Annotated in this window: 99 protein-coding genes, 1 tRNA gene and 1 pseudogene (2 of these 101 cut by a window edge); 31 read left to right on the top strand and 70 right to left on the bottom strand. The window is 66.0% G+C overall.

Annotated elements, in window-relative coordinates:
• Positions 1-50 carry the beginning of an efflux RND transporter periplasmic adaptor subunit gene (locus tag LMF57_RS09160; RefSeq protein ID WP_117310292.1) on the bottom strand. 1,099 nt of this gene lie to the left of the window's left edge, so the window shows 50 of its 1,149 coding nt (coding positions 1-50); its start codon is at positions 48-50; the stop codon falls past the left edge of the window.
• A gap of 130 nt (positions 51-180) precedes the next feature.
• Between LMF57_RS09160 and LMF57_RS09155 the strand changes: the two genes are divergently transcribed.
• Entirely contained in the window at positions 181-897 is a 717-nt protein-coding gene (locus LMF57_RS09155) for a response regulator (protein ID WP_117310291.1), read from the top strand.
• On the top strand, positions 897-1,964 hold the full coding sequence (locus tag LMF57_RS09150) for an ATP-binding protein (RefSeq protein ID WP_117310290.1): 1,068 nt from the start codon (positions 897-899) through the stop codon (positions 1,962-1,964). The genes LMF57_RS09155 and LMF57_RS09150 overlap by 1 nt, the downstream gene beginning before the upstream one ends.
• Here LMF57_RS09150 and LMF57_RS09145 read toward each other — a convergent pair.
• The 3 genes from LMF57_RS09145 to LMF57_RS09135 all read right to left on the bottom strand — a co-directional run bounded on the left by LMF57_RS09145 (position 1,942) and on the right by LMF57_RS09135 (position 5,565).
• On the bottom strand, positions 1,942-3,774 hold the full coding sequence (locus LMF57_RS09145) for a DUF4105 domain-containing protein (protein ID WP_117310289.1): 1,833 nt from the start codon (positions 3,772-3,774) through the stop codon (positions 1,942-1,944). The genes LMF57_RS09150 and LMF57_RS09145 overlap by 23 nt on opposite strands.
• A gap of 40 nt (positions 3,775-3,814) precedes the next feature.
• On the bottom strand, positions 3,815-4,114 hold the full coding sequence (locus LMF57_RS09140; RefSeq protein ID WP_117311895.1) for a DUF2388 domain-containing protein: 300 nt from the start codon (positions 4,112-4,114) through the stop codon (positions 3,815-3,817).
• 62 nt (positions 4,115-4,176) lie between these two features.
• Complete coding sequence (locus tag LMF57_RS09135) at positions 4,177-5,565, bottom strand: FAD-binding oxidoreductase (RefSeq protein WP_117310288.1); 1,389 nt, start codon at positions 5,563-5,565, stop codon at positions 4,177-4,179.
• A gap of 169 nt (positions 5,566-5,734) precedes the next feature.
• Here LMF57_RS09135 and serA point away from each other — a divergent pair, with 169 nt between their 5' ends.
• On the top strand, positions 5,735-6,976 hold the full coding sequence (gene serA, locus LMF57_RS09130) for a phosphoglycerate dehydrogenase (protein WP_117310287.1): 1,242 nt from the start codon (positions 5,735-5,737) through the stop codon (positions 6,974-6,976).
• 70 nt (positions 6,977-7,046) lie between these two features.
• On the opposite strand, the gene LMF57_RS09125 is transcribed toward serA, so the two are convergent.
• Positions 7,047-7,661, bottom strand: coding sequence for an NUDIX hydrolase (locus LMF57_RS09125; protein WP_117310286.1), 615 nt, complete (start codon positions 7,659-7,661; stop codon positions 7,047-7,049).
• Between the two features lie 132 nt (positions 7,662-7,793).
• On the opposite strand from LMF57_RS09125, the gene LMF57_RS09120 reads away from it, so the two are divergent.
• From LMF57_RS09120 to mtnC, 5 genes are all read left to right on the top strand, one after another.
• The gene (locus LMF57_RS09120) at positions 7,794-9,269 is read left to right on the top strand and encodes an amino acid permease (RefSeq protein ID WP_117310285.1); all 1,476 of its coding nucleotides are present in this window, start codon (positions 7,794-7,796) and stop codon (positions 9,267-9,269) included.
• 97 nt (positions 9,270-9,366) lie between these two features.
• Positions 9,367-10,794: an amino acid permease gene (locus LMF57_RS09115; protein WP_208081621.1), complete on the top strand. Its 1,428-nt coding sequence runs from the start codon at positions 9,367-9,369 to the stop codon at positions 10,792-10,794.
• A 556-nt stretch (positions 10,795-11,350) separates the two neighbouring features.
• The gene (locus tag LMF57_RS09110; RefSeq protein WP_229291265.1) at positions 11,351-11,992 is read left to right on the top strand and encodes a methylthioribulose 1-phosphate dehydratase; all 642 of its coding nucleotides are present in this window, start codon (positions 11,351-11,353) and stop codon (positions 11,990-11,992) included.
• A gap of 91 nt (positions 11,993-12,083) precedes the next feature.
• Positions 12,084-12,641, top strand: coding sequence for an acireductone dioxygenase (locus tag LMF57_RS09105; protein ID WP_025874787.1), 558 nt, complete (start codon positions 12,084-12,086; stop codon positions 12,639-12,641).
• Positions 12,642-12,644: 3 nt separating this feature from the next.
• Positions 12,645-13,340: an acireductone synthase gene (gene mtnC, locus LMF57_RS09100; RefSeq protein ID WP_032975514.1), complete on the top strand. Its 696-nt coding sequence runs from the start codon at positions 12,645-12,647 to the stop codon at positions 13,338-13,340.
• Between the two features lie 148 nt (positions 13,341-13,488).
• Here mtnC and LMF57_RS09095 read toward each other — a convergent pair whose 3' ends face one another.
• The 6 genes from LMF57_RS09095 to LMF57_RS09070 all read right to left on the bottom strand — a co-directional run bounded on the left by LMF57_RS09095 (position 13,489) and on the right by LMF57_RS09070 (position 23,408).
• Positions 13,489-16,107 carry a glycoside hydrolase family 2 protein gene (locus LMF57_RS09095; protein WP_229291264.1) on the bottom strand — a complete coding sequence of 873 codons (2,619 nt, stop codon included), beginning with the start codon at positions 16,105-16,107 and terminating at the stop codon, positions 13,489-13,491.
• A 101-nt stretch (positions 16,108-16,208) separates the two neighbouring features.
• Positions 16,209-17,435, bottom strand: a complete 1,227-nt coding sequence (locus LMF57_RS09090) for an AGE family epimerase/isomerase (RefSeq protein ID WP_099842387.1) — start codon at positions 17,433-17,435, stop codon at positions 16,209-16,211.
• Positions 17,432-18,427 (bottom strand): carbohydrate kinase, encoded by a 996-nt coding sequence (locus tag LMF57_RS09085; RefSeq protein WP_229291263.1) that lies wholly within the window; start codon positions 18,425-18,427, stop codon positions 17,432-17,434. The genes LMF57_RS09090 and LMF57_RS09085 overlap by 4 nt, the downstream gene beginning before the upstream one ends.
• Positions 18,428-18,434: 7 nt before the next feature.
• Positions 18,435-19,748, bottom strand: a complete 1,314-nt coding sequence (gene fucP / locus LMF57_RS09080) for an L-fucose:H+ symporter permease (RefSeq protein ID WP_025874796.1) — start codon at positions 19,746-19,748, stop codon at positions 18,435-18,437.
• Between the two features lie 75 nt (positions 19,749-19,823).
• Positions 19,824-20,873 (bottom strand): LacI family DNA-binding transcriptional regulator, encoded by a 1,050-nt coding sequence (locus LMF57_RS09075; RefSeq protein ID WP_140226575.1) that lies wholly within the window; start codon positions 20,871-20,873, stop codon positions 19,824-19,826.
• A 96-nt stretch (positions 20,874-20,969) separates the two neighbouring features.
• Positions 20,970-23,408, bottom strand: a complete 2,439-nt coding sequence (locus LMF57_RS09070; RefSeq protein ID WP_208081517.1) for a GH92 family glycosyl hydrolase — start codon at positions 23,406-23,408, stop codon at positions 20,970-20,972.
• A 1,031-nt stretch (positions 23,409-24,439) separates the two neighbouring features.
• Here LMF57_RS09070 and LMF57_RS09065 point away from each other — a divergent pair.
• Both LMF57_RS09065 and LMF57_RS09060 read left to right on the top strand, forming a co-directional pair.
• On the top strand, positions 24,440-27,517 hold the full coding sequence (locus LMF57_RS09065) for a TonB-dependent receptor (protein ID WP_229291262.1): 3,078 nt from the start codon (positions 24,440-24,442) through the stop codon (positions 27,515-27,517).
• Between the two features lie 162 nt (positions 27,518-27,679).
• Positions 27,680-27,874 (top strand): heavy-metal-associated domain-containing protein, encoded by a 195-nt coding sequence (locus LMF57_RS09060; protein ID WP_025874804.1) that lies wholly within the window; start codon positions 27,680-27,682, stop codon positions 27,872-27,874.
• Positions 27,875-27,951: 77 nt separating this feature from the next.
• On the opposite strand, the gene cueR is transcribed toward LMF57_RS09060, so the two are convergent.
• The 19 genes from cueR to hisS form a co-directional block, all read right to left on the bottom strand.
• Positions 27,952-28,404, bottom strand: coding sequence for a Cu(I)-responsive transcriptional regulator (gene cueR / locus LMF57_RS09055; protein WP_117310278.1), 453 nt, complete (start codon positions 28,402-28,404; stop codon positions 27,952-27,954).
• Between the two features lie 12 nt (positions 28,405-28,416).
• Complete coding sequence (locus LMF57_RS09050; RefSeq protein ID WP_229291261.1) at positions 28,417-30,918, bottom strand: heavy metal translocating P-type ATPase; 2,502 nt, start codon at positions 30,916-30,918, stop codon at positions 28,417-28,419.
• Between the two features lie 144 nt (positions 30,919-31,062).
• Positions 31,063-34,020 carry a TonB-dependent receptor gene (locus LMF57_RS09045; RefSeq protein WP_229291260.1) on the bottom strand — a complete coding sequence of 986 codons (2,958 nt, stop codon included), beginning with the start codon at positions 34,018-34,020 and terminating at the stop codon, positions 31,063-31,065.
• A gap of 381 nt (positions 34,021-34,401) precedes the next feature.
• Entirely contained in the window at positions 34,402-35,133 is a 732-nt protein-coding gene (locus tag LMF57_RS09040) for a copper homeostasis protein CutC (RefSeq protein ID WP_117310275.1), read from the bottom strand.
• Positions 35,130-36,128, bottom strand: a complete 999-nt coding sequence (locus LMF57_RS09035) for a N(4)-(beta-N-acetylglucosaminyl)-L-asparaginase (protein WP_208083290.1) — start codon at positions 36,126-36,128, stop codon at positions 35,130-35,132. The genes LMF57_RS09040 and LMF57_RS09035 overlap by 4 nt, the downstream gene beginning before the upstream one ends.
• Positions 36,129-36,180: 52 nt before the next feature.
• The gene (locus LMF57_RS09030) at positions 36,181-37,203 is read right to left on the bottom strand and encodes a glucokinase (RefSeq protein WP_032975527.1); all 1,023 of its coding nucleotides are present in this window, start codon (positions 37,201-37,203) and stop codon (positions 36,181-36,183) included.
• Between the two features lie 85 nt (positions 37,204-37,288).
• Positions 37,289-37,573, bottom strand: a complete 285-nt coding sequence (locus tag LMF57_RS09025) for a hypothetical protein (protein WP_025874818.1) — start codon at positions 37,571-37,573, stop codon at positions 37,289-37,291.
• Positions 37,574-37,621: 48 nt separating this feature from the next.
• Complete coding sequence (locus LMF57_RS09020) at positions 37,622-39,211, bottom strand: calcineurin-like phosphoesterase family protein (RefSeq protein ID WP_229291259.1); 1,590 nt, start codon at positions 39,209-39,211, stop codon at positions 37,622-37,624.
• Positions 39,212-39,370: 159 nt separating this feature from the next.
• Positions 39,371-39,991, bottom strand: a complete 621-nt coding sequence (hisIE, locus tag LMF57_RS09015; protein ID WP_229291258.1) for a bifunctional phosphoribosyl-AMP cyclohydrolase/phosphoribosyl-ATP diphosphatase HisIE — start codon at positions 39,989-39,991, stop codon at positions 39,371-39,373.
• Positions 39,981-40,757 carry an imidazole glycerol phosphate synthase subunit HisF gene (gene hisF / locus LMF57_RS09010; RefSeq protein WP_222389787.1) on the bottom strand — a complete coding sequence of 259 codons (777 nt, stop codon included), beginning with the start codon at positions 40,755-40,757 and terminating at the stop codon, positions 39,981-39,983. The genes hisIE and hisF overlap by 11 nt, the downstream gene beginning before the upstream one ends.
• The gene (gene hisA / locus LMF57_RS09005; protein ID WP_117310272.1) at positions 40,751-41,485 is read right to left on the bottom strand and encodes a 1-(5-phosphoribosyl)-5-[(5-phosphoribosylamino)methylideneamino]imidazole-4-carboxamide isomerase; all 735 of its coding nucleotides are present in this window, start codon (positions 41,483-41,485) and stop codon (positions 40,751-40,753) included. Before hisA ends, hisF begins: the two co-directional genes overlap by 7 nt.
• Positions 41,482-42,084 (bottom strand): imidazole glycerol phosphate synthase subunit HisH, encoded by a 603-nt coding sequence (gene hisH / locus LMF57_RS09000; RefSeq protein ID WP_025874829.1) that lies wholly within the window; start codon positions 42,082-42,084, stop codon positions 41,482-41,484. The genes hisA and hisH overlap by 4 nt, the downstream gene beginning before the upstream one ends.
• Positions 42,081-43,154 carry a bifunctional histidinol-phosphatase/imidazoleglycerol-phosphate dehydratase HisB gene (gene hisB, locus LMF57_RS08995; protein WP_025874831.1) on the bottom strand — a complete coding sequence of 358 codons (1,074 nt, stop codon included), beginning with the start codon at positions 43,152-43,154 and terminating at the stop codon, positions 42,081-42,083. The genes hisH and hisB overlap by 4 nt, the downstream gene beginning before the upstream one ends.
• Positions 43,151-44,245, bottom strand: coding sequence for a histidinol-phosphate transaminase (gene hisC / locus LMF57_RS08990; RefSeq protein WP_229291257.1), 1,095 nt, complete (start codon positions 44,243-44,245; stop codon positions 43,151-43,153). The genes hisB and hisC overlap by 4 nt, the downstream gene beginning before the upstream one ends.
• On the bottom strand, positions 44,242-45,537 hold the full coding sequence (hisD, locus tag LMF57_RS08985; RefSeq protein WP_229291256.1) for a histidinol dehydrogenase: 1,296 nt from the start codon (positions 45,535-45,537) through the stop codon (positions 44,242-44,244). The genes hisC and hisD overlap by 4 nt, the downstream gene beginning before the upstream one ends.
• Positions 45,534-46,445 (bottom strand): ATP phosphoribosyltransferase, encoded by a 912-nt coding sequence (gene hisG, locus LMF57_RS08980; RefSeq protein WP_033830971.1) that lies wholly within the window; start codon positions 46,443-46,445, stop codon positions 45,534-45,536. The genes hisD and hisG overlap by 4 nt, the downstream gene beginning before the upstream one ends.
• A gap of 34 nt (positions 46,446-46,479) precedes the next feature.
• Positions 46,480-46,788, bottom strand: a complete 309-nt coding sequence (locus LMF57_RS08975; protein ID WP_025874839.1) for a YerC/YecD family TrpR-related protein — start codon at positions 46,786-46,788, stop codon at positions 46,480-46,482.
• 164 nt (positions 46,789-46,952) lie between these two features.
• Positions 46,953-47,222 carry a hypothetical protein gene (locus LMF57_RS08970; RefSeq protein WP_229291255.1) on the bottom strand — a complete coding sequence of 90 codons (270 nt, stop codon included), beginning with the start codon at positions 47,220-47,222 and terminating at the stop codon, positions 46,953-46,955.
• A 23-nt stretch (positions 47,223-47,245) separates the two neighbouring features.
• Positions 47,246-48,643: a histidine--tRNA ligase gene (gene hisS, locus LMF57_RS08965; protein ID WP_025874842.1), complete on the bottom strand. Its 1,398-nt coding sequence runs from the start codon at positions 48,641-48,643 to the stop codon at positions 47,246-47,248.
• A 139-nt stretch (positions 48,644-48,782) separates the two neighbouring features.
• Between hisS and LMF57_RS08960 the strand changes: the two genes are divergently transcribed.
• Positions 48,783-49,535 carry a helix-turn-helix domain-containing protein gene (locus LMF57_RS08960; protein ID WP_229291254.1) on the top strand — a complete coding sequence of 251 codons (753 nt, stop codon included), beginning with the start codon at positions 48,783-48,785 and terminating at the stop codon, positions 49,533-49,535.
• A gap of 102 nt (positions 49,536-49,637) precedes the next feature.
• Here the strand turns inward: LMF57_RS08960 and thrC are convergent, their stop codons facing one another.
• The 5 genes from thrC to LMF57_RS08935 form a co-directional block, all read right to left on the bottom strand.
• Complete coding sequence (thrC, locus tag LMF57_RS08955) at positions 49,638-50,927, bottom strand: threonine synthase (protein WP_229291253.1); 1,290 nt, start codon at positions 50,925-50,927, stop codon at positions 49,638-49,640.
• A 29-nt stretch (positions 50,928-50,956) separates the two neighbouring features.
• Positions 50,957-51,871, bottom strand: coding sequence for a homoserine kinase (locus LMF57_RS08950; RefSeq protein WP_208082638.1), 915 nt, complete (start codon positions 51,869-51,871; stop codon positions 50,957-50,959).
• Entirely contained in the window at positions 51,868-54,372 is a 2,505-nt protein-coding gene (gene thrA / locus LMF57_RS08945; protein WP_208082639.1) for a bifunctional aspartate kinase/homoserine dehydrogenase I, read from the bottom strand. The genes LMF57_RS08950 and thrA overlap by 4 nt, the downstream gene beginning before the upstream one ends.
• A gap of 358 nt (positions 54,373-54,730) precedes the next feature.
• The gene (locus LMF57_RS08940) at positions 54,731-55,681 is read right to left on the bottom strand and encodes a DMT family transporter (protein ID WP_208082640.1); all 951 of its coding nucleotides are present in this window, start codon (positions 55,679-55,681) and stop codon (positions 54,731-54,733) included.
• Between the two features lie 67 nt (positions 55,682-55,748).
• Complete coding sequence (locus tag LMF57_RS08935; RefSeq protein ID WP_117310262.1) at positions 55,749-56,468, bottom strand: AraC family transcriptional regulator; 720 nt, start codon at positions 56,466-56,468, stop codon at positions 55,749-55,751.
• 81 nt (positions 56,469-56,549) lie between these two features.
• On the opposite strand from LMF57_RS08935, the gene LMF57_RS08930 reads away from it, so the two are divergent.
• Positions 56,550-57,329, top strand: coding sequence for a DUF6491 family protein (locus LMF57_RS08930; protein WP_117310261.1), 780 nt, complete (start codon positions 56,550-56,552; stop codon positions 57,327-57,329).
• Here LMF57_RS08930 and LMF57_RS08925 read toward each other — a convergent pair.
• The 3 genes from LMF57_RS08925 to LMF57_RS08915 all read right to left on the bottom strand — a co-directional run bounded on the left by LMF57_RS08925 (position 57,326) and on the right by LMF57_RS08915 (position 59,289).
• A complete protein-coding gene (locus LMF57_RS08925; protein ID WP_229291252.1) occupies positions 57,326-58,378 on the bottom strand; it encodes a linear amide C-N hydrolase in 1,053 nt (350 codons plus the stop codon). The genes LMF57_RS08930 and LMF57_RS08925 overlap by 4 nt on opposite strands.
• A 63-nt stretch (positions 58,379-58,441) precedes the next feature.
• The gene (locus LMF57_RS08920) at positions 58,442-58,855 is read right to left on the bottom strand and encodes a DUF6691 family protein (RefSeq protein WP_229291251.1); all 414 of its coding nucleotides are present in this window, start codon (positions 58,853-58,855) and stop codon (positions 58,442-58,444) included.
• Entirely contained in the window at positions 58,852-59,289 is a 438-nt protein-coding gene (locus LMF57_RS08915) for a YeeE/YedE family protein (protein ID WP_117310258.1), read from the bottom strand. Before LMF57_RS08915 ends, LMF57_RS08920 begins: the two co-directional genes overlap by 4 nt.
• A gap of 117 nt (positions 59,290-59,406) precedes the next feature.
• On the opposite strand from LMF57_RS08915, the gene LMF57_RS08910 reads away from it, so the two are divergent.
• Positions 59,407-59,694 carry a metalloregulator ArsR/SmtB family transcription factor gene (locus tag LMF57_RS08910; RefSeq protein ID WP_223482681.1) on the top strand — a complete coding sequence of 96 codons (288 nt, stop codon included), beginning with the start codon at positions 59,407-59,409 and terminating at the stop codon, positions 59,692-59,694.
• A gap of 3 nt (positions 59,695-59,697) precedes the next feature.
• Here the strand turns inward: LMF57_RS08910 and LMF57_RS08905 are convergent, their stop codons facing one another.
• The 5 genes from LMF57_RS08905 to LMF57_RS08885 form a co-directional block, all read right to left on the bottom strand.
• Positions 59,698-60,126 carry a BLUF domain-containing protein gene (locus LMF57_RS08905; RefSeq protein ID WP_229291250.1) on the bottom strand — a complete coding sequence of 143 codons (429 nt, stop codon included), beginning with the start codon at positions 60,124-60,126 and terminating at the stop codon, positions 59,698-59,700.
• Between the two features lie 82 nt (positions 60,127-60,208).
• Positions 60,209-61,348, bottom strand: coding sequence for a hybrid sensor histidine kinase/response regulator (locus tag LMF57_RS08900; protein ID WP_093819708.1), 1,140 nt, complete (start codon positions 61,346-61,348; stop codon positions 60,209-60,211).
• Positions 61,345-61,920, bottom strand: coding sequence for a chemotaxis protein CheB (locus LMF57_RS08895; RefSeq protein WP_105163956.1), 576 nt, complete (start codon positions 61,918-61,920; stop codon positions 61,345-61,347). The genes LMF57_RS08900 and LMF57_RS08895 overlap by 4 nt, the downstream gene beginning before the upstream one ends.
• Positions 61,920-62,744 carry a CheR family methyltransferase gene (locus LMF57_RS08890; protein WP_032951761.1) on the bottom strand — a complete coding sequence of 275 codons (825 nt, stop codon included), beginning with the start codon at positions 62,742-62,744 and terminating at the stop codon, positions 61,920-61,922. The genes LMF57_RS08895 and LMF57_RS08890 overlap by 1 nt, the downstream gene beginning before the upstream one ends.
• Positions 62,741-65,833, bottom strand: a complete 3,093-nt coding sequence (locus LMF57_RS08885; protein ID WP_229291249.1) for a response regulator — start codon at positions 65,831-65,833, stop codon at positions 62,741-62,743. The genes LMF57_RS08890 and LMF57_RS08885 overlap by 4 nt, the downstream gene beginning before the upstream one ends.
• 178 nt (positions 65,834-66,011) lie before the next feature.
• On the opposite strand from LMF57_RS08885, the gene LMF57_RS08880 reads away from it, so the two are divergent.
• On the top strand, positions 66,012-67,139 hold the full coding sequence (locus LMF57_RS08880; protein ID WP_117311892.1) for a PAS domain-containing sensor histidine kinase: 1,128 nt from the start codon (positions 66,012-66,014) through the stop codon (positions 67,137-67,139).
• A complete protein-coding gene (locus LMF57_RS08875; RefSeq protein ID WP_025874874.1) occupies positions 67,136-67,495 on the top strand; it encodes a response regulator in 360 nt (119 codons plus the stop codon). Before LMF57_RS08880 ends, LMF57_RS08875 begins: the two co-directional genes overlap by 4 nt.
• Before the next feature lie 409 nt (positions 67,496-67,904).
• Here the strand turns inward: LMF57_RS08875 and LMF57_RS08870 are convergent, their stop codons facing one another.
• From LMF57_RS08870 to LMF57_RS08860, 3 genes are all read right to left on the bottom strand, one after another.
• Positions 67,905-68,369, bottom strand: coding sequence for a GNAT family N-acetyltransferase (locus tag LMF57_RS08870; RefSeq protein WP_117311891.1), 465 nt, complete (start codon positions 68,367-68,369; stop codon positions 67,905-67,907).
• Between the two features lie 444 nt (positions 68,370-68,813).
• Positions 68,814-69,056, bottom strand: a complete 243-nt coding sequence (locus LMF57_RS08865; protein ID WP_229291419.1) for a hypothetical protein — start codon at positions 69,054-69,056, stop codon at positions 68,814-68,816.
• Between the two features lie 884 nt (positions 69,057-69,940).
• Positions 69,941-70,017: transfer RNA gene (locus LMF57_RS08860), tRNA-Arg, on the bottom strand.
• Between the two features lie 111 nt (positions 70,018-70,128).
• Between LMF57_RS08860 and LMF57_RS08855 the strand changes: the two genes are divergently transcribed.
• The 6 genes from LMF57_RS08855 to LMF57_RS08830 all read left to right on the top strand — a co-directional run bounded on the left by LMF57_RS08855 (position 70,129) and on the right by LMF57_RS08830 (position 75,939).
• On the top strand, positions 70,129-70,719 hold the full coding sequence (locus LMF57_RS08855; protein WP_208082711.1) for a phosphatase PAP2 family protein: 591 nt from the start codon (positions 70,129-70,131) through the stop codon (positions 70,717-70,719).
• A gap of 107 nt (positions 70,720-70,826) precedes the next feature.
• A complete protein-coding gene (locus LMF57_RS08850; RefSeq protein WP_117310247.1) occupies positions 70,827-71,132 on the top strand; it encodes a hypothetical protein in 306 nt (101 codons plus the stop codon).
• Positions 71,133-71,221: 89 nt separating this feature from the next.
• Entirely contained in the window at positions 71,222-72,328 is a 1,107-nt protein-coding gene (locus LMF57_RS08845; protein WP_117310246.1) for a polysaccharide biosynthesis/export family protein, read from the top strand.
• Positions 72,303-73,028 (top strand): YjbF family lipoprotein, encoded by a 726-nt coding sequence (locus LMF57_RS08840; RefSeq protein WP_229291248.1) that lies wholly within the window; start codon positions 72,303-72,305, stop codon positions 73,026-73,028. The genes LMF57_RS08845 and LMF57_RS08840 overlap by 26 nt, the downstream gene beginning before the upstream one ends.
• Entirely contained in the window at positions 73,025-73,798 is a 774-nt protein-coding gene (locus LMF57_RS08835; RefSeq protein ID WP_229291247.1) for a capsule biosynthesis GfcC family protein, read from the top strand. Before LMF57_RS08840 ends, LMF57_RS08835 begins: the two co-directional genes overlap by 4 nt.
• Positions 73,798-75,939: a YjbH domain-containing protein gene (locus LMF57_RS08830; RefSeq protein WP_229291246.1), complete on the top strand. Its 2,142-nt coding sequence runs from the start codon at positions 73,798-73,800 to the stop codon at positions 75,937-75,939. The genes LMF57_RS08835 and LMF57_RS08830 overlap by 1 nt, the downstream gene beginning before the upstream one ends.
• A gap of 40 nt (positions 75,940-75,979) precedes the next feature.
• Here LMF57_RS08830 and LMF57_RS08825 read toward each other — a convergent pair whose 3' ends face one another.
• The 10 genes from LMF57_RS08825 to LMF57_RS08780 all read right to left on the bottom strand — a co-directional run bounded on the left by LMF57_RS08825 (position 75,980) and on the right by LMF57_RS08780 (position 89,371).
• Positions 75,980-76,927 (bottom strand): KpsF/GutQ family sugar-phosphate isomerase, encoded by a 948-nt coding sequence (locus tag LMF57_RS08825; RefSeq protein ID WP_229291245.1) that lies wholly within the window; start codon positions 76,925-76,927, stop codon positions 75,980-75,982.
• Positions 76,928-77,000: 73 nt separating this feature from the next.
• On the bottom strand, positions 77,001-77,552 hold the full coding sequence (locus tag LMF57_RS08820) for an HAD family hydrolase (RefSeq protein WP_229291244.1): 552 nt from the start codon (positions 77,550-77,552) through the stop codon (positions 77,001-77,003).
• Between the two features lies 1 nt (position 77,553).
• Positions 77,554-78,399 carry a 3-deoxy-8-phosphooctulonate synthase gene (kdsA, locus tag LMF57_RS08815; protein ID WP_229291243.1) on the bottom strand — a complete coding sequence of 282 codons (846 nt, stop codon included), beginning with the start codon at positions 78,397-78,399 and terminating at the stop codon, positions 77,554-77,556.
• Between the two features lie 611 nt (positions 78,400-79,010).
• The gene (locus tag LMF57_RS08810; RefSeq protein ID WP_229291242.1) at positions 79,011-81,563 is read right to left on the bottom strand and encodes a hypothetical protein; all 2,553 of its coding nucleotides are present in this window, start codon (positions 81,561-81,563) and stop codon (positions 79,011-79,013) included.
• A complete protein-coding gene (locus tag LMF57_RS08805) occupies positions 81,560-82,879 on the bottom strand; it encodes a hypothetical protein (protein WP_229291241.1) in 1,320 nt (439 codons plus the stop codon). Before LMF57_RS08805 ends, LMF57_RS08810 begins: the two co-directional genes overlap by 4 nt.
• A gap of 14 nt (positions 82,880-82,893) precedes the next feature.
• Positions 82,894-83,916 carry a hypothetical protein gene (locus tag LMF57_RS08800; RefSeq protein WP_162887637.1) on the bottom strand — a complete coding sequence of 341 codons (1,023 nt, stop codon included), beginning with the start codon at positions 83,914-83,916 and terminating at the stop codon, positions 82,894-82,896.
• Positions 83,917-83,943: 27 nt separating this feature from the next.
• Positions 83,944-85,077, bottom strand: coding sequence for an NAD-dependent epimerase/dehydratase family protein (locus LMF57_RS08795; RefSeq protein ID WP_117310236.1), 1,134 nt, complete (start codon positions 85,075-85,077; stop codon positions 83,944-83,946).
• Positions 85,078-85,184: 107 nt separating this feature from the next.
• Entirely contained in the window at positions 85,185-87,395 is a 2,211-nt protein-coding gene (locus LMF57_RS08790; RefSeq protein ID WP_117310235.1) for a polysaccharide biosynthesis tyrosine autokinase, read from the bottom strand.
• 60 nt (positions 87,396-87,455) lie between these two features.
• Positions 87,456-87,890: a low molecular weight protein-tyrosine-phosphatase gene (locus LMF57_RS08785; RefSeq protein WP_324255963.1), complete on the bottom strand. Its 435-nt coding sequence runs from the start codon at positions 87,888-87,890 to the stop codon at positions 87,456-87,458.
• Between the two features lie 143 nt (positions 87,891-88,033).
• Positions 88,034-89,371, bottom strand: coding sequence for an undecaprenyl-phosphate glucose phosphotransferase (locus LMF57_RS08780; RefSeq protein ID WP_324255962.1), 1,338 nt, complete (start codon positions 89,369-89,371; stop codon positions 88,034-88,036).
• Between the two features lie 501 nt (positions 89,372-89,872).
• Between LMF57_RS08780 and LMF57_RS08775 the strand changes: the two genes are divergently transcribed.
• The 7 genes from LMF57_RS08775 to LMF57_RS08745 all read left to right on the top strand — a co-directional run bounded on the left by LMF57_RS08775 (position 89,873) and on the right by LMF57_RS08745 (position 96,489).
• Positions 89,873-91,405, top strand: coding sequence for an aldehyde dehydrogenase family protein (locus tag LMF57_RS08775; RefSeq protein ID WP_229291240.1), 1,533 nt, complete (start codon positions 89,873-89,875; stop codon positions 91,403-91,405).
• Positions 91,405-92,193, top strand: a complete 789-nt coding sequence (locus LMF57_RS08770) for an SDR family oxidoreductase (RefSeq protein ID WP_229291239.1) — start codon at positions 91,405-91,407, stop codon at positions 92,191-92,193. Before LMF57_RS08775 ends, LMF57_RS08770 begins: the two co-directional genes overlap by 1 nt.
• Positions 92,194-92,371: 178 nt before the next feature.
• Positions 92,372-92,656: a DUF4190 domain-containing protein gene (locus LMF57_RS08765; protein WP_117310230.1), complete on the top strand. Its 285-nt coding sequence runs from the start codon at positions 92,372-92,374 to the stop codon at positions 92,654-92,656.
• Between the two features lie 4 nt (positions 92,657-92,660).
• Positions 92,661-93,431, top strand: a complete 771-nt coding sequence (locus LMF57_RS08760; protein ID WP_229291238.1) for a class I SAM-dependent methyltransferase — start codon at positions 92,661-92,663, stop codon at positions 93,429-93,431.
• Positions 93,432-93,440: 9 nt separating this feature from the next.
• Positions 93,441-94,496 (top strand): quinone-dependent dihydroorotate dehydrogenase, encoded by a 1,056-nt coding sequence (locus LMF57_RS08755; protein ID WP_229291237.1) that lies wholly within the window; start codon positions 93,441-93,443, stop codon positions 94,494-94,496.
• Positions 94,497-94,504: 8 nt separating this feature from the next.
• On the top strand, positions 94,505-95,569 hold the full coding sequence (gene murB, locus LMF57_RS08750; RefSeq protein ID WP_229291236.1) for a UDP-N-acetylmuramate dehydrogenase: 1,065 nt from the start codon (positions 94,505-94,507) through the stop codon (positions 95,567-95,569).
• A gap of 50 nt (positions 95,570-95,619) precedes the next feature.
• Entirely contained in the window at positions 95,620-96,489 is an 870-nt protein-coding gene (locus LMF57_RS08745; RefSeq protein WP_051584984.1) for a DMT family transporter, read from the top strand.
• A gap of 609 nt (positions 96,490-97,098) precedes the next feature.
• On the opposite strand, the gene LMF57_RS08740 is transcribed toward LMF57_RS08745, so the two are convergent.
• The 3 genes and pseudogenes from LMF57_RS08740 to LMF57_RS08730 form a co-directional block, all read right to left on the bottom strand.
• Positions 97,099-98,106 carry an aminoglycoside phosphotransferase family protein gene (locus LMF57_RS08740; RefSeq protein ID WP_117310225.1) on the bottom strand — a complete coding sequence of 336 codons (1,008 nt, stop codon included), beginning with the start codon at positions 98,104-98,106 and terminating at the stop codon, positions 97,099-97,101.
• Between the two features lie 141 nt (positions 98,107-98,247).
• A pseudogene (locus LMF57_RS08735) lies at positions 98,248-99,050 on the bottom strand (APH(3')-II family aminoglycoside O-phosphotransferase).
• 67 nt (positions 99,051-99,117) lie between these two features.
• A complete protein-coding gene (locus LMF57_RS08730) occupies positions 99,118-99,729 on the bottom strand; it encodes a TetR/AcrR family transcriptional regulator (RefSeq protein WP_229291234.1) in 612 nt (203 codons plus the stop codon).
• A 103-nt stretch (positions 99,730-99,832) separates the two neighbouring features.
• On the opposite strand from LMF57_RS08730, the gene LMF57_RS08725 reads away from it, so the two are divergent.
• Positions 99,833-100,909 carry an MBL fold metallo-hydrolase gene (locus tag LMF57_RS08725; protein WP_229291233.1) on the top strand — a complete coding sequence of 359 codons (1,077 nt, stop codon included), beginning with the start codon at positions 99,833-99,835 and terminating at the stop codon, positions 100,907-100,909.
• 21 nt (positions 100,910-100,930) lie between these two features.
• Here the strand turns inward: LMF57_RS08725 and LMF57_RS08720 are convergent, their stop codons facing one another.
• Together LMF57_RS08720 and LMF57_RS08715 are read right to left on the bottom strand one after the other, a co-directional pair.
• Positions 100,931-101,437 (bottom strand): DNA-binding protein, encoded by a 507-nt coding sequence (locus tag LMF57_RS08720; RefSeq protein ID WP_229291232.1) that lies wholly within the window; start codon positions 101,435-101,437, stop codon positions 100,931-100,933.
• A 103-nt stretch (positions 101,438-101,540) separates the two neighbouring features.
• The gene (locus LMF57_RS08715; RefSeq protein WP_229291231.1) at positions 101,541-102,320 is read right to left on the bottom strand and encodes an NAD(P)H-dependent oxidoreductase; all 780 of its coding nucleotides are present in this window, start codon (positions 102,318-102,320) and stop codon (positions 101,541-101,543) included.
• Positions 102,321-102,404: 84 nt separating this feature from the next.
• Here LMF57_RS08715 and LMF57_RS08710 point away from each other — a divergent pair, with 84 nt between their 5' ends.
• A complete protein-coding gene (locus LMF57_RS08710) occupies positions 102,405-103,301 on the top strand; it encodes a LysR family transcriptional regulator (RefSeq protein WP_134832435.1) in 897 nt (298 codons plus the stop codon).
• Positions 103,302-103,415: 114 nt separating this feature from the next.
• Positions 103,416-106,535 carry a discoidin domain-containing protein gene (locus LMF57_RS08705; protein ID WP_229291230.1) on the top strand — a complete coding sequence of 1,040 codons (3,120 nt, stop codon included), beginning with the start codon at positions 103,416-103,418 and terminating at the stop codon, positions 106,533-106,535.
• 196 nt (positions 106,536-106,731) lie between these two features.
• Here LMF57_RS08705 and LMF57_RS08700 read toward each other — a convergent pair whose 3' ends face one another.
• The 9 genes from LMF57_RS08700 to LMF57_RS08655 form a co-directional block, all read right to left on the bottom strand.
• Complete coding sequence (locus LMF57_RS08700; RefSeq protein ID WP_059063982.1) at positions 106,732-107,706, bottom strand: ABC transporter substrate-binding protein; 975 nt, start codon at positions 107,704-107,706, stop codon at positions 106,732-106,734.
• Positions 107,707-107,725: 19 nt separating this feature from the next.
• Positions 107,726-109,465 (bottom strand): amino acid ABC transporter permease/ATP-binding protein, encoded by a 1,740-nt coding sequence (locus tag LMF57_RS20180; RefSeq protein ID WP_324255961.1) that lies wholly within the window; start codon positions 109,463-109,465, stop codon positions 107,726-107,728.
• Positions 109,462-110,022: a GNAT family N-acetyltransferase gene (locus LMF57_RS08685; RefSeq protein WP_229291229.1), complete on the bottom strand. Its 561-nt coding sequence runs from the start codon at positions 110,020-110,022 to the stop codon at positions 109,462-109,464. Before LMF57_RS08685 ends, LMF57_RS20180 begins: the two co-directional genes overlap by 4 nt.
• Positions 110,019-111,239 carry a M20 aminoacylase family protein gene (locus LMF57_RS08680; protein WP_324255960.1) on the bottom strand — a complete coding sequence of 407 codons (1,221 nt, stop codon included), beginning with the start codon at positions 111,237-111,239 and terminating at the stop codon, positions 110,019-110,021. Before LMF57_RS08680 ends, LMF57_RS08685 begins: the two co-directional genes overlap by 4 nt.
• A gap of 4 nt (positions 111,240-111,243) precedes the next feature.
• Positions 111,244-112,587, bottom strand: a complete 1,344-nt coding sequence (locus LMF57_RS08675; protein WP_059063977.1) for an LLM class flavin-dependent oxidoreductase — start codon at positions 112,585-112,587, stop codon at positions 111,244-111,246.
• A gap of 16 nt (positions 112,588-112,603) precedes the next feature.
• Positions 112,604-113,581 carry an LLM class flavin-dependent oxidoreductase gene (locus LMF57_RS08670; RefSeq protein WP_229291227.1) on the bottom strand — a complete coding sequence of 326 codons (978 nt, stop codon included), beginning with the start codon at positions 113,579-113,581 and terminating at the stop codon, positions 112,604-112,606.
• A 14-nt stretch (positions 113,582-113,595) separates the two neighbouring features.
• Positions 113,596-113,958 (bottom strand): DUF3088 family protein, encoded by a 363-nt coding sequence (locus LMF57_RS08665; RefSeq protein ID WP_025874933.1) that lies wholly within the window; start codon positions 113,956-113,958, stop codon positions 113,596-113,598.
• Positions 113,959-114,106: 148 nt separating this feature from the next.
• Positions 114,107-114,688 carry an FMN reductase gene (msuE, locus tag LMF57_RS08660; RefSeq protein ID WP_229291226.1) on the bottom strand — a complete coding sequence of 194 codons (582 nt, stop codon included), beginning with the start codon at positions 114,686-114,688 and terminating at the stop codon, positions 114,107-114,109.
• A 52-nt stretch (positions 114,689-114,740) separates the two neighbouring features.
• Positions 114,741-115,037, bottom strand: the final stretch of a protein-coding gene (locus LMF57_RS08655; RefSeq protein ID WP_229291225.1) for a TonB-dependent receptor. The gene runs 2,280 nt beyond the window's last position; 297 of the gene's 2,577 nt are visible here — the last part of the coding sequence; the start codon falls outside the window, past its right edge — the gene reads right to left on this strand; its stop codon occupies positions 114,741-114,743.

Below are 115,037 nucleotides of genomic sequence, written 5' to 3'. Positions count from 1 at the left end.
GCCAAGGCGAAGGCCGCGACCAGCGCGACCGGAGTCCTGAAGGTTCTCATTGCTGTGCACAGTGCCGCAGACGCGGCTGAGGAATCATGAAGCGCGCAGTGTGCGTGGCGATGATGGGGTTTCGATGGAGGAAGTGTGGAGATACGATGGAGGACAAGCACCTTCCGGCCTCGCCTTGCCATGCACGCCTCCCCTGCCCTCGCGGCGCTGGTCCTGATCGTCGAGGACGAAGCCGAGATCGCCGACATCCTCACTGCCTATCTTGAACGCGAAGGCCTGCGCACCCTGCGTGCGGCCGATGGCCAGATCGCCCTGGACCTGCATCGCAGCATGCGCCCGGACCTTGTGCTGCTGGACGTGCAGCTGCCGCGACTGGATGGCTGGAGCGTGCTGACCCAGCTGCGCCAGCGCGGCGAAACGCCGGTGATCATGCTGACCGCGCTGGACCAGGATCTGGACAAGCTGACCGCGCTGCGGATGGGCGCCGATGACTATGTGGTCAAACCGTTCAACCCGGCGGAGGTGGCGGCACGCGTCCGTGCAGTACTACGGCGTACGCTGCGCAGCTCGCGTGCCGATGCCCCCAGCGCCCTGCGCGTGGGCCCGCTGCTGATCGATACCGCCACCCACGCGGTGCATGTGGAAGGCGACGGCTACAGCCACGAGCTGCTGCTGACCCTCACCGAGTTCAAGCTGCTGCATTGCATGGCATTGGCCCCGTCACGGATCTTCAGCCGCAGCGAGCTGATGCACGAATGCCTGCCGGAAAGCGAAGCGCTGGAGCGCACCGTGGACAGCCATGTCAGCAAGCTGCGGCGCAAGCTGGACGAAGTGGGCCTCACCCAGATTCCGGCCAGCGTGCGCGGTGTCGGCTACCGATTGATGGCCGACCGCTGATGCGCCGCTCCGGGCTCAGCCGGCACATCATCGTGTCGATGTCGCTGATGGTCGTTGGCGTCATCGTGATGGTGATCCTCTCTTCCTGGCTGCTGTACGCCGTACTGATCGAGTTCTTCCCGGCCAGCGCCGAAGAGCCGGAAGGTTGGCTGCCAAGTGGACCGGAGCTGGCGTGGATGGTCGGGGTGATCCTGACCGGTCTGGCGCTGGCGATCGCTGCCTCGTTCCGACTGGCCCACCGCATCCTGTCGCCGCTCAATTCATTGGTGGGCAGCGTGCGCGCGCTGGCTGGCGGCGATCTCGGCGCGCGCGCCACGGCCGAGGCCAACTCGCCCGGCGAGGTCGCAGCGCTGGTGGACGATTTCAACGCAATGGCACGCCGCCTGCAGCATATGGAAAGCGAACGGGTGATGTGGCACGCGGCCATCGCCCATGAACTGCGCACACCGGTGACGATCCTGCGCGGCCGCCTGCAGGGCCTGGCCGAAGGCGTGTTCCAGCCCGATGAGTCGCAGTTCCGCAGCCTGCTGGCGCAGGTCGAGGGCCTGTCACGGCTGATCGAGGACCTGCGGGTGTTGAGCCTGGCCGACAACGCCCGCCTCGACGTGCGCCGCGCCCGTACCGATGTGGTGGCCGAGGTGCATTCGGTGATGACCCTGGTGGATCCCGCGTTCCGCAGCGCCGGCTTCGTGCTGGAGCTGGAAACCAGCCGCGAGGAACACCCCGCCCATTGCGACCCGACGCGGTTGCGGCAAGCGCTGCTGGCCTTGCTGGAAAACGCGCGCCGCTATGCCAACCCGGGCAAGGTACGCATCGCCGTGCATGACACCGTGGCCCATGTACAGGTGGCGATCGAAGACGAAGGCCCGGGCATCGACCCGGCCCTGCATGCGGACATCTTCAATCCATTCATGCGCGGTGACGGCTCACGATCGCGCCTGGGCGGTGGCAGTGGCCTCGGCCTGGCGGTGGTCAAGGCCATCGCCGATGCGCACGGCGGCCAGGTCTACTGCACCCCGGGCACCAGCGGCGGCAGTCGTTTCATCATCGAGCTGCCGCGCCAGTAGGCGGCACTGCGGCCGCCTGCTCGCGCACGTGCGCGCCCAGCGCAGCGAGATTGCGGTCGATCTCATCCAGCTCACGTCGCTGCGATTGCGGCAACTGCGCGCGCAGCTGCACGCGCAGTGCCTGCCAGGCGGGTACCGCCTGTGCGCTGGCAGCGGCCGCGGCCCGTGCCACCTCCGCCTGCTCGTCCGCCTGCGGCAGGCCGTAGCCAGCGTCGGCCAGCAACTGGCCCGGCCGCAACCACTGCCCGCTCTGTTCCAGCAACGCGCGCAGCGAGCGGGTAGCGCTGCTGTCCGGGTTGGCCAGCAACCGTCGCTTCAGTGCATCGCGCGCACGCAGCTCCGCGCGCCGCTGCGCCGCCTGTTCCAACAGCAGCAGGCCGGCACTGGCACGCACATCACCGCGCAGCAGCCACGGGGCGCGCTGTTGCGCCGGCAGCGCCAGCCATGCGCGCACATCGCGCGCCGGCAACGCCATCTGCGCGGCGGCAACCGTGAACAACTGCTGGTAGTGGTCGCGCGCGGAAGCAAAGTAGTAGCCCTGCGCCTGGGCCCGCACGGGATCGGCCAGCACCTGCTCGTCCAGCGCATGCAGGCGCGCCAGGCGGCGGCGCAGCCCGCGCGGGCTCAGCTGTGCCAGGCCGGCTTCGCCCAGGCGCGGAACACCGGCCTGCAACAGCTTCGCCGTCTCCACCGCGCAGTTGTTGCTGACGAAGTAATAGCGACCGTCATAGCTCCAGTGCACCTGGGCGGTGCGCTCGAGCAGGCTGGCGATCTCGCTGCGGTCCAGCTGCAGCGGCAGCGAGGCCAGTCCGCGCAGTTCGACCTTGGTGTATTCGTCCACCACCTGCTGCAGCGGCAGCACGAACAGGCGCGAAGGATAGCCACCGGTCAGGCCCCGCCAGTTGGAAATCTGCACATCGCCGACGAAGGCGCGGAAGGACAGCACCCGATGATGCTCCAGGTCCAGCCTGCAGTCCGGGCCCGGCGCGCGGCCGGGACGGCAGATCACCAGCCGCAGCATGCTGTGGCCCCAGCGGCTCATCGGCTGCGCACTGCCTTCGGCGAACAGGTAGTCCACGGCATACACCCGCGCCGGGTCCAGTGCGAGCAGCGATGCAGCGCCCTCTTCCGCATCGGCCTGCAGCAGCGGAACGGTGCCCGCACAGTGCGGCGCGGGCAGCGACGGCGGCGTACCGAAATGCGCCTGGTACCACTGCGCCAAGGCCGGACGACGGCAGGCGAACACTGCATCGAGCAGAAAGTGTTCGGCGTTCACCGCCAGGTACTCGGCCGGGTCGGTCAGTTCGTAGGCATCGGGAATGCGGTCGCGGAAGGCGTTGTCACCGCGGCCCAGATGCCAGGGCTTTCGCTGCCAACCTGCAAGATCACGCCAACGGGCGCTGCGTGACCAGTGCGCCCACGTGCGGTCGGCAACATGGGTCAGTTCGTGCACCAGCGCACTGCGCCGGGCGCGTCGGGCACCGGCCACATCGTCATCCAGCAGGTCGCGGCGCAGCGCGATGCCCCCGGCGAAGGCACGGCCATGCACGTTGGCGGGCAGGTCGTCACGCCAGCCGACCTGCACCTGCGCGGGCAAGGCTCGCAGCAGGCCGTCGGGCAGCAACGACTGCACATCCGCCAGTGTCTGCATTGCGACCTGCTCCTGCGCCGGGCTCAGCCCGGCCGGGTCCAGCTGCAGGCGGTCGGCGGCATGGGCTGCTGGAATGGCCAGCCACGCCAACGCAGCGAGCCAGCCCATCCGCCTCCGTCGCGTTGGGCCATGGCCGGCAGCGTTCCACGCAGATGTCATGAGGTTGCCGGCCAGCGGCCGGCACTACCCGGGCGCTGGATCAACGCGCCAGCAGGGCGCGAGCCAGCTGCAGATCGCTCTGCTGCTGTGCAGCTGCATCCTGCTCACGCAGGTGCACCAGTGCCGCCTGCAGGCGCGCGCCACGGATCTGGCCATCGCTGGCGACAAACGCAGCCGCATCATCACGGGCAGCCAGCACCACCTTGTCATCGCCGGAACTGCTGCCCGAGGAACCCGAAGAGGCGCCCGTCGCCGAACCGGCCGAGGTTCCGGCAAAACTCGAAGCGATGCCGGCCAGCGGCAGGGACAACAGGGCAAGCAGCAGGAACGGACGGATCATGGTCAGGGAGTTCATCGATTGGGTGGGTGGAGCGTAACGGCTGGGTGAAGACTTTGCCCGTGTCAAAGGTCGAACAATTTGCCGGGATTCAGCCGCCCTTCGGGATCGAACGCGCGCTTGACCGCCTTCATCAGTGCGATCTCGGCCGGTCCACGGGTGCTGTCCAGGTAGCCCTTCTTGACCAGGCCGATACCGTGCTCGGCCGAAATGCTGCCATTGAAGCGCGTCAGCACCTGCGCCAGCAGCTTGGTGACATGCTCGCACTGGCTTACGAAGTCCGCATCGCGGGTGCCGTCCGGCTTGAGCACGTTGATGTGCAGATTGCCGTCGCCGATGTGGCCGAACCAGACCACGTCGAAATGCGGGTAGGCCTCGCCGATCAGCGCCTGGGTCTCGGCCAGGAACGCCGGCATCGACGAGATCCGCACCGAGACATCGTTCTTGTAGGGCTTGTAGCGCGCCAGCGCCTCGGTGATGCCCTCGCGCAGGCGCCACAGCTGCGCCGCCTGGGCATCGCTGGCACTGATCACGCCGTCGCTGACCCAGCCGTTGCCCATGCAGTCCTCGAAGGCCGCCATCGCCGCCGCCTCCTGCGCCTCGTCACCGGCAGCAAACTCGGTCACCACGTAATAGGGGTGCACTTCATCGAACGGCGCCTGCGCGCCATGGGCCAGAACATGTTCCAGCGCCCGGTCGGTGAAGAATTCAAAGGCCTGCAGCTGCAGCCGCGCACGGAAGGCGGCGAACACCTGCATCAGCACGTCGAAGCTGGGCAGCGCCAGCAGCATCACGTTGCTGGCCGGCGGCGGGTCGGTGAGCTTCACCGTGGCTTCGACGATCACGCCCAGCGTGCCCTCCGATCCGATCAGCAGCTGGCGGAAATCGTAGCCGCTGGAGTTCTTGATCAGGCCCTTGTTGAGCTCGAGCAGTTCGCCCGTGGCGGTAACCACTTTCAGTCCGGCGATCCATTCACGGGTATTGCCGTAGCGGATCACCCGGATGCCACCGGCATTGGTGGCGATGTTGCCGCCGATCGAGCACGACCCGCGCGCCGCGAAGTCCACCGGATAGATGAGGCCATGTTCAAGGGCCGCGTTGTGCAGCGCCTCCAGCGGCATGCCGGCCTGCACCACCAGGGTGCGGTCGACCGCATCGTAGTCCAGCGCCTTGTTCATCCGCTCCAGGCTCAGCACCAGCTCGCCATTGGCCGCTACCGCACCGCCGGAAAGGCCGGTGCGACCGCCGGAGGGAACCACCGCCACGCCCTCGGCCGCGGTCCAGCGCATCACCGCCTGCACTTCGTCAACCGTGGCCGGCAAGGCGATCGCCAGCGGCGCCGGTGTCCAGCGCCGGGTCCAGTCGCGGCCGTAATGCTCCAGGTCGGCAGGGTCGGTCTTCAGCTTCAGGCCGGGACAGGCCTGCTGCAACGAGGCGATGCGGGAATCGGTCATGACGGTCCAGCGCGGGGCGTGAAGAACGGGCAAGCGTGCCAGTGGCCGGGCCCAGCGTCCAGCCCTGCAGAGCCTTCAATAGCTGCAGTTGCAACCAATTGCGCACTGCACCATGGGCGTTGCGATCTGGCATAGTGGTCAGCCCCTGTCCCACTGGCCGTGCCGCCCCATGTCGCCGAAGAAGACCTCGTTCCCGAAGCAGGATATCCGCGTGCTGTTGCTGGAGGGGGTCAGCCAGACCGCCGTGGAGGTGTTCAGCGCCGCCGGCTACAGCCAGATCGAGGCGCACACCAAGGCTCTTCCCGAGGACGAGCTGAAGGCGCGCATCGCCGAAGCCCACATCGTCGGCATCCGCTCGCGCACCCAGCTCAGTGCCGAGGTGCTGGCCGAGGCCAAGCGCCTGATCGCGGTCGGCTGCTTCTGCATCGGCACCAACCAGGTCGACCTGGATGCGGCCGAGCTGGCCGGCATTCCGGTATTCAACGCGCCCTACTCCAATACCCGCAGCGTGGCCGAACTGGTGATCGCCGAAGCGATCATGCTGACCCGCGGCATCCCGCAGAAGAACGCCGAATGCCATCGCGGCGGCTGGTCGAAATCGGCCAGCGGCAGCCATGAGGTGCGCGGCAAGGTCCTGGGCATCATCGGCTACGGGCACATCGGCACCCAGGTCGGCGTACTGGCCGAATCGCTGGGCATGCAGGTGATCTTCCACGATGTGGAAACCAAGCTGTCGCTGGGCAATACCCGTGCGGCGGCCAGCCTGGACGACCTGCTGGCGCGTGCTGACATCGTGACCCTGCACGTGCCGGAGACGCCGTCCACGCAGTGGATGATCGGCAGCACCGAGCTGGCGAAGATGCGCCGCGGCGCACACCTGATCAACGCCGCGCGCGGCACCGTGGTCGACATCGATGCGCTGGATGCTGCATTGGCCAGCGGCCACATCGGTGGCGCCGCACTGGACGTGTTCCCGGTCGAGCCGAAGGGCAACGGCGATATCTTCGAATCGCCGCTGACCCGCCACGACAACGTGATCCTGACCCCGCACGTGGGCGGCAGCACGCTGGAAGCGCAGGACAACATCGGCATCGAAGTGGCGGCCAAGCTGGTGCGCTACAGCGACAACGGCAGCACCCTGTCGGCGGTCAATTTCCCGGAAGTGACCCTGCCCGAGCACGCCGACAGCCTGCGCCTGCTGCACATCCACCAGAACGTGCCGGGCGTGCTGTCCAAGGTCAACGAGATCTTCTCGCGGCACAACGTCAACATCGACGGCCAGTTCCTGCGCACCGACCCGAAGGTGGGCTACGTGGTGATCGACATCACCGCCAGCGAGGAACAGGCCAGCGCGGTGCGTGACGAGCTGGCGGCGATCGCGGGCACGTTGAGGACGCGCATTCTGTATTGACCCTGGCACCGCGCCATCCACGCATGGCGTGGATCTACCGGTAGCGCCGGGCCATGCCCGGCGCAATGCATCAACGTGCCAGCCACCGGCGCGCCATGCGCTGCATCGATTCGTCCGACTGCGGATCGCTGGCGACCTCGCCCACCGGGCGCCAGGCCAGCTCCAGCGACTCCTCGCTGAGCACGAAATCCTCCCCTCCCAGCGCACGGATCACGAAACGCACGTCGTAGTGCCAGTGCCCCGGCACCTCCTTGCGCTCGGGAATCCAGTGCTTGTCGATATCGAAGATGGCCGGATCATCCAGCACCAGGCCGGTCAGGCCTGATTCCTCCTCGGCTTCCTTCAACGCTACCCGGGCCAGATCGCGGTCGCCGTCGGCGTGGCCACCCAGCTGCAGCCAGCGCTGCAGCTTGCGGTGGTGGGTCAGCAGCAGCCGTTGGCCATCGGCGCTGACCAGCCAGCAGCTGGCGGTGAAATGGCCGGCCAGGCGTTCGCGGCGGAATGCATCTTCCGCATCGTCGATCAATGTGCCGAATTCGGCAGCAAGGGCGTCGTGGGCGGGTTCTTTGCGCGCATAGTCATGCAGCAGGCCGCGCAAGCGATCGTCAAGTGCGGCAAGGGATTCGGTGGTTTCGCTCATGAATGCGGGGTGCCTGGAAAAATACCTGCCATTATCGCCGTTCATTGTTGCGTTTGCGCTTGTGCGGTGCCTTCAGCATTGGCTAAGGTACAGCGGGCCGTTCGCACGGCTTTCACGATTCCAGGCCGCCGGCAATGTACTGGCGGCCCTCCCAATCCGATCATCAGGAAGTACTGCATGCTGAAAGCTCTGTTGAGGGTCAAGCCGGTCGAACCGGCCGGGCACGTCGATGCCGGCGAACCCATCGAAGGCAGCCTGGATGGCGAAGCCACGTTGAAACGGACCCTCACGGCGAAACACCTCATCATGCTTGGCATTGGTGCGGTGATCGGCGCAGGCATTTTCGTCCTCACTGGCCAGGCCGCGGCCAACCACGCCGGCCCGGCGGTCATGCTGTCGTTCGTGTTCGCCGGCATCGCCTGCGCGCTGGCCGGCCTGTGCTACGCCGAGTTTGCAGCGATGATGCCGGTCTCCGGCAGCGCCTACTCCTACTCCTACGCCACGCTTGGCGAGGGCATGGCCTGGTTCATCGGCTGGTGCCTGGTGCTGGAGTACCTGTTCGCCTCGGCCTCGGTCGCGGTGGGCTGGTCGGCGTACCTGATCAGCTTCATCACCACCACGCTGCACATGCCGTTCCCGGACGCGCTGAGCGCGGCGCCGATCGCCTGGAACGGGCACGAGTTCGCCGCCTCCGGCAAGCTCTTCAATCTGCCGGCGGTACTGATCGTGGCGGCGGTGACCGGCCTGCTGTACGTCGGCGTGACCCAGTCCGCGTTCGTCAACGCGATCATCGTCGCCATCAAGGTCTTCGTGATCTGCCTGTTCGTGGGCATCGGCGCGGCCCACGTGGACCCAGCCAACTGGCACCCGTTCATCCCGGAAAACACCGGCGTGTCCGGCGAGTTCGGCTGGAGCGGCGTATTCCGCGCGGCCACCATCGTGTTCTTCGCCTACATCGGCTTCGATGCGGTCTCCACCGCGGCCGGTGAAACCAAGGACCCCCAGCGCAACATGCCGATCGGCCTGCTCGGCTCGCTGGCGGTGTGCACGCTGGTCTACATCATTGTCTGCGCGGTGCTGACCGGCATGCTGCCCTACCACCTGCTGGGCACGGACAAGCCGGTGGCCACCGCGCTGGAAGCCTACCCGAGCCTGTCCTGGCTGAAGACCGCAGTGGAAATCGGCGCGATCGCCGGCCTGTCCTCGGTGGTGCTGGTGATGATGATGGGCCAGACCCGCATCGCCTACACCATCTCGCGCGATGGCCTGCTGCCGAAAGTGTTCGGCAAGGTCCACAAGCGCTTCCGCACGCCGTACTGGGCCACGATCGTGGTCGGCGTCATCGCCGCGTCGCTGGCCGGCCTGGTGCCGCTGAACGTGCTGGGCGAACTGGTTTCCATGGGCACCCTGCTGGCCTTCGCCACGGTCTGCATCGGCGTGCTGATCCTGCGCTACACCCGCCCGGAGCTGCACCGCCCGTTCCGCGTGCCGCTGGTGTGGGTGATCTGCCCGCTGGGCGCGCTGTCGTGCCTGTTCCTGTTCTGGCAGGCGTTCGTGGTGCACTGGCACCTGTTCGTAGGCTGGACCGTGCTGGGCCTGCTGATCTACTTCGGCTACGGCATGCGCCACAGCAAGCTGGCCAAGTCGCCCTGATCCTCGCGACGGGCCGGCCCCTGCGCCGGCCCGTCGATATCCGCAAGCATTTCCGCCCGCGCCCGGTCACCGGGCGCATCGCACAAGACCACCACACATGTTCAAGCAACTGTGGGCCACCAAGCATCCGCATGCCGCCCATGAAGACGCCAACGGCCTGAGCCTGCGTCGCCACCTCGGCCCCTGGGGCCTGACCGCGCTCGGCATCGGCGCGGTGATCGGCGGCGGCATCTTCGTCATCACCGGCCAGGCCGCCGCCAACCACGCCGGTCCGGCCATCATGCTCTCGTTCGTGCTGGCCGCGATCTGCTGCGCCTTCTGCGCCCTGGCCTATGCCGAGTTCGCGGCGATGGTGCCGGTGTCCGGCAGCGCCTATACCTATACCTATGCCACCTTCGGCGAGCTCTCGGCCTGGTTCATCGGCTGGATGCTGGTGCTCGAGTACGGCGTCTCCGCCTCGGCGGTGGCGGTCAGCTGGACCGGGTATTTCCTCAGCCTGCTCAGCCATTTCGACATCCATCTACCGGCGGCGCTGGTCAGCGCCCCTTTGGACGCGCAGCTGCGGCCCACCGGCGCCATCGCCAACATTCCCGCTGCGATCCTTGTGCTGCTGCTGACCTGGCTGTGCTACGTCGGCATCAGCAAATCCTCGGCGATGAACATGGCCATGGTCATCCTCAAGACCGGGCTGATCGTGCTGGTGATCGTGGTCGGCTGGAAGTACGTGGACACCAGCAACTGGACCCCGTTCATCCCGGCCAACGAAGGCCCCGGCAAGTACGGCATGGAAGGCGTGCTGCGTGGCGCGGCGATGGTGTTCTTCGCCTACATCGGCTTCGAAGCGGTATCGGTGGCCGCGCAGGAATCACACAAGCCACAGCGTGACATGCCGATCGGCATGATGCTGTCGCTGGTGATCTGCACGGTGCTGTACATCGCGATGGCCGCAGTCATGACCGGCCTGGTGCCCTACCAGCTGCTGGGCACCGATGAGCCGGTGGTCACCGCCGTGGCCGCGCATCCGCAGCTGGGCTGGTTGCGGGTGGTGGTGGAAATCGGTGCGTTGATCGGCCTGTCCTCGGTGGTGCTGGTGATGATCATCGGCCAGCCGCGCATCTTCATGATCATGGGCCGCGACGGCCTGTTGCCGCCGGTGTTCACCAAGATCCACCCGACGTACCGCACGCCGCATATCAACACCGTCATCACCGGCATCGGCATCGCCCTGCTGGCGGCGCTGTTCCCGCTGGACATCCTCGGTGAACTGACCTCGATGGGCACGCTGATCGCCTTCGCGGCGGTCTGTGCCGGCGTACTGATCCTGCGCCGCACGCAGCCGGACCTGCCGCGCCCGTTCCGCATTCCGGGTGCATGGCTGGTCTGCAGCCTGGGCGTGATCAGCTGCCTGGCGCTGCTGTCGGCGATGACGCTGCACAACTGGATGCTGATGGGCGTGTGGACGTTTGTCGGCTTCGTGATCTACTTCTTCTACGGGTTCAAACACAGCCGCCTGCGCGGGAAGTAGGGTTTTCTGCATCGCAGGGCCTGCGGCCCTGCACCCGCCGTTGAAGCCGAAGCAACGGCAACAGCTGGGCTGAGGGTTTGGCGGGGCGGGTTGGATTCGCGGGGGACGCCGTGAATCCGTCCCTGGAGGCTTGGCCGCGGCATCCATGCCGCGGACACCCCCGCGAACCCAACCCGCCCCACCTCCGACAGTCTCCTGCCCCGTCCGGTAGATCCACACCATGCGTGGATGAAGCGTTCCGGGAAATGAATGTTCTGGGACGAGTCTACTGTAGAGCGGAGCCATGCTCCGCTCCGAGCACGCGCAGCGAAGCGACCCGCTTTCGCTTTCGCTTTTCCTTCTCCACTCCGTGGCTGGCCGCCCGCAGGAACCTGTCAGGGGCGGGTCGGGTGGGCCGTGCAGGGGCGTTGGCGCCATGGATGGCGCCATCGAGCTTACAGGGACGTACTTGCAGCGTCCCCTGCACGGCCCACCCGACCCGCCCACCCCATGAACCGCTCTACGCGACCAGCCACGAGGGGCTCAGCCGTTGGCCGAATCCAGTAAAATCGCCTCCATGAACGCCCCCACCTTCCCCTACGACACCGCGCGCCTGAGCGAACTGGCCCAGCTGCTGATCGACAACGTCCGCGAACTGGCCCAGGCCGGCTGGACCCCGGCCACCAGCAGCAACTTCTCCCACCGCCTGGATGACCGCCACGCCGCGATCACCGTCTCCGGCAAGGACAAGGGCCGCCTGATCGAAGACGACATCATGGTCGTGGACTTCGACGGCAAGGCCGTCGGCCGCCCGCTGCGCCCGTCTGCCGAAACCCTGCTGCATACCCGGCTGTATCGCCGCTTCCCGGAGATCGGCTGCGTGCTGCATACGCATTCGCCGGTGCAGACCATCGCCTCGCGCCTGTATGCACCGCAGGGCCATATCCGGGTGGAAGGCTACGAACTGCTGAAGGCCTTCGCGGGCAACAGCACCCACGAGATGGCCATCGACATCCCGGTGTTTGCCAACACCCAGGACATGGACGTGCTCTCGGCCCAGGTCGACGCCCTGCTCGACACGCAGAACCTCTGGGGCTACCTGATCGACGGCCATGGCCTGTACGCCTGGGGCCGCGACATGGCCGAGGCGCGGCGGCACATGGAAGCGTTCGAATTCCTGCTGCACTGCGAGCTGGAGCTGCGCAAGCTGCGCAGCTGAAGTTTCCGGCACGGCCAGATGCCGATCCGGAATCAGGCCATCAATGCCACCCTGCTACCCTGTCCTTCCCCGAGACGTTCAAGCTGCCGCCATGAGCCGACTGCGCATCTACGACGATACCCATCCCGAATCGCCGCTGCTGGACACCCAGGACGGCGCGATCATCGCTGCCGAACTGCAGAAGATCGGCGTCACCTTTGAACGCTGGCAGGCCACCGCGCCGGTCGCCCCGGGCGCAAGCCAGGACGAAGTGTTCGCCGCCTACCGCGCCGACATCGACCGCCTGGTTGCCGAACGTGGCTTCAAGAGCGTGGACGTGGCCTCGATCGCCCCGGACAACCCGAACCGTGCCGAGCTGAGGAAGAAATTCCTCGACGAACACTTCCACAAGGAAGACGAAGTACGCTTCTTCGTCGCCGGCTCGGGCCTGTTCACCCTGCACGTGGGCGACAAGGTCTACGAGATCGAGTGCGTGAAGGATGACCTGATCGCCGTGCCCGACGGCACCACCCACTGGTTCGACATGGGCGATGAGCCCAGCTTCGTGGCGATCCGCTTCTTCACCGAGCCGGATGGCTGGGTCGGTCACTTCACCGGCACCGACATCGCGCAGAAATTCCCCCGTTACATTCCGACCCAGGCGTCCTGATCAATGCAGCCCCGCGTCATCCTGACCGACATCGAAGGCACCACCAGCAGCATCTCGTTCGTCAAGAACGTGCTGTTCCCGTACGCACGCCAGGCGCTGCCCGGCTTCGTCGCCGACCATGGCCAGCAACCGGAGGTGCGTCGCTGGCTGGACGCGGTCGCCACCGAGATCGGCGGCGCCTGCCAGGACAGCCTGGTGGCCGAGACGCTGCAGGGCTGGATCGACCAGGACCGCAAGCACACCGCACTGAAGGCCCTGCAGGGGCTGATCTGGGACGCAGGCTACCGTCGTGGCGACTACACCGCGCACTTCTACCCGGAGGTAGCGCCGGTGTTGAAGGGGTGGCACGCCTCGGGCCTGCCGCTGTATGTGTACTCCTCCGGCTCGGTGCCGGCACAGAAGCTGTTCTTCGGCTTCAGCGACGCGGGTGACCTCAGTCCGCTGGTGTCGGGCTGGTTCGATACCGAAGTCGGTGGCAAGCGCGAGGCCGACAGCTACCGCCACATCGTGCAGGCCATCGGCGTTCCCGCTGGCGAGATCCTGTTCCTGTCCGACGTGGTCGAGGAACTGGACGCCGCCCGCGAAGCCGGGCTGCAGACACGCCTGATCGATCGCCTGGACGACTACCCGATGCCGCGCATCGGCGACGCCGCCAACGGCCATGATCGCGTCGAGAACTTCCAGCAGATCCAGCTGTAAAGCGCCGCCCCGCTGCGCCCGCCGGGCATGGCCCGGCGCTACCGGGCACCGGCTCCGGTAGAGGCCAACCTTGGTTGGCGATTGGGGCCCCGCGCCAGAAGCGTGCCAACCAAGGTTGGCACCTGCCAAGGCGGGTAGACGGCGCTGCTCATCGATCGTTGAGGGTCTTCACCTTCAACGCCTCGCGCAGCGCAGCCAAGTCCACCGGGCCACGCACGGCGATGTCGCGGGTTTCGCCCGGCAGCAGGTCCAGCAGGTTGTCTTCCACCTGCACGTCGAGCGCGCCGAAATCGATCCAGGCCGCGCGCACCAGCGCAGCGCTGTGCAGCCGCAGGCGATAGTGGTCACCGTCGATCGCCAGCGTTGACGTCAACTGCTGGCGTGGCAGCACCTGGTCCTTGGCTTCAACGAAGCCGACCACCTGCCGCGCCGTCACCTTGCCATCCTGCAGCAGCTCGAACACCGCCACCGTCCGCGCCGGATCGGCACCGGCCAGCAGCTCGGCATCCGCGTAGGTGCCGATATCGGTCACCCCGGCGGCGGTCAGGGTCATCGCCTGCTCGCGACGGCGCAGCACCTTGCCCTCAACGTCCATCACCCGCAGGCGCCAACGTGCATCCAGTGCGGCACCATCGTTGATCAGGCGCACGCGGGTACTGCCTTCATCGCGCAGTGCGGCCACCGCAACCGGCGCGAAGAAGCGCCGCGCGGCATAGTGCAGCGCCTTCCAGCGACCGAAGTAGTCCACGCTCGACCACGATGCTCCCGGCCAGACATCGTTGAGCTGCCAGTACAGCGAGCCCATCGTGTAGGGCCGCGAAGCGCGATGGTGCAGCGCCGCCAGGGCGATGCCATCGGCCTGCATCACCTGGCTCAGGTAGACGAAGTCCTCGAAGTCCTTCGGCGTGCCATAGCCCAGCTCGATGTAATGCAGCAGGCGTGTATTGCCCTCGCCGGCCATGAACTTCTGGTGCGCACGGATCACCGGGCTGTCTATGCGCTGTTCGGCACGGGTGGCAATCTGGTCCACCGTCGCCACCGCCGGCCAGGCCTGCAGGCCGTACTCGGACATGAAGCGCGGGGTCTCGCGCAGATACGCCTGCACCGGCAATGCCGGATTGCCCCACACCTGCCAGTAATGCTTGTCGCCACGGGTGGAGTCGTTGGCCTTCTCGTCCAGGTCGTTGCTGGGCGAACTGGACCAGTAAGGCACGCCCAACCCATCTTCGCTCACCACCTGGCGCAGGTCGTTGCCGAACAGGTCGACGTAGCCCTGCCAGACCTTCGCTGCGAACGCCGGATCAGCTGCCTTCAGGTCGCGGCCATGGCCCCAGTCCTTCCACGCCGTCTCTTCCTCGTTGTTGCCACACCACAGCACGATGCTGGGATGGTGGCGCAGCCGGCGCACGTTGTCGCGCGCCTCGGCCACCACGCTGGCGCGGAATGCCGGGTCGTAACCCGGTTGCATGCCACCGCCGAACATGAAGTCCTGCCAGACCAGCAGGCCCAGTTCGTCGGCGATGTCGAAGAACGCATCGTCTTCGTAGTAGCCGCCGCCCCAGTTGCGCAGCATGTTCATGTTGGCATCGCGCGCGGCGACCAGCACCTGGCGCAGGCGCGCAGCATCAACGCGCGCGGGAAAGGCGTCGAAGGGGATCACGTTCGCGCCCTTGGCGAAGATCGGCATCCCGTTGATGACGAAGGCGAAGCCCTGCCCTCCCTTGTCGTCCTGCTCGCGGCGCAGTTCGACGGTGCGCAGGCCAATGCGCTGTTCGCGTGCCAGCACCGGATCGGCACTGCCGTCCAGGCGCGCCTGCACGGTGTAGCGGTCCTGCGCACCATGGCCGACCGGCCACCAGCGCCGCGGCTTGGCCAGTTCAACCGGCACGTCCACGCTGTTCCGGCCGGCCTTCAGTTCGATCGTGCGCTGCACCCGTGCGACGCTGCGGCCGTCGGGATCCCGCACCTCCACGTCCACCGCCACCGGACCGGCGACCGCGTCCTGCTCCACCTGCAGCACTACGGCCAGTTTTGCCTTTTCTGCATCAAGCGCATCAGTGCGTACGGCCAGGTCGGTCAACCGATGCGCACCCCATGCCTGCAGGTCAACGCCCCGCCAGACGCCGGCAGTGACATAGCGCGGGCCCCAGTCCCACCCGAAGTGGTACGCCGGCTTGCGCGCGAAGTTGCCAATCATCGCGTCCTTGGGTTCATCACCGTAGGGCGAAGGATAATTGCCGGCAATCCTGTGCGGCATCGCCTGCACGCCGGGCAGCAGCGTGCGGATCGGCGAACGGAACACGATCTGCAGCTCATTGCCCTTCGCACGCAGGCGACCTTCGACGCGGGCGCGCCAGGTGCGGTGGGCATTGTCGGCGCGCAGCAGCGGCTTGCCGTTGAGCGTCACCTCGGCATAGGTGTCCAGACCGTCGAAGCGCAGCTCGGCGTGGGCCTTGGCCAAGCTGGCAGCGTCCACATCGAAACGGGCGCGGTACTCCCAGTCGGCCAGACCGATCCACTGCAGCTCGGCTTCTGGCGCGCCAACGTAGGGATCGCGGATCAGCTCATGCGCCAGCAGATCGGTGTGCACGCTGCCTGGCACCGTGGCTGCGCGCCACTGCTGCAGGCCAGGATGGGCCGCGCCCTGCGCGTCACCGGGCAGCAGCCGGAACTCCCATTGCGCCTGCAGCGGTGCGGCGCCTGCCGGGAAGGCGCCAAGGGCGATCATCAACAGCAGCAGACGGACAGCGAGGGGAAGGCGATGCACGTGGTGCTCCTGTTTTTCCGCCGGCTATGACCCGGCGCTACCAATGCCACACGCCACGGCAGCGCCGGACCACGTCCGGCGAGCGCGCAGCGCGGCAGACCTCAACGCACGACGTTCAGCACTTCGTAGCACGCACCCATGGTGTGGTAATCCACCTTGCCGGCCGGGCTCTTCTCATCGCTGTACTTGCGGTTGTCGGCGTCGAGGATGCGGAACCATGCGCCGTATCGATGGTCGACGAAGTGCTCCCACGAGTACGCCCAGATACGGTCATACCACTGCCAATAGCGGTCGTCGCCGGTGCGCGCGGCCATCAGCGCAGCGGTGGCCAGGGTCTCGGCCTGCACCCAGAAATACTTGTCGTCATCGCAGACGAAACTGTCGCCGCCGATCGGCGCGCCGTCCATGCCCGGCTGCCGGCGCGACTCCGGGGCGAAGCCGTAGTACAGGCCACCGCGCACCTCGTCCCAGCTGCGCTCCACGGCCACATCGAACAGATGCTGCGCGGTCGGCACCAGCCAGTCGGCCTGCACGTGACGGTCCAGGATCAGCAACAGCTTGGCCCACTCGGTCTGGTGCCCCGGCTGGAAGCCCCACGGCCGGAACAGGTGCTTGGGATCGTCCAGGTTGTAGTCCCAGTCGATGTTCCAGTTGACGTCGTAGTGTTCCCAGACCAGACCGCCGGCCTTTGCCGCCTGGCGGCGGGTCATGTTGTCGGCCAGCTGCAGCGCGCGCTCGACATAGCGCTGCTCGCCACTGGCCTCGAACGCGGCCAGCATCGCCTCGCACATGTGCATGTTGGCATTCTGGCCGCGGTAGCCGGTGAAGTTCCACTGGCCGTCGGCCTCGTCCCTGTACAGGCCGTGCTCGGCCTCCCAGAAGCGCGCCTGCAGCAGCTGCCAGGTTTCGTCCATCCACGTGCGGGCTTCTTCGATGCCTGCCTTCAACGCACAGCTGTAGGCGAGCAGCACGAAGGCCACGCCATAGCAGTGGTTCATGTCGTCCTCTACCACACCATCGCGCAGGGTCCAGGCGTAGCCGCCGGTGGCCGGGTTGCGGTGAACCTCGCGCAGGTAGCGCACGCCGTGCTCGACCGCGTCGCGATACTCGGCGTTGCCGAATTCGCGGTAGGCCATGGCGTAGTTGAAGACGAAGCGGGTGCTGCTCACCAGATGACGATGGCTGGCATCGTAGATGCTGCCGTCGTCACGGAAGTAATGGAAGAAGCCGCCTTTCGGGTCGATGCAGCGCGGATGGTAGAACGCCATCGTGTCGGCGATGTGGGCGCGCAGGAACGCGGGGGAACGGAAATCGGGCGAGGTGCTCATGCGGGGAGATCCTGTAGCTGCAGCAGCTGCTGCACTTCATCGAACGAGGGCATTGCAGCGAACGCGCCCTTGCGGGTCACCGCCAGTGCGCCAACGGCGGCGCCGAAGCGCAGCGTGGCGGCGATCGCCTGCGGGTCCTGGCAGAACGCGGCAAAGCCCGCACCTGCCCCACCCCGCTCCAGCAGGCCAACCAGCACGCCGCCGACGAAGGCATCACCGGCAGCGGTGGTGTCCACGGTGGCGACGCGGAAACTGCTGACCTTGCCCTGCGTTTCACGGGTATACCAATGCAGCGTGGCGGCGCCGTCGGTGATGATCACCCAGCGTGCCTGCGCGGCCAGCAGGCGGCGCAGCACCAGCGCCTCGCCGTCATCGCCCAGCGGGGCGGCCAGGTAGTCCAGTTCCTCGCGCGACAGCTTGACCAGGTCGGCGCGCTCCAGCGCCTGCCACAGGCGCGGTGTCGGGTCGACATCGGCCGGCCACAGCGCCGGACGCAGGTTGAGATCCAGGCTGACCACCGCGCCGGCCGCACGCGCACGGTCCATGCCGGCGAACGTCGCTTCGGCGATGTCCGCTTCGGTCAGGCTGTTGGAACAGACGTGGAAACACTGCGCGCCATCGAAGCAGCCCGCCTGGAAATCGCTGTCACGGAACAGCAGGTCGGCGGCAGGCGGACGGTAGAAGCTGAAGCTGCGTTCGCCGCCCGCGTCCAGTGCAACGAAGGCCAGCGCGGTTTTGGCCGCGTCGGTACGCACGATGTAGTCGGTGCCGACGCCGTATTCGCTCAGGCTCTCCGCCAGGAAGTCGCCGAACATGTCGCGGCCGAGCATGCCGACGAACTGGGTCTTCGCGCCCAGCCGCGCGGCGGCCACCGCGACGTTGGCCGGTGCACCTCCGGCGTACTGCAGGAACGCGCGCGGGGTATCGGCCGAGGCCGGCGGTTGCGCTAGTAGATCGATCAAAATTTCGCCGAAGCAGACGATGGAACCCATTTTCGACTCAGCCTCCCTGCGTGCCGGCAGCCGGCGCGCGCGCGCCGACCAGTCCGTAGAAAATGATGTAGCCGTAGCACAGCAGCGGCAGGATGAAGCTGGCCTGCACACCGATGTGGTCAGCCAGGACGCCCTGCAGGTAAGGCACCACCGCGCCACCGACGATGGCCATGATCAGCAGGCTCGAACCCTTGCTGGTCAGCGGCCCCAGGCGCTCGATGCTGAGCGCGAAGATGGTCGGGAACATGATCGAATTGAACAGGCCGATCGCCACCACCGAGTACAGCGCGACATTGCCGGAGGTCATCATGGTCAGCGTCAGCAGGCCCACGTTGACCAGCGCGAAGATCGCCAGCAGGCGGCTCGGCGAGAAGCGCGCCAGCAGCGCCGAACCGGCAAAGCGACCGATCATCGCCATCGTCCAGTAGGCCGACACATAGTGGGTGGCTTCCTGCTCGCTGAAACCGCCGATGGTGGGCATCGACAGGTAGTTGACCAGGAAGCTGCCGATCGATACTTCAGCACCGACGTAGAAGAAGATGCCAAGCACGCCCAGCAGCAGGTGGCGCTTGCGCAGCGCATCCAGATAGCTGTGCTGATGCCCCTGGTCAGCCTGCTCGGTGGTGTCGTTCAGCGCCGGCAGGCGGAACAGGAACACGAACAGGGCCAGCAGCACCAGCGCCACGGCCAGGCCGACGTAGGGGCCCTGCACTGCGTGTGCCTCGGCGGTACGGTAGGCGAGCTGCTCGGCGGCCGGCAGCGCGGCGATCTGCTCGCCGCTCATGGCCGTGTTGGACAGGATCAGCATGCCGCCGAAGATCGGCGCGATGGCCGTACCCAGCGAGTTCAGCGCCTGCGCCAGGGTCAGGCGGCTGGAACTGGTCTGCTCCGGACCAAGCAGCGCGACATACGGGTTGGCCGCCACCTGCAGCACGGTGATGCCGGTGGCCAGCACGAACAATGCACCGAGGAAGGCGCCATAGACGCGCAGCTCAGCGGCCGGCCAGAAGCCCAGCGCACCGATGCCGGCGATCACCAGGCCGGCGACGATGCCCTTCTTGTAACCCAGCGCTGCAACCAGCCGCCCGGCCGGCAGCGACATCAGGAAGTAGGTGCCGAAGAAGGTGAACTGCACCAGCATTGCTTTGGCGTAGTTCAGCTCGAACACCGCCTTCAGATGCGGAATCAGGATGTCGTTGAGGCAGGTCAGGAAGCCCCACATGAAGAAGATGGTGGTGACCACGGCCAGCGCCTTGCCGTTGGTGACGGCAGGCTGGTTGCCCGGGGAACCCGATGGGCGGGGCGTTGCGGAGATCGGCATGCGGTACGCGCCTCGATGCGCGAAAGGTCGTTGGTGCGTGGAAGGGTGCAATCAGTTCAGGAGCGAAGCATCAATTCAATTCGGACGTGCGGCGCTGCTTTCGCGGATGCGCAACTGTACCGGGGCGACCGTGCGCCGTGGTGGCGCATCCGGTTCCTCCAGCCGCTGCAGCAGCAGCGAGGCCGCCTGCCGCCCGCGTTCGCGCGGGTCGGCCGTCAGGGTGGTCAACGGCGGCACGGCAACCGACGCTTCGGAAATATCGTCGAAGCCGGTCACCGCGAAGTCACCGCCGGGACGGATGCCGCGCGAGTTCAGGCCCAGCATCAGGCCCAGCGCGACGGTATCGTTGTAGCAGACCGCTGCGCTCGGCCGATGGCCGTCGACGAACAGTTCATCGGTGCGCGCGGCCGCTTCCAGGCGGTTGGGTGCAGATTCGATCATCCAGCCCGGCGGCAATGCCAGCCCGGCCTCGGCCAAGGCCTGCTGGAAACCGGCACGACGCTGGTGGCAGGAACTCGATGCCGCGTGGCCACCGAAGAACGCAATCTGGCGATGACCGCGCTCGATCAGGTGGCGGGTGGCCAGGTAGGCGCCATGCTGGTTGTCCAGGGTCAGGAAGTCCCAGTCGGCGCCTTCCAGTTCGCGGTTGAACAGCAGTACGTTGGCGTTGGCGCCCAGCACCTGCCGCAGCAGCATGGCATCGCTGCCTTCGGCCGGCGACAGGATCAGGCCCGCAGGCGTGTGTTCCATCAATGTCGACAGCACCGCCTGCTGCCGCTCGGGCGACTCGCCTGTACTGCCGAGCAGGGTCACGTAGCCGCGTCCGCCCAGTGCCTCGTCCACACCGGAGGCGAATTCGGCGAAGAACGGGTTGGACAGATCGTTGATGACCAGGGCGATGCTGGAAGACGTGCGCCGCCGCAGGTTCGCTGCAGCGCGGTTGTAGACGTAACGCTGGCGGCGCAGCTCAGCCTCGACCCGGGCGCGGGTATCGACGTTGACCAGCGGGCTGCCGCGCAGCACCAGCGACACGGTCGCGCGCGAAACGCCGATGGCACGGGCGATGTCGGTCACCGTCACCGCCTTGCCAGAACGCTTGCTGGAACTGTCGCTGTTGTCGTTCATCGTCTTCCCGCACTCCGATGGATGCTCAAGCCTAATGGATCGCGGCCCTGTCGTGCCGTGCCGTTCGCTGGGTTGCCTCGAACGGCACAGCCCGGCTCAGTGCAGCTGGCTGCCCGGTGCCGCGCACCAGGACACCGGCAGGTCCTTGACCGCGGTGCCCCAACCCTCGGTCGGCGCCCGCCCGTCCAGCGCGAAGCGCAGCTTCGGGCCCTGCTGCAGCTGGCTCCAGCCCAGCCATACCGGGGCATGTGCCTGGCCGTCGACCTGCACGCCCTGCACGTACTGCAGGCGGCGGCCATCGGCGCCAGGTGCCTCGATGCGCAGGGTGCGGCCATTGCCCAGCTCGACCTCGACCTTGGCAAAGCGCGGCGTATGCAGCAGGAACTCGCCGCTGCCCGGCACCGCCGGGTACACGCCGATCGCACTGAACAGGTACCAGGCCGACATCGTGCCGAGGTCATCGTTGCCGGTCACGCCGTTGGGTGCATTGGTGAACAGCTGCTGCGCTGCACGCACCACCGCTGCGGTCTTCCACGGCTGGCCGATCAGCGTGTACAGCCACGGCGAGTGCAGGTCCGGTTCGTTGTTCGGGTTGTAGCGGAACTGGTTGTAATAGCTGTACGGCCCGACCACCCACTCCTTGCGGGCGGCATTGAGGGGGTCGGCCTGCAGAGCGTCCATGGCGAAGAAAGCATCCAGGCGGCGGCCGGCCTGTTCGCGGCCGTCCATCGCTTCGACCAGGCCCGGCACGTCCTGCTGCGCCAGCCACTGGTACTGCCACGCCGTGCCTTCATGGAAACCGTGATGCGAGCGCGGGCTGTAATGGCCGTCAGCCGGGGTATACCACTGGCCATCTTCGGTGCGCGGGCGCGGGAAGCCGGTGAAGCCGGTCTCGGCGTCGCGCACCTGCGGGTCCCACACCTTGCGCCAGTTGCGGCCGCGCTCACGCAGCGTCGCCGCGTCCTGGGCATGGCCGAGGCCATCGGCCATCTGCGAAAGCGCGCAGTCGGCCAGTGCGTACTCCAGCGTTGCCGAACCACCATGATGGGGATCGACATCCATGCCCTTGGAGGGGAACGCGCGGTCGTAGACCACGTAGCCCTTGTCCAGGTAGGTCGGGTTGCCGGAGCGACCGGCAGCACGCGAGTTCAGCGGCGGCGTACCGAACGCATTGCGGCGCAGCGCATCCCATGCCTGCCCTTCGCGGCCCTTGAGCGCACCGAAGCGCCACAGGTCGACCATGAAGGGGGTGACCGGATCGCCGGTCATGATGTTGGTCTCGAAGTTGGCATAGCCCCAGCGCGGCAGCCAGCCGCCCTGCTCATCGATCGCCAGCAGGCTGCGGCCGATATCGCGCGCCACGTCCGGGCGCGTCAGTGCCAGCCACTGGTTCTGTGCACGGTAGGTGTCCCACAGCGAGAAGTACTCGTAGTAGGTCCAGCCATCGGCGCGATGGATGCCGTCGTCGTAACCGCGGTAACGGCCATCGGCATCGCTGCCGGTGAGCGGCTGCAGCAGCGCGTGGTACAGCGCGCTGTAGAACACGGTGCGGTCATCGCCATTGCCGCCCTGCACGCGCACGCGTGCCAGCTGCTCACGCCACGATTGCTGCGACAGCGCGCGCATGCGCTCGAAGCCCAGCAGCTCCCCGCCCTGCATGCCCTCGGCGCGCAGATTGGTGCGCGCACCTTCGGCATCCACATGCGAAATCGCGCTGACGGCGGTGACCGACTGGCCCTTGGCCAGGTCGAAGCTGAGCCACGCGCCGTTGGGCTTCTGTTCGCCTTCCATGCTGTGGCGCGCGCCCGGCAGGCCGCCGCCCTCGCCCCAGGTGCCATGCGCCTTGAACGGGCGGTCGAACTCGATGCGGAACCAGGTGGTGTACTGGTGCCCACCGCAGAAGCTCTTGGTGACCAGCTTGCCTTCCACCACGCGGTCACCCACCACATCGACCACGCTGCCGATCACCGAGTGGCGCTCGTTGGCCTGACCGACATTGACCAGCACGTGGCCATCGCCCTGGCGCTGGCTGAAGGTGTAACGCTCGGCAGCTGCGCGAGTGCGTGCGGTGGCTTCGGCGTCGATGCCGCCGTAGCTGGTCAGGCGCACCTTGTAGTAGCCGGCCTGGCCGATCTCACCGTCGTGGCTGTAGGCCGACGCATAGGTCTTGTGATTGAAGGCTTTCGCATCGGCGGTATCGAAGTCGCCGCCCGGGCCGATCGAACCGGTCACCGGCAGCACCGAGACCTGCCCACCCTGCTCCCAGCAACCGGCGCCGGACAGGAAGGAATGGCCGAAGCCGCGGATCTTGTCGTCGTCGTAGCGCCAGCCCGAATAGTGGCTGCCGATCGGGCTGACCTGGATCAGGCCGAACGGTGCCGAGGCACCGGGGAAGGTGTTGCCGTCATCCTTGCTGCCGATGAAGGTATTGACCTCGCGTTCCAGCGCGGCCGGTGCGGCCTGCAGCCAGGGCGTCACCGCCAGTGCCAGCAGGCAGGCGATGCGGGCCAGGGGCCGATGGGACAATGCCGACAGGCGGCGGGCGGGACGACGGTGGGACAACCTGGTCACGGGCAGGACTCCTTGGCGGCAGGGCGGCAGCGAAGAACCGGCCGCACAGGCCGAGCCCTCGTTTCCATCGGTACAAATCCGCACCCCGGCGGATTTAGATCGATTCAAGTAGAGCATGGGAATTTCGCCCAATGCATTCTGCGGCGCAGCATGAGCGGGGGGCTCGGCCGGGCTGCGCCCGGCACCTGCAGAGGCCTTCAAGCCAAGAAAACAGCAACAGCAACGGCGGGCTACCGAGCTGGGCGGGGCGGTATGGGCAGGCAGGACACGCCGTAGACCCATCCATGGGGGCTCGATGGCGCCATCCATGGCGCCAACGGTCCTGCCTGCCCATACCGCCCCACCCCTGACAGTTTCCCGAGATCTGGTAGATCCACGCCGTGCGCGGATGGATGTTCCTACCGATTTCGAAATCATCGAATGGCTTTCATCCATGCATGGCATGGATCCACGTGTCGACCAAGGTCGACACCTACCAACAGCAGCGGGAATCTGTCGAAGGTGGGGTGGGTCCGGTTGCGGGGGCGTGAGCGCCATGGATGGCGCGACCGAGCTTACAGGGACGTACTTGCAGCGTCCCCCGCAACCGGATCCACCCCGCCATCCCGCAGGAAACCAGCTGTTGCTGTGCTGTTGCCCTGGCCTGAAGGCCTCTGCGGGTGCCGGGCGCAGCCCGGCCGGTCCACCCCGTCTGCGCATGTAAACGCTTACAGCATTTTTCCGCGAAGGGTCATTTGCACGACACGTCGCTGCCATATTGCGCAGCAACATGCGTCGGCGCGTTGGCCGTGCTAAAAATCGCCCCGCCCATCGCTTAGATCGATCCAAGCCGACATCGCGATGGCCCGGGAGTTGGGGAGCAGGACAGGACGTGTCAGGCCATCTGCCAGGCGCTGTTGCATCTGCAGGGCGAAGGCAAGATCGGCATCACGAATTAGATCGATTCAAGTTTCCGCGTCAGTCAGTCACCGGATCAATCCAGGAGAGAGGGAGAGATGGCAATGAAGCATTCAACACGTACGCAGGGCCACGACGCGTTGTCGCTGGCCATCGCGCTGGCCCTGGCCGCCGCCGTCGCCCCGCTTGGCGCCTCCGCGCAGCAGGCGACAGCAACGACCGGCGCGCAGGACGCCACCACGCTGGACAGCGTCCAGGTCACCGGCTACCGCTACGCGATCGAAAAGAGCCTGCAGCAGAAGCGCGACGCCAATGCCGTGGTCGAAGTGATCACCGCCGAGGACGTTGGCAAGTTCCCCGACAAGAACGTGGCCGACGCGCTGCAGCGCGTGCCCGGCGTGGTCATCACCCGCAGCGGTGGCGAAGGCAAGTCGGTCAGCGTGCGCGGCCTCGCGCCCGACCTGACCCTGACCCAGTTGAATGGCAACTTCGTCGCGTCTTCGGAAACCAACAACGAAGCCACCCGCTCGTTCAACTACACCCTGCTGCCGTCGAACATGCTGTCCAGCGCCGAGCTGTTCAAGTCGCCGGAAGCACGTATCGACGAAGGCGGTATCGGCGGTACGGTGATCCTGCATACCCGCCGCCCGCTGGAGATGGAAGCCAACTCAGGCTACGTCAACCTGGAAGGCACCTCGTCGGACACCAGCCACGACGTCGATCCGCAGGTGTCGGCGCTGTACTCCTGGCACAGCAAGGACGAGCGCTTCGGCGTGCTGGTCGGCGTGACCCAGCAGAAGCGCACCAGCCGCACCATGGAAGCCAGCACCGAGGACTACCAGTGGTATGGCAACGGCACCACCGCCCGTGATGCCAACGGCAACCTGCTGGAACAGGACGGCATCCACTACTGGTGGGGCGAGTCCGGCTTCAACAACCAGACCGGCAAGAACTACAGCGAGTTCTTCATGCCGACCTCGGTGAACTTCGCGGTGAAGGAAGAGAAGCGCGAGCGCAAGGGCGGCCAGCTGACTTTCCAGTTCAAGCCGATCGACAATCTGACCCTGACCGCGAACTACTTCCGCTTCGAACTGCAGGGTGACTACACCCAGAACATGCTGAAGGTGCCGGAGTGGAACCTGGCCCGCTACAACGGCGACGGCAACTGGGCCGGTGGGCGCCTGCTCAACGGGCTGAGCTTCGATCCCAGTGGCAGCATCGTCACCGGCGCGCAGTACGAAAAGCTTGCCGGCAAGACCTATTACTGCAGCGAAGACCAGGCCGCCGCAGCTGGCCTGCCGCCGGGTGGCTGGGGTCCGGATGACTGCACCATCCCCACTCCGCAGCTGACCGGTGGCTACAGCAAGGAAAAGGCGCTTTCGCAGACGGCCGACCTGACCGTCGACTGGGACATCAGCCCGCTGTGGAAGGCCAGCTTCACCGGCGGCCGCACCTGGTCCAAGGGTGGCCCGTCGATGAATTTCCGCATGTCGGCCAAGCCCCGCCGCAAGGTCGGTGACCAGTGGCAGGCGGGCAACCACTACACCGCGTGGGACCTGACCGGCACGCCGTCGCTGACCGTCTCGCCGGACATCCAGCAGCAGCTGATGGCCGGCATCGCCGAGGTCGATACCGGCTCCACCGACTCGTCGTGGATGCAGACCGAGGTCAAGCAGAACTACTTCCAGGCCGACGTCACCAAGCTGTTCGAAGCCGGCTGGCTGGACTCGATCCAGTTCGGTGCCAAGTACCGCGACGGCCAGGTGCACCGCAATACCGGCAACACCTACTGGGTCTGCCAGGGCCTGGACCCGGCCGACTATGACAACAATCGTTACCAGGCCGGTTGCGATCCGACCGCAGGCAATGCGCAGCCGGGCTTCTTCCTGTCCAACCCGATCAGCAACATCGCCGGTGGCTTCAATGCCAACGTGTTCCCCGGCATCAACTACCCGGCCTACATCGACTACCTCAACCAGACCTACGGTGGCTCGCACAACCGTACCGAGGAAGACTTCGTCTACGACGTCAACGAGAAGATCTACTCGGGTTACTTCCAGGCCAACTTCCGTACCGACCGCGTGCGCGGCAACGTCGGCGTGCGCGTGGTGCGCACCAAGCAGTTCGCCCAGTCCAGCGATTCGGTCGAGCGTTTCAACGACTACTTCGTGGACAACGCCGCTGGTGCGCCGATGAGCTGCGATGACCCGGCTGCCGATCCGAACCTGCGTTGCCAGGGCGGCTTCGTGCGCCTGCCGGACAACCAGGTGCGCGACAAGGTCTATACCCTCAGCTCACTGGAAAAGACCTATACCGACTTCCTGCCGAGCTTCAACATCGCCTGGGACATCACCGACAACCTGGTGCTGCGCGGTGCCGCGTCGAAGGTAATCGCGCGCCCGGGCTACACCAGCATCGCCTATCCGGGCGGCCTGCAGTACATCAGCCAGGAATACAGCAATGATCGTCGGGTCGCTGGCGGCACCGACACCCCCGGCTGGTACGGCTCGGGCAGCAACAAGGCACTGGAGCCGTTCAAGGCGGTGCAGTTCGACCTTGGCCTGGAGTGGTACTTCAAGCCGGGTTCGGTTGCAGGCGTGGCGTTGTTCCGCAAGAACGTGGACAACTTCACCGTGCCGGTCGTGCGCGACCAGCAGATGAGCGTCGGTGGTGAAACGGTGGTGGTGCAGAAGTACAGCACCGAAGCCAACGGCCGCGACGGCGTGTCGCAGGGCGTGGAGCTGTATGGCCAGTACACCTTCGACTTCGGTCTGGGCGTGCAGGCCAACTACACCTACAACGACACCAACCTGGCCTCGATCGTGCTTGATGGCGAAGAGATCGGTTCGTCGCCGCTGGTCGGCAGCGCCAAGAACCAGGCCAACGTCACCGTGTTCTACGAGAACGAGAAGTTCCTGGCCCGTGCCTCGTACAACCGTCGTGGCGAAGTGGTGGGCGGCCTCAACAACGGCCTGACCACCTACACCAAGCCGTACAGCCAGCTCGATCTGAACGTGGCCTACAACATCACTGCGGACTGGACCGTGACCGCAGCAGTGCTGAACGCCACCAAGTCCGAGCTGCGCAGCTACATCGGCAACGACAGCCAGGCCCGACTGCTGTCCAACCTGTATGCCGGGCGCCAGCTGTACTTCGGCGTGAACTGGAAGTTCTAAGGCAGTACCCCCGCCTGCGGGCGGGGACGATCCTCCACGGCAGCCGCGCTGGTACAGGTGGCTGCCGTTTTTCGTGGGCCCTGCGCCGCGGGAACCCTTGACCCTGCCATCGTTGCAAGGTGCACACTGCCTCCACCCCCAAGTGCATCGAAGGAGCTACAGATGGAATTCCATGTGGAAGGCATGACCTGCGGCGGCTGCGCGCGCAGCGTGACCAAGGCGATCGAGCTGGTCGACCCGGCGGCGACGGTGTCGGCCGACCCGCCCAGCCGCCGCGTGCAGGTGCAGACCTCGGCCAGCGAGGCGCAGATCATTGCAGCGCTGACCGAAGCGGGCTTCCCGCCGCGCCCGGCTTGATCGCCTGACCCACTGCATGAACGATGCCCGCCCCGTGCAACTGCCGGGGCGGGCATTTTCTTTTCCGTATGTCGTCTTCAGGTCGTGCGCGCGCGCCTGCGTACCGCCCCGGTGGGCGCCGCCACCGGCGCAGCGCCCTCCTCGCCTTCGCCCAGCCGCTGCAGGATCGGGCACTCGGGACGATCATCGCCGGCGCAGCAGCTGATCAGTGATTTCAGCGTATCGGCCATCTGCCGCATGTTCTCGATGCGCTGTTCCAGATCATCGATGTGCTGCTCGGCCAGGCGCTTGACGTCAGCGCTGTGCCGCGAGGTGTCGTTCCACAGGCCCAGCAGGTCGGTGATCTCGGCCACCGAAAAGCCGAGATCACGCGCGCGACGGATGAAACGCAGCCGGTGCACGTCGGCCTGCGAATAGGCGCGATAGCCCGCGCCGGTACGGTCAGCTGGCGGAATCAGGCCGATCTGCTCGTAGTAGCGGATCATCTTGGCCGACACGCTGGATGCCTTCGATGCTTCACCGATGTTCATGCCATCACTCCTTTACTGGGCCGCATGGGACGCCTCGACCATCGGCGCCTGGAAGCGCCGCAGGCGCAGCGCATTGCCGAGCACGAACACGCTGGACAGGGCCATGGCACCGGCGGCGAACACCGGCGACAGCAGCACGCCCCATACCGGGTACAGCGCACCCGCCGCGACCGGAATCAACGCGGTGTTGTAGGCGAAGGCCCAGAACAGGTTCTGGCGGATGTTGCCGATGGTCGCCTTCGACAGCGCGATGGCATTGGGCACGCCCTGCAGGTTGCCGGACATCAGCACCACGTCGGCCGATTCCACCGCGACGTCGGTGCCGGTACCGATGGCCAGGCCCACATCAGCTTCGGCCAGCGCAGGCGCATCGTTGATGCCATCACCGACGAACGCAATCTGCCCGTAGGCCGCCTTCAACCGGCGCACCGCCTCCACCTTGCCTTCGGGCAACACCTCGGCCACCACTTCATCGATGCCGAGCTGGCGGGCGATGGCCTGCGCGGTGGCGGCGTTGTCACCGGTAATCATGGCCACCTTCAGGCCCAACTGGTGCAGGGCGGCAATGGCGGCCGGCGTACTCGGCTTGATCGGATCGGAGACGGCGATGATTGCCGCCAGGCGGCCATCGATGGCGGCATACAGCGGCGACTTTCCGTCGTTGCCGAGGCGGTCGGCCAGCGCAGCGAACATGCCGATGTCCACGCCCAGCGAACGCATGAAGCGATCGGCACCCACTTCCACCCGCGCACCGTCCACGCTGGCACGCACACCCATGCCGGTCACCGACTCGAAACCGACCATCACCGGCAACGCGATGCCCTCCTCCGTCGCCGCCTCGACAATGGCGCGTGCGATCGGATGCTCCGAGCGCGACTCCACTGCCGCCACCCGCGCCAGTACCTGCGCACGATCGAAGCCCTCGGCGATCTCCAGGTCGGTCAGCAACGGGCGGCCTTCGGTCAAGGTGCCGGTCTTGTCCACCGCCACCACCTTGGCGTCCTTCAACAGCTGCAGCGCCTCGCCTTTGCGGAACAGCACGCCCATCTCGGCGCCACGGCCGGTGCCGACCATGATCGAGGTCGGCGTGGCCAGCCCCATCGCGCAGGGGCAGGCGATGATCAGCACGGCAACCGCGTTGACCAGCGCGAAGGTCAGCGCCGGCGACGGCCCGAAGATCAGCCACACCAGGAAGGTGGCCAACGCCGCCAGCATCACCGCCGGCACGAACCACAGCGTCACCTTGTCGACCACGGCCTGGATGGGCAGCTTGGAACCCTGTGCCTGTTCAACCAGACGGATGATCTGCGCCAGCATGGTCTGCCCACCTACCGCCGTCGCACGCAGGGTCAGCGCGCCCTTCTGGTTGACGGTGCCGCCGACCACGCTGCTGCCGGCCGACTTCTCCACCGGGATCGGCTCGCCAGTGATCATCGATTCGTCGACGTAGCTGCGACCCTCGGTCACCTCAGCATCCACCGGCACGCGCTCGCCCGGACGCACTTCCAGCAGGTCGCCCAGCAGCACCTCGTTGATCGGGATATCGACGATGCGCCCTTCGCGACTGACGTGCGCCACCTTGGCCTGCAGGTTGACCAGGCGCTTGATCGCCTCCGAGGTGCGGCCTTTCGCGCGCGCCTCCAGGAACCGGCCGAGCAGGATCAGCGCGACGATCACTGCCGCCGCTTCGTAGTAGACATTCACGGTGCCCGGCGGCAGCAGGCGCGGGATGAAGGTGGCCACCACCGAATAGCCGAACGCCGCCGCGGTACCCACCGCCACCAGCGAGTTCATGTCCGGTGCCAGGCGCAGCAGCGCCGGGAAGCCCTTCTGGTAGAAACGCCGGCCGGGAATGGCCAGGACCAGCGTGGTCAGCACGAACTGCAGGTACCAGCTGGCCTGCATGCCGATTGTGGACATCACCCAATGGTGCATGCCGGGGATCAGGTGCGAGCCCATTTCCAATACGAACACCGGGGCCGCCAGCACGCTGGCCAGGATCAGGTCGCGCTTCAGCGCCACCCGCTCGGCATCCTTCTTTTCCGCCGCTTCCTCGTCGACCTGGGTACCGCCATCGATCGCGCGCGCCGCATATCCAACCTTGTCGATCGCCGCCACCAGTGCATCGATGCCGGCAACGCCGCGCACGGTCGCACGCTCGGTGGCCAGGTTGACGCTGGCGTGGCTGACGCCCGGTACGGCCAGCAGCGCGCGCTCCACGCGGCCGACGCAGGACGCGCAGGTCATCCCTTCCACGGCCAGTTCGGTGGTCGCGGCGGGTACTTCGTAGCCCACCTTCTCCACTGCCTGGATCAGCGCATCGCGGTCGACCGGACCAGAGGAACGGATGTCTGCGCGCTCGGTGGCCAGGTTGACCGACACGCTGGCGACCCCCTCGACCTTGGCCAGGGCCGCTTCAACGCGGCCAACACAGCTGGCGCAGGTCATGCCTTCGATCGGCAGGCTGATGGTGGAAGCCGTCTCGTGGACGGCGGTGGGGCTGGAGGTGCTCATGGCCTGGTTTCCCTGGTTCCATCTGGAGGATGGTGACCAGCCTAGACCTTGCCATCGTGGGAAGGTCAAATCCACCCCACCCCGCCAATGTTCCTGCCACGCATGGCGTGGCTGGCGCCGGGCCATGCCCGGCGCCGCCTTCCCTCAGAACGTGAACACATACTCCAGCGCGAACTCGCGGCCCACAGCGCCCAGCAGGCGGGTCGGGGCGAAATCGTAGTCGACCTTGTACGGGTCCTTGTGGTTCCAGCTGGTCGCATTGAACGCGTTGTTCACGTACAGATTGACCTTCATGAACTCGGTCACCTGGTAGCCGACGTTGAAATTCCAGGTAATGAACGGCCCGACCCGGCCGTAATAGCGCGCCGTCTGCTGCCCCGCATTCGGGTTCGGATTGGCCGATCCATCCGGGCGCGTGGCGGGTTCCAGGCAGTTCAGCGACGGGCTGTCGCTGGGCACGTAGCCATCGGCGAACGGCAGGCAGCCGCCGGGGTTGTCCAGGCGGTCGGTGCCCCAGTGGTAGCGCACGCCCGGCACTGAACCGATGCGGTCGGCATACACGTTCGCATTCCAGTTGCCGCCCTGCCATGCCAGGCTGGCGCGCAGCTTGCTGCGCAGGTCACGGTCGCGACGCTCCGGGTTCGGATCGTTGGCGTAACGCTGTTCTTTCGTCGAAATCTGGTTGGTGTAGTTCACCCCCAGCTGGAAGCTGCCCCATGCGGCCGTCTCCAGCCGGTAGCGCGCGCTCAGGTCGATGCCGCGCACTTCGCGGCTGGCCAGGTTGAACGGCCCGCGCTCGATCGACACCAGCCGGCCGCTGCCGTCACGGTTCACCCGGGCCAGGATGCCGGCGCAGTAAGCCTCACCTGCCGGGTTCGCCCACGGCGTGCCGTCCATGTTCTTGCCGGTCAGGCAGCCGGCCTCACTCGCCAGCACTTCGTCGGCACCGACGTCGACGATCATGTCTTCCAGCTTGATCGCCCAGTAGTCAGCGCTCATCGACAGGTTCGGCAGCACGTCCCACACGAAACCGACCGTCCACGAATCGCCGGTTTCCGAGCGCAGCAGCGGCGTACCCCGGCGGTTCACGTCGAACGCGTACCAGACATCGGTATTGCCCACGCCGCAGTTGTTGACCAGATAAGCGCCGCTCTCGATGCAGCGCAGCCGATCGTAGGTCAGCACTTCGGAACTGCTGGCCTGGCCCAACAGGTAGTGCATGTCCGGCGCGTGGAAGCTGGTCGCGTAGGAACCGCGCACCAGCAGCGACTCGAACGGCCGCCATTCCAGGCCGGCGTTCCAGGTGGTTTCCTTCTGGCTGCCGATATCCAGCGCTTCGCCGCCGCCGTCGGCCTTGTAGCTGCCGTACCGGTCGTAGCGTGCCGCCGCGGTGGCGATCAGGCTGTCGGCCAACGGGATCTTGAATTCGACACCGGCCGAGTAGCGGGTACGCTCGCCACCGCCGCGATCGACGTTCTGCAGATCGAAATCGATGCCCGCGCGCGGGTCCGGGCTGAGGTGATAGCCCTGCTTGGCCACTTCGGCCACCGCAGCGAACGAGATCGGCCCGGCCCAGCCCTGGAACAGTTCACCGGTGATGTCGGCCGAGGCCTGGTTGACGTAGGACGACGCCCGGTTCTTCGCTACCGTGCCCATCTGCCAGTACTGGTCCGGGGTGATCGGGTTCCACCAGCGCGACTCGTTCAATGCGTAGATCGCCTCGCCATCGCCGGTGGTGCCCAGCCGTGGGCCGAGGAAGAAGTCGTACGACTTCTGCTCGTCGACCACGTTCTGCCGCTCCTCGACGCGGTAGTAGGAACGGCCGACCGTGGCGCTCCAGTCGAAGCGATCGGCCAGGCGCCCGCGCAGGCCCGCGCTGATATCCCACGACAACTCGCGGTTGGTATTGCGCAGCGTGTCCAGGCCACCGACTTCGTTCGGGGTGAACTGGCGCACGCCGAGCACCGGGCGATTGCGGTTGGCATCCCAGTAGTAACCGTTGGCATCGTCGATCAGCGACACGCTCGGCGGATTGGTGCCCCAGATCGCTTCGGAACGGTATACCGCCAGGTTGCTCCAGGCCTGCAGATCGTTGCCGAAATCGAAGGTGGCATACAGGTTGCCCGACAGGTTCTCCGAGCCTCCGGTCAACAGCCAGTTGGCGTAGTCGGCGCTCATGCCGCAGAGGCGGCCGGTGTTGCTCACCGTATTGGCGTTGTAGTTGTAGACCAGGCGGTCGGCGGTGTAGTACTCGCCAGCGAACTTCTCGCAGGTGCCGTCCGGCGGCGCCAGGCGCTGGCCGTTGCTGGGGTCTATCAACGCCAGGCCAGCGGTGGGACGGAAACCGACTTTGCGCTGCTCCATGTTCCAGGACGGGTACAGCGCATCGTCGGCGTCGTCCATCTGCGGCCGGTCGCGGCCGAACAGCGGATCGCGCTTGGTGTACTGCAGGGCGTAGGTCACGCTCCAGTTGTCGCCGGTCTTGCCGCCCGCCCAGGACAGATCCCAGGTGTCACGCCCGCCTTCGGTGGAGGTACCGCCGCGCACGCGCACTTCGTCGCCGTCGTAGTTGGTCTTGAGGATGACATTGACCACGCCGGCGATGGCGTCTGAACCGTAGATCGCCGAAGCGCCGCCAGTCAGCACTTCGATGCGTTCGACCGCCGCCGCCGGAATGTTGCTGTAGTTGGAGAAATTGGTCTCGCCGCCATAGGGCAGCGGATAGTCGGCCACGCGGCGGCCATTGACCAGCAGCAGGCTGCGGTTGGGGCCCATGCCGCGCAGGTTCAGGCCACTCGCGTTGGGGGTGTGCGAGCCCCACTGCGACGCCGCCTCGACGGTGCCGGTCGCCTCGGTCAGGGTCTTCAGTGCGTCGTAGACGGTGACGAAGCCTTCCTTCTGGATCTGTGCGGCGCTGATCACATTGACCGGGGCCGGGCCCTCGACGCTGGCACGCTTGATGCGCGAACCGGTGACGGTGACCGCATCAAGATCCTTGGTGGGCGACGGGGCCGCTTCCTGTGCGCCAGCGGCAAACGGCAGCAGGGCCAGGGCGAGGGCGTGGGACAGCAGATGACGGCGGTTGCGGACGGACTGAGCCATGGGTGGTTGCTCTTGGATGGTGGACGCGCGGTCGGATGGCGATCCCGGGCGTTGAATCGATCCAGCTCGATTCGACCGCCCTCCCCTGTGGATCGATCCAAACTAAAGCACAGCTGAACCACGCCCAGCATGCGGCGGCGCAACACACCGCCGACGCACGTCGTTATCGCCTTGGGTGTTCCAATTGAATCAATGGGTTGCACGACATCGTTATGGAAGCGGCACAGAAGTCGATGACACGATCGCTACACCCGCGCGCAGAACAGTTTTGTCCGTGATCGGGTTTGCGCGTTCGCCGGGCATGGCCCGTCGCTACCGCGGATGCAGCCATCGCGGTGCTGACCCGTCCCGGTAGCGCCGGGCCATGCCCGGCGGATTCGCTCAGCCGTCCAGCGCCTTCCGCAGCGCACTCACCGTGGCGGTGTCTGTCTGGCTCCAGTCCGGGTCCAGCCCGCGCAGGGCCGGGTTCTGGAACTGCATGGCCGAACGTCGTTGCCCCTTGGCCGAGGCATGCAGTTCGAGACACCCAGTCTTCCGCGCCACGGCGGCGATGTTGCCCGGGCCCAGCCCTGCGCCGGCCATGACGCTGATCCTGCCGGCGGCCCGCGCGACCAGCGCGGCCAGTACATCGGCACCGGCGTCGGCGCTGGCCTGGCCGCCGGACGTCAGCACCCGCTGGCAGCCCAGCCCGATCACCTGCTCCAGCGCCGCCGGCAGATCGCGCGCGGCGTCGAAGGCACGGTGGAAGGTCACCTGCAACGGGCCGGCCGCGTGCAGCAGTTCACGGCACAGCGGCAGGTCGATATCGCCCTGCGCATCCAGCGCACCGATCACCACGCCATCGCAGCCCAGTGCGCGGCACTGGGCGATGTCGCGCAGCATCAGCTCGGTTTCCAGCGCGTCGTAGTGGAAATCCCCCGGACGCGGTCGCACCAGCACGAACAACGGAATCTGCAGCCGCTCGCGGGCGATGGCGATGCTGGCAAACGACGGCGTGGTACCGCCTTCGGCAAGGTTGTCGAACAGTTCGATGCGATCTGCGCCACCGGCCTGCGCGGCCAACGCCGAAGCCACCGAATTGCTGGCGATCTCCAGCGTCAGGCCCGCGCTCACGCCTGCCTGCTCGTATAGATCGACGGTGAGTCGCGCAGGTCATCCTGGCGCTGCGCATCGCACACCGCGTAGACGAAGCCGCGATGCAGTGCATAGGCACCCACGTCGCCCTGCTTGTTCATGGCAAGGAAGCAGACCTGCAGTGTGCGGCTGGCCTCGGGGCGCTTGCGCACCACCCGGTCGATCGCTTCGCGGCAGGCCTGTGCCGGCGAACGGCCCTGGCGCATCAGCTCGACCACCAGGAACGAGGCCGCGTTGCGGATCATTTCTTCGCCCACACCCGAGGCGGTGGCCGCGCCCACGTCGTTGTCCACGTAAAGGCCGGCGCCGATGATCGGGCTGTCGCCGACCCGGCCGTGCAGTTTCCAGGCCATGCCGCTGGTGGTGCAGGCACCGGCCAGGTTGCCCTTGGCGTCCAGTGCCAGCATGCCGATGGTGTCGTGGTTATCGCTGTTGCCGGGAAGACCGCGGCGCTCGGCATTGATCTGCGGCGCGTACTTTTCGGTCTTCAGCCACTCACGCCAGGCCGCTTCGGCCTTCGGCGTCAGCAGGTGCTGGCGCTGGAAGCCCTGCTGCACGGCGAACTGCTGGGCGCCCTCGCCCACCAGCAGCACATGCGGGCTGTTCTCCATCACCCTGCGGGCCACCGACACCGGGTGCAGGATGTCGACCAGCGCAGCAACCGCGCCACAGCGGCCGTCACCATCCATGATGCTGGCGTCCAGGCTCAGCACGCCGTCGCGGTCCGGGTTGCCACAATGGCCGACGGTGGGATTGCACAGCTCGCTTTCGGCCCAGCGTGCACCGGCTTCCACCGCATCCAGCGCACTGCCGCCCTGCGCCAGTACCTTCCACGCGGCCTGGTTGGCCGGCACGCCGAAGTCCCAGGTCGAGACCACCTTGGCGCCACCGTGCGTACGCGCCTTCACCACCGGCAACGCTGCCACGCCTGCGGCCAGTGCACCGGCCTGCAAAAACTGCCTGCGATCCACCATCTTCGCCTCCGTCTGCATGCTGCGCCCGCCGGCCCGATGCCGGCAGCGCCGATCAATCGTGCGCGGGGGTCCGCGCTGCGTGCCAGGCTGCGGCACCGAGCACACCCAGCTGGCCATGTTCGACCCGCCACACCGGCACCTGGCGCAGCACGTCGGTCAGCACCCCCTTGTTGAGGAAGCGCTCACGGAAACGGCCGTCGGCCAGGAAGTCCTGCACATGGGTGGAAATGCCGCCGGCCAGGTACACCGAGCGCGCGCCCACGGCGATCGCCGCGTCGCCGGCCAGGCTGCCCAGCCAAGCGCAGAACACCTGCAGGGTTTCCACCGCCAGCGCGTCGTCGCCTTGCCGCGCAGCTGCGATCAGCGCCTCGGTGCTGGTCCATTGCGGAGCCACGCCGCGCAGTTCGCACAGGCAGGGATACAGGTTCATCAGGCCGCTGCCGGACAGCACGCGTTCGTTGTCCACATGCGGCCAGCGCTGCAGCAGCTGGCCCAGCACATGCAGTTCCAGCGCATTGCCGGCGCCCAACGCAGCGTGGCCGATCTCGCTGGCCAGCACCGGGCGCTCGCCATCGGCGAAGCGCAACGCCGCGCCCAGGCCGGTGCCCGGCCCCAGCACCAGTGCCGGGAAGGTCTTGGCCGGATCGGCATCGCCATTCAGCGGCACCAGCGTGTCGGCCTGCAGGTAGGGAATGGCCAGCGCCACTGCTTCGAAATCATTGATCAGCTGCAGGTCGGGCAGGCCCGACTCGCGGCGCGTCGCCGACAGCGACACCGTCCACGGCAGATTGGCATTGATCAGGGTATCGCCGTCGAGCAGGCCGGCGATGGCGACCACCGCACTGGCCATCGGCTGGCCGAGACTGGCGGTGAAATCGGCCAGGATCGCCGCCAGGCTGGGGTGGTCGGCGCAGGCATAGGTGCGGTAGCTGCCCAGCCGCGGCGCCTGCCCCGGCAGGGTCTCGGCCAGCGCAAGACGGGCGAAGGTACCGCCGACATCGGCGACGACCAGGCTGCGGGGGACGCCGCTGCGGGCGGACTCGGATGGCGCCGGGGACACTGCTGCAACGTTCACGCTGGCCTGCTTGGATCGATTGAATCGTGCCGATTCTCAGGCATTGGACGGCCTTTGCCTAGCGCGGCGACAGCGCCGCCCGGGGTCACATGCCTTCCTGCTCGGCCACCTGCACACCGTCCACCAGCACCCGCAGGCGCTGCGGGCGGAACCCGGCGAACAGCAGCGGCCGGGTCCGCTCCACCAGCACTTCATGGCCGGCGATATGGCGCTGCCACGACTGTACCAGCGAGAACGAGAAGTGCGTGCCCGGATGCAGCGGATGCTGCACCCAGACCTTCTCGCTGGCGCTCTGCAGCATCATCGCGCCGGTGAACCAGTGGCGGCTGAGGGTGACCGGCGTGGTGCCGGCCATGAAGCGGATATCCATGCTGCGTCCTTTCGCGATGGAAGTTGGTGATGGCAGCCCGGCCCGCGCTCAGGGCTGCGCGGTCTGCAGGCTGTAGCTGGTGCTGGCGGTGAACACCGCACCATCGGGCTGGGTGGAGCGCACCTCGACCTTGTGGCTGCCCACGGCCAGGTCGGTCGGCAACGCGCCACGCCACAGGTGCGGCGAGGCGGTGGCTTCCGGCGAGCGGTCGTAACCGCGCAGCGTGGTGGCCAGGTCGTCGGCCACGTTCTCCACCAGCAGGCGCGGATCAGGCTGGCTGACCTGCTTCATCGGCTGCCAGGCGCCGCCATCGACGCGGTACTCGACCACGCTGGCGTCCTCGCCCATGTACACGTTGGCATAGATGCCCCACGCCGGGTAAGCGCCCTTGCGCAGCACCTTCGGTGCATGCAGGCCGATCTGCTCGCTGGCGGCCGCACCGGCCACCCGGTACTGCAGGCGATAGCTGCCGTTGCCGGCCACGTCCAGCAACGCATAGCCCTTCGGCGTGCCGTCGCTCATGGTGCTGTCCGGTACGCCGGCGGCATTCTTCACGCCCGACCAGAACGCACCGCAGTTGGCACCGACGTTGTACTCGTGCAGCGGCCTGGCGCCCTGCCAGCCGTCGGCTTTACCGTAATAGACATGCTGCTGGGTGTGGCTGTGGCCACTGAGCACCAGCACGTTGCGGAAGTCCTTCAGCAGGTCGAACAGGCGCTGGCGGTCGGCATGGCGGAAGGTCTCGCGCCCCGGTGCCGCATCGAACAGCGGGATGTGCATGCCCAGCACCAGCAGACGGTCCCTGTGCAGGCCCTTCAGGTAGGCAGCAAGGAAAGCGAACTGATCCTCGCGCAGGCCACCCACATACCTGGGCTTGGCGTTGGGGTCGTACACCACGTCGTCAAGGAACACGAAACTGGCGCCGCCCTCTTCCACTGCGTAGGTATCGGGGCCGTAGATGTTGCGCCAGCTGTCCAGCGAATGCGCATCATTGGCCGCGTCAACATCCAGGTCGTGGTTGCCGGGTACGTGGAACCACGGCACGCCCAGCTCGGTGGTGACCTTGTTGATCGCCGGGTACAGGGTCAGGTCGTCGTTGACGATGTCGCCCAGCGTGGTACCCAGGCGGGCCTTGGTCTGCCCAACCAGCGGCGCCACGATCGACTGCCGGTAGTAGCCGATGTCCTGCAGGCTGGCGGTCTGCGAGTCGGTGAACACCAGCATCTGGAAACCACGGCGGCTGTCATGCCGGTCGTTCTGCAGGGCGAAGTCCCAGTTGCGGGCAACGTCACTGGTCGCGGCGATGCCACCGTACTTCAGCGCCGGAGAACCATTCGGCCGGTAGTGCCGCCAGAACGACGGCAGGCCGTCGGCAGCCTTCGGGAAGGAATAGGCATCGGGCTTGATCACGAAGACCGTCTGCCCGTCACGCACCGGCAGGCTGTAGCTGCCGTCGGCGGCGGTCTTGACGATGGTTTCGCCGTTGGACACCTGCACGCCGGCCAGGCCCGGATCGGTCGCACCGCGGCCCGGCTTGCCGTCACGCTCCAGATAGACCTTGCCGCTGACCACGGTATCGGCGGCCCAGGCCGGCGAGGTCAGCAACAGGCAGCACAGCCAGGCGGCAGGCAGTTTCATGGGGGCGGTCCGGGAAAAAGAGACCGCCTATTGTAGATTCCGGCGATGACATCGCGCACGCGATTGCCGCTTTTCCTGTCGTGCCGGCCGCTGGCCGGCATTCCACCAGGCGTCCCTTGATCATCGGGTTGCCGGCCAGCGGCCGGCGCTGCCGCACCTCTAACGATGGCGCTTTTCCAGCACGTCGCGGGCATCTTGCAGCGACAGCCTGCGCGCGCGCAGCAGCACCAGCAGGTGGTACAGCAGATCCGACGCCTCGCCCAGCAAGGCCTCATCGTCCTGCGCCACCGCGGCCAGCGCCGTCTCCACGCCTTCCTCGCCCACCTTCTGCGCGATGCGGCGGATGCCGCCTTCGAACAGGGACGTCGTATAGCTGCCGGAGGGGCGCAGCGCCTCGCGCACGGCGACCAGCTGGTCCAGGCCACCGAGGAAGTCCTTCGGTGCGCCGTCGAAGCAGCTTTCCGCGCCGGTGTGGCAGGTCGGGCCTGCCGGGCGCGCCAGCACCAGCAGCGTATCGGCATCGCAATCGACGCTGATCGACTGCACCGCCAGCACATTGCCGGACTGCTCGCCCTTGGTCCAGAGACGCTGCTTGCTGCGGCTGAAGAAGGTCATATGGCCGATGGCCAGCGTCGCTGCCAGCGACTCGGCGCTGACGTAGCCCAGCATCAGCACCTGCAGGGTGTCGGCGTCCTGCACAACGGCCGGCAGCAGCCCATCGCCCTTGTCCCAGTCCAGCGTTTCCAGCGCCTGCGGCGACGGCCGCACATCAATAGACATCCCGCACCTCGATCTGCTGCTCGCGCAGGTAGCGCTTCAAGTCGGCAATGGCGATGGCGCCACTGTGGAATACGCTGGCCGCCAGCGCACCGTCAACGTCGGCCTGGTCAAAGGCCTGGGCGAAGTGCTCCATCGTACCGGCACCGCCCGATGCGATGAGGGGCACCTGGCACAGCGCACGTGCCTGGCGCAGCTGCTCGACGTCATAGCCGCGGCGTACGCCATCGCTGTCCATGCAGTTCAGCACGATCTCGCCGGCACCCCGGCGCTGCGCCTCGACGATCCAGTCCAGCGTGCGCAGCGGCACTGCCTGGGTTCTGTCCGGGTCGCCGCTGAAACGGCGCACGCGCCACTGGCCGTCGTCCTCGCGTACCGAGTCGACACCGACCACCACGCACTGCACGCCGAATTCTTCGGCCAGTTCGGTGATCAGTTCCGGGCGGCCCAGCGCGGGTGAGTTGATCGAGATCTTGTCCGCACCGGCGAACAGCACACGACGCGCGGTCTCCACGCTGTCGATGCCGCCGGCCACGCAGAACGGGATATCGATCAGGCGCGCGATGCGCTCGATCCAGGCCACGTCCACCGACCGTGCCTCCGGGCTGGCGCCGATGTCATAGAACACCAGCTCGTCGGCGCCCTGGTCGCGATAGCGCTGCGCCAGTTCGGCGATGTCCCCCATGTCGACGTGATCGCGGAAACGCACGCCCTTGACCACGCGGCCATCGCGCACGTCCAGGCACGGAATGATGCGGCGGCTCAGCATGCCAGCGCCTCCGCCAGGTCCATGCGCTGTTCCAGCAATGCCTTGCCGAGGATCGCGCCGCCACAACCGGCGGCCTGTGCCGCAGCCACGTCGGCCACATCGCGGATACCGCCTGACGCCTGTACCGCCACGCCCGGCAGCAACGCTGCGAGGTGCTGGTACAGGCTGATGTTGGGCCCGGCCAGCATGCCGTCGCGGGCGATGTCGGTGCACAACAGGTGACGCATGCCGGCCTGTGCATAGCGTTCGGCCAGCGCATCCAGGGTCACCCCCGCGTTCTCGGTCCAGCCATGCACCGGCAGCTGCCATTGCCCCTGCGCGTCCTGCCGTGCATCGAGGGCGATGGTCAGCCGCTCCGGGCCGAACTCGCCCAGCCAGCCGATCACCTGCGCCGGCTCGCGCACCGCCAGTGAGCCGATCACCACGCGGCTGGCGCCGGCATCGAGGATGCGTGCCACGTCGTCACGGCCACGCACGCCGCCACCGGTCTGCACCTGCAGCGGGGTCTGCGCACGGATCGCGGCCAACAGCGGCGCCAATGTGTAGCCACCGGCACGTGCGGCATCCAGATCGACCAGGTGCATCCACTGTGCGCCCTGCCTGGCGAACGCCTGCGCACGCGGCAGCGGGTCGTCGCCATAGTGGGTTTCCTGCGCGTAGTCGCCCTGGCGCAGCCGCACGACGCGGCCGTCGCGGATATCCAGTGCGGGGTAGACGATGAAACTCATGCAGCGGTGCCCTCGAGGAAATTGCGCAGCATCAGCGAACCGGTATCGCCGGACCGCTCGGGATGGAACTGGGCGCCGAAGTAGCGGCCCTGCTCGACCACGGCGGTGAACAGGCCGCCGTGATCACAGGCGGCGACGGTATGGCTGTTCAGCGGCGCGGCATAGCTGTGCACGAAGTACGCGCTGGCGCGCTCGGGAACCCCCTGCAGCAGCAGCGACGGGCGCAGCGGCAGCAGCCGGTTCCAGCCCATGTGCGGCACGCGGATGCCACAGGCCGGCACCAGCTTGCGTACCACGCCGGGGATCAATCCCAGCGTATCCACGCCGGCCTCTTCGGAGCGGTCAAACAACAGCTGCATGCCCAGGCAGATGCCCATCAAGGGCACCTGCAGCTGGCGCAGCGGCTCGACCAGGCCCTGCGCATGCAGGCGCTGCATGCCGGGGCCGGCCGCGCCGACGCCGGGCAGGATCACCCGTTGCGCGCCGGCCAGGCCTTCGGCATCGCGGACCAGCTTCACCGTCGCACCGAGCCGTTCCAATGCGTAGCGCACCGAACCCAAGTTGGCACCGCCGGCATCGATCAGCACGACCTCGCTCACAGCGCCCCCTTGGTGGTCGGCAAGGCGGTACCCTGCCGCGCCAGTGCCGGCCGCAGCGCACGTGCCAGGGCCTTGAAGCAGGCTTCAACCTTGTGGTGGTCGTTGTCGCCACGCACCTGCAGGTTGAGGTTCAGCCCGCTGGCGTCGCACAGCGAACGGAAGAAGTGCGGGACCAGCTCGGTCGGCATGTCGCCCACGCGCTCGCGCTTGAACTCGCCTTCGAACACGAAATACGGGCGGCCACTGAAATCCAGCGCAGCGCTGGCCAGGGTTTCATCCATCGGCAGGGTGAAGCCGTAACGGCCGATGCCGCGCTTGTCGCCCAGCGCCTCGCGCAGGGCCTGGCCCAGTGCAAGGCCGGTGTCTTCGATGGTGTGGTGCTCGTCGATGTGCAGGTCACCCTCGGCGCGGATGTCCAGGGCGAAACCGCCGTGCTTGCCGATCTGCTCCAGCATGTGGTCGAAGAACGGCAGGCCGGTGTGGATGTGCGCATCGCCGGCACGATCCAGATCCAGCTCGACGCGGATCTTCGTCTCCTTGGTATTGCGCTGGACCACTGCCGTGCGTGGTGCATCGGCCAGTGCGTGGGCGATGCCGGGCCAGTCCCACTCGCCGCCGAACTGTTCGGTGCGCAGCTGGAAGCCACGGATGTTGAGGTTGTCGGCGAACTGCAGGTCGGTGATGCGGTCGCCCACCATGCCCGAGCGCGCCCAGTCGATGCTGCGGTCCTGCAGGTAGGCCGTCATCAGGCCGATGCCCGGCTTGCGCGTCGGCGCGTTGTCGTGCGGCCAGCTGCAGTCGACCAGCACGTCACGGAAAACAATGCCTTGGCTTTCGAAGATCTGCAGCATCAGGTCATTCGGGCCATCGAAGCTGGCGCGCGGGTAGCTCTCGCTGCCCAGACCGTCCTGGTTGGTGACGATCACGAACTGGTAGCCGGCATCGCGCAGCTTCAGCAGCGCCGGGATCACCTGCGGCACGAAGCGCAGCTTCTCGTAGGCGTCGATCTGGAAATCCGCCGGCTCCTCGATGAGGGTGCCGTCGCGGTCGATGAACAGGATCGGCGTCATGCCGCGGCCCTCCGTGCCGACAGGGCCGCGAGCACGCGGTCGTTCTCTTCGGGGCTGCCGATGCTGATACGCAGTGCGTCGCCCAGCTGCGGTGCGGCGCGCTGGTCGCGCACCACCACGCCGGCAGCAAGCAGCGCGTCGAACGCCGCCTGCGCATCGGTAAAGCGGACCAGCAGGTAGTTGCCGGCCGAGGCGTATACCCGGCCGATGCCAGGCAGGCCCTGCAGGCCGTGGTGCAGGCGCTCGCGCTCGGTGATTACCGTGGCTACCCGCTCAGCGGTGCGCGCAAGCGCGGCCGGCTGCAGCGCCTGCACGGCCAGCTCGGCGCACGGCGTCGGCACCGGGTACGGCGCCTGGCAGCGGCGCAGCACCGCAATCAGCTCCGGCGCGGCGATCAAGGTGCCGACACGCGCGGCGGCCAGTGCGTGCGCCTTGGACAACGTGCGCAGCACCGCCAGGTTGGCGTGCGCGGCAAGCAGCGTGGTCGCCGAAGCGCGCTGCGCGTACTCGACATAGGCCTCGTCCACCACCACCAGCGCCTGCCCGCGCAGGGCAAGGGCCACCCGTTCGATCTCCGCCAGCGGGATATCGCTGCCGGCGGGATTGGACGGCGCGCACAGGAAAACGAGCTTGGCGCCCTGCCCCTTCGCAGCGGCAATCACCGCATCCAGGTCCGTGCGCAGGCCCTCACCATCGTCAATCAGTGGCACCTCGATCAACGGCGCACCCTGCAAGCGTGCGCAGACTGCGTACATGCCGAATACCGGCGGCGTCACCAGCACGCCATTGCGGCCGGGCACGCACAGGGCGCGCACCAGCAGATCGATCGCCTCGTCGCTGCCACGGCCTACCAGCAGCTGTTGCGGCTGCACGCCGTACAGCGACGCCAGCGCATCACGCAGCGCAGCCGGTTGCGGCTCCGGGTAGCGGCGGCAGCCCCCCGTGGCGTCGGCTGGGTTGGCCCACGCCGATTCGTTCGCGTTCAACCACACCTCGCCCTGCACCGCGCTGCTGCGCGCCGAACTGTAGCCGGCAAAGGCCAGCAGGTCCGGGCGCACAAGTGCCAGCACGCCGTCGACGTCCGCGCTCATGCGTCCACCTCCATGCGCAGTGCCACCGCACGTTCGTGCGCGTCCAGCCCTTCGGCGCTGGCGATGATGCGCGCGCAGCCACCGATCGCGGCCAGGCCAGCGGCGGTCGCGCTCTGTACGCTGATCAGGTTCTGGAAGCTGGCCACGCTGACGCCACTGTAAGCGCGCGCGGCACCGGCGGTGGGCAGCACGTGGTTGGTGCCGCTGCAGTAGTCACCCAGTGCTTCCGGCGTGTAGTCGCCGAGGAAGACCGAACCGGCCGCCTGCACCTGGTCCAGCCACGCGCGCGGTTCGCGCAGGGCCAGGATCAGGTGTTCGGGGGCGTAGCGGTTGCTGATCGCAAACGCATCGGCCAGCGATTCCACCTGGATCAACTGCGATGCCGACAGCGCCTGACGGGCGACGTCCTGCCGCGGCAGCAGGGCCACCTGGCGCTCAACTTCGGCCTCGACGGCCGCCAGCATCGCCGCATCATCGGTCAGCAGCAGCACCTGTGAATCCGGGCCGTGCTCGGCCTGCGACAGCAGATCGGCGGCAACGAATGCAGGGTTGGCACCGGCATCGGCGATCACCAGCACTTCCGAGGGACCGGCCGGCATGTCGATGGCGGCGGCACCGTCCTGTGCCACCTGCTGCTTGGCCTCGGTGACGAAACTGTTGCCCGGCCCGAACAGCTTGTCGCTGGCCGGGATGCTTTCGGTGCCATAGGCCATCGCCGCGATCGCCTGCGCACCACCCAGCTTGAACACGCGTTGCACACCGGTCAGGCGCGCGGCCACCAGCACCGCAGGATCGGCCGTACCGTCGGCACGCGGCGGGGTGCACAGCACCACCTGTGGACAAGCGGCCAACTGCGCCGGCACGCCCAGCATCAGCGCGGTGGACGGCAGTGGCGCACTACCGGCCGGCACGTACAGCCCAACCCGGCCGATCGGCCGCAGCATGCGCTCGCAGACCACGCCCGGCGCGGTTTCCACCGTATAGCCCTGGCCCATGCCGGCCGCGTGGAAGCGGGTGATGCGTTCGGCCGCTTCCACCATGGCCTGGCGCAGCTCGGCCGGCACCGCGGCATCGGCAGCTGCGAACTCGGCTGCGGAAACTTCGAAATCCTGCAGATCCACGCCATCGAAGCGCGCGGTGATCGCGCGCAGCGCGGCGTCGCCCTGCGTGCGCACCTGCGCGATCAGCGCAGCCACCGCATCACGGGTCTGCTGCGCCACGGTCTGCACCGGGCGGGTCAGCGCCGCGCTGCGTGCGGCCTCGTCAAGTTGCGACCAGATCAGACGATTCATGCCAGCGACCGCTCCACGCTCAGTACCATCAGGCCCTGGGCGCCGGCGCGCTCCAGTTCTTCCATGCGCTGCCAGGTCAATGGACCGGGGCACATGGTCTGCAGGCGCAATGCACCGCCATCGGCAGGCAAACGCACCAACGGTTCGGCATCGGCCAGCAGCTGCGACAACGCGTCGACGCGGTCCTCGCTGGCGCGAAACATCAGCAGCTTGCGGTCCTGCCGCTGCACCACGCCGTCCAGGCGGCGCAGCAGCATGCTGCGCAGCGCGCCGCGCGCATCATCGGGAACGCGTACCGCACCGGCCAGCACGGCTTCGCTGTCGAGCAGGTTGTGTACCGGGGTGAGCTGGTTGGCACGCAGCGTGGCGCCGCTGGAGACCAGGTCGCAGATCAGGTCGGCGGTGCCCAGGCGCGGCGCGATCTCCACCGAGCCGGACAGTTCCACCACCTGTGCATCCACGCCCTGCGCGGCCAGCCACTGCTTGAGGATGGCCGGGTAGCTGGTGGCGATGCGGGTACCGGCCAGTTGTGCCGGCCCCTGCCATTGCCAGTCTTCCGGCACCGCCAGCATCAAGCGGCACTGGCCAAAGCCCAGCCCCCGCAATGCCTGGTAGGCATCGGCCAGGCCGATCTGGCGACGCGCGGCCGCCTGTTCGTCCAGTTCATTGCGGCCGACGATGCCCAGGTCGCAGACGCCATCGGCGATCAGGCCGGGAATGTCGTCGTCGCGTACCAGCAACAGGTCCACCGGCAGTGATTCGCCGTAGCAGAACAACTTGTCGCGGCTCTCGCGCCAGCTCAGGCCACAGGCACTGAGCAGGTTGCGGGCGGGCTCGGCCAGCCGGCCACTCTTCTGGATGGCGATACGCAGCCGGTCTCGCGCCGGCGCTGCCTGGGTTGCACTCATGGGGGAGGTCTCGAAGTCTGGAACGGGGCGCGGATCAGCGCGAAGCAAGGCGGTCGACAGCGGCGGCATAGCCTCGATGGCCATGCTCGAGCGTGCGTGCCACCCGTCCGGTGGTGGTCACGCTGACGCCGGTGCGCTCGTGGATCTCGCGATAGGGCACGCCCTGCTGCAGCAGCGGCACCACCTTCCAGCGGTCGGCCATGGCTTCCAGCTCGGCTGGCGTGCACAGGTCACGCAGGAAGGCGACCACCTGCTCCGGCTCGCGCAGCGCGGCAAAGGCCTGGGCCAAGGCGTCCAGATCGGCTTGCGGGTCTTTGGCGGCGATGTCGGGGCGGGCTTTCACGGGCGGGGCTCTTGCATCAATGTAATAGCGTGTTAGTACATTAACGCATTCTTGCGCGCTGCGTCAAAGGGACTGCCAGGGTCCGCCAGGCTCGTTCAGGCGGCGGAAACGAAAACGCCCACCGGGCGGTGGGCGTTCGGATGAGGCAATGGGCCGGGCTTCGATCAGGGCAGGCAGCGGACCTCTGCCTGCAGCGCGCCGCGCCGCAGGCATTCACCGAACAGGCTGCCCTGCCGGCTGGGACGGGACTGCAGGTTCTGCAGCGTTCCTGCCCGGCCCGGGCACGCCCGCTCGGCAAGGGCCTGCAGATCCTGCTCAAGCTGCGCTCGATCCATCACATGGCAGCGATCAGCCACCAGCTGGTAATACGCAGGGCCGATCCGGGTGCTGCGCAACGCCAGATCGCTCTGGCATGCCGCCAGCAGGAACAGCATCAGTGTTCCTGCAGCGGCACGCGTCACGGCATGACCCGCGACTGCTCCAGTTCCACCTGCAGGGTGCTGGCCAGTTCATCACGGGAGACCTCGAACTGCTGCTCGCGCAGCAGGTCCTTCACCGCCACCACGCCGCGCGCCAGTTCGTCCTCGCCAGCCAGCACCACGAAACGGATACCGGCCTTGGCCGCGTACTGGAACTGCTTGCCGATCTTCTTCGGCTCCATCTGCACTTCGGTGTTGATGCCACCGGCGCGCAGGCGGCGGGCGATGTCCAGCGACTGCGGCATGCCCTGCTCGTCCATCAGCGCCACCAGCGCCTGCACGCTGCTGGCCTCGATGCCCTCGATCAGGCCAGCTTCGCGCAACTGCCAGAACAGGCGCGACAGGCCGATGGAAATGCCCACGCCCGGCAGCTTGGACTTGCTGTAGTGGCTGGCCAGGTCTTCATAACGGCCACCGGAACAGATCGACCCGATCTGCGGGTGGTCGGTCAGCGTGGTCTCGTACACCGTGCCGGTGTAGTAATCCAGGCCACGTGCAATGGAGAAGTTCAGGCAGTACGCGCTTTCCGGCACGCCCAGTGCCTGCACCAGCTGCAGTACTTCGCGCAGCTCGGCCACGCCGGCACGCAGGATCTCCGAGGAACCCGCACCGTCTTCCAGTGCTGCCAGCTGTGCCAGCGCATCGGCATGACCCTGCGAACGCACGGCGACGAAGGCCAGGATCTTCTCGACCTGTTCGGCCGGAATGCCGAAGCCTTCGCCCACCAGCGTTTCGCGCACGTAGTCGGGGCCACGCTTGTCCAGCTTGTCCACTTCGCGCAGCACTGCCAGCTGGCGTTCGCCCTCGGCCACGCCCAGGCTTTCGAAGAAGCCGCGCAGCAGCTTGCGGTTGTTCAACTGGATGCTGAAGTCACCGATGCGCAGTTCGGCAAATACCGCATGGATGACCGCCAGCACTTCGGCGTCGTAACGCACGCTCAGGCTGTCCTTGCCGATCACGTCGATGTCGCACTGGTAGAACTCGCGGAAGCGGCCGCGCTGGGCGCGCTCGCCGCGGTACACGCGCTGCATCTGGTAACGGCGGAACGGGAAGGTCAGCTCGTGTTCGTGTTCGGCCACGTAACGCGCCAGCGGCACGGTCAGGTCGAAGCGCAGCGCCATCTCCGGCAGCGAACGATCGCCGGACTCAGCAGCGTTGGCCAGCGCGCCGGTGGACTGCACGAAATACACCTGGCGCTCGGTTTCGCCGCCGGACTTGGTCAGCAGCACATCGGACAGCTCGAACACCGGCGTCTCCACCGGCAGGAACCCGAAGCGCTCGTAGTTGCGGCGGATGACGTCCAGCATGCGCTGGAACGCAATCTGCTCGCGCGGCAGCAGTTCAAGGGTGCCGGGCGGGGTACGGGGCTTGATCACGGGCGGAGCTCCTGCGGAATCGGGGACGTGGGAGGGGGCGACATTCTAGCGCCCCGCATCGCTCAGCCGCAGATAAGGGGTCCAACGGCCGCTTGAAGTATCATAAAGCCCTCCCCCGCCCGCGATACGCCCACGCAACATGTCCCGGCCTTCCGGCGCTCCGCCCGCCACCATCGACCCCGCCGCGCCGTCCTGCGCCACGCTGGACTGCCTGCACTGCTCGGTACGCCACCTGGCGGTGTGCTCTGCGCTGTCGCCCGATGAGGTGCAGGCGCTGGAACAGGTGACCGTGTCGCAGCAGGTGCCGATGGGCAGCACCCTCGCCCGCAGCGGCGAAGAGCGCCAGCATGTCTATACATTGACCGGTGGCGCGCTGCGGCTGGTGCGCACGCTTGCCGATGGCCGTCGCCAGATCAATGGCTTCGTGCTGCCTGGCGATTACCTGGGCCTGAGTGGCAGCGACCACCATCGCTACGACATCGAGGCGATTGCAGACAGCCGCGTGTGCCGCATTGCCCTGCCGCAGATGAAGGGCTTGCGCGCCCGCTATCCGCACCTGGAGCGCAAGCTGCTGCAGCGCGCCTGCCAGGAGCTGGATGCCGCGCAGGATGCCGCGCTGGCGCTGGCACGCCTGCAGCCGGCGGAAAAACTCGCTGATTTCCTGCTTCGCCTGGCCGCGCGCGAGGCCAAGCTGGGCGGAGATGGCCTGCGCGTCTCCCTGCCGATGGGCCGCGGCGACATCGCCGATCATCTGGGCCTGACGATGGAGACGGTCAGCCGCACCTTCACCAAGCTGCGCCAGCAGGGGTTGATCGCCCTGCCCCATCTGAACGTGGTCGAGATCCTCGACGAGGATGGCCTGCGCACGCTGGCCGGTGACGTGCAGGGCTGAGCGCCCAGCCGGTCATGGGGTTGCCGGCCAGCGGCCGGCACTACCAGAAGCACGCACCACGGGTAGTGCCGGCCGCTGGCCGGCAACCACCCGGATCTTCGCTCAACGCAACAACACCTCACGCAATGCCGCGTAGTCCGCCGCCAATGGCTCGGCATGTGCCGGACGCTGCAGCAGTGCATCCAAGGCCGGCGGCACCGCCACTGCTTCGCCGATCAACGGTTCCACCACCGCCTCGAACTTGGCCGGGTGCGCGGTAGCAACCACTGCCCAGTCGCCCTTGGCGCCGCCCGCGCGCAGATCCTGCAGCACCTTCACCGCCGTGGCCGTATGCGGGCAGAACAGTGCACCATCGCTGGCATGGGCGCTGGCGATGGTCGCGCGGATGGTCACGTCATCCACCGCGAAGGCGCGGAACGCCGCCCGCAGCTCGGCATCATCGCCCTGGTACAGCCAGCGCAGCCGCTCGAAGTTGCTGGGCGCGCCGACATCCATGGCGTTGGCCACGGTCGCAATGCTGGCCGCTGGCTGGTACGGGTCGCCACTGAAATAGCGCGGCAGTACCGCGTTGGCGTTGGTGGCCAGCACGATCTGCCCGATCGGCACGCCCAGCGCGCGCGCCAGCACTGCCGCCATCGCATTGCCGAGGTTGCCGGTCGGCACCACCAGGTTCAAGCGCCGCTGATGCTGCGCATGATGGGTCAGCGCCGCGTGCGCGTAATAGCTCATCTGCGGCAGCAGCCGGCCCAGGCTGATGCTGTTCGCGGAGCTCAGCGGTACCTGCGCCTGCAGATCGCGGTCGGCCAGCGCCTGCTTCACCATCGCCTGGCAATCATCGAACGAACCGGCCACCCGCAGCGCCTGGATGTTGTCGCCAAAGCAGCCGAGCTGGTGCGCCTGTCGCGGCGACACCCGCCCGTCGGGATACAGCACGACCACGCGTATACCGGGCTGCCGATGGAAGGCCGCCGCTACGGCTGCACCGGTGTCACCGGAGGTGGCCACGACGATGGTCAGATCGCGGCCCTTGCCGGTCTGCAGCCGCGACAGTACACCGGCGAGGAAGCGCGCGCCGATATCCTTGAACGCCGCCGTCGGCCCATGGAACAGCTCCAGCACATGGTCACCGCTGTTGCGCAGCCCGCGCAATGGCACGGGGAAATCGAAGGCCTCACGGCAGATCGATGGCAAGGCCTCGGCCAGCACATCGCCCGCGAAGAACGGCGCCAGCAGGTCAGCGGCGGTATCGGCCAGGCTCGCGCCGGCCTGCAGCGCGCGCGGCGCCGGCAGCACCTCCGGTACGTACAGGCCACCATCGGGGGCAAGGCCGGCAGCGATGGCCGCACTGAGTCCAACGGCCGGCGACTGGCCGCGGGTCGAAACGAATTGCATGGGGTCGATATCCGGTAGGGAGGAAGGATTCAGCACAAGCAGGCTCCGGGTGCATCCAGCGGCGAGATCCAGGCATCACTGTCGAAGCCGGCAGCGGCAAACGCCGCACGCACCGGCTGCGCTGCCGCGCGCGCCTGGTCGGCATCTTCGAACCAGGCAAAGACGCTGGGCCCGGCGCCGGAAATGCCTGCGCCCATCGCACCGGCGGCCAGTGCAGCGTTGCGTGCCGCGTCGAAGCCCACGATCAGGCTGGCCCGTCGCGGCTCCACCAGCACATCGCGCAGGCCGGCGCGCACCAGCGAGGCATCGCTGCGATGGCAACCGCTCAACACCAGCGCCAGGTGGGCACTCTGGGCGACGAATTCGCCCAGCGCATAGCTGCCCTGCAGCGCCTGTCGTGCCCGCCGGGTCTCCAGCACCGCATGCGGATGCACCAGCAGGCTGTGCCAGCTGGCCGGCACCGGAATCGGCACCAGGCGATCAGCCGTGCACAGCGCCACACCGCCCAACAGCAGCGGACCGACATTGTCGCCATGGCGGCCGCCGCTGGCCACGGCTTCGCCATCCAGTGCGAACGGATACAGCGCGTCGCGCGGCAGTGGTGCGTCCAGCAGTGCATTGGCTGCCACCAGCGCGGCCACGCAGGAAGCCGCCGATCCGCCCATGCCGGAGCCGAACGGAATCCCCTTGTCGATCTCGATGGCGAAACCGAAGCCCAGCCCCAGCGCTGCACGCAGCGCGATCAGCGCGGCGCCGGCGGTATTGCCGGCCGCATCCAGCGGCAGTTCGACCGCACTGCCACGGATCGCATCGATGCGCACCAACGGTTCGTCGATGCGGCGCACGCTCACCGTATCGCCGATACCGGCGATGGCGTGGCCGAGGATGTCGAAGCCGACCGCCACGTTGGCCACCGATGCGGGTGCGAAAGCGCGTGCGATCACAGCCGCGCTCCTTCGCCGGCCGCCACCCGCAGCAGATCGGCGAACACGCCGGCAGCGGTGACTTCCGGGCCCGCGCCCGGGCCCTGCACCACCAGCGGGTTGTCGCAGTAGCGGCGGGTACGGAACTGCACCACGTTGTCAGTCAGCCGCAGGTTGGCGAACGCGTGGTCGGCCGGCAGCTCCTGCAGACCGACCGACGCGCCATCCGGCCCCAGCCGCGCGACATAGCGCAGCACCGCACCGCGCTGGCGGGCATCGTGCAGCCGGGCCAGCAGCGCCTCATCGGAGGCGCCCAGGCGGGCCATGAAATCGTCCACGCTTCCTTCGCGCAGCAACGCCGGCACCAGGCTCTCCACCTGCACCTGCTCCAGGCTGAGCGCGTGACCGGCCTCGCGGGCCAGGATCACCAGCTTGCGCGCAACATCCACCCCGGACAGGTCGTCGCGCGGATCCGGCTCGGTGTAGCCCATCGAGCGCGCCTGCGCGACCAGTGCCGAGAACGGCTGGCTGCCGTCGAAACGATTGAACAGCCAGGCCAGCGTGCCGGAGAAGATGCCTTCGATTGCCAGTACTTCGTCTCCGGTATCCACCAGGTCACGCAGCGTGGTGATCACCGGCAGGCCGGCACCCACCGTAGCCTCGTAGCGGAAGCGCGCACCACTGGTAGCCGCCGCCGCGCGGATGCGCTGGTAGCGTGCCAGCGGACCGGCGCCAGCCTGCTTGTTCGGGGTCACCACGTGGATGCCGGCGGCCAGCCAGCCTTCGTAGCGCTCGGCGACCTCTGCACTGCCACTGCAGTCGATCACCACCGCATGCGGCAGATGCGCGGCCAGCAGGTGCTCGGTGAAGTGGTCCAGATCGCTGGCCTGGCCAGCGTCCTGCAGCGCCTGGCGCCAGTCTTCATGCAGGCCATCAGCCTCCAGGCGCATGCGCGAGCGTGACGCAAGCGCGCGCAGGCGCAGATCGACATTGGCCTTGGCCAGCAACTGCGGGCGCGCCGCCAGCAGCTGGTCCAGCAGCGCAGCGCCGACATTGCCCGGACCGATCACCCCCACCGCGAACGTCTGCGGCGACAGCCAGAACCCGGCATGCGCCGCCCGCAGCGCGCGGGTCGCGTCGGCGCTTGCCACCGCCACCGAGATGTTGCGTTCGGAAGACCCCTGCGCGATCGCCAGGATGTTCACCTGCGCCCGGCCCAGCGACTCGAACAGCCGTGCGGCCACGCCCGGCTGGCCCGCCATGCCATCGCCGACGGCGGCCAGTACGCTGACGCCCTCGCTGACCTGCACCCGCTGCACCTGGCCGGCAGCCAGTTCGTGCGAGAACGCCTGCACCACGGCATCGCGACCACGCGCCGCTTCGCCTGCGCGGACAACGCAGCAGATCGAATGTTCGGAAGAGCCCTGCGAAATCATCACCACCGACACCTGTGCCTGGCGCAGCGCGGCGAACACCCGTTCGGCGGTACCCGGCACGCCGATCAGGCCGGTGCCTTCCAGGTTCAGCAGGGCCAGATCCGTGCTCAGCGTCAGCCCTTTCACCGGGCCACGTGGCGAGCGCTCGGCGCTGATCCGCGTACCCGGATGGCTGGGCTGGAAGGTATTGCGGATGAAGATCGGCAGGCCCAGCCGGATCGCCGGTGACATCGTCTGCGGATGCACCACTTTCGCCCCGAAATAGGCCAGCTCGCAGGCCTCGTCGTAGCTCAGCGCGTGCAGCTGCACGGCCTCCGGCACCAGCCGCGGGTCGGCCGACAGCACGCCGTCGACGTCGGTCCAGATATGCAGTTCATCGGCGGCGAACAGTGCGGCGAAGATCGCGCCGGAGTAGTCACTGCCGTTGCGGCCCAGCGTGGTGACGCGGTCCTGGCGGTCGCGGGCGACGAAACCGGTGGCGACCACGCGCGACTGCGGGTGCTGCAGCCGCCACGCGGCAAGGCGGCCGGCACTGGCATCCCAGTCGACGTCCACGCCCAGTTCGCCGTGGCCGACCACCAGCACATCTCGTGCATCCAGCACTGCGCAGTCCTCGCCCAGCGCGCGCAGGTGGGTGCCAAGCAACTGAGCGGAGAACACTTCGCCCAGGCCCTGCACGCGGTCGAGCACCTCGCGTGGCAGTTCGCCGATCACCGCCAGAGCGGCCAGCACCTCGGCCAACTGGTCGAAGCGTGCATCGATCCAGTCCACGGTATCGCCCACCTGCTCACCCAGCAGCGCTACCGCGGCACCACGATGCCGCGCGCGCAGCGCATGCCACGCCTCCTGCCAGCCGGCATCGCCCCGGGCTGCCAGGTGCGCCAGTTCGATCAGCGCATCGGTAACCCCCTTCATGGCCGAGACCACGCTGACCTGCAGCGACTCGGGGCGGGCCAGCAGCAGGCCGCCGACATGGCGATAGCGCTCGGCGTCGGCCACCGAGGTACCGCCGAACTTGTGCACGACAGTGGACGGCGCGGCCAGAGCGGACGCAGCAGGCGAATGATTGGGGGCGTTAGGGGACATGCAGACCTCGGTTGGAGGCCCCGTCGCATGCAGGTGGTCGAGTTTCCCCGTCACCTGGATGGTGCGGGGCCGTTGTTTTCGGGAGTTACACGAAGACGACGGGCCGCACCAGGGCAGTGGTGGCGGTGGTGGTGGTAATGGTGGTGATGGCGACCGGCGCAGTCGAACGGCCCGCGGTAGCGGGGTCGATCAGACAGGCAGTGGCGGCATCAAGGACCATGGCGTACAGAAAACACCGCCACGATGGCCGCTGTCAAGTGTTGCGGCGCAATATTTCCATGCAGCGATCATCGGCCAACGTGCTGGCATTTGGTTGCAAATGAGACAAACCGGTGAACGTCGGCCGCAATGCGTCGATTCAGCCGACATGTTCGGTGATTGCGCGCGGCGTGCGATGCGCGTGCGCGCACAACAGCACCCCGCCCACCAGCAGCATGATCGCCAACGCTTCCAGCAGACTCGGCCAGCGTCGCTGCCAGGCGAAGGCGTACAGCAGCGCGAACAGTGTCTCGAACACGATCATCTGCCCGGTCAGGGTCAGCGGCAGCAGGCGACTGGCCCGGTTCCAGAACGCATTGCCGAGGATCGAGGCGACCACCGCCACGCCGGCGCTGATGGCCCAGAAGCCACTCCACTGTGCGGCGGTGTGCGCCCCACCTTGGCCGATGAACGCCATCGGCACCAGCAGCAGCGACAGACCACCGGTGGTGACGCCGGTCAGCAGCGACCAGTCGTGACTGGAAAGGTCGGGCCGCCGCGACAGCCAGCGGCTGTTGCCGATGGAATACAGCGCCCACGAGAAAAGCGCACCGAACGCGCACAGCAGGCCGATCAGGCGTTGCCGCCAGGGCGTACCCAGATGCTCGGACATCAGCGCCTCCCAGCCGACCATCGCCACCCCGAGCACGCACAGCGCCAGCGCGGGCAGCAGCTGCTGCAACGGCACTGCGCCCTTCTCGCGTACCCCCACCACGGTGACCACGACCGGAATCAGGCCGACAATCAACGAAGCAGCGGCGCCACCGGCCCACTGCACCGCCGTGGCCAACAGCAGGAAGTACACCAGGTTGCCGGCCAGGCTGAGCCACAGCAGGCCGATCCACTCGGCGCGACCGAGCCTCGGCGCCAGCCGCTTCCAGCGCGGCAGCAGCAGGACCACGGCAATCAGGCCATAGACCAGATAGCGGCCGGCGGAAAGCTGCAGGGCATTGAACGTGCTTAACACGGCCGGCGCGAGGAAGACCACGCCCCACAGCGCACCGGCGGCGACGCCATTGGCGATGCCCAGAGCAATCGGGTTGTTGCGCATTGCAGGTTCACAGCGGGAACGGGCCGCGCAGTGTAAGCGGCCCCTTGCTGGCCGGTCTTGACCGAGGCTACTGCCGGTTCGCTTCCATAACGGCGGGCGCGGCTCGCCGCCATGCCGCCGGCGTCTGCCCGCATTCGCGGCGCAGCGCGCGGGTCAGTGCACTCTGCTCGGAATACCCTGCGGCCAGTGCGATATCGCTGATCGATGCCGGGCTGACCCGCAACTGGTGCTTGGCCCAGCGCAGGCGGCTGGCACTGAGCCACGCCTGCGGGCTGAGGCCGAACTCACGCCGGAACACCGCATGCAGGCGGCTTTCGCTGATGCCGACAAAGGCAGCCATGCGCGCTACCGACCACGCCTGCCCCGGCATCGCCTCGACCGCAGCGCACAGGCCCTGCAGGCGCGCACCACTACCGGCAGGTGCGAAGCTCCGCAGCAGTTCCGGCAGCAGCGCTGGCACAGGCCGGCCGGGCTGCACCTGGGCAAGCCGCTGCCGCAGCGACAGCGGCAGATGCAGCCAGCGCTGCCGGCGCAGGTGCTCCTGGGTCGCGTCATCGAGCACCCCCGGCCCGCAGTCGACAATCACGAAACCATTGGGACCCTCGGCCATCTGGTCGTGCGCTTCGCCGGCCGCCACGAATGCCCCCTGCAGCAGGTCAAGGCGACCGCCCCTGCCCTCCATCTCGAACTGCAGCTCACCCTGCAGTGGCAGCACCCACTGCGCATAGTCGTGGCGATCCAGTCCGGTGGCCTGACCGTAGTGCCGCATGTGGAAAATCGCGCCCATTCCGGCAGTGTGCGCGTGTAACACTTGCCGTGCAAACCGCTGCTATAGTCGATCCGTCATCCAACGCAGGGAGTGCAGGACATGACTTACAAGCACGCATCCATGGTGCTGGCCGCCAGCCTCGGCCTGGCCCTCGCCGCCACGGCTTCGGCCCAGCAACGCACACCACCGGCCCCGCACTGCATGGACGCTGTCGGCGTCCAGGAAGTGGAGCAGGCATCACCGCGCTCGATCGCGCTGCGTGCCGCCTCCGGCCAAGCCTATCGCATCGATTTCGCCGAGGATTGCCCCGGCGTCCGCGCAGCCACCACGTTGAAGCTGGAAGCACCCGCCGGCTGGGCCTGCGGTCGTCCCAGCGAGCGCGTGGTGGTCGATGGCCACAGCTGTGCCGTCAGTGCAGTCACCCCGGTTCATGCCCGCGACTACGCCAGCGTTGCCCGCGACAGCGATCGCCTGCGCACGGCCACCCTGCCTGCCCTGACGATCCGCCAACGCAAGGAAGTCCGCCGCGGCTTCGGCGGCTCGGCCTCGTACTGCTTCGCCACCCGCAACGTGCGTGCCTGGTCGTCCGATCCGCAGGGCATGCTGGTGGAGACCAATCCGCATCGCAATGGCGGCCATCGCTACTACCGCGTCGAACTGGGCAGCCACTGCCGCCAGCTCGACCGCGCGCCGCAGCTGAGCTTCCGCTCGGGCATGCAGAACGGCCTGATCTGCGGCAATCCCGGCGATCACGTCCTCGCCGCCGGGTTTGAAAACGGCGACCTGAGAAGCGACGGGCTGGCGCCATTGCCGCAGTACACCCGCGGCGCCTGCACGATCCAGGCGGTCTACCCGGCCTCCAGCCAGGCGTCGAACTAGTCGCTGATACCGAGGAAGGTGAACGGTGCGCTGGGCACGAAGTGCTGCAGCGCATCCCCGGCAAACGTATTGCGCTGGTCACGGCCAAGATCGAGCTTGAGCACCTTGCCGCCGAAATCGACCTTGTTCAGATCGACCCAGAATGTATTCGGGGTCAGCGCCGACTCGAAGAAGTACAGGCGCCGCTTGTGGTCGGCGACCGTGCGCCAGCGGGTGGACGAGATGTTGGGCTCGCCCGGCGTGGTGATGCCGAACGGTACCGACACGTTGCGGATCACGCTGAACACACTGGCCAGCGCCTCCACCGGATCTTCCGCTTTCGGAATCGCGTTGATGTAGAACGACGCGCGCGCAAAGCGGTCGGCCGAACGGTTTGTACCTGGCAGCATCACCGTGCCACCGATCTGCTGCCAGTAGCTGTTCAACGCCAGCTGTTGCTCGAAGATCGGCGAATTGGTCATCACCTGGTAGCGCCGATCATGGTGGATCACCTGGCGTCCGCCGATGTATTCGACGATCGCGCTGTCACCGCTGGCATCGGACAGCGACAGATGCAGCGTCGCCTGGCGGTCCTCGCCAGGCACCTTGTCGGTGACGATCGAGTACGGCTCGCGCTGCAGCGCGGTCACCGCCTCTTCCACCGTAGCGAAATTGTCCAGCACATACTGCGCCCACAACGAGATCGACAGGCCGGGTTTGCCGCTGCGCTGGGCCGGGTACTCCGACTCGACCAGCCACAGCAGGTTGGCGACCAGGCCCTTCTCGTTCATGCCATCGGTGGTGGAAATGTCATAGCCGGTGGCCACCACGCTGCCGTAGCGTGCAGTCCAGGCGATCGACCCCGGCCCCGCCTTCCCGGTGCGCGCAATGCCACGCGGTAAGACGTAGAGATTGGTCGCCACGTCCACTTTCCAGTCCATCGAGCGGGCGGTGATGACATCGCCGTTGTCGCCCAGATACACCGCGCGCGTGCAGGCCATCGCCGGCGTTGCCGCCGTCACCAGTGCCGCCGCCAGCAACGCGCCGCCTTTCCATTTCATCCGTGCCATGTCGTCCTCCGTTCCCCGGGAAAGGTGATCTGAACCCCGCAACGGTGAGACGAACGTGAAGCCTCAGCGCAGCCAGCGATCATGCAGCCAGAAACCGGCAGCCATCGCTGGCACGAACCACAGGGCTTCGCGCGCGCCCACTGCCAACGCGGCCAGCGCGGGTCCTGGGCAATAGCCGACCCAGCCCCAGCCGACACCGAACAGCGCCGCACCCAGCAGCAACCGCGTGTCGACAACCTGCGCCGTCGGCAGCTCGAAACGTTCGGCGCACCATGGCCGCTGCCGCCGCCGCAGCCAGAATTGACCCAGTGCGCTGACCAGCAGCGCCGACGCCAGCACCCAGGCCAGCGTGGGATCGAAGTCGCCAGCCACATCGAGGAACCCCAGCACGCGACGCGGATCGGTCATGCCGGCCAGCGCGAGGCCGGCACCGAACAGGCCGCCGGCCCCACCTGCCGCCCACAACCTGCGGCTCATGCCAGGCCTCCGCCGTGACGTAGCAGGAACGTGGTGAGCATCGCGCAGGCCATGAACACCAGCACCGCCATCAGCGATCGCCGCGATCCGCGGGCGAGGCCACAGACACCGTGGCCGCTGGTGCAGCCGTTGCCCAGCCGCGTACCCAGGCCCACCAGGACACCGGCAGCGATCAATTGCCAGGCCGGCAGCGCGTCGCGCAGCAAGGCGCGTGGTGGTTGTCCCGCACCCGCCTGCCAGCTCAGCACCGCCGCAGCAGCCAACATCAGTCCGAGCAGGAAAGCCCAGCGCCAACCACGATCACCGCGCGGCGCGGCAGCGGCGCCGGCAGCGATACCGCTGATGCCCGCCACACGACCGAGCGTGGCCAGCAGCAGCACCGCCGACGCACCGATCAGGCCGCCGCCTGCAATTGCCGCCCATGGCAGGTTCATGCCCTGCCCCTCTGCATCGCACGCATCGGCTTGCCCTTCAATTTAGCTTTCTCTAAATTAGACTTTCCTGAACTACCGGGTCAAGCCGTGCCCAGCATCACCACCGACAGTGCCGCGATGGCTACGCATGCCGCACAGGCGGCTGCCCTGCTGAAATCGCTGGCACACCCGGCGCGACTGCGCGTGTTGTGTCGTCTGGTGGAGGGTGAAGCACCGGTACCGGAACTGCAGGCCCTGACTGGCCTGAGCGCGTCGGCGCTGTCACAGCACTTGGCCGTGCTGCGCAATCTGGATGTGGTGGCAACGCGGCGGCAGGCACAGTCACTGCACTATCGGCTGCTGGAGGGTCCGGCGCTGGGCGTGCTGCAGGCACTGCACGCGGCGTACTGCGCCCCGCAGCGTTAGCGGTCAGCCCGCGCTGAGTACCGGCCGCACGACCTCGGCCAACAGATCCACCGCCGTAAGCACGACGCTGTCACCGTTCACCGAGCGGGCGAATCCCGACCAGTCGCCTGCGGAAAGCTGGCGCAGCAGCGCGGCGTCGACCGGCAGCCCGCGCATTGCCCAGTACGGAAAGTGGCGCTGGCCCAGCCGGCCACGCGCCAGCTCGACGATGTCGACGTGGCTGCCGGCCTGCAGGATGCGCTCATAGACCGAATCGATGCCATCCGGCGGGCCTTCGATGTACTGCAGGAAGCGCTCGCCGTCATGCAGCAGCACGCCCGTCACCCCTGCCATCTTGTTGAAGCGCGCGGCGTCATCGACCAGGGTCTGCAGACGTGCGGCAGACAGATCCGGCTTGGCCTGGCTGACATAGGCGATGGCACGCAGTGGCATGGAGCTTCCTTTGCAAGAGTGGTGCCACGGTAGCAGTTGCGGACGAGCCCGTCTCAGTTCGCTCACGCGCCAGCTGAAGAATTCAGGAAACCGCCGGACTGCGCAAATCGGAACGACGAGGCAGCAGCGCCTCCAACACCACGTGCCCTGCTTCGTTGCGCGCGCTCAACTGGCCACCATGGGCACGCACGAACTGGTCCACGATGTACAGCCCCAGCCCTAGCCCGTTGCTCTGGTGGAAGCTGGCCTTGAAGGGTTCGAACAGGCGCGGCAGCAATGCCTCATCGACATGGCCGGTGTTGCGCACGCGCAGCGCGACCACCCGCGCATCGCCACCATCGACCTGCACCTGCACCGTCGCGTCAGCGCCGTGGGTGAGTGCGTTGCCGACCAGGTTGGCGACGATCTGCCCAAGGCGATCCATGTCGCCCTGCAGGCTCGAATCGCCACGGACGTCCAGCGCGATCCGATCGCTTCGATGGCCGGCACCGGCCTCGACCAGCACCGCACGCGTTACCTCGGCCAGGTCACAGACGCTGCTCTGCAGGCGCAGGCCACCGCTGCGGATCCGCGAGAAGTCCAGCAGCTGCTCGACCATGCGTGCCATCCGCAGCGTGCTGGCTTCCAGGTAGCTCAGTGTCTGCTGCGCACCGGCATTGTCGTCCGGCAGTTCCAGCGACAGCTTGTCGGCACACAGCAGGATGGCCGACAGCGGCGTGCGCAGGTCGTGGGTCAGCACCGCGGCCATGGTCTCGTTGAGCTTCAACGCGCGCTCCAGCGCTTCGTTGCGCGCCTTCAGCAGCTGCCGCTGCTGGTAGAGCTCGATGAACACATTGACCTTGCTGAGGATCACCTGCGGTGCAACCGGCTTGTGCAGGAAATCCACCGCGCCGGTCTCGTAGCCCTTGAACACCCGCAACGGATCATCCGGCGAGGCGGTCAGGAAGATGATCGGCACATCCCGGCTGCGCTGCGAGCCGCGCATCAGCTCGGCCAGCATGAAACCGTCGATCTCCGGCATGTGCACGTCCAGCAGCGCCAGCGCTACCTCATGCTCCAGCAGCAGTTCCAGCGCCTGTGCGCCAGAGTCCGCCAGCAACAGGTTGACGCCCTCGCGGCGCAGCAGCGCCTGCATGGCCACCAGGTTCTGCGGCACGTCGTCGACGATCAGCAGGTTGACCGGCGCCTGCGACTGGGCAGGGTCCGGCGGCAGCAGGTTCATGCAAACAACTCCTTCAGGCGGCGGCACATCAGTTCAAGGGGCAGCACGGCATCGGCGCCGGCGTGCTGCAGGGCAGAGGCCGGCATCATCGATGCCTCGGCCTCCTCGGGGCATTGCAACCAGGCCTGGCCGCCCGCGGCGCGCACCGCGGCCACGCCATCGCTGCCATCGCTGCTGGCACCGGTCAGCAGGATCGCCAGCACACCCGTGCCGAACGCGGCTGCGGCCGATTCGAACAGCGGATCGATGGCCGGCCGCGAGAACAGCACCGGTTCGTCCATCGACAATGCGATGGCCTGCGTGTCCTCCACCAGCAGGTGGTAGTCCGGCGGCGCGAACGTCACCGTTCCGGCCTGCAGGGGCTGCTTGTCCTCCGCTTCGCGCAGGACCAACGTGCAGTACGGCGCCAGCACCTCGGCGATGCGGCTGGAACGGTCGCGCGGCAGGTGCAGCACCACCAGCACCGGCACCGGCAGGGTGGCCGGCAACGCACCCAGCACGATCTGCAGGGCGGCCACGCCACCGGCCGATGCGCCGATCACCACCACGTCAGGGCGGAACATCGCCGCCATCAGGCCACCTTCCGATACAGGCGGTGCTCCCGCGAACAGGCTTCGAAGGCATCGTGATGGCGACCGAACTGCAGCGACTCCTTGCTGCCCAGGCCGAGGAAGCCACGATGCACCAGGGCTTCGCGGAACAGGCCCACCGCGCGATCCTGCAGGTCACGGTTGAAATAGATCAGCACGTTGCGGCACGAGACCAGGTGCACCTCCGAAAACACCGTGTCGGTGGCCAGGCTGTGGTCGGCAAACACCACGTTGCGGCGCAGCTGGCGGTCGAAGACCGCGCCGTCGTAGGCGGTGCTGTAATAGTCCGACAGTGACGCGGTGCCGCCGGCGGCAAGATAATTGCGGCTGAACTGGGCCAGGCGGTCGATGCCATAGGCACCGGCTTCGGCCGTGGCCAGTGCAGCGGGGTTGATGTCGGTGGCGTAGACGATGCTGCGCTCAAGCAGCCCCTCCTCGTGCAGCAGGATCGCCAGCGACCACACTTCCTCGCCGGTACTGCAGCCGGCCACCCACAGCTTCACCGAGGGATAGGTGCGCAGCACCGGTACCACCTGTTCGCGCATCTGCCGGAAGTACTCCGGGTCACGGAACATCTCCGACACCTGCACGGTGAAGAACTGCATCGCCTGGGCGAACAGCTCCGGCTCGTGCAGCAGCCGATGCTGCAGGTCCGACAGGCGCTCGCACTCGTAGCGCTGCATGGCCTGGCTGACGCGACGGCGCAGCGAGGACACCGCATAGCTGCGGAAGTCGTAGTGGTAGCGCTGGTACAGCGCTTCCAGCAGCACCTTCAGCTCCAGGTCGAACAGCGCCTGCTCGTTCATTGCCGCGAGCACCAGACCCGGCACAGCGACACCAGCTTGTCCACGTCGATGGGCTTGGCGATGTAGTCGTTGGCGCCGGCCTGCAGGCAGCGCTCACGGTCATCGGGCATGGCCTTGGCGGTCAGCGCGATGATCGGCAGGTCCTGCAGGTGGCGCTGCGCGCGGATCTCGCGCATCGCCTGCAGGCCATCCTTCTCCGGCATCATGATGTCCATCAGCACCAGGTCCACCTCGCGCTGGGCCAGGCGGTCGACGGCCTCCTGGCCGTTGCGGGCGATCTCCAGCGTCACCCCCAGCGGCTCGAGCACGCTGGACAGCGCGAAGATGTTGCGCACGTCGTCCTCGGCCAGCAGCACGGTACGTCCGTCGAGCACGGTGTCGCGGCGGCGCGCTTCGCGCAGCAGGCGCTGCTGGTCGCTGGGCAGGTTGGCCTCCACGCTGTGCAGGAACAGCGTCACCTCGTCGAGCAGGCGCTCGGGCGAGCGCGCGCCCTTGATGATGATGCTCTTGGAGTAGCGGCGCAGGCGCTGCTCTTCTTCGCGGCTGAGGGCGCGGCCGGTGTAGACGATGACCGGCGGGAAGCCGACATCGTCGTTGCCTGCCATGTGCTCGAGCAGGTCGTAGCCACTGCCGTCGGGCAGCGACAGGTCCATCACCATGCAGTCGAAGGTGACCGTGCTCAGCTGCTCCACCGCTGCGGCCAGCGTACCGACAGCAGCGATCTGCAGCTGATCGCGGCCCAGCAGCAGTTCCAGGTTGCGGCGCAGATCGTTGTCGTCCTCCACGATCAGCAGGCGCCGCACGTCGCGCTGGCTGGTCTGTTCAAGCTGTTCGATGGCAGCCACCAGGCGCTCGCGCGTGGTCGGCTTGATCGCAAAGCCGATCGCACCCAGTTCGCGTGCCACCTGGCCGCGGTCCATGCCCGAGACCACATGCACCGGAATGTGCCGGGTGTCGGGGTTGCGCTTGAGCCGCTCGAGCACGGTCAGGCCCGAGACGTCGGGCAGGCCGATGTCCAGCAGGATGCCGTTGGGACGCAGGTCCGCCGCCAGCGCCAGCGCCTCTTCGGCGGTGGTGGCCACCACGCAGTCGAAATCAAGTTCGTGCGCCAGCGTCACCAGGGCTTCGGCGAACACCGCATCATCCTCCACGGCCAGGATCAATCGCCCAGCATGGCTGCGCCGGCCACGGTCATCGGCCACCGCTGCCACCGGCGCGGTACTGGACCGCTGGGCAGGCGGAGCCGGTACTACCGTCGAGGCAGTGGCCGGCTGCACGGACACAACGGCATCCGCGGCGCTCTCATCCGCCGGCGCCCCCTGCAGCGGCAGTTCGAGAATGAAACAGCTGCCACGGCCCGGCTCGCTGTCCACCTGGATGTCCCCGCCCATGCGCACCGCAAGGTCGCGCGAAATCGACAGGCCCAGGCCGGTGCCGCCGTAACGGCGGCGGGTGCTGCCGTCGGCCTGGCGGAACGCTTCGAAGATCAGCTGCAGCTGGTCGCGTGCAATGCCGATGCCGCTGTCGGCCACTTCGAATCGGATCCGGCCATTGCCGCCGCTGCGGACATGCAGGCTCACCTTGCCGTGCTCGGTGAACTTGACCGCATTGGCCAACAGGTTCTTCAGGATCTGCTGCAGGCGCTGGTTGTCGGCCACCAGTTGACTGGGGGCCAGGCCATCGGCCTCGATCTGCAGGGTCAGGCCCTTCTGCCTCGCCATCGGCTCGAAGGTCTCGCGCAGTCGCTGCAGTACGCTGTCGACCACCACCACTTCATCGGCCAGTTCAACGTGGCCCGCTTCGATGCGTGACAGATCGAGAATGTCGTTGATCAGCGCCAGCAGGTCGTTGTTCGACGACAGGATGGCGCGGGCGTACTTGACCTGCTCGTCGCTGAGCGAGCCGTCCTTGTTGTCGGCCAGCAGCTTGGCCAGGATCAGCGAACTGTTCAGCGGGGTGCGCAGCTCGTGCGACATGTTGGCCAGGAACTCGGACTTATAGCGCGAGGTGGCCGCCAGTTCATTGCTGTTGCGCACCAGCTGCCCCTGCGCGACCAGCAGTGCCTGCTTCTGCGCTTCCAGCTCGTGGGTGCGCTCTTCCAGCTGCACGTTGCTCTGCTCCAGCTCGGCCTGCTGCTGTTCCAGATGCGTCTGCGACTGCATCAGGCTGCGGCTCTGCTCTTCCAGTTCTTCATTGGCAACCCGCAGTTCTTCCTGCTGTGCCTGCAGTTCTTCGCCTTGGCGCTGCGACTCTTCCAGCAGCACCACCAGCTGTGCACGCAGCATCGAGGTACGCAGGGCCATGCCGATGGTCTCGGCGCAGCGCTGCAGCAGTTCGTCATCCAGCGCGCGCTGCTCACCGACAGCCGCTCGGCCCAGCTCGAGCACGCCTACGATCGCGCCGTCACTGCTGACCGGGGCGAGGATCCGTTCACGCACAGGCACGCGTCCCAGGCTGGTCTGCAGCTCCAACGGGACCGCTTCGTCCCCCTGCAGATGCCGCGCACGCTGGTCGCGGGCCACCTGCCCTGCCACCCCTTCCTGCAGGCCCAGTGTTGCCGGGATGCCGTTGGGCAACGCCAGTCCACCAGTCAGCTGCAGGCGCCCGCCTTCCAGCCGGTAGAGCGCACCGACATCGGCACCCAGCTGGGTCGCCAGCGTCGACACCGCCGCTTCGGCGATCTGTTCCGGCCCGAGCTCGCCGCGCAGGCTGAGCGCCACTGCGTTCTCGGCCTCCTGCAGCCACAGCGCACGCATCGCCTCACGCCGGGCCTGGATGGCGCGCGAGGCGATGAGCGCGATCATCAGGAAGGCAGCGCCACCGATGGTACGGTTGACGAACGAGAATGCCGAGTTGGAACTGGCTGGGGCCACGTTGTAGCCCACCGCCAACAGCACGCAGGCAGCCGCAGCCACCACGAAAGGAACCCGGGCACTGCGCTGGAACACAGTGACGCCGATGGCCATGAAGTAGGCCAGCCACACGGCATAGCCGAGGGGCACCACCATTTCCAGCGCGGCGGTCGCCGCCACCAGCGCCGCCGACGTCATCCAGATCCAGCGGTCACGCGTAGTCGCACCAGGACGCATGCAGGTCGGTTCCAGTTTGGAAAAGGGGACTGATGTTACTCCTTGTCGCATTCAGCCGCATACGACCAATGGCACAGGCGCCCCATGCACACCCTCTTCACACTCCACTGCCTACGGTCTCGTGCCTGACAGAGGTAATACGCATTTCATCGTGGTCGCTGCCGCTTCGACGCCGTCCGTGTTGACGGACCCTTCCCGACAGCTGCGATTGCTGATCGACAGCGTGCGCGATCATGCGCTGTATCTGCTCGATCCCGACGGCATCGTCTGCAGCTGGAATCCCGGCGCCGAGCGCATCAAGGGCTATCGGTCGGAAGAAGTCATCGGCACCCACTTCGGACGCTTCTACCTGCCGGCTGATCGCGATGCTGGAGAGCCGCAGCGCCTGCTGCGGCTGGCGGCGGAATGCGGGCACCACGCCGCTGAAGGCTGGCGGGTGCGCCGTGACGGGTCGCCGTTCCGTGCCAGCGTGGTCATCGAGTCGGTGGTCGAGAACGGCGAGCTCGTAGGCTTCGTCAAGATCACCCGCGACATCACCGAACAGTGGCAGGCGCAGCGGCTGCTGCGCGATGCGCAGCGGGCGCTGCGCCAGACCCAGCAGTTCGAGACGGTCGGCCAGCTCAGCCGCGGCCTTGCCCATGAGTTCAACAACCTGCTGACCACCATCGTCAATGCGCTGGACCTGCTGTCGGCACGCATGGGCGATGACGAGCGTGCCAACACCCTGCTGACCACCGCGCAGGCGGCCAGCGATCGTGGCGCGCTGCTGACCCGGCAGCTGCTGGCCTTCAGCACCGGGCAGACCCTGATCCGCGAAACGCTGGATATCAATGCGCGCATCCGCGATTGGCTGCCGGCACTGCAGGCCACCTGCCCTGCCGGCGTCACCCTGGAAACCGCATTGACCGCTGGCCTGCCTGCGATACTCAGCGATACCGTGCAGCTGCAGACGGCGCTCGCCAATCTGGTCGGCAATGCTGTGGACGCCACGGTGGGTGGCGGCCGGGTATTGATCGCCACCGCGCTGGAGCACCGCATGGACCCCGACGCCGACACATCCCGGCAACGGACCTATGTGACGTTGAGCGTCTGCGATGAGGGCCACGGCATGGCCCCGGACATCGCCGAACGCGCGACCGAGCCTTTCTTCACCACCAAGGACATCGGCAAGGGCAGCGGCCTGGGCCTGAGCCAGGTGTTCGGATTCACCACCCAGAGCGGCGGCTTCGTAGACGTGTCCACCACGCCCGGTGTTGGCACCACGGTCAGCCTGCTGCTACCCGCCACAGAGGAACCCAACCCATGACCGATGATCCGATCCGCGTATTGATGGTGGAGGACCAGACCGATCTGCGCGAGATGATCGGCCTGGCCCTGCGCGACTTCGGCATCGACGTGGCTACCACGGCCGATGCGCAGGAAGCGGTCGCGCTGCTGCAGGGCGATACGCGTTTCGATGTGGTGTTCAGTGACATCAGCATGCCCAACGGCATGTCGGGCATCGAGCTGAGCGAGCACGTGGCACGCGACCAGCCGCAGGCGCGGATGATCCTTTCCTCCGGCTACGCACGCTCGCAATTGCCACCGCTGCCGGAGCAGGTCGAATTCCTGCCCAAGCCCTACCGGTTGCGGCAGCTGGTGGAACTGCTCAGGCAGGCATGAGTCGGCATTGCCTTGGCCTGGCATGGCCGGGCACTACCCGCGCGTATCGACCGTCGTGATTCGCCAGGCATGGCCTGGCCTTGCCTTGCCCGTTGCCCGGCTGCCGCCACTTCGATAGCCACCACCTGGTTCGTTACCGGGGCAGCGGCCACGATGGCCATCAATGGCAAGCGGGTTGCCCCGATAGGCACTACCAGGGGATGAAGAGCAGGATCAGCACGATCACCAGCACGACGGCAGCGACAGTCAGCAGCACGTTGCGCTGGCGCCAGGAAGGCTTGGGGGTGCCGGGGGTATTCATGGGGGCGCTCCTGGGCAAACCGTTGGGGGACAGCACCAGACTGCCGAGTCCGCTTGCAGCGCCGCGTGCAGGCGATGTGCACCGGAAGTGCAGGCGCTGCCGCCCCACTCAGCCTGCGAAACGCGCCATGAACAACAGTTCCGCCGTAGCGTCCCGCTCGCTCGCGACAAATCCGAGCGTGCGATACAGGGCAATCGCGGCCACATTGTCACGATACACGCGCAGGGTCAGGCGCCGCACCCTGCCCTCTTTCAGCGCCTGCCCGCTCAGGGACTGCACCAGCACACGCCCGAGGCCGCGCCCCCGCGCCTGCGGAGACACAATGATGCGACCGAGATGGGCTGTATCGGCGTCGGTCAACCAGTACTGGCCGAATCCCAGGCAGTTGTCGTGTGCGTCCAGCAATACCCAGCCTGGACGGGCCTCCAGCTGCAGGGCATGGGCCAGGCAATCCGGCGCCAACGGAAATGCGACACCGGGCCCTGCCCAGCGCCGGGTGGACACGACCGAGTCAAGCCAGCTGGCGATGCTGGCGTAGTGCAATGACTGCACGGGCTGCAGGCGCTCGGTCATGATCATGCGACGGAAGGAACGTAGGCCATGGTGAACCATCTTCGGCAGGGAATCACGCTGCGCGACATCGTTGGCATTGAAGTCATCGGGGTGCCGAATGGACGGATCTGCTTCCGCGACATGCCGATGGCTACTCCATGTCGGCCTCCAGCGGCGGCGTCCCGGCGGAGTTTGTTGAGGCCGCCCCTCGAACTGGAGGGGGAAGCGATATCACGTTCTACAGCAGGTTCCTGAAGCGTCGACAGGCTCGCTACATCGAGGCCGTCACCCAATGTGGTGTCCGCTCAGAGTAAACCCAGCCGTTCAACCTCGCGAAGGTCAAAGCCTTTGCCGGGATGACTACCGCGCGCCGATTCAACCTGCGGGCACTTCGGCCCCATCGGCCAAACGCTTGCGGTTGGCGAAAAGTTCCTGCTCCAGAATGTCGCCCTCGGCCTGGCTCCACTAGTGGATCTCCGCCCACACGCCCCGCTCTGCCGCGCTGGCGCCGGAATGCGTCATCCATAACTTCGCTGCCTTCGGGCGCTTCTTGTCCGGGTCGTGGGAGTAGAGCACGGCAAACTCCTGCAGCGACAGGGTGGCGCCGATCATGCGGATCAGCTTCTGGCAGGCGGCTTCGACCTGCGCGGAACAGCACATGACGGTGATCTGGGTTGAGCAGGTGGCCACAGGATCGACGGGCGCCATTTCTCAGCGCCTCCCTGATGGCGACTGATCTACTCGGAGGACTCCACGCCTTTTCGGATCCTTGATAGACGCCAGCCGCCATGCGACCTGAAACAGCCGGTATCCCCGGTGAGTGAATACCTGAGTCCAGCCCATGCCGACGTTAGAACCGACGCGTGCCAGCCGCGCGCCTTCTGGTAAGCGTAACGATACGCCTCCATCACTGCGGCCCCTGTCGTCGCGCTGATCGACAGCTGATGGCAGCCTTGCAGCAGAGGACGGCGACATGGATCAGCGCCATCAGCGCGCCTGCGGCCAGCACAGCGCCAGCTAGTGAAACGAGCAGATTCAAAGCGGATTCCTATAAACCAATGGGGAGCAAGCACCGCCGAGCACTCGGGCATTGAGCACTCAGCAGCCCCCCCTTCCGCTATGGTCCAAACATTGCCTCCGCGGCATGAATGAGACGTGAAATCGGTTGCCGATCCACCGAGCACCGCGTGCACCCGATGGGTGCTGCCGAAAAGCTGGACATCGCCGGAAAGGCTTGCTGACCGTGGACGAGACCGCGCACTTCTGCGGCATGTCCGGAAGCCACTTCACCTGGATTGGTACAAGGCGGAGCACCCGACCACGCACGGCAAGGCCAAGAGCGAGGTTCGGTTGTTGATTGCCCGGTTTGGCCATCGCTCCATCGATACCCTGCGGCGGATGGAAATGGAGTCCTACAAAACGGACCGTCTGACCAAGGACACGGTTGCGCCGGAGACCGTATGCCAGGAAGTGCGCAGGCTGCAGGCGGCGTCCCGGCATGGCGTCAAATGGAATGAACTGGACTTCAGCCCACTGGCGGAAACACAGGCACCGCGCGGTGTCCGTAGCGTGGCGGTGCGGTTCATTGAGTGTGGTGACCCCGGCCCGATTCGAACGGGCGACCTTCCCCTTAGGAGGGGGACGCTCTATCCAGCTGAGCTACGGGGCCATTGGCAGCCGTAGAGGATACCGCGTCTGGCTGAACGGACCAAGAGGTTGAAAGGCCAGCGACAGGCCAGCACCCGTAAGCTGGCCCACCCCGATCTCCGCACGTGTCTTGATGCAGAACGCCTGGTTTTTCCTCTCCGCAGCCGGTGACAGCCGTTGGCTGCTGCCCATGACCCTGGCGCTGCTGTGCGCGCTGCCCTCCTCCCGCGCGCGACTGAAATGGCGGTGGTTGACCGCGATCTGCTCCACTGCCGCTGTAACGCTGGCATCCAAACTGGCCTTCATGGGCTGGGGGATAGGTATCGAGCGCCTGCACTTCACGGGATTTTCCGGCCATGCCGCGATGTCCAGCGTTGCCTATCCCGTCATCGGCCTGATGCTGGGCGGCGCCAGCCGCCACGGGCGTGCGATCGGGCTGCTGTCGGGTTGCGCGCTCGCGATTGCGATTGCATGGTCACGAATTCCCCTGCAGGCGCACAGCCTGTCGGAGATTTTCGCTGGCCTGACACTGGGGTTGGTCGCCAGCGCATGGACCCTGCGCGCCGACACGCATCCGCAGCGGCCGGCAGCTGCCGCTGTGCTGGCCGCAGTTGTCATTGGCCTGGTGCTGCCGCTCAGCCTGCCACACCTGCCCACCCACCAGCTGGTCATCGCGCTGGCAAAGGCGCTCTCAGGCCGGACCGAGGTCGTTGAATCATTCTGAAAACCGCGCATCAGACAGCATGAATTCTTCACCTTCCTTGACAGGGGCAATGAGGATTGGCCACCATAGGGGTGGAAAAATTTCCCTCACGGAGTAGGAGACCCCGTATGAAGAAGATGATTGCTGCCCTGGCCCTGCTGGGTCTGTCCTCCCCGGTGTTTGCCCAGGAAGCTCCGGCCTCAACCGAAACCAGCGCTGAAGTCGCTGGCACTGAAACCGCAGGCACTGCTGCTACCGGCACCCTGAACACTGCTGCCACCATCGGCCTCGGCGTCGCTGCAGCTGCCGTGGTGTACAGCGTCGCTGCTGACAGCAGCAAGGATGACGCAGGTAACGACAACGGCGGCACCACCAACCCGCCGGGTGGCACCACCGGTTCGACCGGCACCACCGGCACCACCGGCACCCGCTGATCAGATTGCCGTTGTAGCACCCACGCCCTCGCCGGGCGGTAGTTCGGCGAGGGCTTTTTTATGCCCGTTCGGGCCAGGAATGATTAACGATGGACTGCAAGCGTCTCGTCACCGTCATGGCGTTCGTCCTCACAGCGTCAGGTTGCATGTGGGCCCCGGGCCAGCACATGCGCTCCAATGCGCTGATGGGCAACAGCCAGCAGGTTGGCAATGATCAGATCGAGTTGATTCCGATCACGCCCAAACTGATTGCCATGGAGCGCGCGACGCAGAACGCCCCCGGCCTGCCCAGCACGCTGATGCAGTACCAGCCCGGCCCCTACCAGATCGGCGCAGGCGACATCCTGTACATCACGGTCTGGGACCATCCCGAATTGACCGTACCGGCCGGTCCCCAGCAGCAGCTCAGCGCGGCAGGCCGCCTTGTGCAGTCTGATGGCACGCTGTTCTACCCCTATATCGGCAAGGTCGCCGCGGCGGGCAAGACACCGGCCGAACTGCGCGAAGAGATCACCACCCGCCTGGCGCGCTACATCGAAGCGCCGCAGGTTGACGTCTCGATGTTGACTTATGCCAGCCAGCGCGTGTGGGTCACCGGTGCATCCCGCCAGGCGGCCACGGTTCCGCTGACGGTCACCCCACTGACCTTGGGTGACGCCATCAGCCAAGCGGGGCTCGACCCGGCGCAGGCCGACCTGTCAGGAGTCCGCCTCACCCGCGACGGCACCACCTACACCATTGATCTTGATCGACTGGGTCGCAGTGGCGGGGGCGAAACAAACATCTTCCTCAAGGCGGGCGACCATCTGTATGTGCCGTACCTCGACCGCAAGGAAGTCTTCGTTGTCGGCGAAGTCAATCAGCCCGGCGCGATGAGTTTCAAAACCAGTGAAATCTCTCTGAGCCAAGCGCTGGGGCGTGCCCGCGGACTGTTGCAGACCACCTCCAACGGCAACGCGGTCTATGTGATTCGTGGCTCGAACGATCTGCAGGACACACCTTCGCAGGTCTTCCACCTGGAGGCGAAGTCACCGTCGGCCTTCGCCGTGGCGAGCCAGTTCAATCTGCAGCCGGGGGATGTGGTATTCGTCGGCGCGGCCGGCGTGACCCGCTGGAGCCGCTTCGTGAACCAGCTGCTTCCGTTCACCGCCATCATCAGCAATGCGGCCAGTGCGCGCAACGATCTGGACAACTGACGGGATGCGCATGAGCAGGAACGCTCGAGCCCCTCTCTTTCTCCAGGGTATTCGCCTCGCATTACTGGCCACGCTGACCGTCACCGCAGTGACCGGCTGCGGCGTGGTCAGCCGCAGCAGCGTCAAAGCCGTCCAGCTTGCCGTGCAAGGCAAGCCGGACGTCCACCCCACTCCAGATGACGTTGCCCGCAACCGCTACCCGCAGATCAAGGTCGACGGCCCCAACGGCGGCGCGATCCTTGTGCTGGGTGCGATCGATGACGGCCGCCAGGCGTGGTACAGCAGCGAGCGCAGCATTGTTTTCCTGCGCAACGGCCTGATCGAATCCACCCATGGCGGCAGCCCGGAGCTGCAGCAGATGCGTATCACCGGTCACAACCCCTTCCTGGACCTGCGCAAGGCACGTGATGGTGATGTCGTGCAACGCGCCTACGACATCATGCCCGGTTACCGTTTCGGCTTGAAGATAACCGGCACGTTGCATCCGACAGGCCTGGAAACCGTGGAGATTCTCGGCCGGTCGCGCCAGCTGATGCATGTCCGCGAGCAGCTCCGTGGTGAGGGCTGGAAGCAGGACAACCACTACTGGGTGGATCCGTCCAACGGCTTCATCTGGAAGAGCCGGCAGGCCATTGCACCCGATACGCATCTGGACATCACCCAGCTCAAACCCTATTCGCCGGACCTGCAGCCCCGATGACGAAGCGATTGATCGCCGTGGCCCTTGGCGTTGCGCTGGCCGGTGCCGCCGGCGCGTCCTCCCCGATCTCCGTGGAGACCTACGGCCATGTCCGTTCACCGGGGACGCACATGCTGGCCAGCGATGCGCGCCTCAGCGATGCGGCGATTGCTGCCGCCCCGGATGAAAGCGCCTTCATGGCTGGCGCAGCATTGCTGCGCTCGGATGCGGTGCTGGCGCAAGCCCGCCTGAAGGCAGGACTTCTGTTCGATCTCGAGACCCTGGCAGCACTGCAGACCGCGCCCGACATCGCCAACGCAGCCGCGCAGATGGCGCGCGAATTCGGCGATCTGCCCGTCACCGGCCGCGAACCGCAACTGCTGGAACCGCGCTCACTGGCAGCCGACCGCAGGCAGGATCGCCCGGCCCACGCCGGGGATCGCCTGATCTATCCCTCGCGGCCAGAGACCGTAACCGTAACCGGCGCCGTCGCCCACCCGTGCGTACTGCCACACGTGGCCATGCAGGACGCGCGCCTCTACCGCAACCAGTGTGAGGCACTGCCCGCCGCCAGCCCTGACGACCTGTATGTGATCCAACCCGATGGACGGGTCACGAAGATCGGCATTGCCCTGTGGAACCGCAGTCCACTCACCACGCTGGCACCGGGTGCGGTCATCCACGTCCCCATTGCTGGGGCTGCCGTGCGTTCACTCACCCCCGATGTCAACGATGAGGCCGCGCGCTTCCTCGCCACCCAGGTGCTGGATGCGCCGGGAGTCCCAGATTGATGTGCCGTAACCGATTGCCGCTGGCCCGCGCCGGCGCCGCACTGCTGAGCCTGAGCATCAGCGCAGCCCTGCACGCCCAGGAAGGCCCGACCCCCACCGCCAGCGACTGGGGCGGCATCGGCCTGCTGCAGACGCCCAGCGCACGCATGAGCGAAGAGGGGGAGCTGAGCCTCACCGCGAGTCACACCTCGCCGTATAGCCGCTATACAGTTGTGATGCAGCCGTTGCCGTGGGTCGAGGGCTCGTTCCGTTACATCTCGGTCGCCAATCGCCGCTATGGCTCCGAATGGCTCAGCGGGGACCAGAACTACAAAGACAAATCCATCGATCTCAAGCTGCGCCTATGGCAGGAAGGGCGGTGGCTGCCCGAAGTCTCCGTGGGCGCGCGCGACCTGGGCGGCACCGGCCTGTTTTCCAGCGAGTACATTGTCGCCAACAAGCGCTTTGGACCCGTGGACGCCAGCCTTGGCGTGGCCACCGGTTACATCGGCAACCGCGGCGACCTCGCCAACCCCCTGGGCGCCCTTGACGATCGATTCAAGGAACGGCCAGGCGTCAATACACCGGGCGACTTCAACACCAGCGCGATGTTCCGTGGTCGTCTCGGCGTGTTTGGTGGCATCAGCTATCAGACTCCGTGGGACCGTCTGCAGTTGAAGCTTGAGTACGATGGCAACGATTATCGCCACGAGCCGCAGCGGAACAACCAGAAACAATCTTCACCGATCAACCTCGGTGCGGTGTTCACGGTCAACAACAGCGTGCTGCTGCATGTGGGCTGGGAGCGCGGCAATACCGCCATGGTCGGCATCACGCTGCGCTCGAACCTGGCCCAGGCCAAACCCATGCCCAAGCTCATGGACCCGCCACCAGCAGCACGCCACCGCGCGCAGGACAATGCGGACACCGCCCTTCCGGCAGCCCCGGACCTGGCCACGGCTGACTGGCCAGCCATCGCCGATGAGCTGGAGGAGAACGCAGGGTTGCGGGTGAAGCGCATTGATCGCAATGGACAGGAGCTGATCGTCAGTGCCGAACAGCGCCGCTACATCTACCCCGCCCAAGGCATAGGCCGCGCCGCCCGCATCCTCGATCCGCACACGCCAGCGGATGTCAGCTGGTGGACCCTGCGCAACGTCCGCCAGGGTCTGCCTGTTGTCGAGACCAGCCTCGAGCGCAAGACGTTCAACGACTACCTGGATGATCGTATCGACCAGGCAACTCTCAGCCGTCATGTTGAAATGACGGCGCCTTATGCACGGCGGTCGGAGAACCTGTACGAGGCACCGCTGAAGCATTTCGACGGCGGATTCAACGTCGGCTACCGCCAGTCTGTAGGCGGGCCGGATGGATTCATCCTCTTCCAGGTCGCGGCCATGTATGGCGCCACCTTCCGCTTCAACGACAATCTGTGGTTGAGCGGCACCGCCAGCTACAACGCCTACAACAACTACGACAAATTCAGGTACGACGCCCCCAGCCGCCTGCCCCGGGTGCGTACGTATGTGCGTCAGTACCTCACCACGTCGGACTTTACCCTGCCCAATCTGCAGCTGACCGGCACCCGGCAGCTCGGTCGCGACCTGTACGGCATGGCCTACGCCGGCTTGCTCGAATACATGTACGGCGGCGTGGGTGGCGAGATCCTGTACCGCCCGATGGACCAGCGATGGGCGTTGGGCGCAGAACTGAACTGGGTCAAGCAACGCGATTTCGACCAGCGCTTCAGCTTCCGCGACTACAGTGTCACTACCGGTCACGCTACGCTCTATTACCTCTGGGGTGACAAGCGCCGCATCATCAGCGCGGTCAGTGCGGGCCGATACCTGGCCAAGGATTGGGGCGCCACCGTGTCGGTAGCCCGCGCATTCGACAACGGCGTGACGATGGGCGCATACGCGACCAAGACCGATGTCTCGTCCAAGGACTTCGGTGAAGGCAGCTTCGACAAGGGCATCTATTTCTCGGTGCCGTTCGATTTCATGCTGCCGCGCTCGACCCGCGCACGTGCCGACTTCCTGTGGAATCCCCTGTACAGGGACGGCGGCGCACGCGTTGCGCACTCGCACAGCCTGTATCAGCTGACGTCCGAACGCGATTCAGAGATCTTCTTCAGGAACTTCGACGCGATCGGGAAGTAACCCAGGCAAAGAAGGCGCCCTCATCAGGCGCCTTCTTTCTTTACTTCTTGAAAACGCCGACAAGTCGGTTGCCGTCGAGCACCAACAGCGACGAAATCCTGCGCCGCTCCATCAGCACCAATGCATCTTCCACGCGTGTCCCCACGCTGACCTGCGCTGGCGACACGGTCATCAGCTCGGCAGCAGACTTGTCAAACACCTCGCGCCCGTGAAGCCCGAGCGCCCGACGGATGTCACCATCGGTGATGATGGCGTGCCCCGATCCGGTCGGCACGATCGCCAAGCCCAAACTCGAGCGGGTGATCACCTGCAGGACGTCCATCATCGACGCGGACGCGTCGACCAAAGGCAGTTCACCGGCCACCATCTCATGCTCCACGCGGGAAAGCAGGCGCCGCCCCAATGAACCGCCCGGATGGAAGCGCGCGAAGTTCTCCGGTTGGAAGCCTCGTGCCTCCATCAATGCCACTGCCAGCGCGTCCCCCATCGCCAACGTCGCCGTAGTCGATGCGGTCGGCGCCAAAGCCAACGGACAGGCCTCCTGTGACACCCCAACGTCCAGATGGCAATCGGCGGCCTGGGCCAGCGTCGACATCGGGCGGCCAGTAATGGCCACCAGGAAATTGCCGCTGTCCTTCAGGAACGGCAGCAGCTTCACTACTTCTTCGGTTTCACCAGAGTAGGAAATCGCAACGAATACATCGGCAGCGGTCACCATGCCCAGGTCGCCATGGAAGGCTTCGCCCGGGTGCATGAAGAAACTGGGCGTACCGGTACTTGCAAGCGTCGCCGCGATCTTGCGCCCGATGATGCCGGACTTGCCCATGCCACAGACGATGACGCGGCCCTGCGAGCCCAGCACCTGCTCGACGGCGCGCGTGAACTGCCCATCTAGCCTGCCGGCAAGCGCGCCGACAGCCGAAGCCTCAATTTGCAGGACCCGTTTGGCCGATGCGATGTGATCGGCGACTGATACGACGGAGGACATACCTTGTTTCCTTCTGATGACAATTCGCGCCGCACCTGAGTGCGCCACGCTTACCTGCGCAATCCTGCGCCGGCTACTGCACCGCGCCAGCGGCACTCCATCCTGCAATGAGCGGCGCATACGCTTTCTGCAGGTCCACACCGCCTTCAGCAAGCACGCGCTCGGCCACTTCCCGACCGACACCACGCCCGCCGCGCGCATCTGCCACCACGTCTGCGGCTGCCAACACCAGGGGATGTGCGTCGGCAGGCGCATAGAAGCGCCCCACCCTTCCTGCCAGTGGCAGGTCCACCACATCATCTCCCACGTAGGCGATCTCGGCTTCGCGGACACCAAGATCGTCACAGATGGCGGCCAGGGCGTCGAGCTTCTCGAGGCGTCCGGTCACTGCTACATCCATGCCCAACTGTTGGACGCGGAAGTCAAGCGACGGGCTCGCCTTACCCGACAGCACGCCACAACGGATGCCATGCACCCGCAGCAGCGCGACCGCCAGGCCATCGCGGACGTTGAAGGTCTTGAACTGCTCCCCCTTGCCATCGATATGCAAGCCGCCGTCGGTCAAGACGCCGTCCACGTCGAACAGGACCAGCCTGATCGGTCCCTGGTACTCCGCCGATGCCATGTCAGGCAATATCGAGCTTGGGGAACGACTTGACCAGATCATCGATGGCCTTGATCTGTGCCAGGAACGGCTCCAGAGCGCTCAGCGGCAACGCGCTCGGGCCATCGCAACGCGCATTGTCCGGGTCCGGGTGCGCCTCCAAAAACAGGCCGGCCAGACCAACCGCCATGCCGGACCGCGCGAGCTCGACCACCTGGCGACGGCGGCCGCCCGAGGCCTCGCTACCCGATTCGCGGCGCTGCAGGCTGTGGGTCACGTCGAAGATGGCCGGCAGACCACCGGTGGCCTCGATCATCTCGCGGAAGCCCAGCATGTCGACTACCAGGTTGTCGTAGCCGAACTGAGCGCCACGCTCGCACAGGATGATCTTCTCATTGCCGGCCTCACGGATCTTGCTGGCGATGTTCTTCATCTGCGTCGGGCTGAGGAACTGCGGCTTCTTGATGTTGATGGCCCGGCCGGTACGCGCGATGGCCGTCACCAGATCAGTCTGGCGCGCCAGGAACGCGGGAATCTGCAGCACGTCAACCACTTCGGCGACAGGGGCCGCCTGCTCCACTTCATGGACGTCGGTAATCACCGGCACGCCGAAACGGCTCTTCACTTCCTGGAAAATGCGCAGCCCCTCTTCCAGGCCCACCCCGCGGAAGGAATTGATCGACGAGCGGTTCGCCTTGTCGAACGAGGCCTTGAAGACGTAGGGAATGCTGAGCTTGCTGGTGACCTCGACGTACTTTTCAGCAGCGAAAAGGGTGGAGTCCAGGTCCTCGAGGACATTGAGGCCGCCGAACAGAACGAAGGGGAGGTCGTTGCCGACCCGCACATCATTCGAAATATCAACATTCATTTTTGTTACTCCAAAGAACAATAGAACTGAAATAGTGATCCGCTGCACTAGTGCGCGGTGCGTTCCCATTTTCCCGTTGGCTCGTCATACCGACGAACGACCTTTGCCGGAGACCCGACAATAACCGAATTGGGCGGAAACACGCCTCGAACTACCGCATGCGAGCCAATGACACAACCCTCCCCGAGGATCGTCCCGGCCTGAATGCACGCTCCTACCCCAATGAAACACCTATCCCCGATCTCCGTCCGAGACACAGCATCCTCCTGATCCAACACCGGGCGCGTCACGTCCAAATAGGAGTGCTCGGTATCCGTTACCAGCACACTGGAAGAAATGAGAACATTCGAACCTATCTTCAAATCACCTTTAGCAATGACATGAAACCCCTGTCCGATTGAAACGTTATCCCCAATAGTCAGCGTTCCAGCCCCAAGACATTCAGCACGAAGACCAGGGAAAATTCTGACCTTTCGCCCAAACTTCATCCTATTCACTCCCATTAGGAAGCATGGCCCGCCAAGGTATCCAGGCATTGGAAACGCCTTGAAGAATGGGGAATAGATCAAGGCTCTCAGCACCCAAGCCATCTTGAATAGAAGATGCACGCTTCACTCCACAGAAAGGGCCATTCGCAAACGTTCTTCTTGATTTGAATCATCGTTGTACCATGCAGCAAGTCTGGCGCGTCGGAGCCGGGCCGCCTCGGGATCAGCCTTGTCTGCCTCCAAAGCCAGTCGAAAATCCATGAGCGACTTCTTTGCGAGACCAGAAATTCTGAATGCTCCGGCCAACTTGCCATCATCCAATAGATATATCGGCTGATCCGAGCACAGCAATTCAACGACCGCTCCGGACATGTGACCAATGCTGAATTCAACACGGCCCTGATAGAAAGAGAGCGGGAGCTTTTCCAAGCCACTGCATCTCGGCCCACAAAGCGCACTGTAGCTGCTCGCCTCGCTCCAAGGATGCAGCCTCACCAGGTACCGCATACCCATCTGTTCGGCTAGACCTTCGGCAATGGCAAGCATGGCAGTATTGGATTCGCGCGCGTTCTCGCCATTCAGCATAACGCCAAACGTTCCCTGAGCCGCCGCCATGTTCTTGGCGGAACCTTGCAGGGGCCAACTACGCAGCCACCCAACTATGATCATGCGTCCAGCAGAGATCCCAGCTTTCGCGAACTCGGCTACGGTAGCCTCCCCCCAACACAGCAGGTAATCGCTTACGAAGTTCGCATAGACCTCAGCATCTTCGCTTAGATTATGATCATCCAAGTACCGGTACTGACCATGCTGATTGGTTAATGTCACTGCACCAGCCATTCTCGCAAGCTGACTCGCGAGATTCTCAGTCGGTTGCGCGTCACAAAATGTGACCAATTGACGCGCATCTCGAATTGCCTCCTTGAGAACTGGACTGGATGAGGAACGGAATTTTGCGATGAGAAGGGCAACCGTAATTTTCTCCAAAAGCCCACCGCTCCAAGCAGCAGCCATTCTAAATGAGCTTGAGAACGCCATGGCGGTACGGAAACACTGCATTGGATTGAACGTTTCGATGACCTCTGCAAAAAGATGGCCCGGCCCCATCCCCGCTCTGTTCTGATCGACAATGTAATCGTAGTCGCTGCGCCTTTTCGAACGGCAAGAATAGACCATAATTCTTCCATCCCCTTTCGTTCCATCCAACTGCAGTCTCATCGAAAACAGCGTCGCGAAAGTGACTCGCTTCAGAACTGCCTTGAACGATAGATCGTAGAGATAAGGAGCAACGACCTTCCCGTAGTTGATGCCATCAATGGTACAGGAAGGATCATTCTTGAATTTCTGAACTTCAGCGAACCTCGTTTGATTGTTCGCCCTGTTCACCAACGAGCGCTGCTGCTTTTCGTTCTCATCTCCAGCTACGCGCGCCACCTCGAAATAGAGCAGCAATGCAAGAATACAGTAGCTTCCTACGAAGACCCAGGCAGCTGAGTTAATGCTCACAAAATTGCAGGCAATCGCCAGCGCGACAACTGAGATCGAAGCAGTCAAACCCTGCACCCTTAGCAGGAACTTTTCACGTTGACACATACTGAGCACCACCGCGAACAATGCAGCCATCGAGAATGCGATCTGACCGATCATCATGATGATGACAATGCTGCCGAAATTCCGAGGAACTCGGGCGTACTCCAGAATCGACGCCATGAATAGCCAAGTCGCGGCGAGGATTGCAGCGCTGGCAATCAGGATCGCGCCGACTGAAAGGCGGACCAATCGCCATAACTCCTGCAGCTCTCCCTTGGCATGGAGCGCCGCAAAACGGGAGGAAAAGGTGAAGTTGATCGCGAGCATCAGCAGGCTGACAAGGGTTGCGAGCTTCTGAGAGACTACGAAGCCGGCATATGCGGAATCTCCATAGAAGATTGGAATGATCGCTACAGCGCTCCATCCAAGCGCCTGTTGCGCCAAGACCACCATACCCAAGCGATTGGCGGCGACAAGATCGGCGGCTTCGGCACTCACCCCTTTCCAGTTCGACGAGAACAACAGACTGAGTTCGCGTCCGTAACGCACTGGAACCACGACGGCATACATCGCCACGGCAGCAAGCAGGTAGCACCAGAGCAGTTGCCGGGCACTGATCCTTTCACTAATGAAGGTCAGGCACAGAAGCCCAACCAGAGCCAGGATAGGCACACAGATGTTCAGATAGAAGGTTGCTGCATCGGTCCTCCCTTCGCCTTGGAGTACTCGCGCAGCTACTGCCGCACACGCAATCAGTCCGGATGCAATGACCATCAGACTGAAGTCCAGATAGTTCATGTCGCCAAAATGGTGCCCCACCCATGGCAATAGCAGCGCAAGTCCAAGCAGCAACGCAGCGCCCACCCAAAACAACACACGGCGATGCGCTCCAAACACAAGCGCCCCGGCAATTGATTCGCGGTCCTCTACCTTCGCTGCCGCAACTCGTCGAATAACAACTTCATCGATGCCCCAACGAAAGCAGACGGCGCCAATGACGCTGGCATTGAACAGGATGAAGAACAATGCAGCTTCAGAAGTCACCAGGTAGCGAGAAACCAGTACCGTAAAGAGCACGGAGACGCCAGAACCGAGGCCTCGCAGAAGCAACGTCCGGAGAACGGAAATCAAGCGCCCGATACTCATCGAGATACATCCACCCCAACCTTCCGGGCCCGCGCATCCGCTGCGCTGGCGTTACGGGAGAGATAGATCATCACGAACACCAGGACCACACCGTTGGCGTAGTACTCTCCCATTCGAAGCAGGATAATCGAGAGTGTAGCCAGGTATGCAACTGCCATAGCCCTGTCACCAACCGCCCGCATGTTCTTCCACGCCCAGTACAGCACCATCAATAGAAGCAGCCACCCTGCCAATCCAAGCTCAGCTGTCACGCGTGCAAACAGTGAAGTCGCGGAGCCGCGGCCGGGAATATCATCCCGATATGCGGGCAGTTCAAAACCGGAGATGTAGTGATCAAATACGGAGCTGTACATTCCCAGGCCAACGCCGACGCCATAGTTGTCCGCAAAGGAACGCAGCGAGATCAACGAATTCACCGCATTGGAGTAGGTGCTGAGATTCATGCCATCCTCCATGGTCAGCTCCCCACCCTGCAGCACCGAAACGGTATCGTTCCATCTCAACTGGAAGAACTCCAGATTGCTGACCGTGATGGCGAGAGCGAAGACGATCGGCACTGAGAAGAACAGGATCCAGAATCGGCGAACACTGAAACCGATAACGAATGTCGCTACGGCCGCAACGAAAAGACCGATATAGCCTAGTGCGGAAGTTGACAGAACAATGGCAAGTACGGTGACCGCGCCTCGGAATGATAAGCGAAGACTCTGTACGAACTTTGATACGTGATATGCACCGGCTGGCAACAGTGCACATGCGTAGAACGCCGGCTCAACACTGAGTCCAGCGACGCCCAGGTACGCCCCCATCTTCTTCGAGCCGGGCGACAGGGATGCCAGGATGTCGACTCCGGTCGCAACGAAGATCACCTGCTGCAGCACGCCGAGAACCGCAAATAGGTAGGCCACCCTCAGATAGACAGAGAAGAGCCGATTGACTGAACGTCCAAGTAGATTGTAGATGGACGTAAAAAACACGACGAAGAACATGAAGAGCATGATCTTCGCGACTGAGATGAGAAATACGGATGCACGAGCTCCCGCCGCTGCATCATTGATGAGCGCCCCCAGCAGGGAAAGGAGCGTCAGCGCGGCAGCCAGCCCCAGATACTCCTGCCGGAGGCCTAGACTACCGGTTTTCAGCACAAGCAACACGTATGCTGCAATCATGCATAGATAGGACAAGTACAAGTTTCCGACGGGCGTCGGCACATAGATCCCCGATATAAAGATCGTGGACAGGGCAAACAGGGATATCCACTGCCTCTCGGACTTCAGCTCTTTCTGGATCGATGTCGGTGCCATTGAAGTACTCATTCCAAGCTGCGCTCTCAGACACCTTTCACAACATGCCGACCCAACAGCGCCTGTCTCACCCAATTCCCGACCGAGTACCGTTCTCGAACAGCATCGTCAAAAGGCCTGTCACTGGACGCCAGGAACTCTGCCGGCACCACAGGTGCATTCCGATCCACGATCTGCACTCCGGATGCGTCGTAAAGATCATACGAACTGACATCCTCGTTTGTGGTTATCAGCTTCCGCTGCGAACCCAGCGCTTCGATAGTTCGCATCGTCAGGCCCTTCTGGCCAGGACGATTGATATCAATCACGCAACGCGAAGCGCAGATGTAATCGACAACCTTTGGCAACGGCAGGCCATCAAACTTGACATACTTCCTTGAGAACCTGCGGAAGCCAGGATCCACGAGGGAGCGCAGGCGATGGAGGACCTTCGATGGGTAGTAGCAGTAAACGAATGTTCTGCGTCCATCACGCTCGAGCGAGTCCAGCAGTTTTTCCAGAATCCGGTAACGATCCGTATGAATGGTGCCGATGAAGCAGGCGTCATAGATGTACCCTCCCGTCCACTCTGCGGCGCGCGCGTAATCATTGGCGAAGAATAGTGGCAGGAACTCAATGTCGGGATTCTCTGCTACATCGGCGCGATCAAACGACAGCACCGAATCGAAATGACGCTTGATCAAGCGCGCATTCGGGTTGTAGTGCATGGAATCCCAGAGATACAGCGTGAGCTTCGCCGCCGGTTGCGTCTCGCGAATACGCGCGATGATCTGAGGCGAAATGGCTTCGCCGCGGATGACCAGAACATGGTCATAGCATGTGCCCGCACTTGCCTCGACGATGTCGGAGTAATGCTTCGCGATGCGCCTCGCTAGCAGACGGCGATCAATACGGATGAGCGCCTTGGTAAGAAAGTCCACGCCGGGACGATCAGGCTGAAAGTCAACGTGCGCACCCTGCCTTTCAAGCTCCGCTTTGATCAGCTTTTCATAGCCAAAGAACATCGGTGCAATGAAAAGTACGCGCTTTCCCGCGAGTGACTCACTCATGCTGCTCGCCCAGGCCGCACTGAGGATTCACTTCAACAGCCCCTTCGCACGCATTTCGTCTACCGAGCGCTGGTAGCCCGAGTCTTCGATCTGCTGGGTCAGAACCCAGGCCGCGAAGCGCTTCACACCTTCGGCGAAGGTGACACGCGGGTGATAACCCAGGGCAGCCTCGACACGGCTCAAGTCGGCAAAATTGTGTCGGATATCACCGATACGGTAGTTGCCGGAGATGCTGATCTCTCCGCCCCTTCCATACGCTTCCTTCAGCGCGCTGGCGACGGTGATCACATCGGTAGCTTCACCGGTACCCACGTTGAAAGCCTGGCCGCTGACATCGGCGTCAATGGCCGCAACCGTTGCCGCCACCACGTCGTCGATGAAGACGAAATCGCGGGTCTCCTTGCCGTCCTCGAAGATATTGATGCCCTTGCCTTGCAACAGCAGGGTAGAGAAGATCGACAGAATGCCCGTGTACGGATTCTTCAGCGACTGGCCCGGCCCATAGACGTTCTGGTAGCGCAGCGCGATACCCTGGATGCCGATGGCGGAGGCGCCGACCAGTACCAGCTGCTCCTGGACCTGCTTGGTGATGCCGTAGATCGAGCTGGGATGGATGCGGGACTCTTCATCCGTCGGCAGTGGCACCACCAGCTCGCCAGACTGCGGGTCGCGGCATTCGAACACGCCATCGCGCAGATCGGCATCGACGCGTGCGCCGGGGTACACCGGGCCGTTTGCGCCCTTGTACTTGCCTTCGCCGTAGATCGAGCGGGAAGACGCGACCACCACGCGCTTGACCGATTCGCAGCCCTGCACTTTGTTGCCGATCAGATCAAGAAACAGTGAGGTACCGCGCACATTGACATCGACATAGCGATCGATCTCATACATCGACTGCCCGGTGCCGGTTTCGGCCGCCAAGTGCACCACCACGTCCTGGCCGGGCAGCACCTGCAACCAATCCTCACGCAGGCGGACATCGCCCTTTACCACCACGACATCGGTGGGCAGAGATGCCAGAAGCGCGGAGTTTTCCGGGCTATCGCCATGGATCTGGGGCGAGAGATTGTCCAGGACAGTAACCTGGTCTCCACGCGCGACAAGCGCGCGTGCCAATGCACTGCCAATGAAACCCGCACCACCGGTGATCAGAACTTTCATGTATTTCTCCGCAGTCTCTCAAATTGCGTCGCGGACCTGCACACTGCAGCTGCCGAGACTTCCCTGTCGGTGAGGGCATAGGTTAGAGCCCCCCCCCCTCGACCCATTCAGCGGGTCGACTTGTACTCGTAATAGCCGTAACTGTAGTAGCCGGTTGCCCGACGCTCGACCGCATTGAAGATCGCACCCTTCAACTGAACGTTGTTCTGTTCGAAACGCTTGCGGGCAAGCATCAGTTCCTTAGGCTGGTTCAAGCCAAAGCGCGCGACCAGCAGACAGGTGCCTGCATGATGGGCGATGACCGCCGCATCGGTCACCGCAAGAATCGGCGGTGTATCGATGATGACGAGATCAAAGCGCTTCTCCACCTGTTCCAGAAGCTCCGTGAAATTGCGGTGCATCAGCAATTCCGAAGGATTGGGAGGCACATCGCCTCGGGAAATGAAGCTCAGGTTATCCAGGCCCGGAACCGTACGAATGGCGTCATCCAATGAGGTCTTGCCAACAAGCACATCGGACAGGCCGGGGGTCTGGGTCGCGCCGAGGGCTTTGTGCAACGTGCCCTTGCGCATGTCCGCGTCTATGATCAGCACACGTTGGCCAGCCTGCGCGATCACCGCCGCCAGATTGGAGGAGACAAAGGTCTTGCCGGCGTTCGGGCTGGAACCGGAGATCAGGACGATGTTGTTCTTTGCCTCCAGGCGTGCGAAGTGCAGACTGGTACGCAGACTGCGCACCGCTTCGATGGCCAGGTCGGCAGGATCCTTCACCGCAAGCAGATGCAGTTTGCCGTCAGCACGGAACTTGCCACGCACCGAATCGGAACGTTGCCCAGGACTGACCGGGATCGAAGCATAGACCGGCAAGCCGATCTCCTCGATCTGGGACGGGTCCTCGACCCCACGGTTAAGCAACTGGCGCAGAAGGATCAAGCCGATGGAAAGAAACGCGCCCAACAGCGTGCCCACCAGCACCACCATCACCTTGCGGGGCCTCACCGGCTCGGTAGCATCCACCTCTGCGGCATCCACGATGCGCACGTTGCCGACAGTGCCAGCCCGCGCGACATCCAATTGCTGCGCTTGGTTAAGCATCGCGGTATACATCTCGTTGCTGACCTGCAGATCGCGGGTCAGCCCCAGAAGCTCCTGCTGTGCTTCCGGCAGTTGTTTTACCTGGCCCTGGAAGCCACTCTTGCGTGACTCCAGATCCCCGATCTGGCGCATCAATGCCTGATATGCAGGATGGTCACGAGTGAACTTGCGATCCATTTCCGCCTGCTGCAAGCGTAGCTGCTGGATACTGGTTTCAACCGCGACTTCCTGATCCAGCAACCCTTTTGTTTGAAGGGTCAGATCAACGGAATTGGCGCGCATCTGATAGGCACTCAATGCCTTCTGCGCAGTGTCGACCTGATTGCGGACATTGGGGAGCTGCTCTTTGACGAAGACCAGCTGCGCCGACGCCTCGGCGGAGTTCCGCTCGACGTTCTGCCTAACATAGGCCTGCGCAACCTGCTGCAGAAAGTCGCGAGCGAGATCGGGATTCGCGTTCTCGTAGGTAAGCGCAAGGATGCCGGAGTCTTTTCCTGCCTCGCCAACCCCAACTTCCAGCTGAAGGTCGCTTACAACACTGAGCCGACGATGGCGGATCACGCTGAATTGCATGCCGGGGTGAGCTTTAAGAGACTCGACCTGAATTTTCACCCCATTGCCAGTCGCCGGCTTGCCTGCCGTACCCGCCAGCAGCAGTTCACCGTCTTCGTTGAAGAGCTCAAAGCGCCCCCCCTCACCGGCGACCAGCTCCAACTCTGTAGCCAGCAAAGCGACAGGAACATCCAGCTGAAAGATCTGCAACTCTTCTCCGCCCCAGCCAAAGCCGGTCAGACCCAGGAGTGGCGGCGCCAGCTCACCCGGAGCTTGCTTTTCCGCGCGACGAGCAAAGTAGCTACCAAGCACAGGAAAACGTCTCGGAACAACTTCGATGTCCAGACGCAGCGCACTCACGGCGCTACCAACCACCGCTCGGGACTTGATCAACGCAATTTCGGTTGCTGCTTCTGCGGTGCCCGCATTGATACCCAACGACTGGCTCAGATCGGTCAAGCCCGGTAGCGAAGGCGTCTTCGGCTCGACCTGTACAATGGCATCCGCACGGTAGATCGGCGTTGCCAGAAACGCATATGCAGCAGATGCAATCAGGAATACGCCTGTGATGATGAGGATCCACCACTTGTGATCGACCAAAGTGCCTAAGAACTGGCGGAGATCGATCTCTTCAGCATCGTCCTGAATGATGGAGCGCGAGTCAGTGGTCATGTGCAGTAAGGTTCAGATAAGAAAAATAGTTAGTCGACTCAGGGAAGCATGCAGCAGCAGTCAGAGATGCCGTGCCCAGCTCTCAACACCCTCGGCCATCAGCCTGTAAACATGCTCGAACGCCGGGCGCTGCTGGCGGTACGGATCGGGAATTTCCCGGTCCTGCTGCCATTTGCCCAGCAGGAAGGTCTTACCGGAGGCCTGCGGCGCGACCTCGGCAATGCGATGGATATGCTTGCGCTCCATGGTGAGCACCAGATCGGCCGAGCCGAGAATGGCGTCGTCGATCTGACGAGCACGATGCGAATCACCGTTGAGGCCATGTTCGATCAACAACGCCTGTGCCGTGGCGTCGATGCCATGACCCACAAGTGCCCCCAAGCCGGCGGAGGACACCTGAATGCCCTTGCCCTCCAGGGACTGGCGGAGCATGACTTCAGCTGAAGGACTGCGGCAGATGTTGCCGACGCAAACAAAGAGAACGTTCTTGAACACTGACTCGGATCCTGTGGCATTCCGTGCGGCACCACCCGAAACGGGAGGGTGACAGCCCTACAGGATACCTTACATGCACATGACAATCGACGAAATTGTCAGGGAATTCATCACATTACGCACGGCACCCGCATCGCGCCGCGTCAATATGCCGACTTCTGCCCCAGCACCTTGAATGCGGTCATCACGATGATCCGCACATCCAGGGTCGGGCTCCAGCGGCGAATGTAGTCGATGTCGTACTGGACACGCTTCTTCATCAGGCGCAGTTCCGGGGTTTCCCCACGCAGCCCGTGCACCTGCGCCCAGCCGGTGATGCCCGGCTTCACGTAGTGCCGGTGCATGTAGCGGTCGATCAGCCGTTCATAGTGGTTGTTGTGCTGCACCGCATGTGGCCGCGGCCCGACCACGGACATGCTTCCGCCCAGGACATTGAAGAACTGCGGCAGTTCATCCAGGCTGCTGCGGCGCAGGAATGCACCAAACCGGGTGACGCGCGGGTCATTGCGGGTGGCCTGGGTGATCTTGTCCGAACTGCCCTCGGCGTGGACCCGCATGGAGCGGAACTTCAGCATCGAGAATTCTTTGCCGCCCAGGCCATGGCGACGCTGGCGGAACAGCACCGGGCCCGGCGAACTCAGCTTTACGCCGAGCGCCAGCACCACAAACAGCGGTGCCAGCAGGATCACCGCCACGCCGGCCACCAGAATGTCTTCCACACGCTTGGCCAGGCGGAAGTTGTGATCGGCCAAGCCCTGCCGGACCCCGATCATCGGCACGTTGCCGACCTGGTACACCCCCGGATTCAGGGCACCCCAGCCCGTGGTATCGGGGATCAGCCGCACCGGCACCGGGAAGCGTTCGATCTGCTTGAGCATGGCCTTGACATCGGCGGCATCGCCGGGCGCCATCGACACCCACAGTTGATCGAACTCACCGCGGTGCAGGTCCATGTAGCGCGGCAGGTCCTCCAGCGCGCCCAGGCAACGCGGCGCATCGCCACGGCGACGCGTGGCCAGGTCGCCCTGGGCGGAGAAGTAACCGATCACTTCCTTGCCCAGCTCAGGCTTGCCGCGCAGCAGCCGGTGCAGCTTCAGCCCGGATGCGCGAAGACCCACCAGCAGCACCCGTTCGCGGTCCAGGCCTCGCGAGCGCAGGCGGTGCAGCTGCACGCGCAGCAGCACGCGCAGGCCGACCATGCCGAGCAGCCCGGAACCATACCAGGTGAGCAGCCAACGGGTAGGCACGGCGCCCGCCATGTCCACCAGCACGGCATAGAAGGAGAACAGGCCGAAGCTGCATGACCAGGCCAGCAGCAGCACCCAGAGGTCCACCACCAGGCCGCGCGCGCGCCAGCCGCGGTACACCGGGCCGATCATGAAGCAGACCATTGCGCTCAGCAGGACGGCACCGAATACGACACGCTGCGACGGATCCGGGACTGCCGTACCGTAATACAGCACATGGGAGACCATGGCCATGATGGGGATGACGCACATATCCCCCAGCCGCAACGCCAGCTCGAGTGCTGCACGGGCCTCAACGCGGCGCCGCGCTCTGCTGGGTTGGCCGGAAAGCCCTTCTACGGATCCATGTAGCACGCGACTTCTCCTCTGACAGTTCCGCAGATCCGGGCAAGATCCAAAGCAGCGCTGGGCTCCCCTGCCGGCGCATGCAATTCGTTGCGGTTCGATTGACTACCGGGGGATTGTGTCCGAACTCCGTCACAAAAGATAGACACAGCCCGACGTTCTTCCGGCGCGGGCGACCGGAAAGCGAGACGCAGCGCACTGATAGTTATCACTTTTCCGGCACCGCCCACCTGCAAATCGTGACGGATCGCGTCAAGCCTTTGGCGCGCACCACCCCGCACTGCACCAAGGGTCGCCCCTCCCCTCTGCTACCATCGCCGGCTCAGTCCGTCGCGCCCCCACCTGCCCGCGACGGCACCAAACACAACGTAACGAAACACAGGAGTCTGCATGTCTTCCGAGCTGCTCAAGTCCCTTGGTCTGGACGCGATCAACGCTGGCACCTACCTGGGCAACGGGGAGTGGTCGAGCGCTAGCGGCGGTGAACTGATCACCCCGATCAATCCGACCACCGGCGAGCCGATCGCGCAGGTCCGCGCCACCACCGAAGCCGAGTACGAAACGGTCATCGCGCGCGCCCAGGACGCCTTCAAGGTCTGGCGCACCACCCCGGCTCCGCGCCGCGGTGAGGCCGTGCGCCTGTGCGGCGAAGCGCTGCGCAGGAACAAGGACGCCCTCGGGTCGCTGGTCGCGCTGGAAATGGGCAAGAGCAAGCCCGAAGGCGATGGTGAAGTGCAGGAGATGATCGACATCGCCGACTTCGCCGTGGGCCAGAGCCGCATGCTGTACGGCTACACCATGCACTCCGAACGCCCGGGCCACCGCATGTACGAGCAGTACCAGCCGCTCGGCCTGGTCGGCATCATCAGCGCGTTCAACTTCCCGGTGGCGGTGTGGGCATGGAACTCGTTCCTGGCCACGATCTGCGGCGACATCTGCCTGTGGAAGCCGTCCAACAAGACCCCGCTGACCGCCATCGCCTCGATGCGCATCTGCAATGAAGCGCTGCGCGATGCCGGTTTCCCGGACCTGTTCTTCCTGATCAACGACGCCGGCACGGCACTGTCGGAGAAGATGGTGGCCGACAAGCGCGTGCCGCTGATCAGCTTCACCGGCTCGACCCAGGTCGGCCGCACGGTCGCCGAGAAGGTCGCCCACCGCCTTGGCCGCTGCCTGCTGGAACTGGGCGGCAACAACGCGATCATCCTCGACGAAACCGCCGACCTGAAGCTGGCGATCCCCGGCATCGTGTTCGGCGCGGTCGGCACCGCCGGCCAGCGCTGCACCACTACCCGCCGCCTGATCGTGCACGAATCCATCCATGACGACGTGCTGGCCACGCTGGTCAAGGCGTACAAGCAGGTGGAAGGCAAGATCGGCGATCCGACCGACCCGGCCAACCTGATGGGCCCGCTCAACAGCGACGGCGCCGTGCAGCAGTTCCTGGCGTCCATCGAAAAGGCCAAGGCCAGCGGCGGCACCATCGAAACCGGCGGCACGCGCATCGACCGCCCCGGCAACTTCGTGCTGCCGGCCATCGTCACCGGCCTGAAGAACAGCGATGAAGTGGTGCAGCACGAGACCTTCGCGCCGATCCTGTACGTGATGAAGTACAGCACGCTGGAGGAAGCCATCGACATGCAGAACGGCGTGCCGCAGGGCCTGTCCTCGTCGATCTTCACCACCAACCTGAAGACCGCCGAGCGCTTCCTGTCGGCGGCCGGCTCGGATTGCGGCATCGCCAACGTCAACATCGGCACCTCGGGCGCGGAAATCGGTGGCGCCTTCGGTGGCGAGAAGGACACCGGCGGTGGTCGCGAGTCCGGCTCGGATGCATGGAAGGTCTACATGCGCCGCCAGACCAACACCATCAACTATTCGGATTCGCTGCCGCTGGCCCAGGGCATCAAGTTCGACCTGTGATGGCAGAGCGCGCGCCCCTGCGCGACGGCAAGCCGGTGATCGATTTCACCGGCCGCCGGGTGCTGATCGCCGGCGGCAGCAAGGGCATCGGCCGCGAAGTGGCGCTGGCCTTCGCCCGCGCCGGTGCGCAGGTCTCGGCCTGCGCCCGCGGCCAGGCCGGACTTGACGCCCTGCAGGCCGATGCGCAGGCCCAGGGCACGCAGCTGCACACCTTCGCTACCGATCTGGGCGACCTCGGCCGCATCGGCGCTTGGCTGCAGGCCGCTGCCGACGCACTCGGCGGCATCGATGTGCTGGTCAACAACGCCACCGGCTACGGCATGGCCGATGACGAAGACGGCTGGGCCGCCAGCCTGCAGATCGACCTGATGGCGGCGGTCCGCGCCTCGCGCCTTGCGCTGCCGTGGCTGCGCGCCTCGTCCGATGCCTGCATCCTCAACCTGTCCTCGATCGCCGCGCAGCAACCACGTCCCGGCGGCGCACCGTATGCGGCGGCCAAGGCCGCGCTGTCGCACTACACGACGTCGCAGGCCCTGGCGCTGGCACCGGACCGGATCCGGGTCAACGCCATCGCACCGGGCTCGATCGAATTTGCCGATGGCCTCTGGGATCGACGTCGTGTCGAAGATCCCGCCCTGTACCACGGCACCCTGGCGAAGATTCCGTTCGGCCGCTTCGGGCAGCCGCGCGAGATCGCCGATGCTGCGCTGTTCCTGTGTTCGCCGCTGGCGCGCTGGATCACCGGCCACGTGCTCAATGTCGATGGCGGCCAGGTGCTGATGGGCTGATACCGGCACCCCGGGGACTGCCAACCTCGGTTGGCATGCCGTTCGTCGACCAAGGTCGACGTCTACCTGGCTGAAATGCCGTTCGTCGACCAAGGTCGACGTCTACCTTCGTATCCGCCAGGCATGGGATTGCCCGGGCAGACGCACTATCATGTGCACACTGCCAAGGAGGACCCCGATGAGCGTGGCACCCCGACAGACAAGCACCCTGGCCGTGGTCAGCCTGGTCATGGGCATCGCCAGCTGGACCGTCCTGCCTTTCGTGGCCAGCATCGTCGCCATCATCACCGGCCACATGGCCCGCGCCGAGATCCGCCGCCGCCCGTACGAAATGGAAGGCGACGGCATGGCCGTCACCGGCCTGGTACTGGGCTGGGTGATGGTCGGCGCCGTGCTTGCCGCCATTCTCATCATCATCCTGTTCTTCGGTGGCCTGGCGTGGCTGGCGGCGGTGTCGAACTGACGCCATGACTGCCTCCGACAGCACTGAACGCTTCAGCAGCCGCGTGGCGGACTATGTCCGCTACCGCCCGGACTATCCGCCTGCCCTGATGGACTGGCTGCATGGCCCCATGGCCGTGGCAACCAGCGCACAGGTCGCTGACATCGGCGCCGGAACCGGCATCTCCAGCCGGCAGTTCCTGGCCGCCGGCCATCCACTGGTCGCCGTCGAACCCAACGCGGCGATGCGCGCCGCCGCCGAGCACTGGCTGGCGCCGCAGTATCGGCAGTTCTCCGCCGTCGATGGCCGCGCCGAGGCCACCGGGCTGGCCGATGCCAGCGTTGATCTGGTCGGCGCCGCGCAGGCCTTCCACTGGTTCGACACCGTGGCCGTGCGCGCCGAGTGGCAGCGCATCCTGCGCCCGGGCGGCCTGGCGCTGATCTACTGGAATTCGCGCCTGCTCGATGCCAGCCCGTTCCTGGTCGGCTACGAACAACTGCTGCTGGACTACGGCACCGACTACACCGCCGTGGCCGAACGCTACCAGGACGACGCCACCATGCAGGCCTGGTTCGGCTCCGGCCTGCGCGGCATGGTGCAGCTGCCGAACGTGCAGCACCTGGACCTGGACGCCCTGCGCGGGCGCCTGCTGTCTTCTTCGTACGCGCCGCAGCCCGGCCATCCGCGCCACGCGCCGATGCTGGCTGCGCTGCAGGACCTGTTCGCCGCCCACGCGGTCGACGGCCAGGTCGCTTTTGAATATCGAACCCGAGCCTTCCTCGGCACGCTGGACTGAAACCAACGCATGTATTCGCTTGCCCGCCCCTTCCTGTTCTCGCTCGACGCCGAACGCGCCCACGGTCTTGGCCTGTCCGCCCTGGACCTGGCCTATCGCACCGGCACCACGCCGCTGGTGGCCGCACGCATCGCGCCGATGCCCAGCACGGTGTTCGGGCTGACGTTCCCCAATCCGGTCGGCCTTGCTGCCGGCCTGGACAAGAATGGCGAGCACATCGATGCACTGTTCGCGCTGGGCTTCGGCTTTGTGGAGATCGGCACGATCACGCCGCGACCGCAGGCCGGCAACCCCAAGCCGCGCCTGTTCCGGCTGCCGGCGCACAACGCGATCATCAACCGCATGGGCTTCAACAACGCCGGCGTGGATGCGCTGGTACGCAACGTCGAACGCGCGCGCGACCGGCGCGGCCTGCTCGGCATCAACATCGGCAAGAACAAGGACACCCCCAACGAACAGGCGGCCGATGACTACATCGCCTGCATGGACAAGGTGTACCCGCTGGCCGACTACATCACCGTCAACATTTCCTCGCCCAACACGGCCGGCCTGCGCGAGCTGCAGGAAGAGACCGCGCTGCGGCAGCTGGTCAGCCAGCTGCGTGAACGCCAGGAAGCGCTGGCCGCGCAGCATGGCCGGCGCGTGCCGATGCTGGTGAAGGTGGCCCCGGACCTCAGCGAGCGCGACATCGACGCCGCCGCGCGCGTACTTGGCGAACTTCAGGTGGACGGCGTGATCGCCACCAACACCACCATCGACCACAGCCGGGTTGCCGGCGATCCGCTGGCCAATGAAGCCGGTGGGCTGTCCGGCGCACCGGTGCTGGAACAGTCCACCCTGGTACTGCGCCGCCTGCGTGCACGCCTGCCCGAATCGGTGCCGCTGGTCGGTGTCGGCGGCATCCTGTCCGGCGCCGACGCGGTGGCCAAGATGGCCGCCGGTGCGGCACTGGTGCAGTGCTACAGCGGCCTGATCTTCAAGGGCCCGGCATTGGTCGCCGACTGCGTGGAGGCGATCCGCCGCCGACGCGAGGCGCCCAGCCGCGGCGCGGTGGCCCCCCTGTGAGCACGCCCATGGACGACTCCAACAACGCTGCAGCACCGCTGCGATGGACCCTCACCCACAACGCGCCGCTGCAGGCCCTGAACACGTTCCACGTGCAGGCCAGCGCAGCGCAGTTGCTGGAACTGCACGATGCCGCGCTGCTACCGGAGGTTCTGGCATTGCCGGAAGTGGCCAATGGCCCGCTGCTGGTGCTCGGCAGCGGCAGCAATGTGCTGATCGCCGAGGACCTGCCCGGCACCGTGCTGGTGTTCGGCAACCGCGAAATCAGTTTCCTCGAACACCGTGCGGACCACGCCGTGATCCGCGCCGGTGCCGGCGTGTCCTGGCACGGGCTGGTGATGTGGTCGCTGCAGGAAGGCCTGTCCGGCCTGGAAAACCTGGCACTGATTCCCGGCACCGCCGGCGCCTCGCCGATCCAGAACATCGGTGCCTATGGCGCGCAGGTCGGCGAGTTCATCCAGACCGTAGAGGCCTGGGACTGCCAGGAAAGAACCTGGGTACGGCTGGACAACGAACAATGTGGCTTCGCCTACCGCGACAGCGTGTTCAAGCAGCAGCCGGACCGCTACCTGATCACCGCCATTGAACTGAAACTGCCGCTGCTGCACGACCTGCGCATGGGCTACGCCGGCATCCGCGAAGAACTGCAGGCACAGGGCGTGGAACTGCCGAGCGCGGTGGACGTGGCCAATGCAGTAATCGCGATCCGTCGCCGCAAGCTGCCCGACCCCGACGTACTGGGCAACGCAGGCAGCTTCTTCAAGAACCCGGTGCTGCCACTGGAACAGGTGGAGGTGCTGCTGCAGCACTTCCCCGAGCTGCCGGTGTTTCCGGCGGACCGCGACGACCGCCGCAAGGTCTCGGCGGCCTGGATGATCGAATCCTGTGGCTGGAAGGGCTTCCGCGAGGGTGATGCCGGTGTTGCGCCCAGCCATGCGCTGGTGCTGGTCAACCACGGCAGCGCCACCGGCACTGAACTGCTGGCGCTGGCACGGCGGATCTCTGCCTCGGTACTGGAGAAGTTCGGCGTGCCGATCGAACCGGAGCCCCGCCTGCTCGGCGCACAGTGGTGAGCACACCCGCCCTACCCGCCAGCGCCACCCCATTGCGGGCGGCGCTGCTGATGCTCGGCAGCACCATGGCGTTCGGCCTGATGGCGGTGGCGATCCGCTACGCCACCCGCTACGTGCCGACCCAGGAAGTGGCGTTCTTCCGCAATGCCTTCGGCCTGCTCGCCCTGCTGCCGATGCTGCTGCGCCCAGGCCATGCACCGTTGAAGACCCAGCAGCTGCCGCGCTATTTCCTGCGCAGCGCGATCGGCCTGGGCTCGATGCTGTGCGCGTTCTGGGCATTGGGCCACCTGCCCCTGGCACAGGCCGTTTCGCTGTCCTACTCCACCCCGTTGTTCGTCACCATCGCGGCGGTGCTGTGGCTGGGCGAAACGGTACGCGTACGGCGCTGGGCAGCGGTGGTGGTCGGCTTCATCGGCGTACTGGTGATCGTGCGGCCGGGCACCGCCGGCTTCACGTCCGGCAGCCTGATCGCCGTGGCCGCCGCCGTGCTCAGCTCGCTGGTGGCGATCCAGATCAAGCAGCTCACCCGGATCGACAGCGCCGACACCGTGGTGCTTTACACCTACGTGTTCTGGGTGCCGCTGTCGCTGATACCGGCCTTGTTCGTGTGGGTCTGGCCCACCGGTATCGCCTGGCTCTGGCTGCTGGCCACTGGCGTGCTGGGCACCATCGGCCAGTTGCTGTGGACACGCGCACTGCGCCTGGGCGAAGTCTCCGCGTTGACCCCGATCAGCTTCCTGCAGCTGCCGCTGGTGACCTTGTGTGGCTGGCTGTTGTTCGCAGAGACGGTGGATCGCTGGACGATCATCGGCGCCGGCATCATCCTCGCCGCCAACGCCTACATCGCCCATCGCGAAGCGGTGCTGTCACGGCGTGCAGCGAGCGTCGCCGCGAGCGCAGCGGCCAAGCCGGCAGAGTAAGAGGTCCGGCCGGGCTGCGCCCGGCACCCGTGGTAGTGCCGGCCGCTGGCCGGCAACCTCAACAGCAACAGCCGAAGCAACAGCAACAGCCGCATTGACTGGGGATGGCGGGGTGGTGTCGGATTGCGGGGACGCCGTAAATACGTCCCTGTAGGCTTGGCAGCCGCATCCATGCGGCTGACACCCCGCAATCCGACACCACCCCACCTCTGACAGTTTCCAGGTGTCTGGTAGATCCACGCCATGCGTGGATGAATCTCCATCGAAATCGAATATTTCGACAATTGATCAAATGATCGAAGAGCATCCACGCATGGCGTGGATCTACCGTGTCGACCAAGGTCGACACCCACCAAGAGCAGGCCATGCCATCCCGACAGATTACGGAGCTCTGTCGAAGGCGGGGTGGGTCCGGTTGCGGGGGCGTGAGCGCCATGGATGGCGCGACCGAGCCTCCATGGATGGATTTACGGCGTCCCCCGCAACCGGACCCACCCCGCCATCCCACAGGAGGCCAGCTTTTGCTTTTGCTGTTGCTGTTGCTGTTGCTTCGGCTGTTGCAGTTGCTTCGGCCTCTGCAGGTGCCGGGCGCAGCCCGGCCGCCCCCCCCTACAGCACCTGGTACGCGCGCTCGGCCGCATCGAACACATTGCCCGGCGCGAACTGCTCGCCCAGGTAATGCAGTGCTTGCCGGTGCTGCTGCAACGAGCGCTGCGCCGCGCCGGGGCCCAGCAGCATCTGCTCGAATTCGATCAGGTCCTGCAGGATGCGCCAATGCCGATACCACGCAATCCAGCGCGGATCGCCCAGGTCGCTGCCATAGCCTTCGGCGAAGCCCAGCGGATGCTCGCGCCCCCAGCGACCACCTACCGCGGCGCCGACAAACATCAGGTCACGCTCGCGTGGGGCCAGTGCCAGGCCGTCCCAGTCAATCAGGTGCAGCGCATCGTCCTGCCCCATCAGCAGGTTGCCCGCGTGCAGGTCGGTGTGGCACAGCCGCAGCGCCGGTGCTTCACCCTGCAATTGGCGATGCAGCGCTTCGGCACGCTGGTGAAGTTCGGCGATGCGCGGCCGCTGCTGCTGCCACAGCGCCAGGAACGCACTGCCGGATCGATCCTGCGCCTGCGCCAGCGTAGACGGATCCCGCAACCATGCCCCCACCGTGTCGACCGCTGCGGTTTCAAGCCGCAACGTCGGCAGGGCCTGGCGCAGCGCCGGCGGAATCTCGGCCTCATGCAGGCGACGCAGCACTTCGCCCAGCTGGCGCCATTGCGCACGGCTCAGCGGTGCCTCGAAGCCCGACTGCCCTTCGATGTAGGGGAACAGCGTGAACTGCAGGCCCCAGCGCTGCACCGATGCGCCGCCGGTCAATGCCGGCCACGGCGCAACAATCTCTTCGATGCCCAAGGTGCCACGCAGCCAATGCAGGCTGTCCCACACCGCGGGTGCCACCTGGAAGTTGCGGCACTTCAACCACCAATGGTCGTGGCGGGCATCGATGCGGAACACGCACGCATTGGCGTCGGCGCCCACCGGACGCGGCACCACCGCCGTCGCGTTGATGTCGTAGGACTGCTGCAGGACTTCAACGATCTGCTGCGCCGAAGCGAATGACATGGATGCAGGCGTGCTTTGGTGACGACACCTACTATCGCAGATGGCCTTGCATCCGCACAGGCAATCCGGTCACAACATCGGCGTCCCGAGTCGAAGACCGATCGTGCCGCGCCCTGCTGCAACTGCGGATCCTGCATGCACCTAGAAGAACTCGTCCAGCAGGCGGTAGAACGCGAGCCGGCGCTCATCGGCACCGATGCCATAGCGGGCCAGCAAGGGTGCAACCCAACGGGTGTCGCCATAGTTGTGGACCAGGCTGCGTGCGGCCAACGCCAGGTCCTGGCAACGATCAGCCACACCCAGCCGGCCGCAATCGATGAAACCGCTGAAGCGGCCGTCGACCGCCATCAGATTCGGCAGGCAGGCATCGCCGTGCGTCACCACCAGATCCTCATCCGCCGGACACGTTGCGATCAGTTCGGCATACACCTGCTCGGCGCTCTGGCCCAGGCGCTCATCGTCGAAATCATCCGCATCGATCAACCCTGCGGCAACGCGCGCAGCGACCTCCGGCAAGCGCGATGCGAGGCGATGATCGAACGGACAACCGGCAACCGGCAGCGCATGCAGGGCGCGCAGCGCGTCAGCCAGCAGCACGACCACCTGGGCGGGTGCCAGCGTCGGCGACGATGCCAGGTCATGGCCGGCAACGCGCTCATCAGCAGCCAACGCCGCCCGCCCTCTTCTGCCGTATCCAGGACCGTTGGCACCGGCTGTCCCTGTGCCCGCAGCCAGCGCAGACGCAGGATTTCGCCCTCCAGTTCGCTGAAGGCATCGATCACTTCCGATTTCAGGAACGCATCCGGCAACCCTTGACGTCGCACCCGCGCCACATCGGCGCGCGACACGCCGATGCCCTGCATCTCGATGTCGGCATCGTGCCACGTGTTCCGCCACTGCGACGGCAAGGGCATGGCCCCATCCACATTCGCTGCTGTTCCCATCCCCCCTGCTCCCGTTGCGCCGGCGGCCTGGATTGTCTCCGAACCGTACACTGTTGCGCCACGCGGCTTACACCGCGTAGAAGCCCAGGAACATCGCCACCGCCGACTCGGCCACGCGCGTGCGTTCGGCCTGTGCCAGCGGCGCCTGGCCCATCGTCACCTGCGGCCAGAACGCGAAGCTCTTCACCAGGCCCTGCAGCTGATGGCCGGCGAATTCCGGATCGACCTGGCGCAGCCGCCCATCGGCAATCGCCGCACGGATCCATGCGCTGACGCCGCTCTCCTTCTCGCCCATGCGGCAGACGATCGCCTGCGCACGCTCGGGCGAATGGATGATCTCGGCCATCGCCACCCGTGCCAGGTCGATGAAGTTGGCGTCGCCCAACAGGTCCAGCTTCTGCCGCAGCAGCTGCAGCAGCTGCACATCCAGCGGCTGGTCGGCGCGGTACGGCAGCTCGACGCTGGCCACGCTGCTCTGCCACAGCTCTTCCAGGATCAGCGCGAACAGTTCTTCCTTGCTCGGGAAGTGGTTGTAGACGGTGCGCTTGGACACGCCAGCCACCGCCGCGATGCGATCCATGCTGGTCGCCTCGTAGCCGGCCGCACGGAACTCTTCCACCGCCGCGCGGACGATGGCCTCGCGTTTGCGATCGGTAAGGCGTTGCGGGGTACGGGGCATGGCGGAACCAGACAGCTGAACGGATGCCGCCATTTTACACCCGGCAGTGTACTTTTTGAAATGCGGAAACTACACTGTGCAGTGTACCCTGCGGACGTCACCCATGAAGCGCCTGCTCCTTGTCCTCCTGCTCGGAATCCTCGCCGTGACCGCCTATACCTTCTGCAAATCCTGGTCCCTCCCCGACTTCCCCGATTCGCCGCAGTACCGCGAAGGCAAGTTCCGCAATGCCCTGCCGAAACCGGCAATGGGCTTCCGTAATGGCCTGGAGATCTGGTGGACCTTCCTGTTCAACAAGCCCAAGGGCACCGTGCCCGACCACCCCATCCCGGTGCGGGTGCTGGACCGCGCCACCCTGGACGCGGCGCCCGACCGCAGCCTGTTCCGGCTGGGGCATTCGACGATCCTGCTGAAGCTGCGCGGCCAGTACTGGCTGACCGATCCGGTGTTCTCCGAGCGCGCCTCACCGGTGCAATGGATGGGCCCGGCGCGCTTCCATGCACCGCCGATCAGCATCGACGAACTGCCGCCGATCGCCGGCGTCATCCTCTCGCACAATCATTACGACCACCTCGACCACGCGGCGGTAATGAAGCTGGCCGGCAAGACCGCGCGCTTCATCGCACCGCTGGGCGTGGGCGACCAGCTGATCGCCTGGGGCGTGGATGCAGCGAAGGTCGAGCAACTGGACTGGTGGCAGTCCACCGAAGCCGCTGGCCTGCGCCTGACCGCAACCCCCGGCCAACATTTCTCCGGCCGCGGCCTGGGTGACAGCGATCGCAGCCTGTGGGCGTCGTGGGTGATCCAGGACGGTGACTTCCGCATCTTCTTCAGCGGCGACACCGGCTATTTCGACGGCTTCAAGGCCATCGGCGAAAAGTACGGCCCGTTCGACCTGACGATGATCGAAACCGGTGCCTACGATCAGCGCTGGGCGTTCGTGCACATGCAGCCCGAACAGACCCTGCAGGCGCACCTGGACCTGCGTGGCAAGTGGCTGCTGCCGATCCACAACGGCACCTTCGACCTGGCCCTGCACGAGTGGCAGCAACCGTTCGAACGCATCAGCGCATTGGCTGCCGCAAAGAACGTGCCGGTGGCCACGCCGATGATGGGCGAGGTGCTGGACATGCAATCACCGACCGCTGGTACGCGCTGGTGGGAGCGTGTGCAACTGTAACGGCCTGTCGCGCAGCGACCCTCAGCCGGGATGCTGAACCTGCCGTTCCTGCTCCTTCGCTACATTGATCTGCAGCGCCGCAGCAGCGAGCTCCACCAGCTCGCTGCTGACCTTCTGGCTGCCGCGCGCCTGCATCCACGAAAGAATATCGGCCAGATGCCAGATCGACGCGCTGCCTTCGTGCACCGGTGCCGGAAACGTCTGCGGGTGCGCGAGCCGCAACTTGCGTATGTTCTGCCGTGACATGCCCAGCAGATCAGCGACATCCGTCAGCCCAACCAGATCGGGACTGACTTCGATCAGCTCGGCACCGGGTACGGCACGCTGGACATCTCCCAGCGCGGAGCACATCGCCTCAGCGGCACTGCTCGCCTCACGACAGAATTCCAGCGCCAGACTCGCCGGGCTCCCTACGCCCAGCAGTGCATCTCCACATCCAGCATCGTGCAGGTGCCGTTCGAGGACGCCAGGATCACCCGAGGTATCGAGCAGGCGGTATCTCAGGGTGAAGTTGAATTCCGTCTTCAAAGGACCTGCGTCTCCCTGAGTCAGCAAGGGCGGCTACCGCGAGCGCCGCTAGACTGCCGAAAGTACAGAATCTCCGTCGCGTTTCCAGAGGCGAATGCGCCACTCACAGTTCGAGGTGAACTCCAAACCCTGCCTCACCCTCGGCCAACCCAGGTCGCAGCTCAAGCGATGGGATCAGATAATCACCGCCGTTCTGCCGCCGGTAGGCAATCACCGGATCGCTCGCCAGCCCATCCAGCCGCGCGCCCAGCCCCTCCAGCACGCCAGGCAACGACGCCTCATCGATACCGCTGCTGCGGTAGATCACATGCGCGGGCAGCACGTCAAAGCCGGGATAGAACAGGATGCCGTGCTGGATCGGGAACAGCACATCGTCGATCGGCCCATTGATGCCGCGCGGACCGTAATGCGACTCCCAACCACCGGTGGTGACCACCAGCATCGCGCGCTTGCCGGACATCGCACCCTCGCCATAGCGGTCGCCCCAATGCCGGTCGGAATGTTCGCCCACGCCATAGGCAAAGCCATAGGCGTACACGCGATCCACCCAACCCTTCAGGATGGCCGGCATCGAGAACCACCACAGCGGGAACTGCAGGATCACCGCGTCGGCCCAGCGCAGTTTTTCCTGCTCGGCGGCGATGTCGGCGCTCTGCCGGCCGGTCCTGAAGGCGTCGCGCGAATCCAGTGACGCGTGGAACGGCACCGAAGGATCCCGCCCGGGGTGATCGTCGGCATCGATCTGCGCCTTCCACTGCATGGCATGCAGGTCGGACACCTGCACGGTGTGGCCGGCGCGTTGCAGGCGCTCGACCGTGAAGGCCTTCAGGGTGCCATTGAGGGAGGCGGGTTCGGGGTGGGCGTAGACAAGCAGAACGTTCATGGTGGTACCAGGGAGGGAATGCCAGCCATGTTGGGTGCCGCCACGCTATAGTTGAAATGAATTCCTTCAATCCCCGGCATTGCCATGGACAATACCCTGCGTCGCATCGACCTCAACCTGCTGGTAACCCTGCAGGCCTTGCTGGAGGAGCAGAACGTCACCCGCGCGGCCGAACGCCTGCATCTGGCCCAGCCCACGGTCAGCGTGCAGCTGGCGCGCCTGCGCCACCTGTTCGATGATCCGCTGCTGCTGCCGGGGCCACGCGGCATGCGTGCCACCGCACGTGCCGATGCGCTGCGCGAACCATTGGCCGACGCACTGGCTGCACTGCAGCGTGCGGTCGCACCGGTGCAGGCGTTCGATCCGGCCCAGGCCACGCAGACCTGGCGGATCATGGCGTCGGACTTCGGTGAAACCACGATCGTCCTGCCGGCATTGGCCGACCTGCGCGTGCGCGCACCCGGCACGCGCCTGGCCGTGGTCAGCCTGGCGCCGGCGCAGATGGTGGCGCAGAGCGAACGCGGCGAGATCGATCTCGCCCTCCACATCACCTCCGACGCGCCTCCCTCCCTGCACCATCGTCCGCTGTTCCAGGAACGCTACGTGCTGGCCGGGCGTCGCGACCATCCACGACTGAAGCGGCGGCCGACGCTCAAGCAGTTCTGCGCGTTGGACCACGTGATCGTGTCACCGGATGGCGGCGGTTTCCATGGCGGCACCGACAGCGCGTTGGCGCATGTTGGTGCGCGTCGCAACGTGGTGCTGTCGGTGCCGCACTTCCTGTTCCTGCGCAGCGTGCTGCTGCGCACGGACCTGGTGGCGATGATGCCCTCGCGCCTGGTCGCGCAGGACCCGGCCTTGAAGGCGGTTGCCGCGCCCATTGATGTGCCCGGGTTCGAGATGGTGATGCTCTGGCACGAACGCGTGCATCGCGATCCGGCACATCGCTGGCTGCGCGAGCGGATCTGTGCGCATTCATGAAACCTCGTGCCAGGACCCGCCCGGGAAATATTGCGACGCGTCATGTAACCGGTTACATCCCTTGCTAGCGTAGGCCCGCCCGTTCCCGGGCCCTGCCGATGTGAGGCCTTCGCAATGACGTTGTGCGCTGACCGCTGGACCGCTGCCCGCCTGCCGAACCGGCGCCTTGCCGCGGCCCTGCTGCTCGGCCTGTCACTGGCCGCCACCGCCACCGCACAGAACCTGCCACCGCGCGCGCAATGGCAGGCCAGCGCGTCGTCGCAGCAGGTTCCAGCGATGGCGATCAGCCACCTGATCGACAACGATCCGAAGACGGTGACCGGCGGCGCGTTCAGTCCCGGCCACTGGTTCCAGGTCGATCTCGGCAAGCCTGCGATGCTGGCCGGTGCACGCCTCACCTGGGATGTCTCCAACCCCGAGGGCTATTCGCTGCAGACCTCGCTCGACGGCGAGCAGTGGCAGAGCGCCTACGTCATGGGCGATTCGCTGGGCGGCATCGAAACCCTGTACTTCGCGCCGCGACAGGCCCGCTACCTGCGCTTGGCCAGCCCGCAGCGCACTTCCGACTGGGGCGTATCCATCTTCGAAATGGAACCGCTCGACACCACGCTCAGCGCACGGGTGACCGGGCTGGACGCCACCCAGTCCGCCGCGCTGTGGCAGGGCGGCGGCACGGTTGCCATCCCCGCAGGCAAAGGTGGCATCCACACGCTCGACATCACCCTGCCCCGCGCCCAGCCCAGCACCGGGCTGGCGGTGGATTGGGCCAACGTGCACGGCGCTGCACGCCTGCAGGCGCAGGACGCGCTGGGCCGCTGGCACGAACTGGCGCGCGATGCGCAGGCGGCGACCCGGCAGCAGAGCTGGCTGGCGGCCGACGCGCCACTGGACATCCAGGCACTGCGGCTGACCGTGGAAGGCGATGCCCCCCAGGTCAAACGCATCCGCCTGCTCGGCCCGAAGGCGGTGATGACGCCGATGAAGCGGTACCAGATCGCCGCCAGCGGCGCGCAGCGCGCGTTGTTCCCGGCCTCGCTGCACATGCAGCAGACCTACTGGACCGCAGTGGGCGTGCATGCGGGCCGGCAGAAATCGATCTTCGACGAATACGGCAACATCGAAGCCTACAAGGGCGCACCGCTGGTGCAGCCGATCTGGCGCAGTGCCGATGGCCGCGCGACCGGTGCTGCGGAACAACCGGTGCAGCACGCACTGCGCGATGGCTGGAAGCCGATGCCGTCTGCCACGTGGTCACCGCAGCCCGGGCTGGAACTGCGCAGCGAAGCCTTCGCCATCGAGCGCGACGGGCAACCGGTCACCTTCGTGCGCCATCGCCTGCGCAACACCGGCAGCGCGGCCATCGAAGGCACGCTGACCCTCGCAGTGCGACCGATGCAGATGAACCCGCCGTGGCAGAACGGCGGCCTGTCGCCGATCCGCCAGGTGGCCGTCGAAGGCAACCGCGTGCGCGTCAATGGCCGCACGCTGCTGCAGTCGCTCAGCGCGGTGGATGCCGCTGGCACCGCCCCCTTCGGCAACGAAGGCGACACCGAGATCACCACGGCCATCGCCAGCGGGCAACTGCCCGCCGCACAGCAATCCAGCGATGCCGCAGGCCTGGCAGCGGCGGCATTGAGCTACCGGGTCACCCTGGCACCCGGTGCCAGCGACGCGGTGGTGGTGGCCTTCCCGCTCGGCACCTCCACCGCCGATGCCAATGGCGTGCTGCCGGAAGCACCAGCCCTCAACCTCGCGTCGCTGCCGCGCGACGGCGACAAGGCGTTCGACACGCTGGCCAGCCGCGCCTCCGCTGATTGGCAGGCGCGGCTGGGCCAGGTCGGCCTGCGCCTGCCCGACCCTTCACTGGTGGACATGCTGCGCGCACAGGCCGCCTACATGCTGATCAACCAGACCGGCCCGGCCATGCAGCCCGGTCCGCGCAACTACAACCGCTCCTTCATCCGCGATGGCATGGCCACCTCGGCCATGCTGCTGCGCATGGGCGAAGCCAAAGTGGCACGCGACTACCTGGCCTGGTACAGCGAACACGGCGTGCACGGCAATGGCCTGGTGTCGCCCATCCTCAACGACGATGGCAGCGTCAATACCGGCTTCGGCTCGGACATCGAGTACGACAGCCAGGGCCAGTACGTCACCCTCGTTGCCGACGTCGCCCGGCTCGATGGCGGGCCGGAAAGCGTGCGTGCCTACCTGCCCAAGGTGAAGGCCGCGCTGCGCTTCCTGCAGGAACTGCGCGAACGCACGCTGGTGCCGGGCTACATGGCCGACCAGCCATCGCCGGAGCGCTTCGCCGGCATCCTTGCGCCGTCGATCAGCCACGAGGGCTATCCCTCACCCACACACAGCTACTGGGATGACTACTGGGGCCTGAAGGGCTGGCATGACGGCGCGTGGCTGGCCGAATCGCTGGGCGACCACGAAACCGCCACGTGGGCGCGCGAACAGTACAAGGCGCTGTATGACGCGCTGCATGCCTCGATCCGCGCGACGATGGCATGGAAGGGCATCGACTTCATTCCGTCATCGGCTGACCTCGGCGATGGCGACCCGACCGGTGTATCGATCGCGCTGGATCCCACCGGTGCGCAGAGCGTGCTGCCGGCCGAGGCCCTGCGCACCACCTTCTCCCGCTACCTGGACGATGTGCGCAAGCGCAACCAGCCCGGTGCGCTGTATGCCTACACGCCGTATGAAATCCGCAACGTGCTGAGCTACGTGCACCTGGGCCAGCCCGAAGCGGCCGACGAACTGCTGCAGGGCCTGCTGCACGATCGCAGGCCGCTGGAATGGCAGGTGCTGGCCGAGGTCGTGCACTCGCGGTTGCGCTTCCCGCGCTACCTGGGCGACATGCCACACACCTGGATCGGCGCCGAATACGGCCGCACCCTGTTCGGCATGCTGATGCGCGAGGACGACGACGCGTTGTCGCTGCTGCCGGGCACGCCCCCTTCCTGGGTCGCTGGCGAGGGCCTGGCCGTGGACCGCCTGCCCACCGCCTATGGCACCCTGCAGATGCAGGCGCGGCAGCGCGACGGCAACCTGACCGTGTCGCTCGGCAAGGGGCTGCGCAAGGGCACGCCGGTACGCGTGTGGTGGCCCAGCCGTACCCTGCCCAAGGACGTGCGCGTGGATGGGCGACCGGTACGGAACTTCGACAAGGACGGCGTGCTGCTCGATGGCCCGTTCCGCACCCTGGAGGCACGTTGGCAGTAATGCCGATGCAGGAAGCGAAGTGATCGAACTTCTACTCGATGGCAGCGCTGACCCCGGTAGAGGCCGACCTTGGTCGGCATGCCCCGCCTCGCATTCCGGTGGGTGCCAACCCTTGGTTGGCACGCCATCCGGTAGATGCCGACCTTGGTCGGCACGCCTTCCGTCGAGCAAGCTCGACGCCTACCAAGCGGCATCGCTAGAACCCTGGCAACCCCGGTGGATTGGTCTGCGACTGCGGCACCGCTTCTTCGGCTACGTTCCAGCGCGCCAGCACCTTCGCGTAGGTACCGCTGCTGATCTGGGTGTTCAAGGCCTGGGTCACCGCATCGGCCAGGCCACTGCCCTTGCGCGTGGTCACCGAAATCGCCGCTGCGTCCGGCCAGCCACCCGGGAACAGGCCGACCCGGCGCACCTTGCCATCACGCGCCGAATAGGCGCCGGTGGCATTCGGCTCGAACGACACGTCGGCGCGGCCGGTGATCACTGCCAACCGCCCGATCACCGCATCATCGAAGTACTGGTACTCCACCGGTTTCAGGCCTGCGGCGATGTTCTGCTTGTCCCATTGGCGCAGGATCTGGTCCTGGTTGGTGCTGGCCCCCACCACCACTTTTAGCCCTGCCACGTCGGCCGGTGTGGCGATCTTCTGGATCGGTCCATCGGTGCGGGTGTAGATGCCCAGCAGGTCGAAACGATAGCTGGAGAAATCGAACTTCTTCTTGCGTTCTTCAGTGACCGTCACGTTCGACAGCACCGCATCGTACTTGCCCGATTCCAGCCCCAGCGGCCAGTCGGCCCAGGCCACCGGCACCACCACCAGCTTCAGGCCCAGGCCATCGGCGATCAATCGCGCGATGTCCGGCTCCACGCCCACCACTTCCTTGCTGTCGGCACCGTAGTCGGCCAACGGCAGCTGGCCGGGATGGGTGGCGATGGTGAACGCGCCCGGGGTGACGAAGCGATAGCCGGCCGGAATCAGCGCCTGCGCCTTCGGATCGGGCGTGCCCTTCAGTAACTGTGCGTTGCTGGCCGCCAGCGAGGTCGCCGCAACGGGCACGCCGTCGGGGCCCTGGCGCACGCGCGAATAGACGATGCCGGCAATGCCGATGACCAGCACACCGACGATCAACAGGGTGCTGCGGGCGGGACGTCGCTGCGATGCTGGGCTCATGGCGGTTCTCGAAATGGGGTTACAGGGTCTTGGCCAGGAAATCGGCGGTGCGTTGCTGGCGCGGGTGTTCAAACAGCGCGTCCGGCGTGCCCTGCTCGATCACCCGGCCCTGGTCCATCATCACCACGTGGTCGGCCACGCGGCGGGCGAAGCCCAGTTCGTGGGTGACGATCACCAGCGTGGTGCCGGAACTGGCCAGTTCCTCGATCACGCTCAGCACCTCCGACACCAGTTCCGGGTCCAACGCGGAGGTCGGCTCGTCGAACAGCAGTACCTTCGGCTGCAGGGCCAGCGCGCGGGCGATGGCCACACGCTGCTGCTGGCCGCCAGACAGCTGGCGCGGGAAGGCATCGGCCTTGTCGGCCAGCCCCACCCGCTCCAGCAGGATGCGTGCCTGCTGCTCGGCCTGGGCCCGCGAAATGCCGCGCACCGCGATCGGCGCTTCGATGATGTTCTCCAGTGCGGTCATGTGCGGGAACAGGTTGAAGCCCTGGAATACCATGCCGACTTCCGCGCGGCGACGGCGGATCTCACCTTCCGGCAGCTCGTACAGGGTGTCGCCGTCGCGGCGGTAACCGATCAGCTGGCCGCCCACGGTGACAAAGCCGCTGTCAGCGCGCTCCAGGTGATTGATCAGCCGCAGCAGCGTGGACTTGCCCGCACCGGACGGACCAATCAGCACGGTCACGCTGCCGGCCCTCAGTTCCAGATGCACGTCATCCAGCACCGTCTGCTCGCCGAAGGCCTTGCCCACGCCCTGCAGGGACACAGCCGCGCCCGTTCCGGCCTCGATCGGCACGGCAAATGCCGCGCGGCTGGGCACGCGCGCAGCGGTCGCCGCCGCCCGCGGTGCTGCAGACGATACCCGCGACACGTTGCGCTCATGCTGCAGCTGGCCGCGGGCAAAGCGCTGCTCCACCCGCCGTTGCAGCAGCGACAGCACCGTCAGGATCACCAGGTACCAGACCGTGGCCACCATCAGCAGCGGCACCACCTCCAGGTTGCGCCGGTAGATCACCTGCACGGTGTAGAACAGCTCCGGCAACGCCAGCACGTAGACCACCGAGGTGCTCTTGGCCAGGCCGATCACATCATTGAACGCTGCGGGCAGGATCGACCGCATCGCCTGCGGCAGGATGATGCGGCGCACCTGGCGCCCACGCGGCAGGCCCAACGCGGCGGCCGCCTCGTACTGGCCATGGTCGACCGACAGGATGCCACCACGGATCACCTCGGCCGAGAACGCCGCCTGGTTCAAGGTGAGGCCGAGCACGGCGGCAGTGAACACGCCGATCAGCTGCGTGGTCGGGTACGAGAACAGGCTGATGCCGGTGAATGGAACGCCCAGTTCGATGGTGCTGTACAGGTAACCCAGGTTGTTCAGCAGCAGCAACAGCACCAGCAGCGGAATCGAACGGAACAGCCACACGTAGCCCCACGACACCGCCGACAACAGCGGTGAGCCCGAGACGCGGGCCAGGGCCAGCAAAGTGCCCAGCGCGAAGCCGAGGCCGGTACCGAGTGCGGTCAGCAGCAGGGTTCGCCCCAACCCTTCCAGTACCGGCCGGGCAAAGAACCACTCGGCGAACGTGCCCCAGCCCCAGCGCGGATTGCCCAGCACCGACTGCAGCCCGATCAGGATCAGCGCGAGTGCCAACACCGTGCCGATCACCTGCAACGGATGCCGCGCCGGCACGATCTTCAGCGCCGTGGCCGGCTGGCGGACAATGCCCACGATGGCAGTGGAAGGCGTACTCATGCCGCCGCTCCATGCAGTGCGAGGGCGGCTGCGTCGCCCGCCTGTGGCTGTGGCACCAGGTGTTTCTCGAACGGCAGATGCGCGATGGTTTCCGGGTCCGCATGCAGATCGAACAACGCGGTGTAGCCGCGGCTGAGGTACAGGCCGACCGCCTCGGGCTGGCGGAAGCCGGTGGTCAGGAACACACGCCGATAGCCCTGCCGTGCAGCCTGGTCTTCCAGTTCCTGCAGCACGCGCCGGGCGATGCCCTGCCGACGCAGGCCAGGCAGCGTCCAGATGCGTTTGAACTCGGCGGTGTCCTCATCGCGATGCGGCATGAACGCGCCACCGGAAATCGCCACGCCGTCGCGCAGCAGCAGCACGAATGCACCGACCGGGGCAGCGAAGGCTTCGGCCGGATAGCGCTGCAGCTCCTCGCGGGCACTGCCACCGATACGCCGGCGCACGTCCGCATAGCGGTGGTCGTACTCCTGCTCCAGGCCGTCGAACAACGGACGCGCCAGCGGGTCGTCCACCGAGGTGTACAGGAACCGATCGTTGTCGTACCGCACGCTCATGCCACGTCCTCCACCAGATAGTGCTCGGCCAGACGCGCCCACAGGCTGGCCGCCGGGGCGATGGCCGCGTCGTTGAACACATAGCGCGGGCTGTGCAGCGGCGCGCTGTCGCCGTTGCCGACGAACACGAAGCTGCCTGGCCGCGCCTGCAGCAGGAAGGCGAAGTCCTCGCTGGCGGTACGCGGTGCGAAGGCCTCCACCACCTGCCCCGCACCGAACCCCTGTACCGCCACCTCGCGGATGTAGGCCGTCTGCTCAGGGTGGTTGATCACGCTGGGGAAGCCACGCGGGAATTCGATCTCGGCACGCGCACCGAAGGCAGCGGCGGTCTGCTCGGCAAGTTCGGTCACCCGTCGGCGCAGCGTATCGCGCACCTCCGGCAGGTAGGCGCGCACGGTCAGCTTCAGCTCCACCACATCGGGGATGACATTGGCCGCCTGCCCACCGTGGATCGAGCCGACGGTGACAACGCCCATCTGCCGCGGATCGACATTGCGCGACACCACGCTCTGCAGCGCGGTGATGATGTGCGCGGCAGCCAGGATCGGATCGACGCTGCCCTGCGGCTCGGCGCCGTGGCCGCCCTTGCCGATCACCCGTAGACGCGCCCAGTCCACCGAGGCCATCGCCGGTCCGTCGACGAAGCCGAAGTGCCCCACCGGCACGCCCGGCCAGTTGTGCAGGCCATAGATGGCATCGACCGGAAAGCGCTCGAACAAGCCATCGGCGATCATCTTCGAAGCACCCGAGCCGGTTTCCTCGGCCGGCTGGAACACCAGCTGCAACGTGCCATCGAAACGCCCGTGGTGCGCAAGGTAGTGGGCAGCCGAGAGCAGGATGGCGGTGTGGCCATCGTGGCCGCAGGCGTGCATCAGGCCTTCGCGCTGGCTGGCATAGGCCAGCCCGGATTCTTCGTGGATCGGCAGCGCATCGATGTCGGCGCGCAGACCCAACCGGCGACGCCCCTGCCCGCGCTGCAGCGTTCCGACCACGCCGGTGCCACCGATGCCGGTGCTGACCGAGTAGCCCCATTGCTGCAGCAGCTCGGCCACGCGGGCGCTGGTGCGGTGCTCTTCGAAGGCCAGTTCCGGGTGCTGGTGCAGGTCGTGGCGGATCGCGATGGCCTGTTCGGCACGTGCCGCGATTTCGGGCAGCACGCCAGTCGTTGGGGAACTCCGCCGGGGATGGCCCGGCGCTACCGCGTTTTCTCCGCTCATCGCCCTACCCCGCCTTCCGCGCCGGCTCGGCATCGGTGCTGTAACGGCTTGCCTTGCGTGGCAGGCCCAGGTGGTCGCGCAGGGTCTGTCCTTCCAGCGCGCTGCGGTGGTAACCGCGTGCTTCCAGCAGGGGCAGCACCAGCGTTACGAAATCATCCAGGCCTTCGCGCTGCGCGGCGAAGCCGAGGATGAAGCCATCGCTGGCGCCGGCGTCGAACCAGCGGATCAGTTCGTCGGCCACATGTTCCGGCGTGCCGATGAAGTTCGGCCGCGGGCTCACCGCCTGCAGTGCCACCTGGCGCAGGCTCAGGCCCTGCTCGCGCGCGTCCTGCTTGATGCGGTCGGTGGTGGAGCGGAAGGAATTGGCGCCGATGTCACCCAGCTCCGGGAACGGTGCATCCGGGTCGTACTGGCTGAAATCATGGTGGTCGAAGAAGCGGCCGAGATACGCCAGGGCATCGTCCAGCCCGGCCAGCGCGGCAATCGCCTGGTACTTGGCCTCGGCGTCTTCCGCCGTACGGCCAACGATCGGGCCGATGCCCGGGAAGATCTTGACGTCACCAGCGCTGCGGCCATGGGCGATCGCCGAGTTCTTCACCTTCTGGGTGAACGTACGGGTCTCCTCCAGCGACGGCGCGTGGGTGAACACCGCATCGGCGTACTTGCCGGCCAGCGCAATGCCATCGTCCGACGATCCGGCCTGGAAAATTACCGGCTGCCCCTGCGGCGAGCGCTGGATGTTGAGCGGGCCTTCCACCTGGAAGAAGCGGCCCTTGTGGTCGAGGCGGCGGAACTTCTCCGGCGCGAAGAACGTGCCGCTGTCGCGGTCACGCACGAACGCATCGTCATCCCACGAATCCCACAGCCCCTGCACCACCTCCAGGTACTCATCAGCAATCTGGTAGCGCAGCGCGTGTTCCGGATGCGGACGCCCGTAATTGCGGCCCGAGCCTTCCAGCGGCGAGGTCACCACGTTCCACCCTGCACGGCCACCGCTGAGCAGATCCAGCGAAGCGAACTGGCGCGCCACGGTGAACGGATCGCTGTAGGAGGTGGAGAGCGTGCCGGCCAGGCCGATCTTCTTCGTCGCCGTCGCCAGCGCCGACAGCAGCGAGATCGGCTCGAAGCGGTTGAGGAAATGCGGAATCGACTTCTCGTTGATGTACAGCCCATCGGCAACGAAGCCGAAGGCAATGCCGTTGTCCTCGGCGGTACGCGCGATGTCGATGTAGTAGCCCAGGTTGACGCTGGCATCGGGCACGTTGGACGGATGCTTCCACGCATGCATGTGGCTGCCGGGGCCCTGCAGCATGATGCCGAACGGGATGGGACGCGGGGTCGTGCTCATGGAGTGGCTCCAGCAGTCAGGCCACCGCCGCGCGGGGCGCGGGCGACAGCAGTTCAAGGGACGTCAGGCGTGCGTCGAGGTCGGCCACCGGCGCGTCGAGGATGAATTCACCGACGCCGAAGCGGCGGTGCAGCGCATCCAGCTCGCTGCGTACTTGTTGTGCATCGCCAGAGAGCACGCTGGGGCGTGTCTCTTCGATGCGGAAATCAGCAACCCCGACCTGCCGCGCGTATTCGGCAGCGGCCTCGGGACTGGGCAGGTTTACCGTCTGCCCTGGGCCCAGGTGCAGCTTGTAGACCCACAGCGCGCCGATGTGGCGGGCGGCGGCCTCGCTGGTGGGCGCGGCGAAGGCCACCGTTGCCAGCAACGGGGCGTGCGCGGACACCGCGCGATAGGCCTCGAAGGCGGCCTCGATGTGCTTCGGGTCGCCATCGAAGTGCGCGGCGTAGACGAAGCGCCAGCCAAGCTCTGCGGCCTGCCGCGCACTCTGTGGACTCGCGCCCAGCAGGAAGCGCTCTGGCGGCGTCTGCGGAATCGGTCGCGCCTGAGCGTCTGCCTGCGCATCCGACAGATAGCCTTCCAGGTCGCGCAACTGCTGGTCGAAATCGGCGAACGCCGGGCGCCCGGCGGCCAGTGCGGCGGTCGATGCCGGCAGACCACCCGGCGCCTTGCCCACGCCCAGATCCACGCGTCCGGGCGCAAGGGCGGCCAGCAGATTGAAATTCTCGGCCACCTTGTAGGGGGCGTAGTGGCGCAGCATCACCCCGCCACTGCCGATGCGGATGCGCCGGGTCTGCGCCAGCACCCACGCCGCCAGCACTTCCGGTGCCGGGCTGGCCAGCGTCGGCGCGGCATGGTGTTCGGCAAACCAGTAGCGGTGATAACCCAACTGCTCGGCGCGCTGCGCCAACTGCAGGCTGTTGCGCAGCGCCTGTTCGGGCGTGCCGCCGTCGGCCACCGGGCTCTTGTCCAACACGCTGGTGAGGTAGCTCATCGTCACGTCCTCACTCAGGGATGGGCCACGGGAATGCCGAGCAAGCCATTCAGTGCCGCCAGGATCGGCTCAGCACCGGAGATGTACTGGCGCTGCTGGTACTCACCACTGGCGTGCTCGTTGACCACGCCCTGCGGCAGCACCAGCTTCGGCAGCGACTGGTCCTGCTCACCGATCTCGGCGATCACCTCGCGGCGCGGCCGGCTGAAGCCGATGCGGCGCACATCCAGCTGTGCGTCCAGGCCCTCGATGCTCGACAGCGCACCTTCCAGCAGCAGGCTGTGCCGGCAGAAGAAGCGTTGGCCGGGCAGCTGGCCGTCTTCGAACTCGCGGTCCAGCAGGAACAGGATGGGTTTGTGGGTTGCGTCTACAGCCACGGGATCGTCCTCGTAGGGGCCGGCAATGCACTGCCGCTTCGATATCGATGCTAGAGAAGCACGGCCCGATGCCAGCGCCGGAACTCGACAATCCACGGTCGGATCCGGCCATGCAGATGCAGGTTGGCAATAAGGTCATGGCGCGGCGCTAGGCAATCCGGCGCAGTGGCGGTGCTGCGGATGCCGCCAGCGTCGCCACGTGTCCCGCTGCACGCTCGGCCGCCAGTTGGATGCGCGCCTGCAGTGCGGCGCTGTTGATCCGGTCGCCGTCGAAGTCGGCCGGCGTGGCATACACCCCGATCGGCAGCGTATGCGCCTGCAGGAAGCTGAAGAGTGGACGCAGCTGATGATCGATCACCAGCGCGTGGCGCTCACTGCCACCGGTAGCCGCCAGCAGCACCGGCGTATCCACCAGCGCGTCCAGCCCGATGAAGTCGATCAGGTGCTTGAACAGGCCCGGATAGGACCCGCGATACACGGGCGTGGCCGCCACCAGCAGCTGCGCCGATTCAATCGTGGCCAGCGCGCGCTCCACCTGCGGCTCCACTTCGCTGCGCTGCAACGCCTGCCCCAGCGAGCGCGCTATCGGCGCCAGCTCGACCAGCTCCACGTTGATGTTGACCCGCTCGCGCAGTTCTTCCAGCAGATGCCGCACCAGCAGCAACGTGCGCGACGTCGCCGAACTGGTCGGCGACCCCACCAATGCAACCACCTTCAATGCAGAAGACATAACCCCCTCCTCGGTAGCGCCGGGCCATGCCCGGCGACGTTTCACATGAACCTCAGAACCGGTAATTGACGCGCCCGTACCAGAACGTCCCGACGTTGCTCAGCACATCACCGCTGTCCCAGGTGGTCTCGATGCTGGCCACATCGGTGGCGCTGCGTGCGTACGCAGGCACCTTGCGGGTGCGCTTGTCGAACACGTTGTTGATGCCCAGCGCCGCGCTCCAACCGGCACCCAGCTCGACGCCACCGGACAGGTTGGTCACCAGCACCGGCGGCTGCTTGTACTGCACGCCGTTGTTCAGGCGCTTGATCGGGCCGTAGTAGGTGAAGTCCACGTTCGAACGCCAGCG

Origin of the sequence: Stenotrophomonas sp. SI-NJAU-1, assembly GCF_020883215.1 — a bacterium.
Taxonomy (GTDB): Bacteria; Pseudomonadota; Gammaproteobacteria; order Xanthomonadales; family Xanthomonadaceae; genus Stenotrophomonas; species Stenotrophomonas indicatrix.
The sequence above is the reverse complement of the archived record's forward strand: the minus strand, read 5'-3'. Positions and strand labels throughout refer to the sequence as shown.

What these genes read in the sequence shown, in the direction of transcription:
- LMF57_RS09155 (WP_117310291.1), top strand. Translation starts at nt 181, where the DNA reads ATGCACGCCTCCCCTGCCCTCGCGGCGCTGGTCCTGATCGTCGAGGAC.
- LMF57_RS09150 (WP_117310290.1), top strand. Translation starts at nt 897, where the DNA reads ATGCGCCGCTCCGGGCTCAGCCGGCACATCATCGTGTCGATGTCGCTG.
- LMF57_RS09145 (WP_117310289.1), bottom strand. Translation starts at nt 3,774, where the DNA reads ATGACATCTGCGTGGAACGCTGCCGGCCATGGCCCAACGCGACGGAGG.
- LMF57_RS09140 (WP_117311895.1), bottom strand. Translation starts at nt 4,114, where the DNA reads ATGATCCGTCCGTTCCTGCTGCTTGCCCTGTTGTCCCTGCCGCTGGCC.
- LMF57_RS09135 (WP_117310288.1), bottom strand. Translation starts at nt 5,565, where the DNA reads ATGACCGATTCCCGCATCGCCTCGTTGCAGCAGGCCTGTCCCGGCCTG.
- serA (WP_117310287.1), top strand. Translation starts at nt 5,735, where the DNA reads ATGTCGCCGAAGAAGACCTCGTTCCCGAAGCAGGATATCCGCGTGCTG.
- LMF57_RS09125 (WP_117310286.1), bottom strand. Translation starts at nt 7,661, where the DNA reads ATGAACGGCGATAATGGCAGGTATTTTTCCAGGCACCCCGCATTCATG.
- LMF57_RS09120 (WP_117310285.1), top strand. Translation starts at nt 7,794, where the DNA reads ATGCTGAAAGCTCTGTTGAGGGTCAAGCCGGTCGAACCGGCCGGGCAC.
- LMF57_RS09115 (WP_208081621.1), top strand. Translation starts at nt 9,367, where the DNA reads ATGTTCAAGCAACTGTGGGCCACCAAGCATCCGCATGCCGCCCATGAA.
- LMF57_RS09110 (WP_229291265.1), top strand. Translation starts at nt 11,351, where the DNA reads ATGAACGCCCCCACCTTCCCCTACGACACCGCGCGCCTGAGCGAACTG.
- LMF57_RS09105 (WP_025874787.1), top strand. Translation starts at nt 12,084, where the DNA reads ATGAGCCGACTGCGCATCTACGACGATACCCATCCCGAATCGCCGCTG.
- mtnC (WP_032975514.1), top strand. Translation starts at nt 12,645, where the DNA reads ATGCAGCCCCGCGTCATCCTGACCGACATCGAAGGCACCACCAGCAGC.
- LMF57_RS09090 (WP_099842387.1), bottom strand. Translation starts at nt 17,435, where the DNA reads ATGAGCACCTCGCCCGATTTCCGTTCCCCCGCGTTCCTGCGCGCCCAC.
- LMF57_RS09085 (WP_229291263.1), bottom strand. Translation starts at nt 18,427, where the DNA reads ATGGGTTCCATCGTCTGCTTCGGCGAAATTTTGATCGATCTACTAGCG.
- fucP (WP_025874796.1), bottom strand. Translation starts at nt 19,748, where the DNA reads ATGCCGATCTCCGCAACGCCCCGCCCATCGGGTTCCCCGGGCAACCAG.
- LMF57_RS09075 (WP_140226575.1), bottom strand. Translation starts at nt 20,873, where the DNA reads ATGAACGACAACAGCGACAGTTCCAGCAAGCGTTCTGGCAAGGCGGTG.
- LMF57_RS09065 (WP_229291262.1), top strand. Translation starts at nt 24,440, where the DNA reads ATGGCAATGAAGCATTCAACACGTACGCAGGGCCACGACGCGTTGTCG.
- LMF57_RS09060 (WP_025874804.1), top strand. Translation starts at nt 27,680, where the DNA reads ATGGAATTCCATGTGGAAGGCATGACCTGCGGCGGCTGCGCGCGCAGC.
- cueR (WP_117310278.1), bottom strand. Translation starts at nt 28,404, where the DNA reads ATGAACATCGGTGAAGCATCGAAGGCATCCAGCGTGTCGGCCAAGATG.
- LMF57_RS09050 (WP_229291261.1), bottom strand. Translation starts at nt 30,918, where the DNA reads ATGAGCACCTCCAGCCCCACCGCCGTCCACGAGACGGCTTCCACCATC.
- LMF57_RS09045 (WP_229291260.1), bottom strand. Translation starts at nt 34,020, where the DNA reads ATGGCTCAGTCCGTCCGCAACCGCCGTCATCTGCTGTCCCACGCCCTC.
- LMF57_RS09035 (WP_208083290.1), bottom strand. Translation starts at nt 36,128, where the DNA reads ATGGTGGATCGCAGGCAGTTTTTGCAGGCCGGTGCACTGGCCGCAGGC.
- LMF57_RS09025 (WP_025874818.1), bottom strand. Translation starts at nt 37,573, where the DNA reads ATGGATATCCGCTTCATGGCCGGCACCACGCCGGTCACCCTCAGCCGC.
- LMF57_RS09020 (WP_229291259.1), bottom strand. Translation starts at nt 39,211, where the DNA reads ATGAAACTGCCTGCCGCCTGGCTGTGCTGCCTGTTGCTGACCTCGCCG.
- hisIE (WP_229291258.1), bottom strand. Translation starts at nt 39,991, where the DNA reads ATGTCTATTGATGTGCGGCCGTCGCCGCAGGCGCTGGAAACGCTGGAC.
- hisF (WP_222389787.1), bottom strand. Translation starts at nt 40,757, where the DNA reads ATGCTGAGCCGCCGCATCATTCCGTGCCTGGACGTGCGCGATGGCCGC.
- hisA (WP_117310272.1), bottom strand. Translation starts at nt 41,485, where the DNA reads ATGAGTTTCATCGTCTACCCCGCACTGGATATCCGCGACGGCCGCGTC.
- hisB (WP_025874831.1), bottom strand. Translation starts at nt 43,154, where the DNA reads ATGACGCCGATCCTGTTCATCGACCGCGACGGCACCCTCATCGAGGAG.
- hisC (WP_229291257.1), bottom strand. Translation starts at nt 44,245, where the DNA reads ATGAGCGCGGACGTCGACGGCGTGCTGGCACTTGTGCGCCCGGACCTG.
- hisD (WP_229291256.1), bottom strand. Translation starts at nt 45,537, where the DNA reads ATGAATCGTCTGATCTGGTCGCAACTTGACGAGGCCGCACGCAGCGCG.
- hisG (WP_033830971.1), bottom strand. Translation starts at nt 46,445, where the DNA reads ATGAGTGCAACCCAGGCAGCGCCGGCGCGAGACCGGCTGCGTATCGCC.
- LMF57_RS08970 (WP_229291255.1), bottom strand. Translation starts at nt 47,222, where the DNA reads ATGCTGTTCCTGCTGGCGGCATGCCAGAGCGATCTGGCGTTGCGCAGC.
- LMF57_RS08960 (WP_229291254.1), top strand. Translation starts at nt 48,783, where the DNA reads ATGTCCCGGCCTTCCGGCGCTCCGCCCGCCACCATCGACCCCGCCGCG.
- thrC (WP_229291253.1), bottom strand. Translation starts at nt 50,927, where the DNA reads ATGCAATTCGTTTCGACCCGCGGCCAGTCGCCGGCCGTTGGACTCAGT.
- thrA (WP_208082639.1), bottom strand. Translation starts at nt 54,372, where the DNA reads ATGTCCCCTAACGCCCCCAATCATTCGCCTGCTGCGTCCGCTCTGGCC.
- LMF57_RS08940 (WP_208082640.1), bottom strand. Translation starts at nt 55,681, where the DNA reads ATGCGCAACAACCCGATTGCTCTGGGCATCGCCAATGGCGTCGCCGCC.
- LMF57_RS08935 (WP_117310262.1), bottom strand. Translation starts at nt 56,468, where the DNA reads ATGGGCGCGATTTTCCACATGCGGCACTACGGTCAGGCCACCGGACTG.
- LMF57_RS08930 (WP_117310261.1), top strand. Translation starts at nt 56,550, where the DNA reads ATGACTTACAAGCACGCATCCATGGTGCTGGCCGCCAGCCTCGGCCTG.
- LMF57_RS08925 (WP_229291252.1), bottom strand. Translation starts at nt 58,378, where the DNA reads ATGGCACGGATGAAATGGAAAGGCGGCGCGTTGCTGGCGGCGGCACTG.
- LMF57_RS08920 (WP_229291251.1), bottom strand. Translation starts at nt 58,855, where the DNA reads ATGAGCCGCAGGTTGTGGGCGGCAGGTGGGGCCGGCGGCCTGTTCGGT.
- LMF57_RS08915 (WP_117310258.1), bottom strand. Translation starts at nt 59,289, where the DNA reads ATGAACCTGCCATGGGCGGCAATTGCAGGCGGCGGCCTGATCGGTGCG.
- LMF57_RS08910 (WP_223482681.1), top strand. Translation starts at nt 59,407, where the DNA reads ATGGCTACGCATGCCGCACAGGCGGCTGCCCTGCTGAAATCGCTGGCA.
- LMF57_RS08905 (WP_229291250.1), bottom strand. Translation starts at nt 60,126, where the DNA reads ATGCCACTGCGTGCCATCGCCTATGTCAGCCAGGCCAAGCCGGATCTG.
- LMF57_RS08900 (WP_093819708.1), bottom strand. Translation starts at nt 61,348, where the DNA reads ATGAACCTGCTGCCGCCGGACCCTGCCCAGTCGCAGGCGCCGGTCAAC.
- LMF57_RS08895 (WP_105163956.1), bottom strand. Translation starts at nt 61,920, where the DNA reads ATGGCGGCGATGTTCCGCCCTGACGTGGTGGTGATCGGCGCATCGGCC.
- LMF57_RS08890 (WP_032951761.1), bottom strand. Translation starts at nt 62,744, where the DNA reads ATGAACGAGCAGGCGCTGTTCGACCTGGAGCTGAAGGTGCTGCTGGAA.
- LMF57_RS08885 (WP_229291249.1), bottom strand. Translation starts at nt 65,833, where the DNA reads ATGCGTCCTGGTGCGACTACGCGTGACCGCTGGATCTGGATGACGTCG.
- LMF57_RS08875 (WP_025874874.1), top strand. Translation starts at nt 67,136, where the DNA reads ATGACCGATGATCCGATCCGCGTATTGATGGTGGAGGACCAGACCGAT.
- LMF57_RS08870 (WP_117311891.1), bottom strand. Translation starts at nt 68,369, where the DNA reads ATGACCGAGCGCCTGCAGCCCGTGCAGTCATTGCACTACGCCAGCATC.
- LMF57_RS08865 (WP_229291419.1), bottom strand. Translation starts at nt 69,056, where the DNA reads ATGGCGCCCGTCGATCCTGTGGCCACCTGCTCAACCCAGATCACCGTC.
- LMF57_RS08855 (WP_208082711.1), top strand. Translation starts at nt 70,129, where the DNA reads ATGCAGAACGCCTGGTTTTTCCTCTCCGCAGCCGGTGACAGCCGTTGG.
- LMF57_RS08850 (WP_117310247.1), top strand. Translation starts at nt 70,827, where the DNA reads ATGAAGAAGATGATTGCTGCCCTGGCCCTGCTGGGTCTGTCCTCCCCG.
- LMF57_RS08845 (WP_117310246.1), top strand. Translation starts at nt 71,222, where the DNA reads ATGGACTGCAAGCGTCTCGTCACCGTCATGGCGTTCGTCCTCACAGCG.
- LMF57_RS08835 (WP_229291247.1), top strand. Translation starts at nt 73,025, where the DNA reads ATGACGAAGCGATTGATCGCCGTGGCCCTTGGCGTTGCGCTGGCCGGT.
- LMF57_RS08830 (WP_229291246.1), top strand. Translation starts at nt 73,798, where the DNA reads ATGTGCCGTAACCGATTGCCGCTGGCCCGCGCCGGCGCCGCACTGCTG.
- LMF57_RS08825 (WP_229291245.1), bottom strand. Translation starts at nt 76,927, where the DNA reads ATGTCCTCCGTCGTATCAGTCGCCGATCACATCGCATCGGCCAAACGG.
- LMF57_RS08820 (WP_229291244.1), bottom strand. Translation starts at nt 77,552, where the DNA reads ATGGCATCGGCGGAGTACCAGGGACCGATCAGGCTGGTCCTGTTCGAC.
- kdsA (WP_229291243.1), bottom strand. Translation starts at nt 78,399, where the DNA reads ATGAATGTTGATATTTCGAATGATGTGCGGGTCGGCAACGACCTCCCC.
- LMF57_RS08810 (WP_229291242.1), bottom strand. Translation starts at nt 81,563, where the DNA reads ATGAGTATCGGGCGCTTGATTTCCGTTCTCCGGACGTTGCTTCTGCGA.
- LMF57_RS08805 (WP_229291241.1), bottom strand. Translation starts at nt 82,879, where the DNA reads ATGAGTACTTCAATGGCACCGACATCGATCCAGAAAGAGCTGAAGTCC.
- LMF57_RS08800 (WP_162887637.1), bottom strand. Translation starts at nt 83,916, where the DNA reads ATGAGTGAGTCACTCGCGGGAAAGCGCGTACTTTTCATTGCACCGATG.
- LMF57_RS08795 (WP_117310236.1), bottom strand. Translation starts at nt 85,077, where the DNA reads ATGAAAGTTCTGATCACCGGTGGTGCGGGTTTCATTGGCAGTGCATTG.
- LMF57_RS08790 (WP_117310235.1), bottom strand. Translation starts at nt 87,395, where the DNA reads ATGACCACTGACTCGCGCTCCATCATTCAGGACGATGCTGAAGAGATC.
- LMF57_RS08780 (WP_324255962.1), bottom strand. Translation starts at nt 89,371, where the DNA reads ATGGCCATGGTCTCCCATGTGCTGTATTACGGTACGGCAGTCCCGGAT.
- LMF57_RS08775 (WP_229291240.1), top strand. Translation starts at nt 89,873, where the DNA reads ATGTCTTCCGAGCTGCTCAAGTCCCTTGGTCTGGACGCGATCAACGCT.
- LMF57_RS08770 (WP_229291239.1), top strand. Translation starts at nt 91,405, where the DNA reads ATGGCAGAGCGCGCGCCCCTGCGCGACGGCAAGCCGGTGATCGATTTC.
- LMF57_RS08765 (WP_117310230.1), top strand. Translation starts at nt 92,372, where the DNA reads ATGAGCGTGGCACCCCGACAGACAAGCACCCTGGCCGTGGTCAGCCTG.
- LMF57_RS08760 (WP_229291238.1), top strand. Translation starts at nt 92,661, where the DNA reads ATGACTGCCTCCGACAGCACTGAACGCTTCAGCAGCCGCGTGGCGGAC.
- LMF57_RS08755 (WP_229291237.1), top strand. Translation starts at nt 93,441, where the DNA reads ATGTATTCGCTTGCCCGCCCCTTCCTGTTCTCGCTCGACGCCGAACGC.
- murB (WP_229291236.1), top strand. Translation starts at nt 94,505, where the DNA reads ATGGACGACTCCAACAACGCTGCAGCACCGCTGCGATGGACCCTCACC.
- LMF57_RS08745 (WP_051584984.1), top strand. Translation starts at nt 95,620, where the DNA reads ATGCTCGGCAGCACCATGGCGTTCGGCCTGATGGCGGTGGCGATCCGC.
- LMF57_RS08740 (WP_117310225.1), bottom strand. Translation starts at nt 98,106, where the DNA reads ATGTCATTCGCTTCGGCGCAGCAGATCGTTGAAGTCCTGCAGCAGTCC.
- LMF57_RS08730 (WP_229291234.1), bottom strand. Translation starts at nt 99,729, where the DNA reads ATGCCCCGTACCCCGCAACGCCTTACCGATCGCAAACGCGAGGCCATC.
- LMF57_RS08725 (WP_229291233.1), top strand. Translation starts at nt 99,833, where the DNA reads ATGAAGCGCCTGCTCCTTGTCCTCCTGCTCGGAATCCTCGCCGTGACC.
- LMF57_RS08715 (WP_229291231.1), bottom strand. Translation starts at nt 102,320, where the DNA reads ATGAACGTTCTGCTTGTCTACGCCCACCCCGAACCCGCCTCCCTCAAT.
- LMF57_RS08710 (WP_134832435.1), top strand. Translation starts at nt 102,405, where the DNA reads ATGGACAATACCCTGCGTCGCATCGACCTCAACCTGCTGGTAACCCTG.
- LMF57_RS08705 (WP_229291230.1), top strand. Translation starts at nt 103,416, where the DNA reads ATGACGTTGTGCGCTGACCGCTGGACCGCTGCCCGCCTGCCGAACCGG.
- LMF57_RS08700 (WP_059063982.1), bottom strand. Translation starts at nt 107,706, where the DNA reads ATGAGCCCAGCATCGCAGCGACGTCCCGCCCGCAGCACCCTGTTGATC.
- LMF57_RS20180 (WP_324255961.1), bottom strand. Translation starts at nt 109,465, where the DNA reads ATGAGTACGCCTTCCACTGCCATCGTGGGCATTGTCCGCCAGCCGGCC.
- LMF57_RS08685 (WP_229291229.1), bottom strand. Translation starts at nt 110,022, where the DNA reads ATGAGCGTGCGGTACGACAACGATCGGTTCCTGTACACCTCGGTGGAC.
- LMF57_RS08680 (WP_324255960.1), bottom strand. Translation starts at nt 111,239, where the DNA reads ATGAGCGGAGAAAACGCGGTAGCGCCGGGCCATCCCCGGCGGAGTTCC.
- LMF57_RS08675 (WP_059063977.1), bottom strand. Translation starts at nt 112,587, where the DNA reads ATGAGCACGACCCCGCGTCCCATCCCGTTCGGCATCATGCTGCAGGGC.
- LMF57_RS08670 (WP_229291227.1), bottom strand. Translation starts at nt 113,581, where the DNA reads ATGAGCTACCTCACCAGCGTGTTGGACAAGAGCCCGGTGGCCGACGGC.
- msuE (WP_229291226.1), bottom strand. Translation starts at nt 114,688, where the DNA reads ATGTCTTCTGCATTGAAGGTGGTTGCATTGGTGGGGTCGCCGACCAGT.